Raw genomic sequence first — 112,579 nt, 5'->3', positions numbered from 1 at the left:
CCGCGCTCGGCCTGCGCGCCGCCGCCCTCACCGGACGGATCACCCTGGCCTGCGGCGGGGCCGCGTCGATCGCGGTGGCGCTGAACCCCGAGCCGCCCCGGGGGCCCAGCGCGCAGCACACCGCCGCCACCGCCGTGGGCTTCTCGCTGCTGGCGGCCTGGCCGCTGCTGGCCGTCCGGCTCGACCCGGCCACCCCCTGGCCGCTGCGGCCCGTGGCGTCCCTGCTGGCCTCGGCGGCCATGTTCTGCTGCGCCGGATGGTTCATGGTGGAGATGTGGGACCACGGCCCGGCGGGCACGGTCGAACGCATCCTGACCACCGGTCAGTCGATCTGGCCGCTGGTGGTGGCCGGGGCCTGTGCGCTCGCCGCCGCCCGGGTGACCAGGGCGCCCGGCTGACCGCCCGGCTGACCGCCCGGCTGACCGCCCGGATGACCGCCTGGTCGACCGGCTGTTGACCGCTCCACCGGCGTACGGCAGCGGGACCGCGATCGCCGACATATGCCCGTCCGCATCGGGGTGTCGGGGCGGCAAGCCGGGTAGTTCCTAGTGACGCGAGCGGGGTGACGTGAGCCTGCCACCGGCTTGCGGGCCCGGGGGCCACCGCCCCGCCACCGACCGAAAGGAGCCGCACCATGGCCGACACCGCGCCGTCCGCGCCGCCGCCAGCCGTACCACCGCCCGCACCGACGACGCCGTTACCGCTGGTCACCCCGACCCGCGTGGTCTGCGCGGTGCTGCTGCTGGCGCCCTTCGCGGCCCTGCTGTGGGTCAACTCCTACGCCAGAGTCGGCCCGGCGTTCATCGGCATCCCCTTCTTCTACTGGTACCAGCTGCTGTGGGTGGTGGTGTCGGCCGCCTTCACCGGGATCGCCTATCTGCTGATCCGCCGTGAGGAGAGCCGGCGCGGGGTCGGCTCGGGAGCAGGGGAGGTCGGACGATGATCCTGAACGCTGCCGGGACGCACGTCAACGCCGTCTCGCTCACCGTCTTCCTGCTGCTCTTCGTGCTGGTCACGGTCGTTGGCTTCCTCGCCGCCCGCTGGCGCCGGGCCTCCGACGCCCTGCACCTGGACGAGTGGGGCCTGGGCGGGCGCGGCTTCGGCACCGTCGTCAGCTGGTTCCTGCTCGGCGGCGACCTCTACACCGCGTACACCTTCATCGCGGTGCCCGCGCTGATCTACGGCGTGGGCGCGGCCGGCTTCTACGCGGTGCCCTACACCATCCTGGCCTGGCCGCTGGTGTTCATGTTCCTGCCCCGGCTGTGGTCGGTGGCGCGCAGCCGGGGGTACGTGACGCTGGCCGACTTCGCCCGGGGCCGCTACGGCTCCCGCTGGCTGGCGCTGGCGGTCGCGCTGACCGGCATCCTGGCGACCATGCCCTACATCGCCCTGCAACTGGTGGGCATCCAGGCGGTGCTGGACACCATGCACCTGGGCGGTTCCAGCGGCCTGGCGAAGGATCTGCCGCTGCTGATCGCGTTCGCCGTGCTGGCCGCGTACACCTACTCCTCCGGGCTGCGCGCGCCCGCGCTGATCGCCTTCGTCAAGGACACCCTGGTGTACGTGGTGGTGATCGTCGCCGTCATCTACATCCCGATCCGGCTCGGCGGCTACGGCAGCGTCTTCCACTCGGCGGCGCAGGCGCTGGCCAAGACCAGCCCGGCCACCGGCAAGCCGCGCGGCTCGCTGGTGCCCGGCCCCAGCGCGCAGTGGGCGTACGCCACGCTGGCCGTCGGCTCGGCGATGGCGCTGTTCATGTACCCGCACTCGGCGACCGGGGTGCTCTCCGCCAAGGACCGCAACACCGTCCGGCGCAACCTGGCGCTGCTGCCCGCGTACTCGCTGATGCTCGGCCTGCTCTCGCTGCTGGGCTTCATGGCCATCGCCGCGGGCGTGGGCAAGGGCGTGACCGGGTACAACGCCCAGCTCGCGGTGCCGCAGCTGTTCGAGCAGATGTTCCCGTCCTGGTTCGCGGGGGTGGCCTTCGCCGCCATCGGCATCGGGGCGCTGGTCCCGGCCGCCATCATGTCGATCGCCGCCGCCAACCTGTTCACCCGCAACGTCTACCGGGAGTTCGTCAAGCCGGACGCCACCCCCGCGCAGGAGACGGCGGTGGCCAAGGTGGTGTCGCTGCTGGTGAAACTGGGCGCACTCGGGTTCGTCCTCGGGATCGACAAGCAGTTCTCGATCAACTTGCAACTGCTGGGCGGGATCTGGATCCTGCAGACCTTCCCGGCCGTGGTGGGCGGGCTGGTGCTGCGCGGCCACAGCAGCCGGTGGTTCCACCCCTGGGGGCTGCTGCTGGGCTGGGCCGCGGGCATGGCGTACGGCACCTGGACCGCGTACGGCGTCGCCGTCGCCGGGAAGCCGCACTCGCACTTCGGCGGCAGCTCGGCGAGCATTCCGGTGATCGGGCAGATCGGCTACATCGGGGTGACCGCCTTCGTGCTGAACCTCGCCGTCGCCGTGGTGGCCACGCTGGTGCTGCGGGCGGTCAGGGCTCCGCGCAACCAGGACGAGACGGTGGCCGCCGACTACACCCTGCAGTCGCCGCCCGAGGCGGCCCAACTCCCGGTGATAGAGCCGTCGATAAGCTGACCGGCACTCAGTTCCGGGCCGAGGAAGCCCCCTTGGCCCGGCTGACCCTCCTGGCGGTCAACGCCCGCCGGGAGGTGGGGAATTGTCCTTGACATGGCTTGTCATGCACCTCTCGAATGAAGGCACGCGCATGCGCCGGCATCGTCATCAGAAGGAGCAAGAGCCCATGTCTCCAGGGCAGTTCGACCCCGAGCAGCCACCGCGCCAACAACTCCCCTTCACCCGAAGCTCGGTGGGCCGCATCCGGCGGCGGATCACCGTCGCCGCCACCGTGCTGGTCGTCGCGGCCGGAATGATCGCCGTCGCCACCCCGGCCATGGCCGCCGTGCCCGCACCGATCGCACTGACCTCCTCGCAGTGCCCCACCGACATCGCCCAGGGCGAGAGCGACGGCTGCGTCACCGAACTCCAGGACCTGCTCAATGCCAACGGCGCGGGCCTGAGCGTCGACGGGGACTTCGGCGCGGCCACGCTGGCCGCCGTGAAGACCTACCAGAGCGCCCACAGCCTCTCCGCCGACGGCATCGTCGGGCCGCTGACCAAGGCCGAACTGGACCACACCAGCACCTCCGCCCCCGGGTCGATCGCACTGACCTCCGCCCAGTGCCCCACCGACATCGCCGAAGGCGAGAAGGACGGCTGCGTCACCGAACTGCAGCAACTCCTCAACGACGCGGGCGCCGGCCTGAGCGTGGACGGCGACTTCGGCGCCGGGACGCTGGCGGCCGTCAAGGCGTACCAGAGCGCCCACGGCCTGACCGCCGACGGCGTCGTCGGCCCGGCCACCAAGGCCGCGCTGCTCGGCCAGGCCGCCCCCGCCGCCGTCCCGCTGACCTCCGCAAAGTGCCCGGCGGACATCTCCGAAGGGGAGGTGGACGGTTGTGTGACGGAGCTGCAGGAGTTGCTGAACCAGCACGGCGCGGGCTTGAGTGTGGACGGTGACTTCGGGGCGGGCACGCTGGCGGCGGTGAAGTCGTACCAGAGCGCCCACGGCCTCGCCGCCGACGGCATCGTCGGCCCCAACACCAAGGCGTCGCTCGGCGGCAGCAGCAGTTCCGTGCCCGCGCCCGTCCCGCTGACCTCCGCAAAGTGCCCGGCGGACATCTCCGAAGGGGAGGTGGACGGTTGTGTGACCGAGTTGCAGGAGTTGCTGAACCAGCACGGCGCGGGTCTGAGTGTGGACGGTGACTTCGGGGCAGGGACGCTGGCGGCGGTGAAGTCGTACCAGAGCGCCCACGGCCTGTCCGTGGACGGCATCGTCGGCCCGGCTACCAAGGCGTCGCTGGACGGCGGCGGTACCGGAACCCCGGTACCGCCGCCCAGCGGCAGCGTGCTGTCGAAGATCGTCGGCTACGCCCAGGCCATCGAGAACGGATCGGCCGAACCCGGCTACAACGCCCAGGCCGGGAACGACACCGGCTGGCCCGGCGGCTACATCCAGTACGTGTGGGGCGGCGGCCACGGCGGCGTGCCCGGGCCGTCCACCGGCACCTGCGTCGGCGATCCGCAGTCGCTCAGCTGCAGTGATCCGGCCGCCATCGGCCTGGACTGCTCCGGATTCGCCCGATGGGTCTACTACCTGGCGTACGGTCAGCTGGACGTCCTCGGCTCCGGCAGCACCGCCAACCAGATCGCCGAGATGACCCCGGTCAGCTCCCCGGTCCCGGGCGACCTGGTGTTCTTCGGCAGCAGCGCCTCCGACACCGACCACGTCGGCGTCTACATCGGCAACGGCGAGATGATCAACGCCTACGACACCGGCACCGACGTCCAGACCAACACGGTCTCCGCCGGCGGCAACCTCATCGGCTACTACCAGTACTGATCGGCCGCGCCCTCACCGCACACCGCCTCCGGCCGACCGCCGCGACCCCCAATACCCCGGCAGCCGGCCGCCCGCGCGCCGCCTATGGCCGAGTCCGGCCGTGGTGTTCACCTGACCTCCCGTCGAGCGGCCCGCACCGCCTCCGCTGCAACCCCGTCGGAGCGGGCTCGCTCGACGTGCCGTTCTCGCATGGCCTTGTCGCAGGGCCCGCAGATGACGACGGAGCAGCAGCTTGCGTTCTGCTCGACACTGCCCAGCACTCGGCCCCGGCACCGGACTCCGCAGTCGGTGCAGTACCCGAGAGCCTCGGTGGCGCTTGGGGTGGCCGTGATCTCCCGGACGAGCCTGCGCTTGTGCTCCCGGGCCGTTTCAGCGCTCACCGCCCACCCTCGTGCCGCAGGGCGATGGGCATTTGGAGAACCTGCTCGTAGCAGTCGATGTGGCTCACGTCGATGATGCCCTTGTCTTGGTGGCCTTGGTCGATCCAGGAAGCGGTACCGGTCACGGGCTGACCGCAAGGGGTGCAGATCTGTCGGTATGGAAGAACCTCGGCGAGCACGAGGTGTACTCGAATCCGTGGCTGCGGATCAACCTTGCCGACGTCGAGCTGCCTGATGGTCGGCATCTCGACCACTACCTGATGCGTCTGCGGCCCGTGGCGCTGGCGACGGTCGTCAACGAGCGGGACGAGGTGCTGCTGTTGTGGCGCCACCGGTTCATCACGGACACGTGGGGCTGGGAGCTGGCCGCAGGCGTGGTGGAGGCGGGGGAGTCGTTGGAGGCGGCGGCTGCGCGGGAGATGCTGGAGGAGACCGGTTGGCGTCCGGGGCCGTTGCAGCACCTGCTGACGGTCGAGCCGTCGAACGGTCTTACCGATGCGCTGCACCACGTCTACTGGTCCACATCGGCGGAGTACGTGGGGCACCCCGAGGACGACTTCGAGTCGGAGCGCCGCGAGTGGGTGTCACTGGCCCGCGTGCTTGAGCTGGTCGCCAAGGGCGAGGTGCGGTCCGCGAACGCTGTAGCTGCGCTGCTCCTGCTGCACCACATGCGCCTGGGCTGACCGACGCCCCCGTGCGGCCCGTGGCTGCGGGGCGGGCTCGCTGTGGGGGCTAGGTCGGGGGCTGCTGTTCGTGGGTTGCGGGTGTGGGTAGGCAGCTGTCCAGGAGGGGGCCGAGCTCCTGGACGACGGTGGTGAGGGCGCGGATGTCGCGCTCCGAGCGGGCGATCAGGATGGCTCCCTCCAGGGTGCTGATCATGAGCGTGGCCAGGGCCTGGGTGCGTCCGGCCGGGACGCCCATCCCGGCCAGCGCCTGCGCCAGCGGTCCGTTCCAGTCCGCGAACGCGGCTGCGGCGGCGACCCGGGTGGACTCGGTGGAGTCCGCGCAGTCCACCGCCGCGGCGGCGACCGGGCAGCCCGCGCCGAAGCCGACCGCCTGGTACTCGTCGGTCCACTGCCGCACCATCGCGGCGAACAGCCCGCTGGGGGTGGGCTCGGGCAGCTCGGCCAGGAACCGGCCGATGCGCCCGCCCGCGTACTGGCCGGCCCACTGCACCGCCTCGTTGACCAGCTGGTCCTTGCCGCCCGGGAAGTAGTGCTGGAGCGAGCCGCGCGGCGCCCCGGCGTGGGCGGCGACGTCCCGCATGCCGGTGGCGGCCACCCCGTTGCGGCGGATCAGCTGCGCCGCACTGACCACCATGCGTTCGCGCGGGCCCCGCTCGGACGCTGCCATCACCGGCCTCCCAAGAACGCGGAGCGGGGGAGCGGACCTCCACCCGCTGGCCGGTCCAGCCTATAGACACCCGTCAGGCCGTCCTGGCTGCGGGAGGAGTGGACCAGCTCGAGTCGACGCGACAGCGCCGCCAGCAGTTGCGGACGGCCCGGCAGGACGCAGGCCGACACCCGCTCCACCCCGCGCCGCCGGGCGCGCACCAGCAGCTCCTCCACCAGGGCGGTGCCCAGCCCCTGGCGTTGCCAGCCGTCGGCGACCAGGACCGCCAGCTCCGCCGCGCCCTCCTGCCCGGCCATTCCGGCCGCCCCGGCCGCCTGTGGTGCGGCCAGCCCGGCCAGCGCGGCGAACCGCCTGCGGCCGCCGTCCGGCCCGCCGCCCCGGCTGTCGTCGGTGACGGCGGCCAAGGCGTCGTGCAGCTCGGGACGGCAGGCGAGCAGGCTGTCCGCGTACGCGGGCGGGAACTCGCGCGGCAGGCCGAAGAACCGCAGCCGGACGCTCTCCGGCGAGCAGGCGGCGAACAGCGCGGCCAGGGCCGGGCGGTCGTCCGGCCGGAGTGTCTCCAGCCGCCACCCGGCCCCCGTGCGGATCGGGGCGGGGCCGCGTGGTTGCACTATGACGTCTGTCATAGTGGCCATTATTATGACGGCTGTCATAGAAATGCAAGGACGATCGGCGAAGGCGGCGGTGCACGGTGGAGACAGGCGGCACGGACATCACAGGCTTCATCGGCCTGGGCACCATGGGCCTGCCCATGGCGCTCAACCTGGCCCGGTCGGGCACCCCGCTGGTGGTCTGGAACCGCACGCCCGAGCGGTGCGAGCCGCTGCGGGCGGCCGGGGGCGCCGTCGCCGCCGACCCGGCGGACGTCCTGCGGCGGGCCCGCACGGTGATCCTGATGCTGGCCGACGGCGCGGCCGTCGACTCCGTCCTGCGGCGCGGCACGCCGCACTTCGCCGCCGGGCTCGCCGGGCGCACCGTCGTCCACATGGGCACCACCGAGCCGGAGTACTCGCGCGGGCTCGAGGCCGACATCCGCGCCGCCGGGGGCCACTACGTCGAGGCCCCCGTCTCCGGCTCGCGCGGGCCCGCCGAGGCCGGGGAGCTGGTGGCCATGCTGGCTGGGGAGCCGGAGGCGGTGGCGCGGGTCCGTCCGCTGCTGCGGCCGGTCTGCCGGGAGGTCTTCGACTGCGGGCCGGTGCCGGACGCGCTGCTGATGAAGCTCAGCGTGAACCTGTTCCTGATCACCATGGTCACCGGCCTCGCCGAGGCATTCCACTTCGCCGACCGGCACGGCCTGGACCGGCGGCAGTTCCTGGCCGTGCTCGACGCCGGGCCGATGGCCAGCGGCGTCTCCCGGATGAAGGCCCCCAAGCTGAGGGACCGCGACTTCGACGCCCAGGCCGGCGTCCTGGATGTGCTGAAGAACAACCGGCTGATCGCCGAGGCGGCCCGGGAGTCCGGCCTGGCCTCGCCGCTGCTGGACGTCTGCCACGCCCTCTTCGGCGAGGCCGTGGCCCTCGGGCACGGCCGGGACGACATGGTCGCGGTGCTGCACGCCATCGAGGCCAGGAGCGACCGGGCGGCGGGCGGCGCCGCACCTCTGGCCTCTGAAGCAAGCGCTTGCTAGGGTTCCGGGACCGATTCGGAGGGCAGCTCATGACCGGGGCCTACATCGTCGACGCCGTCCGCACGCCCGTCGGCCGACGCGGCGGCTCGCTCGCCGCCGTCCACCCCGCCGACCTCGCCGCCGTACCGCTGACCGAGCTGATGCGGCGCACCGGCATCGACCCGGGCGCGGTCGAGGACGTCGTCCTCGGCTGCGTGGACACCATCGGCCCGCAGGCCGGGGACATCGCCCGCACCGCCTGGCTCGCCGCCGGTCTGCCCGAGCACGTGCCCGGGGTGACCGTCGACCGCCAGTGCGGCTCCTCCCAGCAGGCGCTGCACTTCGCCGCGCAGGCGGTGATGAGCGGCACCAGCGACGTCGTGGTCGCGGGCGGGGTGCAGTGCATGAGCGCGGTGCCGATCTCGGCCGCCATGGCGGCCGGTCGGGCCCACGGCTTCAAGGACCCCTTCTCCGGCTCGGTCGGCTGGCGCGCCCGCTACGGCACGCAGGAGGTCTCCCAGTTCCGTTCCGCCGACATGATCGCCGAGAAGTGGTCGCTGCCGCGCGAACTGCTGGAGGAGTACGCGATCCGCTCGCACCAGCGCGCCCTGCGCGCCCGCGAGCAGGGCCTGTTCCGCGCCGAGACCGTGCCCTGCCAGGGTCTCGACCGGGACGAGTGCCCCCGGCCGCCCGACCGGGAGAAGATCCGCTCGCTGCCGCCGCTGCTCCCCGGCGGCCGGACCACCGCCGCCTGCGCCAGCCAGATCAGCGACGCCGCCGCCGCGCTGCTGGTCGTCAACGAACGCGGGCTGCGCGACCACGGGCTGACCCCGCGCGCTCGGATCCACCACCTGTCGGCCCGCGCCGCCGACCCGGTGTGGATGCTCACCGCGCCCATCCCGGCCACCGCCCACGCACTGGCCCGGACCGGGCTGACCCTGGACGACATCGACCTGGTCGAGATCAACGAGGCCTTCGCCTCCGTCGTGCTGGCCTGGGCCGCCGAGACCGGCGCCGACCCGGAGCGGGTCAACGTCAACGGCGGCGCCATCGCCCTGGGGCACCCGCTGGGCGCGACCGGGGCCCGGCTGATGACCTCACTGCTGGGCGAGCTGGAGCGGCGCGGCGCCCGGTACGGACTGCTGACCATGTGCGAGGGCGGCGGCCAGGCCAACGTCACCATCGTGGAGCGGCTCGGATGAGCGCCCCCGGGCCGCTGGACCTCACCGGCCGGGCCGTCCTGGTCACCGGCGGCACCCGGGGGGTGGGCGCCGGTATCGCCGCCGCCTTCCTGGCGGCCGGGGCCGAGGTGCTGGTGTGCGGGCGCGGCGAGCCCGCGTCGCTGCCCTCGGCGGGGGGCCGCAGCGCGCTGTTCCACGCCTGCGACGTCCGCGACCCGGCCCAGGCCGCCGGGTTGGTCCGGGCCGTTGCCGACCGGTTCGGGCGGCTGGACGTCCTGGTGAACAACGCCGGCGGCTCCCCGGACGCCGAGGCGGCCACCGTCTCCCCGCGCTTTGTGGAGAAGATCGTCGCACTGAACCTGCTGGCGCCGTTCTATCTCGCCCAGGCCGCCTATGCGGTGATGCATCGTCAGCCGGAGGGCGGCGCCATCGTCAACATCGGCAGCGTCTCCGCGCACCACCCGCAGCCCGGCACCGCCGCCTACAGCGCCGCCAAGGCCGGGCTGTTGGGGCTGACCCGGGCGCTGGCCCTGGAGTGGGCACCGCCGGTCCGGGTCAACCACATCACCGTCGGCCCGGTCCGCACCGGGAGCGCGGCGGACGGCCACGGCCCGGGCGGCGACGCCTCGGAGGGGGATGCTGCGGAGAGGGACGCCTCGGACGGGGATGCGGCGGTCGCGGGGACCATCGCCGTGGGGCGGCTGGCCGACCCCGCCGACGTGGCCGGGGCCTGCCTGTTCCTGGCCGGGCCGCTGGCCGGGTACATCAGCGGCGCCGACCTCGCCGTCCACGGCGGCGGCGAACACCCGGCTCGGTACCTGGCCGCGCAGCCGCACCCGCCTGCGGACCCGCACGCGCATCCGCCCGCGTGGATCCCGTCGGCTCAGGCGCCGTAGACCGGGGCCGGCGCCGGGGCGCGGTGCAGCAGCTCGCGGACGGCCGGGCCGACCTCGGTCGGCTCCCAGCGCCGCTCGCGGGCGATCCGGGGGCCGTGCTGCCAGCCGTCGGCGACGCTGATGGTGCCGCCCTCCACCTCGAACACCCGCCCGGTGACGTCGCCCGAGCCTGCCCCGGCCAGCCACACCACCAGCGGTGAGACATTGCCCGGGTGCATCGCGTCGAAGCCGGACTCCGGGGCCCGCATCCGCTCGGCGAACACCGCCTCCGTCATCGGGGTGCGCGCGGAGGGCGCGATGGCGTTGACCGTGACCCCGTAGCGGGCCAGCTCCACCGCCGCGATCTGGGTCAGCGCCGCGATCCCGGCCTTGGCCGCGCCGTAGTTGCCTTGGCCGACGCTGCCCATCAGCCCGGCGCCGGAACTGGTGTTGACGATCCGCGCGGCCACCGGGCGTCCCTGCCGCCGCTGTTCACGCCAGTACCCGGCGGCGTGCCGCAACGGCGCGACATGGCCCTTGAGATCGACCCGCAGCACCAGGTCCCACTCCTCCTCGGTCATTGACACCAGCATCCGGTCCCGGTTCAGGCCCGCGTTGTTGACCAGCGCGTCCAGGCCGCCGAACTCGGCGACCGCGCGCTCGACCAGTGCCCGGGCGTAGGCCCAGTCGCTGACGTCGCCGGTGTCTGCGACGGCCGTGCCGCCCGCCGCCGTGATCTCCTCGGCGACCTTGGCGGCTGCCGCCCCGAGGTCGTTGACCACCACCAGCGCGCCCGCTGCGGCCAGGGCCAACGCGTGCTCCCGGCCCAGCCCCTGGCCCGCGCCGGTCACCACGATCACCCGGCCGGCGCACACCCCGCTCATGACCGGTTCCGCTGCGCGTCGCGCATGGAACGGGCGTCGTGGCCCGCCAGTGCGTCCCGGCCCACCTCGGCGTTGTGCGCGTGCGCGAAGTGGTGCAGCCCGAACACCGAGTCCATGCCGGTCTGCAGGCCCATCTGGTCCTCGGCCTGGTTCACCGCCTTCTTGGTGAGCGCCAGTCCCAGCGCGGGCATCGCCGCGATCCGCCCGGCAATGGACAGCACCTCGGCTTCCAACTGGTCCCGGGGAACTACGCGGTTGACCATGCCCAGGGCCAAGGCCCTTGCTGCGGGCACCCGTTCGCCGAGGAACAGGAACTCCTTGGCGAACCGGGGCCCCATCACCCACGGGTGGGCGAAGTACTCCACCCCGGGAATGCCCATCCGCACCACCGGGTCGGCGAAGAAGGCGTCCTCGGCGGCGACGATCAGGTCGCAGACCCAGGCCAGCATCAACCCGCCTGCCACACAGGCCCCCTGGACCTGGGCGATGAGCGGCTTGGGCAGCTCGCGCCAGCGGCGGCACATGCCCAGGTAGACCTCCTGCTCCCGGGCGAACCGGCTCTCGCCGCCGGGTCGGCCGACATGGTCCCACCACAGCCCGGCACGGCGGTCGAAGGTGGTGTCGACATCCCGTTCCGGAGTGCCGATGTCGTGCCCGGCGGAGAAGTGCTCCCCGGCCCCGGCCAGCACCACCACCTTCACTCGCCGGTCGTCGGCGGCCCGGTAGAAGGCGTCGTCCAGGGCGTAGGTCATGGCGGAGTTCTGCGCGTTGCGGTACTGCGGGCGGTTCATGGTCACCACGGCCACGTCGCCCCGGCGTTCATAGCGGACCACGCCCTGGTCCGAACCCTGCTCCCTGCTCGATACGGTCACGGATCATCTCCACAGTCGGCAAATGTAGGTGACGGGCAATCAGCTCACGGTGCGCGGCGGGCCCGCCCCAGGCGGCGGCCAGCGCCCAGGCCCGCTTGGCGTACAGGTGCAGGTCGTACTCGGTGGTGCAGCCGATCGCGCCATGGCACTGGATCGCGGTACGGGCCACCAGCCGCGCGGCGTCCGAGGCCAGCACCTTCGCCATCGAGGTCACCACCGCCGCGTCCGCCCCGGCAGCAGTCTCGGAGGCTGCCTCGGCAGCAGTCCCGGAGGACGCCTGGGACCACGCCGCCGCCAGCACCGCCGGGCGGGCGAAGCGTACGGCCAGGTGGGCGTCGGCCAGGGCATGCTGCACCGCCTGGAACGAGCCCACCGGAGCGCCGAACTGGCGGCGCTGCTGTACGTGGTCCACGGTCAGCTCGATCATCCGCTCGGCCAGCCCGACCAACAGTGCGGCCGTGCCCAACACCCCCCGCTGCCAGGCCCGTTCCAGCTCCTCGGGAGCCGTGCAGAGCAGCTGCCCGCCGCCGTCCGGGGGTCGCAGCAGCCGCGCCGACGCCCGGGAGCCGTCGGTCGACTCCACCGGTTCCAGCGCCAACTCCCCGCGCTCGTACAGCCGCAGGCCGTCGTCGGCGCGCAGCACCAGCAGTGGGGCGCGTTGGCCGAAGGGCACTAGCCCGGAGCCGTCCAGCGAGGCCGTCAGCAGCAGGCGGCCCGCCAGCACCTCGGCGAGGTGCGGCGAACCGGCCGCCGCCAGTAGCGGCGCGCCCACCGCCACCGTCTCCACGGCGGGCACCGGCAGGCCCGAACGGCCGAGCTCCACCAGCAGCGGTACCAACGCGTTCTCGTCCAGGCCCAGACCCAGACCCGAACCAGGACCATCGGCGGAGTCCGGCACCAGCGTCCCCAGGGCGCCGATCGCGGCGAGCCTGCGCCACACCGCGTCCACCCGGCCGGTGTCGCCGCCCGGCCAGCCCGCCCGGATCTCCCGCGCGGTGGCCTCCTTGGCCAGCAGTGCGGCCGCCGCGCCCGCCAGCGCCGCGTCGTCCTCGGCGATCCGGAACCGCATCGCGCACCTCACTTCCTGGGCAGGCCGAGCAGCCGCTCGGCGACGATGGTGCGCTGGATCTCGTTGGTACCCGCGTAGATGGGCCCGGCCAGGGAGAACAGGAAGCCCCGGCTCCATGGCGAGTCCAACTCGGCCTGCGGCCCGAGCAGTTCCAGTGCGGTCTCGTGCAGCCTGACGTCCAGTTCGGACCAGAACAGCTTGTTCAGGCTGGACTCGGCGCCGACCGGCCGCCCCTCGCTGATCGCGGTCACCTGCTCCAGGGTGAACAACCGGTACGCCTGCGCGTCGATCCAGCCCTGCACCACCCGGTCCCGCAGCGCCCCGGTCGGCTCCGGGTGTGCCCGGGCGGTCCGCACCAGCCGCTCGGCGGTGTGCAGGAACCGGCCGGGGGAGCGCAGCGTCAGTCCGCGTTCCGAACCGGTCGTCGCCATGGCCACCGCCCAGCCCTGGTCCACCCCGCCCAGGACGTCCGCGTCCGGTACGAAGACGTCGTCGAGGAAGACCTCGGCGAAACCCTCGTCGCCGTCGAGCCGCTGGAAGCCGCGGACGGTGACGCCGGGCGCGTCCAGCGGCAGCAGCAAGTAGCTGAGGCCGTGGTGCCGCTCGGCGGCGGGATCGGTGCGGAACAGCCCGAACAGGTGGGTGCAGAAGGCGCCGCGGGTGGTCCAGGTCTTCTGGCCGCTGAGCCGCCAGCCGCCGCCGGCCGGGTCGCGGACGGCCCGGCTGCTGATGGCCGCCAGGTCGCTGCCCGCACCCGGCTCGGACCAGCCCTGGGCCCACACGTCCTCGGCGGCGGCCATCCGGGGCAGCAGCCGCTGCTGCTGCTCGGGCGTGCCGAAGGCGAACAGGGTGGGCGCCAGCAGGAAGATGCCGTTCTGGGTGACCCGCTGCGGCGCGCCCGCCCGGTAGTACTCCTCCTCGAAGATCAGCCACTGCCACAACGTGGCGTCCCGCCCGCCGTACGCCTCCGGCCAGGAGACCACCGACCAGCGCGCCGCGAACAGCCGCTGCTCCCAGGCGAGATGGGCGGCGAACCCGGCGCGGGTGTCCCCGGACGGCAGCGGCTGCCGGGGGACGTTGGCCTCCAGCCAGGTCCGGGCCTCGCGCCGGAACTCCTGCTCCTCCGCGCTCCAGCGCAGATCCATCTCAGCGCTCCCGCTCGTTCCCGGCCCGGGCGCCGAAGCCGTCGCGTACCCGGTCGGCCACGCCGGACAGGTTCAACTCGAAGGTGAAGCCCTGCTCGTAACGGTAGCTGCGCTTGACGTCCCAGAGGTCGATCCCGGCGAACGCCTCCTTGGCGGCGCGGATCACCGCCGGATCCTTGGCGGCGACCACGGCCGCCAGCTCCAGCGCCCGGGCACGCAGCCGCTCCCCGGGGACCACCTCCAACACCGAGCCGTAGCCGTGCAGTTCGGCCGCGGTGGCGGTGGCCGAGGTGTACATCATCGCCCGCGCCCGGTGCAGCGGCACCAGCCGGGAGAGGTGGGTGGCCGCGCCCAGCGCGCCCCGGTCCACCTCGGGCAGGCCGAAGACCGCGTCCTCGGCGGCGATCACGATGTCGGCGTTGCCGACCAGGCCGATCCCGCCGCCCAGACAGAAGCCGTGCACCGCCGCGATCACCGGCACCTCGCAGTCGTACACCGCCGCGAAGGCCGCGAAGCAGCCCCGGTTGGCGCCGACCAGCGCGGTGAAACCCCGGTCCGCCTGGATCTCCTTGATGTCCACCCCGGCGTTGAAACCCCGGCCCTCGGCGCGCAGCACCACCACCCGCACCCCCGGGTCGCGGCCCAACTCCCGCAGCAGCTCGGCCAGCCGGTACCAGCCCGCCACCGGCAGCGCGTTGACCGGCGGGCAGTCCAGCACCACCTCGGCGATGCCGCGCCCGTCGACGCCGGCCGTGATGCCCTGCTCCGCCATCTGCCCTCCCGTGATCGTCCGTGTCGTCGGCGCTCAAGTGCTCACGTGCCCAAGCGTTCAGGCGTGCTGGCTGCTCACCGAGACCGTCTCGCCGGTCATGTACGAGGAGTAGTCGCTGGCCAGGAAGACGATCACGTCGGCGACCTCGGCCGGTTCGGCGGCCCGGCCGAACGCCTCGTCGGCGGAGAGCCTCCGCAGCAGCTCGTCGCTGGTGGTCCGGGCCAGGTGCTCGTGCATGGCGATGCTGGGCGCGACCGCGTTGACCCGCACCCCGGAGCGGCCGACCTCCACCGCCGCGCAGCGGGTGAGCGCCATCACCCCGGCCTTGGCGGCGGCGTAGTGGGCCTGGCCGCGCTGGGCCCGCCAGCCCAGCACCGAGGCGTTGTTGACGATGACGCCGCTGCCGCGCGGCACCATGTGCCGCAGGGCGGCCCGGGTGCAGCGGAAGGTGCCGTTCAGGCTGACGTCCAGCACACCGCTCCACTGCTCGTCGGTCATCTCCAGCAGCTCAGCGGTGCCGCCCAGCCCGGCGTTGTTGACCAGGACGTCGAGGTGGCCGAAGGCGGCGAGGGTCTCGGCGAACATCCGCTCGACGTCGCTCTGCACGGTCACATCGCAGACGACGGCGGGCGGACGCTGCCCGCACAGCTCCTCGATCCGGTCGGCGGCCTCCTTGAGCCGCCGTTCGTGCCGGTCGCTGAGGGCCACCCGGGCGCCCTCCTCGGCGAAGCGGCGGGCGGTGGCGAAGCCGATGCCGGTGCCCGCAGCGGCGGTGACCAGCGCGGTGCGACCGGCGAGCAACTGGTGGCCGGGGCGGCTCATGGGCGTCCTCCTGGGACAGCGACGGGGGCAGTGGCCCCAGGTGCAGCGGCGCCGGGCGCAGCGTCGGCGGGGGCTGCGGCCAGCCGGTGCAGCACGGCGTCCGCGTCGGCGATGATCCGGTCGATCAGCTCCGAGCAGCTCGGCAGGTCCCCGATCAGCCCGGCGACCTGCCCACTGGCCAGGGTGCCCAGCTCCAACCGGCCGTCGACCATGGCGGCGCGCAGCATCATCGGGGTGTTGGCGGCCATCAGCACCTGCGACCAGCCCAGTCCGTGGCTGCGGCGCAGGGTCAGGCCCTGGCGGAGCAGGTCCGGCCAGCCGGTGCCGGAGAGCCTGCGGAAGGCCAGGGCGTGCCGCAGCGAGCGGGTGGTGCGGGCCAGTGGCCCGGCCGCGACCAGGCGCTCCACCAGCTCGGTGCGCAGCACCCGCTGCGGCACGCCGTCCAGCACCGGGGTGACCACGGTGTCGGTGACCCCGCACCGCAGGTACTCGGCCTTGACCCGCTCCGGCACGGTGCTGTCGCTGGTGAGCAGGAAGCGGGTGCCCATGGCGATGCCCACCGCGCCCTGCGCCAGCGCGGCGACCAGGCCGCGCCCGTCGCGGAAGCCCCCGGCGGCGATCACCGGGATGTCCACGGCGTCCACGACCTGCGGCAGCAGGATCGAGGTGGGCACGCTGCCGGTGTGCCCACCCCCCTCGCCGCCCTGGACGACGACCGCGTCCGCGCCCCACGCCTGGACCTTCTCGGCGTGTCGGCGGGCGCCGACGGAGGGCACCACCACCACTCCGGCGTCCTTGAGCCGTCGGATCACCGGCTCGGTGGGGGCCAGCGCGAAGGAGGCGACCCGGACGCCCTCCTCGATCAGCACGGCGGCCCGCTCGGCCGCGTCCGGGGCGTCCCCGCGCAGGTTCACCCCGAACGGCGCGTCGGTGCGCTCGCGGACGGCGCGGATCGCCACCCGGGTGCCCGCCACCGTGAGCGTGGCGCTGGCCAGGATGCCCAGGCCGCCCGCGCGGGCGGTGGCGGCGGTGAGCTCGGGTCCGGAGACCCAGCCCATGCCGGTCTGCACCACCGGGTAGCGCACCCCGGCCAGCTCGCACAACGCGGTGTGCAGCGCGGGGTGCGGGACGCCCCCGGCGGCGCCCCCGGCAGGCGAGGGGAGCGTGCTCATGCCGGCACCTCCCGGTCGCGCCGGGCCCGGGGGTCGATCACGGTTCGGATCAGCTCCAGCTCCCGAGCGGTCGGCAGCCTGGTCTCGGCGACCCCGTCGGCGGTGTGCAGGGTGAAGCCGGTGGCGGCGGCGACCTGGTCCGGGGTGACCCCGGGGTGGACCGAGACCAGCCGCATGGCGTGGTCCGGGCCGCCGAAGTCCAGCACCGCAAGATTGCTGACCACCCGCCGCAGGTCGTGGAAGCGGCCGGCCGCGCGCCCCGCGCGGGCCGCGCTGTCGTGGCCGACGCCGCAGACCACGTCCACCCGCTCGGTGAAGGCGCGCGGCGAGTGCCGGGGCACCCAGTAACTGGTGGCGTGGTTGACGGTGTTGCCCGGCGCGCCGCGCACGCCCAGCAACTGCCGGGTGGGGCGGGCGAAGTCGCCGATCGCGGAGATGTTGGCGTTGCCGTACCGGTCGATCTGGCTGGGGCCCATCATGACGTGCCGTCGGCCGGTCGCCAGCAGCTCGAAGACGGCTCGGTAGGGCAGCCAGCCCTCGATCTCGGCCGGGGGCGGCGCGTCGATCGCCCAGACACCGGCGACCAGGGCGGCCTCGCCGTCGGAGAGCAGCAGCTCCGGCGCGAAGGTGGCGCGGGCCAGCCGGGCGCCGATGCCGGGGACCAGCCCCATCGGGCTGGCCAGGATCTCGCCGTCGTCGCGCCAGGCGTCGGCGCAGGCGGCGACGCACACCTCGGCCCGTGTGGCCCCGGCCGGGGGGACGGTGTCGTCGGCGGTCATCCGGCAGCCTCCTGCCCGGCCTCGCGCCCGGCGCGCCCGGCGCGCTCGGCTCGTTCGGCGACGGCGCGCTGGTAGTCGTGTTCGTCGCCGTCGAGGTAGGTCTTCCGGAAGGCCCGCCAGTCGTCCGGATCGCGGGCGGCGGCCGCGTACGCGCGCTGGAAGCCCTCGTCGCGGCCGTAGTCCGGGGCGCAGGAGGTGAAGTGCGCGCCGTTGCGGGCCTCCACCACGCCGGAGACCATCCAGCGGTGGATGCGCAGCCGGGTGAGGTCGGCGTCCCGGGTGAGCGCGGCGGTGGGCACCACCTGCTCGCAGGAGAGGTACGCGCGGTCGGCTGCGGCGCAGAACAGGTCGTCGAAGTACAGGTCGGGGCCGAGGAACTGGGCATTCCCGGTGGCGTCGGCCCGGTTGAGGTGGACCAGGGCGGCGTCCAGGCGCAGCGCGGGCACGGCGAGCAGCTCCTCGCCGTCCGGGTAGGGCGAGGCGACGGTGCGCAGCTCCGGGTTGAACCGCATCACGTCGGAGCCGAGCCCGGCGCGGATCGGCAGGAACGGCAGCCGCTCGGCTGCGGCGCGCAGCCCCGCCTGCAACATGCCCTCGTCGTACTCGGTCGCCTGGACCGCGCCGCTCTGCCGAGCGGCCTGGAAGTGCGGCTCGAGCGGGATGGAGTCCAGCGACACGAAGCCGTAGACCAGCCGCCGCACCTTGCCCGCCGCGCAGAGCAGGCCGACGTCCGGGCCGCCGTAGCCGACCACGGTCAGGTCGGTCAGGTCGGACCGGAGCAGCGCCCGGACCAGGGACATGGGCTTGCGCCGCGAGCCCCAGCCGCCGATGCCGATGGTCATGCCGGAGCGGAGCTGGGCGACTACCTCGTCCTCGCTCATCCGCCTGTCGGTCACCGAGCCCTCAATCACCGAGCCGCCGGTCGCAGAGCTGTCCGTCACTGAGCACCCGCCCTTCGGTGGTGGAGCGCGTCGGCGGACCATACGCTACCAAGCGCTTGTTTGGTTGCCAATGATGGTGCAGCATCGAAACCGGGCACCGGCCCGGGCGGCGGCCTCGGCTATCGTGAGCAGCCGCGACGCCAATGCGGTGACGAGGGCTGGAGAGCAAGGGTGACGGTGGGCACAACCAGGACGCGGCGGGAGAGCATCCTGCAGCAGGCGGCGGAGCTGTTCGCCCGGCGCGGAGTCGCCGCGACCACGGTCCGCGAGATCGCCGACGAGGTGGGCATCCTCTCCGGCAGCCTCTACCACCACTTCGACTCCAAGGACGCCATGGTCCAGGAGATCGTCACCAGCTACCTGGACGACCTCAAGCAGCGCTACGACGCCTCCTGCGCCGGAGCGGCCACCGCCAGGGAGCGGCTGGCCCTGCTGGTCGCGGTCTCGCTGCGGGTCGCCGAGGACCACCCGCACGCCACGCAGATCTACCAGAACGAGGGCGCGCTGCTGCGCACGCTGCCGCAGGCCGAGCGGATCGAGGAGGTCGCCGGGCAGATCCACCGGATCTGGTCGGACGCCGTCAGCCGGGGCGTCGCCGACGGCGAGTTCCGCGCCGACCTGGACCCCCGGCTGTTCCACCGGCTGCTGCGGGACGCCGTGTTCCTCTCCGGGCGCTGGTACCGCCCCACCCCGCAGACGCCGGTGGACCGGCTGGCCGAGGAGCTGCTGTCGGTCTTCCTGGACGGCTTCGCCGCACCCGCCGCCCCCTGACCCAAATCCCGCCGAGGGCAGATCAACTGAGCATGCGTCAGCTGATGGTCCGTCAGCCGACGCCGGGGGCGAGCACGACGGTCACCCCGGTGCCTGCGGCCACGCTGCTGCCCGCGGCCGGGGTCTGTCCGCAGACCCGGTGCGCCGCCGCCTCCGGGCCGGGGCAGCCGCCGACGACCACGCTCTGCACGTGCATGCCCTGGCCCCACAGCACCAGCCGCGCGCCGGCGAGCGTCCGGCCGGAGAGGTCAGGCGTCCGCACCGTGCGGGCGGCGGCGGAGGAACTGCCGTTCGTGGCAACGGTCGTGGCGCCGGCGGTGGTGCCCCCTGAGGCGGCGTGCTGGTGGACCGCCCGGGCGGCGCCGGCCACGCCCAGCGCCGCGACCGCGCCGACCACCCCGATGACGGCGACGGTGGCCGCGGTCCGGCGCGGCCGTCGGGTGCGCCGCGCGGGGGCGGCGGGCGGCGGCAGCGGCACAGCGGCCTGCGTCCGGGTCGGCCGCGCCGCCTCGGCGGAGAGCAGTTGCAGCTCCCGGGAGACGGCGTCGCGCATCTGCGCCGCGTCGGCGAAGCGCTGCTCGCGGTCCTTGGCCAGCGCCCGCAGGAGCAGCCCGTCGCAGGAGCGGCCGACGGCCGGGGCGAGCGCGGACGGCGGCTGCGGCTCCGAGCGCAGGTGCTGCAGCACCACGGCCACCGGGGTGTCGCCGATGAACGGCGGCCGCCCGGTGAGCAGTTCGAACAGCAGGCAGCCGACGGAGTAGAGGTCCGAGCGCGCGTCCACGGCCTGTCCGCGTGCCTGCTCGGGCGAGAGGTACTCGGCGGTGCCGATCACCATGTCGGCCTGGGTGAGCGTCATCCCGCCCTCGGCCATCGGCCGGGCGATGCCGAAGTCCATGACCTTGACCGCGCCGTCGGCGGTCAGCATCACATTGGCCGGTTTGACGTCCCGGTGGACGATGCCGTGCGCGTGCGCGTAGGCCAGACCCTCCAGGACGCCGTGGGTGAACTCCAGTGCCCGGCGCACGTCCAGCGCCTGCTGCTGCCGCAGCAGGTCGTGCAGCGTGGTGCCGTGCACGTACTCCATGACCAGGTAGGGCAGTCGGACGCCGTCCAGCAGGTCCTCGCCGCTGTCGAAGACGGCCACCACCGAGGGGTGGCTGAGCGAGGCGGTGGATCTCGCCTCGCGTCGGAACCTGGCCAGGTAGCCGGGGTCGCCCGCGACGGCCGGCTTCAGCACCTTCACCGCGACCGGGCGCTCCAGCCGCAGATCCCGGGCCAGGTACACGTCGGCCATGCCGCCGCGCCCCAGCAGCCCGGACAGGGCGTACCGACCGCCGAGAAGCTGATCCTGCTGCATTCCCACCCACCTCTGTGCGCCGCTGGTCCGGCCGCACCGTAGTCGGCATTCGTGTGGGAATTCTGTGGCCGCCGGAGCGGCCCTGGCACCGACTGGCACCGACTTGGCGCAGCCCTGAACAAGAGTGGTGCCATAGTGGCTCGCTATGGCACCACTTCTGTGCCATGCTTGAGCCATGGACCTCACCCCGTATGTCGACAACCTCCGGCAGGAGCTGGCCGTCGCCGCGGACGCGGGCGGCGACGAAGCCCGCGCCCTGGCCGAGCGGCTCACCGCCCCGCTGGAGTCGGCCGCCCGGCTGACCCTGCTGAACGCCCTGTCCGCCGCCATGGCCGAGGTCACCCGTGAGCTGGCCCCGGGCTCGGTCGACGTCCGGCTGCGCGGGCTCGACCCCGAGTTCGTGGTGACGCCGCCCCCGGCCCAGGATCCGGCGCAGGAGCCGTATCCGGAGGCCGGGCAGCCGCTGCCCGCCGCCGCGCGCCCGCCGGTGCCGCCGGCCCCGCCCGCCGAGGGCGAGGAGGGCGGCGCGGTACGGATCAATTTCCGGCTGCCCGGCCACCTCAAGGCCCGGGCGGAGTACGCCGCCGGGCAGGAGGGGCTGTCGGTCAACGCCTGGTTGGTGCGGGCCGTCGCCGTCGCCCTGGAACCCGCCGAGCCGCCCCGCCCTGCCGGTTCGGCCCGCCACCGCGGCCAGGGCTACACCGGCTGGGTCCGCTAGCGGGCCCGCGCCTGCACCGGCTCCGGCCAGCACCCTTCACCCCTCATCCACAGCCCCTCATCCACACCCCGACAGCACCCACAGCCCAGAGGACGGGATCAGTCATGCCTACGTTCGACACCCCCCAGCCCATCTCCGTCACCCTCGAACTCGACATCGCCTCGGTGCGGATCAGTGCGGGCAAGCGCACCGACACCGTCGTCGAGGTGCTGCCGAGCAACGGCGCCGAGGAGGCCGACGTCCGCGCCGCGCAGCAGACCAAGGTGACCTGCTCGGGCGGGACGCTGCTGGTCAAGGGCCCCAAGAAGCGCTCGCTGTTCGGCCGGACCGGTTCGCTGGACGTCTCGGTCGAGCTGCCCGCGGGCTCCGACGTCCGCGCCACCGCGCCGATAGGGGACTTCACCTGCGAGGGCCCGCTCGGCAGCTGCACCTTCAAGACCTCGGTGGGCGGCATCAGGATCGCCGAGGCCGGGGCGGCGAACCTGAAGACCGACCACGGCGACATCCGGCTGGACCTCGCCGGGGGCGATGCCGAGGTCGCCGGATCGGGCCGGGTGGACCTCGGCCGGATCGCGGGCGCGGCGACGGTCAAGAACACCAACGGCGAGACCGCGATCGCCGAGGTCACCGGCGAGCTGCGGGCCAGCTCCTCCAACGGCCGGATCACCGTGGGCCTCGCGCACGCCGGGGTGGACGCCCGCACCGCCAACGGCGCCATCCGGATCGGGGAGGTGGTGCGCGGCCGGATCGCCCTGCAGACCGCCCTCGGGGATCTGGAGGTCGGCATCCGGGAGTCCACCGCAGCCTGGCTGGACGTCAACACCCGGGTGGGCAGTGTGCGCAACTCCCTGGGCCCGGCCGACGGCCCGGGCGAGTCCGAGCAGACGGTGGAGGTGCGCGCCCGTACCTCCGTCGGCGACATCGTCATCCGCCGCCCCTGAGCCCCGGGCGCGTCGCGCCCTCCCCGGCGCCGCCGGGCGCTAGCCTGCAGCCAGGGCGTGCGTGTGCGAACGGATCTGCCCGCCGAACGGGTGAGCGCGGCCGTCGCAGGGTTATGGCCCGTTCACGAACGGTGACGCATAGGCCAGATCGTCGTGGTGTGTCCCACGCGCCCGGGTGCCCTGCCCGAGGTCCGCACCCTGGCGACGGAGGTGTGCCAGATGCGCTCAACCCAGTCCATAGTCGCCGCCGCGGGGCTCGGCCTCGCCACCCTCGCCGCCGCAGCCTCACCGGCGTTCGCGTCCAACAACGCAGGCCCGGGCGGTGGCGGCTCCAGCAGCGGGGGCGGCTCCGGCGCCGCCAGTGCCGCCAGCGTCACCATCTCCCCGTCGACGGTCCAGCCCGGGGACACCGTGACGGTCGAGCTGGACTGCTCGGCGTACTCCAACCCCAAGCCCACCTGGCGCTCGACCAGCGCGTTCTCCGATCCGGTGAGCCTGAGCCCGATGTCCGGCCAGCCCGGCTTCTTCTCCGGCTCGGCCACGGTCAGCGCCAGCATCCAGGCCGGCAGCTACACCATCTCCGGCGCCTGCACGGCCAGTGCCGGCAACTCCCAGTTCCAGGGCAACCTGCAGGTCGGCGCCGCCGACCAGGACGGCGGCGGGTACCACATGCCGCAGGGCAACGCCCACACCGGTGTCGGCGGCAGCATCACCGGCGGCGACACCACCTCGGTGGCGGCCGGAGGCGTGCTGCTGGCCGGGGCCGGGCTGCTGACGCTCCGGCGGCGGCGAACCCGCGATGGCCGCTGAGCCCACCGGGAGCAGGCCGCGCCGACTGGGCGCGGCCGTCCTGCTGGTGCTCGGGCTGGCGCTGATCAGCCACGGGCTGCCCGCGGGCGCCCCGCCGCAGCCGATCGCGGCGGACTCGGTGGACGGGGCCGCGCTGGCGGACATCCCGGGCGCGCCCGCGATGCCCGCCGCCACACCGGAGCGGATCCGCATCCCCTCCATCGGCATCGACGCCCCGCTGACCGGGCTGGGTCTGGGCCCCGACGGCAGGCTGACCCCGCCGCCGGAGGACCGCACCGACCTGGCCGGCTGGTACGCCGGGGGACCGGCCCCGGGCACGACGGGCCCGGCGATCATCGCCGGGCACGTCGACAACGCCCATGGCCCCTCGGTCTTCTACGGCCTCGGGTCGGTGCAGCCCGGCGCGACCGTGGACATCGTCCGCAGCGACCACCGCACGGCGGTGTTCACCGTCGACGGGGTCGAGGTCTACCCGGCGACCGCGTTTCCCGACCGCGTGGTCTACGGGCGCACCAGCAACCCGGAGTTGCGGGTGATCACCTGCGGCGGCGGCTACACCAAGGCCACCGGCTACCTCGGCAATGTGGTCGTCTTCGCCCACCTCACCTCGTCGGACAGCTGAGCGGACGCCTCCGGGGCGGGAGTCAGTCGGTGACCGCCGAGGAGCCCTGGGCGGAGTAGATGTAGACCAGGACCGATCCGCTGCCGCGCTCGTCGATCGTCACCTGCACGGTCCGCTGCTGCTGCCCGAGATCGGCGGCGCTGAGCACCCCCGGGGTGTTCGCCGCATAACCGAGTTTCGCTATCGACCAGCCCTGGCTCGCCTCGATTCCCGGCTGCACGCCGTCCTGCGCGTCGGCCTCGACCGACAGGGTGTTCCTGGTGATAAAGGAACTGATATCGGGCCGCGGCACCTTTATCACCGCGTAGGACGTGGCGTCCTCGGCGGAGGTGTTGCAGTAGGTGAAACGGTCCTGCGGGCCGAGCACCCAATTGTCGCGCTGTACGACGACCGACTGCGTCTTCGCACTGCACCCCGAGGGGAGCGAGGCCGAGCAGCCGGTGAATCCGATACATCCCGCCGCTGTCACGGCGATTGTCAGTGATATGCGGACCGGAGCCGATCCGGGGCCGCTGTTCATGGCCGTTGGGCGCATGGTGATGATTCCCATCCGCGTGGACGAGTGGACACGCGCGGCAGCCTAGGGCACGCCGGGAATCGGCGCCCCGGCTGTACGGGGACGAAAAGCGAACTCTTGGCGGCGCTTGAATTGCCGTCCTGTGGACGGCTGTTTCCCCGGAAACAGGTCCGGGGCCGGGGCACCGCCGTGCCGCCCCGACCCCGCGGTGCCGGGCATCCGGCTGCCGCCGATCAGCCGCTGATGCTGTCCCGGCCGCTCTCCACGTGCCCGGTGAACCGCTGCGACCAGGAGGCGTCCAGGTCGCAGGTGATGGTCACGTCGTACCAACCGTGGGCGGTGCTGTGGACGTTGACGCTGTGGACGCTGCTGCGCCCGGCCGCGACCGTGTAGTGGACCGGGGCCGCGGTGCCGTAGCCGTTGGTGGTGACGGTGAACACCGCCTTGGCCTTGCCGCCGTTGGCGAAGGTGACGTGCAGGCCCGCGTCCGAGCCGGAGGCCCGGTCGTAGGCGGCGCTGACCGACAGGTCGACGCCGGCGGTGGTGGCGTTGCCCCGGAAGCGGCGCAGGAACCGGTTGGGGCCGACGACGGTCAGGTCGTAGGCGCCGTTGCCGTAGCCGGTACCGCAGTTGAAGAAGTCGCTGACGGTGCCGCCGGCCGGGACGGTGTACTGCCACGGGCCGCCGCTGCGGTAGGCGTTGGCGTACACCGAGAAGTGCGCCGAACTGGTGGCCTGCGCACCGGTGTTGTCCATGGAGATCCACACCTGCGCGGAGCCCCCGGAGCCGAAGTCGTACCTGCTGACGCCCGCGTTCGGCTGGTACGGCAGCGCGCGGGCCGGGCGGGTGCCCGGCTCCTGCACCGGCAGGGCGTTGTCGGCCGGTGCCGGGTTGGGCAGCGGGCCGCAGGCGGCCAGCCCGATGGTGGCCGAGGTGTCCGGCAGCACCGGCATGCCGAAGACCGGCTTGCCGAAGTCCAGGGTGCTGGTGAGGTCGCCGGTCACCGAACGGCGCCACTCGCTGATGTTGGGGCAGGTGGCGGGCTTGCCGATGGCCTTGGTCCACACCTCCAGGAACTGCAGCACCGAGGTGTGGTCGAAGACCTCGGAGTTCACCCAACCGCCCCTGCTCCAGGGCGAGATGACCGTCATCGGGACGCGGAAGCCGAGCCCGATGTTGGTGCCGTCGTAGAACTCCCCGGCGGTTCCGGCCGGGGCGACGGGCGGCGGGACGTGGTCGAAGAAGCCGTCGTTCTCGTCGTAGTTCAGGAACAGGATGGTGGAGTTGAAGACGTCCGGGTCGGCGTTGAGGGCGTCCATCACCAGGTGCACGAAGTGCGCGCCGTCCTCGGGCGTCGCGTACGGGTGCTCGGAGCTGGCCTGGTCCGAGACCACCCAGGAGACCTGGGGCAGCTTGCCCGCCAGCACGTCGGCGCGGATGCCCGCGGCGATGTCGTCCGGGGTGCGGCCGGTGGCCGGAGGCACGCTGCCCATGCCCTGGGTGGCCAACGGGCTGCTGGGCGAGGCGTTCTGGAACTGCTTGAAGTAGGCCAGGCCGTTGTCGCCGAAGTTGTCGTCCGCGTTCTGGTAGACCTTCCAGCTGACGCCGGCGTTCTGCAGCGCCTCGGCGTAGGTCTGCCAGCTCAGCCCGGACTCGTCGCCGCCGTTGTACGCCGGGCCGCCCGCGGTGGCGCCCGGGTCGATCATGCCGCTCCACAGGTAGGTGCGGTTCGGGCCGGTGGCGCTGATGATCGAGCAGTGGTACGCGTCGCAGATGGTCCAGTTGTCGGCCAGCGCGTAGTGGAAGGGTATGTCCTCGCGCTGCAGGTGGCCCAGGGTGCGGACGTTGCCCTTGGCGGCGACCCAGGAGTCGAGCCTGCCGTTGTTCCAGGCGGCGTGCTGGTCGGACCAGGAGTGGGCGAGGTCGCCGTTGCACTGGGCCAGCCGCTCCGGGTCGGCGCCGCCCGCCGGGCTGGTGGCGCTGAACGCCCACGGGTACTGCCGGGCGCTGCCGTTGGGCTGCTCGAAGACGCTGTGGCCGCCCGCGAGCTGGATGGTGGCCCGGTCGCCGAAGCCGCGCACCCCGCGCAGCGTGCCGTAGTAGTGGTCGAAGCTGCGGTTCTCCTGCATCAGGATGACGATGTGTTTGGCGTCGGCGATGGTGTGGGTGAGCCCGCGCCTGGAACTGCCGGACGCCGCAGCCGCCGTGACCGCCTTGCCGGAGGTCGCCGCCTCGGCCTCGTCGGCCCCGGCGATGACCGCCGCAGCGGCGGCGCCGGCGGTGGCCGCCCCGGCCGACACCGCCATGAACCGGCGACGGCTCCAGTCCGACTCGGTTCCGGGCTGCCCTGCGGACGGGTCCTGATGCTGGTCCATACTCGTTCGTTCTCCTTGAGCGAATGGGTGCGCGCGGCTCCGGCCGCTGCTGCGCTGCGGGCAGCGACGGGCCGGGCACGGGCGTCATGGTTGCGGTTTCAAGAAACGCGTCTGCGCAGGTCGGAGGGGAACTGGATGAACTCTCGGCGACAACCGGGTCGGTACCGGTCAGCAGGTGGTATCCCACGCCAACAGGGCCGCACCCCGGCATCCGGCCTGGTCGCCCAGGGCCGCCGGAACCAGCTCCGGCACCCGCTGGAAGGTCAGCCGATCGGCCAACTGCCGTGCCAGCGGCTCGAGCAGGGCCGTCCCGGCACCGGCGAGGCCGCCGCCGACGATGACCGTCCGCGGCGCCAGCACCCCGGCCAGCCAGGCCAGCCCGGTCACCAGCGCGGACACCGCCTCCGCCCACACCGCCGCGGCGTCGGCGTCCCCGGCCGCCCGCAGCGCCAGCACCTCGGCCGCGCCGCCGACCGCCCGGCCGCTGCGCCGGGTGTAGCGGCGGGCGATCGCCGAGGCGGAGGCGATCGCCTCCAAGCATCCGGCCGCGCCGCAGACGCAGGGCTCGCCGTGGCCGACGTCGGTGTGGCCGATCTCCCCGGCGTAGCCGCCGGCCGGGTACGGGCGGCCGTCCAGGTGGAGCGCGGCCGAGATGCCGGTGCCGATCGGCAGGAACACCGAGTCGCCCTTGCCGCGCCCGGCCCCCAGCCGCGCCTCGGCCAGCCCGCCGGCCCGCACGTCGTGCCCGAAGGCGACCGGCAGGTCCAGCCGTTCGGCCAGCAGCTCGCCGAAAGGCGCGTCCCGCCAGCCCAGGTTCTCCGAGAACACCCCCACCGCGCGCGCCTCGTCGACCAGCCCGGGCACCACCACGCCGACCGCCCGCAGCGGCCCGGTGGCGGAGGCGCGCAGGGTGTCCAGCAGCGAGGCGACCGCGTCGGCCGTCCGCCGGGCGATGTCCGGCCCCGGGCGCGGGGTGGCGATCCGGGTGGCCCCGCCGAGGAGCTGTCCGGTGCGGTCGGCCAGCACCGCCTTGATGCCGGTGCCGCCCACGTCTATGCCGGCCACCTGCGCGGCCGTCATCGCTTCCCACCGAGGCGGACGAGGTCCACGGGATTCCCTTCGTCGGATGCTGCTCTCCGTGAAGGATGCCAGATCATTTATGCGCGAAACCAGTGCCAATGATGCAGAAAAAATCACTCGGGTCTCGGGTCTCGGGCTCGGGCTCGGGCCTCGGGCCTCGGGCCTCGGGACGGTCGGGCTCAGCCGGAGGCGTGCTCCAGCTCCGCCTCGCCCTCGGTGTCCACGTGCGGCAGCAGCCGGTCCAGCCAGCGCGGCAGCCACCACGCCCGCCGACCCAGCAGCGTCATCACCGCCGGCACCAGCAGCAGCCGGACGATGGTGGCGTCCACCAGCACGCTCACGGCCAGGCCCAGGCCCAGCATCTTCACCACGATGTTGGTGCTGAGGATGAACGCCGCGAAGACGCTGACCATGATCAGCGCCGCGCAGCTGATCACCCGCGCGGTGATCTCCAGGCCGTGCGCCACACTGCCCTTGCTGTCCTGGGTCCGGGTCCACGCCTCGTGCACCCGGGACAGCAGGAAGACCTCGTAGTCCATGCTCAGCCCGAAGACGATGGCGAACATCATCATCGGCACATAGCTCTCGATCGGCACCGTGCCCGACACTCCCAGCGAGGGACCGCCCCAGCCCCACTGGAACACCGCCACCACCACGCCGTACGAGGCCGCGATCGACAGCAGGTTGAGCACCGCCGCCTTCACCGCCACCAGCAGGCCCCGGAACACGATCAGGATGATCAGGAAGGCCAGCGCCACCACCACCGCGATGATCAGCGGCAGCCGCGCCGAGATCAGGTCCAGGAAGTCCAGCTGCGCCGCGGTCGTCCCGGTCACGTACGTCCTGGCCGCCGTGCCCGTCACCGCCTGCGGCAGGACGTCGTCCTTGAGGTGGTTGAACAGCGTGGTGGTGACCGCCGCCTGCGGCGAGCCGGACGAGATCGCGGTCGACAGCAGGGCGTCGCCGTTGCCGGTCGGCTTGGGCGGGCTGATGCTGGCCGCCCCGGGCACCCCGGTCAGCGCCTTGGCCACGCTCGACGACAGCGCCGAGCGGTCGGCGGAGGGCACCGCGCTCTGGTCCACCACCAGGGTGAGCGGGCCGTTGGCGCCCGGTCCGAAGCCGGTGCTGATCAGGTCGTAGGCCCGCCGGTCGGTGAAGCTGGTGGGGTCGGCGCCGTCGCCGATGTGGCCCAGCCTGATCGAGAACAGCGGGATGGCCAGGACCCCGATCACCACCACCCCGGCCGCCAGGAACCACCAGGGGCGGCGCTCCACCCGCTGGGCGTAGCGGTGCCAGCCGCCCTGCTGCGCCGCCTCCCCGGTGACCGATCCGCCCTCGGCGACCGGCGTGCGCAGGCTGAAGCGGTCGATCCGCCGTCCGATCAGCCCCAGCAGCGCCGGGACCAGCGTGATCGCGCCGATCACCGCCGTCACCACGGTGACCGCGGCGGCCGCGCCCAGATTCCCGATGAAGCTGATCCGGGACACGTACAGCCCGGCCAGGGCGATGATCACGGTGGTCCCGGAGACCAGCACCGCGCGCCCGCTGGTGGCCACCGCCAGCCCGGCCGCCCGCGCCGGGGCGGTACCGTCCATCAGCAGCTGCCGGTACCGGGTGATCAGGAACAGGGAGTAGTCGATGCCCACACCCAGGCCGATCATGGTCGCCAGAGTGGGTGCGACGCTGGCGAAGGTGACGGCCGCGGCCAGCAGGCTCAGGCAGCTCAGCCCGACGATGACGCTGATCAGCGCGGTGAGCAGGGGCAGCCCGGCGGCGATCAGGCTGCCGAAGCCGACCACCAGCACCACGATCGCCACGGCGAAGCCGATGGCCTCGCTGGTCAGGTCGGCGGCCTTGGGGCGGGCCAGCTCGCCCAGCGGCCCCCCGTACTCGACCTCGATGCCGGCCGCCCGCAGTGGCGCGACGGCGCTGTCCACCTGGTCCAGGTAGGAGTGCTCGAAGGAGGTCGGATTGCTGCTGAAGCGCACGCTGATGTAGGCGATCTGGCCGTCGGCCGACACCGCCCCGGTCGGCGGCGCGCCCGGGGCAGGGAAGGGGTCCTGCGCCGAGAGCACGTGCGGCAGCTTCTGCAGCGAGGCCGTCACCTGGCTGATCTGGCTCTGGACGCTGCTCAGCTGGCCGTGGGCGTCGTGCAGCACCACCTGCGCGCCAGTGCCGCCGACGCTCGGATCGTCCGCGCTCAGCACCTGCAGCCCCTGGTACGACTGGGTTCCGGGCAGGGAGAAGTCGTCGGAGTACGTCCCGCCGAAGGTGTTCTGCAGCGCGTGCAGCGCGCCCAGCGCCACCAGCCAGACCACGATCACCAGGACGGCGTGGCGCGCGCACCACTCGCCGAGCCGGCGCAGCCTGCCGGCCGGGGGCGTCGAGGGCACGGCTGGGCTGCTTCCGCGCGGCGAGGTCATGCGTGCTCCCGGGGATCGACCGGATCGGCCAGCGCCGCAGCCGTGTCGCCTTTGTAGAGGTCTGATGGGTATTTCGACGTTAGGTCCTGGCGGCATGTCCCTGCCGCTGCGACATGCGTCGTACCACGATCGGTGCAATTCGGACCCCGGCTGCGCGCCCGAACGGTGGTAGGTGTCAGGATGGTGCTATGACGATCAAGGTGTTTTTTGACATCACCATCAACGACGAGCCCGCAGGGCGGATCAACTTCAACCTCTTCGACGACGTGGTCCCCAAGACCGCGGAGAACTTCCGCGCGCTGGCCACCGGCGAGCAGGGCTTCGGCTACAAGGGCTCCTCCTTCCACCGGGTCATCCCCGCCTTCATGCTCCAGGGCGGCGACTTCACGGCCGGCAACGGCACCGGCGGCAAGAGCATCTACGGCGCGAAGTTCGCGGACGAGAACTTCCAGCTCGCCCACAGCAAGCCCGGCCTGCTCTCCATGGCCAACGCCGGCCCGAACACCAACGGCTCGCAGTTCTTCATCACCACGGTGGTGACGCCGTGGCTGGACGGCAAGCACGTGGTCTTCGGCGAGGTCGCCGACGAGTCCAGCCTGGAGCTGGTCAAGAAGATCGAGAGCCTGGGCTCGCAGAGCGGCAAGACCAAGGCGAAGATCACCATCGCCGACAGCGGCGTCGCCTGAGGCTCCGCTACGGCCCGCCCGCACGGCGCGCCGGTCCCGGCCGCAGCAGCCGCCCCCGCCCTCGGGGCGCGGCGCAGCGGCGGCCCGGACCGGCATGCCGGCGTGCCCGCGGACCGGCGCGCCGGGCGGGCATCGCGCGGCCGCATGCCCCACCCTGGACGCATGACCCGAGGCCCGGCCCACCCCCGGCCGGCATGACCGGCGCCGCCCGCCCCGCGCCGCTGTTCGCACCGTCCGGCCTGCCCGCCCGGTCCGACTGGTCGCTCGACCCTGCCGTGCTCCACCTCAACCACGGCTCCTTCGGCGCGGTCCCGACCGCCGCCCAGCGCGCCCAGACGGCCTACCGGACCGCCATGGAGGCCAACCCCTGCGCCTGGTTCATGGACCTCACCGCCCGCATCGGCGCGGCCCGCGCGCAGATCGCCGAGTTCCTCGGCGCCGACCCCGGCGCCACGGCCCTGGTGCCCAACGCCAGCGCCGGGGTGAGCGTGGTCCTGGACAGCCTCCCCACCCGTCCGGGCATGCGCATCGTCACCACCGACCACTGCTACGGCTCGGTGCTGACCGCCCTCGAGCGGCTGGCCCGCCGCTGCGGCAGCCCGGTCACCGCCGTGCACCTCCCCCTGGACGCCGGCGCCGAGGCGGCCTTCGCGGCGCTGGCCGCCGAGCTGACCGACGACGTGGGGCTGGTCGTCGTCGACCAGATCACCTCGCCGACCGGCCGGGAGCTGCCCGCCGCCCGCCTCGCCGCCCACGCCCGGAGCATGGGCATCCCGGTACTGGTGGACGCCGCACACGCGCCCGGGCAGGTGGCCCGGCCGTTGGCCGGGATCGAGGCCGACTTCTGGGTGGGCAACCTGCACAAGTTCGCCTGTGCCCCGCGCGGGACGGCCGCGCTGGTCGCCTCCGGTCCGCACGCGCAGGCGCTGTACCCGCTGATCGACTCCTGGGGCTCGGAGCTGCCGTTCCCGTCCCGCTTCGACCAGCAGGGCACCGCCGACGCCTGCGCCTGGCTGGCCGCGCCGACGGCCTTCGACACCGTCGAGCGGCACTACGGCTGGGACGCGGCCCGCGCCTACATCACCGCTCTCGCCGACTACGCCCAGGAGTTGGTCACCCGAGAGCTGTCCGAGGCGCTCGGCGAGGACGCCTCCGCGCCCACCGGCACCCCCGCCCCCGGCCTGCGGCTGGTCCGGCTGCCCGCCGCGCTGGTGCCGGACGCGGACGCCGGGTACGCGCTGCGCCGGGAGCTGTCCGAGCAGCTGGGCATCGAGACCGCCGTCACCTTCTGGCACGGCCAGGGCTTCCTGCGGCTCTCCGCCCACGTCTACAACACCGCCGAGGACTACGAGGACTTCGCCGGGCGCGGCGTCCGCCACCTGGCCCGGCTGGCCGCGCTGCGCCGCCGGGGCGCGCGGCGCTGAACGCCGGGCCCGCGCGGAGAGGCGCGGGCCCGGCGTCCGGCTGCTGCGGGGGTCAGCCGCTGTAGGAGTCGAAGATCTTGGTGAAGTCCAGCGACTGCTGGCTGATCTCCGAGCAGGCGGGCAGGCCGGAGGCGGAACCGGCGCACGGCTGGTCGCGGTCGACCGACCAGAAGGCCAGCCGTCCCAGGTGCGCCGTGTCGGCCCAGGAGACCAGGGTCTGCGCGTCGGCCTCGGAGAAGATCTCCCCGGAGGTGTCGTTCTGGCCGATCATCGGGGTGACCCCGATGTTGGCGTAGCTGTCGGACGGCCAGTCGGCCTGGGCCTGGGCGAGCGTGCTCTGGGCCGCCTGGACGGCCTCCTGGCCCATGTCGCCGGTGAACGAGGAGCCGTAGTCCATGGCCATGACGTTGATCAGGTCGATCCGGGTGCCGTCCTGCTTGGCCAGGTTGAGGAAGGCGACGCCGTCCGCGGCCAGGCCGGTGGGCAGCACCGGCAGGGTGACCGAGACCACCAGGCCGGGGTTGGCCGCCTCCAGGCCGTTGATCGCCTGGAACCGCAGGTTGTTGTCGGCGGTGTAGTCGAGCGAGGCGCCCTCGATGTCGAAGTCGATGTGGTTGACTCCGAGGTGGGTGATCACCTGCTGGTACGCGGCCTGCAGGCTGGCCTCGGTGGTGCAGGCCATGCCCAGTTCGGTGCCGCCGGCGCCGCCGAAGGAGACGATCGGGGTGGCGCCGTCGGCCTTGGCCGTGGCGATCTCCTGGTCCATCGCCGGGTCGTTGCCGACGGGCAGGGTGTCGCCCCAGATCGGGTTGCAGCCCGCGGAGATCACGAAGGCGGCGGTGTAGTTCTTCAGCCCGGCCGCGGCGGCCTTGTTCAGCATGGGCTCCTGGTCGTTGCTCATGTCCACGTAGGGCGCCACCTTGCCGACCGAGCCGCCGCCGCCCGGGGGCGGGGTGCTCTGGGTCGGTGTGGGCGTGGGCGTCGGCGTGGGCGTGGGGGTGCCGGTCGGCGAGGAGCCGCCGCCGCCCGGGCCGGTCAGCGAGAAGTCGTCGGCGTCGTAGGCGGGTTGGGCGTACCAGCCGTGGACGTACACCTGCAGCGAGGTCTGCGACGCCCCGGTGGTGATCGAGGTGGACAGCTGCTGCCAACCGGTGGCGGAGGGCGTCCAGGTGTCGTTGCCGCCGGTGATCCCGAGGTAGACGTACGAGCCCTGGACGTCACCGCTGAACGTGTAGGTGGTGTCGGGAGACACCGCCACGGTCTGGGTGCACTGGGCGTCGTCGGTGGAGGAGGGCGTGGCCTGCAGGGCGTAGGAGCCGGAGTGGACCGGCGAGCCGACGACCGCGGCGGTGCCCGCGTCGCAGGTCCAGCCGGAGAGGCTGCCGGTCTCGAAGCCGGGGTTCGCCAGCAGGTTGGTCGAGCTGGCCGAGGCCGGTCCGGCCAGCACGGTGGTGGCGACGGTACCGGCGGCGGCCAGCGCCAGCGCGGCGACGGCGGCGGTGGACCGGCGGGTGGTGCGCGGTGCTGTGGGGGTACGGCGCATGGGGGTGGTGCTCCTGACTGTGGTGCGTCGACAGGACAGGGCAGCGCGCGGCAGCCCGCCCGTGGGGGTGGGAGTGCTGCCGATCGGGCGCCTCGTGCGAGGCGCCTCTGCCAGTGCAATTTGGTCCAGACCAATGCGCTTGTCAAGAGCATGTGGACCGCGGGGCCGGGATGTCCTCGCGGACTGCCCGGCCCCGCAGCGTTGATGACTGCCTGTCAGAAGACCCCGGCTGGGGCCTTGTCAGTCGACCGGCTCCGCCGACTGCTCGGCGTCCGCCGACCGGCCCGCCAGCAGATCCAGGATCTGCTGGCCGTAGGTGGCCAGCTTGTTCTCGCCGACCCCGCTGACCGAGCCCAGCTCGGCCAGGCTGGTCGGGCCGCTCGCGGCGATCTCCCGCAGCGTCGCGTCATGGAAGACGACATAGGCGGGCACGCCCTGCTCCCGGGCGGTCGCCGCCCGCCAGGCACGCAACTCCTCGAACAGCGGGAGCAGTTCGGCGGGCAGGTCGACCGGCGCGGTCTTGCCCCGGCCGGAGCCGCCCGCCTTGGCGGCCTTGGCCGCGCGCACGGCCTTCTCCGGCTCCCGGCGCAACGAGACCTGCCGCCGCCCGCCGAGGACCTCGCCGCTGGCCTCGGTGAGCACCATCGTCCCGTACTCGCCCTCCACCGCGATCAGCTGCTGGGCCAGCAACTGCCGTGCCACCGAACGCCATTCGGCTTCGGAGAGGTCCGCGCCGACACCGAAGACGCTCAGCGCGTCATGGTCGAACTGGATCACCTTGGCGGTCTTGCGGCCCATCAGGATGTCGGCGATCTGGGTCGCGCCGAACTTCTGGCCGCGCTCGCGCTGCAACCGCACCACGGTGGAGAGGAACTTCTGCGCGGCGACGGTGCCGTCCCAGGACTGCGGCGGGGTCAGGCAGGTGTCGCAGTTGCCGCACGGATCGCTCTTCTGGCCGAAGTACGCCAGGAGTTGCACCCGGCGGCACTCCACGGTCTCGCACAGCGCCAGCATGGCGTCCACATGCGCGCTCAACCGGCGGCGGTGGGCCTGGTCGCCCTCCGAGGTCTCGATCATCTTCCGCTGCTGGACGACGTCCTGCAGCCCATAGGCCAGCCACGCGGTCGAGGGCAGGCCGTCGCGCCCGGCCCGGCCGGTCTCCTGGTAGTAGCCCTCCACCGACTTGGGCAGGTCCAGGTGGGCCACGAAGCGCACGTCGGGCTTGTCGATGCCCATGCCGAAGGCGATGGTGGCGACCATCACCAGGCCGTCCTCGCGCAGGAACCGGGACTGGTTCTCGGCCCGGACCCGGGAGTCGAGCCCGGCGTGGTAGGGCAGCGCGTCCACCCCGCGCTCGACCAGCCAGGCCGCCGTCTTCTCCACCGAGGCCCGGGAGAGGCAGTAGACGATCCCGGACTCGCCCGGGTGCTCGGTCTGCAGCAGGTGCAGCAGCTGCTTGCGCGGCTCGTCCTTGGGCGCGATCCGGTACTGGATGTTGGGCCGGTCGAAGCTGGCCACGAAGTGGCGGGCGTCCTGCAGGTTCAGCCGGGAGGTGATCTCGGCGTGGGTGGCCTCGGTGGCGGTCGCGGTCAGCGCGATCCGGGGCACCGTCGGCCACTGTTCGTGCAGCGAGGACAGGGCCAGGTAGTCCGGGCGGAAGTCGTGGCCCCACTGGGCCACGCAGTGCGCCTCGTCGATGGCGAACAGCGCGATGGTGCCGCGCCGGAGCAGCCGGACGGTCGCCTCCACCCGCAGCCGCTCGGGCGCCAGGTACAGCAGGTCCAGCTCGCCGGCCAGGAACTCGGCCTCCACCAGCTGCCGTTCGTCCATGCTCTGCGAGGAGTTGAGGAACCCGGCCCGGACGCCCAGCGCCCGCAGCGCGTCCACCTGGTCCTGCATCAGCGCGATCAGCGGGGAGATGACCACCCCGACGCCGGGGCGCACCAGCGCCGGGATCTGGTAGCACAGCGACTTGCCGCCGCCGGTGGGCATCAGCACCAGCGCGTCGCCGCCGCCGATCACATGCTCGACGACCTCCTGCTGACTGCCCCGGAAGGCGTCGTAGCCGAAGACCCGGCGCAGCACGGACAGGGCCGCACCGCCCTCGTCCTCGGTGGCCGGGGCGGTGTCGGGGAGGTCCGGAGCGCTCATCCGCCGATTGTACGGGCCCGGACTGTCACGACGGGACGGAAACCGTCAGCAGCGGCCCGGGTGGGCGGGCGCGGCACACCGTCCGCGCCCGCCCGCCGCTGCGCCGTCGCTCCGGTCAGCGGTAGACGCGGACGTAGTCGGCGGCGAAGCTGATCGGGGCCGTGCCGGTCGGCGCCGGGTGGTACTCGCCGGCGCTCACCGACAGGCTGAGGATCAGGTAGGCCGACCAATTGGCGCCGACACCGGTGCCGTCGGAGTAGACCTTGGTGCCGTTGACGTACCAGTCCACCGAGTTGGCGCCGTAGTAGGTGCCGATGGTGACCCACTTGCCCGGGGCGACGGCCGCGGCGTTGGTGTAGTAGTCGTGGGCCGCGTTGACGTGGTTGGTCAGCTCCAGCAGGTTGGGGTTGTCGGGGTGGTACTCGAAGGTGTCGATCTCCCCGTTGCCGTTCTTCCAGGTCCACAGCGCGGGCCAGGCCCCGGTGCCGGAGGGCAGCTGGACGCGGGTCTCGGCGTAGTCGCCGGTCTTCACCTGGAAGCCCTGGCTGGAGCCCTCGGTGGTGAGCAGCCCGGTGTTCCAGGCCTGCTTGCCGTTCTCCAGGGTGTGGCTGGACGGCGAGGCGGTGAAGGTGGCGACGCCGCCCGCGACGTTCACGGCGTTCTCGTCCAGCCAGTCCAGCTTGTTGTCGTTCGGGTTGTGGTTGCCGTACTGGAAGGCGGTGGTGGTGTCGCCGACCCAGGTGCTGCCCCAGTTGATCGGGTTGCTGAACTCGTCCGACCAGACCAGGGACTGCCCGGGCACCGGCGAGCCGCTGGACGTCGGTGCGGGCGTGGGCGTGGACGTGGGCGTGGACGTCGGGGTCGGCGTCGACGTGGGCGCGGGGGTGCCGGCGCCGGTCGTGGCGGAGACCTTCAGCGACTGCGAGGCCAGGTTGTGCCAGGCCCCGGCCGAGTCCTGCCAGAAGCCGAACTCGGTGTACGTCCCGGACGGCAGGGTGCGGCTGCCGGTGGTGAGGGACAGGCCGCTCGGGCAGATCCTGACGTCGGACGCCGAGCCGGGGAAGTCCAGGTTGTCCCCGGCCGAGTCGCGGACGCCGACGCCGAGCGTCCTGGCGGTGAAGCAGGAGCCGGAGTGGACGGTGAGCGTTGCCTTGGCAGTGGTGCCGGCGGCCATCGCGGTGGGGGAGAGCCGGTCCTGGGTGACCTTGGGCGTGGTGGCCGCGGCCTGGGCCGGGCCGGACATCAGCGGCACGGCGACCAGAGCGGCGGCGCCGGCTATCGCGCCGAGGCGTGCGGGGGCGGTACGGGGAAGGCGCATGACGGAGTTCCTCGGTGACACGCCTGCGAGGTGAGCTGTCGGGTTCGGGCCTGAGGCAGCCCTGCCGCGCGGGGGAGCGGCTTCACCCCTAGCCGGTGCCTCCGGGGGGCCGAAGGCACGGCGACTGACCTGGTTCCCCCGCTCCTGTCCGTTCGAAGCTCGGTTTCCCACCGGCGAGTGGACAGGATGAGGCGCCCCGGCGGCGGGTTCCGCCCTGGGCGGAGACAGCAGGGTAGGCAGACCATCGAGCCCCGATCAATGAGATGTGCCTTGTCTCACACACGGGCGCTGCGCGTCCCCTGTCCGAGTGATCTCCGCCCGACGGGGTGGCCTGCGCGCCCCCGGCGTGGAACGGACACGTCCATGCGCGCACCCCTGAGAACCGCCGTCGCCGCCGGCCTCGCCCTGGCCTGCGGTCCGGCGCCGACCGCCCCGGCGCGGGCCGACACCGTCCTGCGCCATGTGGACTGGGCCTGCGGCGTCCCCTACTCCGGCGAGCTGCGCTGCACGCCGCCGCTGGCGGTCCCGCCCGGCGGCCACCTCTGGATCGGGGACGACACCGGCGGCCCGACCGTCTTCACCGTCTACCAGCGGCAGGGCGGCGCCCCGGCCCGGGTCGGCTGGATCGAGATGCTGCACGGCCAGGGCCTGGCCTACACCAACACCACCGCCGCCCCCGTCGTCCTCACGGTCACCCTCCACGCCGACGCCCCCACCGACCGCTGCGGCACCCGCCCCGAACACGGTTTCCTCGACATCCGCCGCTGACCCCCGCCGGGGGCGGTCTGTCGGTGCCCACGGACAGGGGGCCGGGGTCGGTGGTGTGACGGGTGGGGCGGGTTGCGGCCCCGGGGGTGGCGGGGAGTGCTTATCATGGTGCTTGGATCGTCCGGGCAAGGGGCCCGGATCTGTTGGGGGTCGGTGCTGTGGTTGCTGGTCGTGTGGTGCGTTTCGATGGTGTCCGCGGGTACGGGTTCATCGCTCCCGATCACGGTGGCGAAGACGTGTTTCTGCATGTGAACGATCTGCTCATCCCGGAGGCGGCGGTTCGCCCCGGGGTGGCGGTGGAGTTCGAGGTCGAGGACGGCGGCCGTGGGCTGAAGGCGTCCTCGGTGCGGCTCGCCCAGGGCGAGGCCCCGTCGGTCGCGGTCGCGGAGCCCCGGCTGCTGGACGGCGAGGAGCCCATGTGCGACCTGCTGTCCGTGGCCGAGTACACCCGTGACATGACGGAGCTGCTGCTGCGTGCGGCGCCGTCGCTGACCGGTGAGCAGATTCTGCGGATCCGGGGCGAGATGCTGAAGTTCGCCAAGACCCACGGGTGGACCGAGGGCTGACCGGTCCCTCAGCGCTGGTCGCTGGGGCGGGAGTTGGGAACCACGGCGGCATCGGTACGGGTCTGCGCCCGGCCGGTGCCGCCGTCGGCGTCGTACCGGAGCGGCAGCCGCAGCCGGCCGTCGTCCACGGCATGGCGGACGCTGCCGACGGCGGTGTGCGGCGCGGCCCCGGCGAACAGTTCGGCGTCGTCCTGGGTGGCGTCCACCAGGCTGCCGCAGCAGACCGCCAGCACCAGGCCCCCGGCGACCAGCGGCAGCAGCCGCCGCCTCGGCGGGGCGGCGAGCAGCGCCCGGATCCGGCGCGGCACCGGGCCGCCGGTGGCCGCCAGCACCCCGGCCGCCCCGCGGTCCCTCTTCGCCAGGGCGGCGCGGGCCAGGGCGCGGGCGACCACCGCCCGGTCGCCGACCGCGGCAGCGGCGTTCTCGTCGGCCCAGCGCTCGACGGCGAACGCGCCCTCCCTGCCCAGCGGGCGCAGCAGCGGGCAGGCCGCCGCGGCCAGGTGCAGGGCCAGCAGGAAGAGGTGGTGCCGGTGGCGCAGGTGCGCCCGCTCGTGCGCCATCAGCGCCTCGCGCTCGGGGCCGGGCAGTGCCCGGAGCATGCCGCTGGAGACCACCAGCCGCCCCCGGGCCAGGCCGGGCAGCCCGGGCACGGCGTATGCCTCCAGCCGGTCGTCGTCGACGACGGCCAGATCTCCCGCGCCCGGCAGCCGCCGGGCCTCCCGGCAGGCGCGCACCAGCGCCAGCCCGTGCCGCCGGGCCGACAGCGCCAGCGCGCCCAGCGCCGCCGCCAGGGCCAGCCCGCAGCCGACCGCGGTCAGCCGGGCCACCGGGTCGGCGGCCGCCAGCGCCCGGGGCGACCAGGCGCCGAGCGCGGCCACGGCCGGGATCTGCCCGAGGCCGGTGAGCGCCAGCAGCGCCAACGACCAGAACCAGGCTCCGGCGGCCACCAGCGCCGCGCAGGCCAACCCCCAGGCCGCCGCGCGCGGTGGCAGCCACCGGGACGGCCGGGGCGCGGCCACGCTCAGCAGCAGGCAGACCGCGAAGGGCACGTACACCAGGATGCGCACCGGTCACCGCCCGTTCTCGTCCAGCAGCGACCGCTGCGCCAACGCCTCGTCCTTGTCCGTTTCGTCCTTGTCCTCGGCGGCCCAAGCTACTACACGGGTACGACAACCGCCCGGGTCAGCTTCGGGGCCGGGCGCAGGAGCCGCGGATGACCAGTCCGGCCGGGACGGTGCGCGGCGGCACCGGCCGCGTCGCGCCCGAGGCCGCGCCCGCCACCAGGTCGAGCAGCAGGTGGACGGCGGCGCTGCCGAGCCGGAGCGGATCCTGGGCGACGGTGGTGAGCGCGGGCCGGACCAGGCTCGCCGCCTCGATGTTGTCGAAGCCGACGACGGCCATCTGCCGGGGCACGTCGATGCCGAGGTCGGCGAAGGCGTGCAGCGCGCCGATGGCCATCTCGTCCCCGGCGGCGAACACGCCGGTGGGCCGGTGCGGCAGGGCGGCCAGCCGCCGACCGGCCGCGTAGCCGCTGTCCAGGAAGAAGTCGCCGGGCTGCACGTAGCCGGGGGGCAGCCGCAGGCCCAACTCCTGTGCGGCGTCCTGGAAACCGGCGAGCCGGGCGGCGGCGGGCATCATCTGCGGCGGGCCGGTGATGGTGGCGATCCGGCGGTGGCCGAGGGCGTACAGGTGGCGGACGGCCTCGGCCGCGCCGCTGCGGTTGTCGGAGGTGACGTAAGAGGAGCGCGGGCCGGTCAGCGGGGTGTCGAAGGCGACGCAGGGCAGCCCGGAGCCGGTCAGCGCCCGGACCGCGGGCAGCTCCGGGTCCATGCCCATCATGATCACGCCGTCCAGCTGGTGCTGCCGTGCGGTCTCGGCGTAGAGCTGCTCGTCCCGGTCCTGGCCGCCGATGTTGAGCAGCAGCAGGTGGCGGCCGCTCTCGCCGAGCGCCCGCTTGATGCCGGTCATCAGGTCCTGCAGGAAGGGGTGGCGGTGGCCGCCGGTCTCGTAGCCGGTGTCCCAGAGCAGGCCGACGGTGTCCGACCGGCCGCGCACCAGGGCCCGGGCGGACTGGCTGGGCTGGTAGCCGAGGCGGCGGGCGGCGGCCCAGATCTGGGCCCGGGTGGCGGCGCTGACCTCGGGGTGGCCGTTCAGGGCGCGGGAGACCGTTGCGACCGACACCCCGCACTCACGGGCGAGGTCCCGGATGCCTGCCATGACTGCCGCCCTTCTCGTCGGTTACGGACCGCGCCCATCACATCACGCGCTGGCCGGGGCCGGGCGCAGCCGGTTCCGGTTCACCCCCGGCCGACGGTTGACGCTTCCATGATCAGCAAAGATACTCGCTACCACGGCTTCCGGAAACGTTTCCGGAAACCCCGGCCGCGCACCGTGCCGTGCCCGTGCCCGCCGCACCGCGCCCGCGCCCTCCCCGCCCCCCACGCGGGCCACGGCGCGGCGCGCCCACCCCTGCCGTCCGGCCCCGCCCCCACCCGGAAACCCCCACCCAGCACCTGACGACCCGAAGGACGACCGCCCATGCTCTCCCGCAGGAAGTTCGTCGCCGCATCCGCCGCAGCCCTGGCCGCACCCGCCGTCATCGCCACCGTGGTGTCGCGGGCGTCGGCCAACACCGGCACCACCCTCAGCATCGACCTGAAGAACACCACCGGCTCGGACACGGTCTACGCCTACGTCACCGGCAACGCGCTGGACCAGGGCAGCGCGCTGATGCTGCTCCAGGCCGACGGACGGACTCCCTACTACCCGTCCTCGCCGAGCAGCACCGGCAGCCCGCTGACGGTGAACTGCGCCATACCGCTGGGGCCGTCCGGATCCGGCCCGACCCGGATCACCGTCCCGCACATCGGCGGCGGACGCATCTGGTTCTCCGTCGGCGCGCCGATCACCTTCCTGCTCAACCCCGGCCCGGCCCTGGTCGAGCCGTCGGTGACCAACCCGTCCGACCCGAACATCCACACCCTGTGGGACTTCTGCGAGTTCACCTTCAGCAGCGCCGAGCTGTACGCCAACATCAGCTTCGTCGACTTCGTCTCGCTGCCCATCGGCCTGCAGCTGACCAGCTCCGACGGCTCCCAGTCCGCGCCCGGCCTGCCCGCGGGCGGCCTGGACACCGTGTGCGCCGCGCTCAACGCCCAGGCCGCGGCGGACGGCCAGGGCTGGAACCAGCTGGTGGTCACCTCCGGCTCGAAGAACCTGCGGGCGCTCAGCCCCACCAACGGCATCATCAACAACCCCTCGCTGCTCTCCGGCTACTTCGACGGATACCTCGAGCAGGTCTGGCAGAAGTACACCGGCAGCCCGCTGACCATCGACACCCAGGCGTCCTGGGGCAAGGTCACCGGCCAGGTCAGCGGCGGCGTGCTGAACTTCCCCGGGATCGGCTCCTTCGGCAAGCCGTCCAGCGCGGACGTCTTCAGCTGCGACACCGGACCGTTCAACGTCTCCGGCTCCGAGATGGGCGCGATCGCCGCCCGGCTGAGCGCCGCCATCAACCGCACGACCCTGCTGATCGACAGCGACCAGCCCGACGGCGAGAACCCCGCGCAGTACTACACCTATCCGCAGACCAACCACTACGCCCGCATCCTGCACGCGGTCAGCCTGGACGGGCGCGGCTACGCCTTCCCCTACGACGACGTCCAGCCCGACGGCGGCGTCGACCAGTCGGGCGCGGTCGTCGACGGCAACCCGACGCTGCTCACCATCACCGTGGGCCCGGCCAACGGCGGATCGACCACCCCGCCGACCGCGCCGCCGACGTCCGGCCCAACGGCCACGCCGACCCCCACCGGCGGCACGGTCAGCGCCTACGGCACCATCCAGGCCGAGTCGTACAGCAGCCAGTCGGGCACCAGCACCGAGACCACCACCGACAGCGGCGGCGGGAAGGACGTCGGCTCGATCGGCAACGGCGACTGGCTCGGCTACGCCGGGGTGGACTTCGGCAGCACCGGCGCGACCCAGTTCCAGGCCAGGGTGGCCTCCGGGGCGGCGGCCGGGGTCAGCGGCCTGGTCCAGGTGCGGCTCGACTCGGTCACCGGGCCGGTGCTGGGCAGCTTCGCGGTGGGCAGCACCGGCGGCTGGCAGAGCTGGAGCACCGTCCCGGCCAACATCAGCAGGGCGACCGGGGTGCACACGGTCTACCTGACCTTCAGCAGCGGCCAGCCGGCCGACTTCGTGAACGTCAACTGGTTCACCTTCAAGACCAGTTGACCGCACTGACCGCAGCAGCGGCAGGAGGCGCGGCCCCGTCGGCCCCGGCGGGGCCGTTCGCTTGCGGTCAGGCCGCCGCCGAGGGAACCGCCTCGGGGGCGGCGGGGGCGCGGGCCGCCCGGGCGGCGGGCAGCGCCTGTTCCAGCCAGATGGTCTTGCCCGCGCCGCTGTAGCGCGTGCCCCAGCGGTCCGCGATCCGGCTGACCAGGTACAGGCCGCGACCGCCCTCGTCCATCAGCTGGGCGTGGTGCAGGTGCGGGGAGGTGCTGCTGCCGTCGGAGACCTCGCAGATCAGCGCCCGGTCCCGGATCAGCCGCAGCGCTATCGGCGCGGAGGCGTAGCGGATGGCGTTGGTGACCAGCTCGCTCACGGCCAACTCGGTGGGGAACACCTGCTCGTCCAGGCCCCAGGCGCTCAGCTGGCGGCCGACGGCCGCGCGGGCCTCGCCCACTGACCGCGGGTCCGCCGGGTACTGCCAGGCGGCGATCTCGGTGTCGGCCACGGCGCGGGTGCGGGCCAGCAGCAGGGCGACGTCGTCGTCGGCACGGTGCCGGGCGTCGGCGCAGATCCGGTCGCAGATCTCGTCCAGCGGGTGGCCGCCGGGGGTGAGCGCCTCGGCCAGGCGGCCGAGTGCGTCGTCGGCGTGGCGGCGGCGCAGGTCCAGCAGGCCGTCGGTGTAGAGCGCGATGACGGTGCCCTCGGGGAGGGTGAGCTCGGTGCTCTCGAACGGCATGCCGCCCACGCCGAGCGGCGGGTGCTCCGGGAGCTGCGGGAACTCGACGCTGCCGTCGGGCCGGACGAAGGCGGGCGGCGTGTGGCCCGCCGCGGCCATGCTGCAGACCCGGGAGACGGGATCGTAGACCAGGTAGAGGCAGGTGGCGCCGGGCTCGCGGTCCTTCTCGCGGTCGCCGAGGCGGACCACCAGGTCGTCCATCCGGGAGAGCAGCTCGTCCGGGGCGAGGTCCAGGTCGGCGAGGGTGTGCACGGCGGTGCGCAACCGGCCCATCGTGGCGGCGGCGTGGATGCCGTGGCCTGTGACGTCCCCGATGACCAGGGCCACCCGGGCGCCGGACAGCTGGATCACGTCGAACCAGTCCCCGCCGACGCCGGCCTTGGTGTCCGCGGGGACGTAGCGGTAGCAGACCTCGACCGCGCTGGTCTGCGGCAGCTCCTGCGGCAGCAGTCCGTGCTGCAGGCTCAGGGCCAGGTGCCGGCTGTGCGCCAGCAGCCGCTCCCGCACCCGGGCCTGGGCCAGCAGCAGGCCGACGCAGGCGACGACCACGATGAAGGCCAGCTTGAGCAGCCAGACGGTGGTGCCGGTCTCGGCCAGCTCGTGGCGCAGGGCCAGATAGGTGGTCACGGTCAGGGTGCCGACCACCGCCGTGCCGTGGACGCCGTGGACGGCGGCGGCGAGCAGCGGGATGACGGCCAGCACCAGGCTGTAGTGGCCGGTGGGGTTGGCGATGACCAGGCCGACGGCGGACACCAGGAGGAGCAGGGTCGGTAGCGCCCGCTGCAGGAAGCTATAGGGGTTGTCGCGCACGGAGGACAGCGCTTGCGAAGCGATATCCATACTGTATGGCTCACTTTCGGTGTCCGGGCCACCGAACCGCGTACCCGTCCGGCTCCCACCTGCGGCGAGTCCGCGGGGGAGAAGCGGCCGAGACTGTCGCCGATTCCATCGACGTGCGCTGCTGAGCGCAGGATGGCGGCGGCCCGAGTGCCGACGTGACGCACGCGCGTGGCTCCGACCGAAGGAGTCCGCGGTGCCCACCCCCAGAGCATACTCCCGGGCTGCTTTCAGCCAAGGGGGAGATTTTCGGCCGGTCGGTGCGGGAATTCCGGTGTAGGGGACACCTGGTGTGCGCCGACCGGTGCGGTGCGGGCGGGCGCCGCGGGCCCGACCGGCTCCGACGGTCCCCGTTCCGGCGTGTCGGCCGTCCTGCGCCCCGCCTGCATGAATGCTCATTACTGCGTGATCAAGTCCAACATTGCGCAAGTTTACTCAATAGAACCCCTTGTTCGCTCAGTCCTGCGCATCTATTGTCTGGCAGGTCCACTGCTGTCCCGTTCTGCGCGCCGACCCGCGCGCCTGTTGTGCGTGCGCCGCCTCCTGTCCGCCCACTCTCCTTCTTCGCAGGTCGAGAGGAACCCCACGATGTCTTCCGTACGTGATCGGGGCAGAGCGCGGCTGCGGCCGCTGGTCACCGCGGCCTCCGCCGCCGCACTGACGCTGGCCGTGGTCGCCGGGGGCGCCGCAGCCGCGCCCGCCGCCTCGGCCTCCACCACCGCCACCTCGGGCGACGGCGCGCAACTGGCGCTGACCCCGCCGATGGGCTGGAACGACTGGGCGCACTACCAGTGCGGCTACAACGAAGCCACCATCCTGCAGAACGCGCAGGCGCTGGTCTCCTCCGGGCTGGCCGCCAAGGGCTACAACACCGTCACCATCGACGACTGCTGGATGGAGACCGGCCGCGACTCCTCCGGCAAGCTGGTGGCCAACCCCACCCTCTTCCCGGACGGCATGGCCTACGTCGGCGCGCAACTGCACGCCATGGGCCTGAAGTTCGGCATCTACGAGGACGCCGGGACGAGCACCTGCGGCGGCTACGCGGGCAGTTGGAACCACTGGACGCAGGACGCGGACCTGTTCGCCTCCTGGGGCGTGGACTACGTCAAGCTCGACGGCTGCAACCTGCCGACCGTCAGCGGGCAGACCGAGGAGCAGACCTACCAGTCCGCCTACGCGCAGATGTCGCAGGCGATGAAGGCGTCCGGCCGCGACATGGTCTTCTCCGAGTCGGCCCCGGCCTACTTCCAGGGCACCACCGACTGGGACACCGTGCTCGGCTGGGTCGGCCAGTACGGCCAGCTGTGGCGCGAGGGCTCCGACATCCAGACCTACGACTCCTCCTCGCCGAGCACCAGCCGCTGGAACAGCGTGCTGAACAACTACGGCTACAACAACCCCATCCACCGCTACGAGAGCCCGGGCAACTGGAACGACCCGGACTTCCTGATCGCCGGGGACTCCGGGCTGACCGCCGCCGAGTCGCAGAGCCAGATCGCGCTGTGGGCCATGATGGGCTCGCCGATGATCATGAGCGACAACGTCAGCAGCCTGTCCGCCGCCTCGATTGCCGCCCTCGGCAACACCGGGGTCATCGCCGTGGACCAGGACGCGCTCGGCTCGCCCGGCTACGTCGTCTCGCAGAACGGCTCGCTGGACGTGCTGACCAGGCCGCTCGCCAACGGCGACCGCGCCGTGGCCATCCTCAACCGGGGCAGCTCCGCCGTCACCGCCTCCACCAGCGCCGCCGCCGTCGGCTTCACCGGCGGCTCCGGCTGCAGCTACTCCGCGACGGACCTGTGGGCCGGGACCACCAGCAGCACCAGCGGAACCATCACCGCGCAGATCCCCGCCCACGGCACCGCCATCTACCGGCTGAAGCCCGGCGCCGGCTGCGGCGCGACCACCGACCTCGGCCAGATCACCGGCGCCGGCGGCCAGTGCGTGGACGACTCCGGCAGCGGCACCGCCAACGGCAACCCGATCATCCTGTACGGCTGCACCGGCAACGCCAACCAGCAGTGGACGCTGCCGGGCGACGGCACCGTGCGGGTCCTGGGCAAGTGCCTGGACGTCCCCGGTGCGGCCACCGCGTCCGGCACCGACGTGGACCTCAGCAGCTGCACCGGCTCGGCCGGGCAGCAGTGGACCTACGCCCAGAGCGGCACCCTGACCAACCCGCACTCCGGCTACTGCCTGGACGCCACCGGCGGCAGCGATGCCGACGGCACCCGGCTGGAGATCTGGCCCTGCGGCGCCAACCAGGCCAACCAGACCTGGTCGCTGCCGCAGTAGGCGGGTGGGGCCGCACCGGCCCCACCCCCACCGGGGCCACCGCGCCCGAGCGTCCCCGGGTCCGCGTCCCAGCGCGGGCCCGGGGACGCCGGGCCCGTTCCCGGCCGCCCCGGCAGAACCGAACCGTCCCGCAAGGAGAGCACCACCGTGAGCATCGCCGAACGCGCCGTCGCCGCACACCGGGTCGCGCAGCAGCACCTCGACTACCAGGCGACCGCGGCCGACGCCGACGCCGACATCGCCCGCGTCGTCGGGCAGTTGGCGGAGCTGCTGGGCGTCGGACCGCACCGGGTGCGCCCGGACCGCACCCGGGCCCGCCGCTCGCTGCCGCTGGAACCGCTGACCCTGCACGCCACCGACCCGGACGACCCGCTGCGCCGCTACACCTTCACCTACCTGGACCCGTTCTACGACGACGAGTCGTTCTTCCTGCTCGAACCCTGCCCGCTCTGCGCCGCCCCGGTGCCGCTGGCCGAGATCCGCACCCTGGCCGACCTGGGCGCCTTCCTCGCCGCGGGCCCCGAGCCTCTGCCCGGCGACGGCGGCACGCCGCCGGACAGCTACCCCGACGCCTTCGACCAGCACCCCGCGCACACGGCGGCCTGCGCCTACCGCGAGTCGCAGCGGGTCGGGCTGATGCGGCGCGGGCACTGCGCCGAGGCCCTGGACCTGGACGGCCCGCAGGCCGGTCGCGTCCGCAGGCAGCCGGTGGCCGAACGGGTGGAGATACCGCTCGAACAGCGGTTCCCATGGATCACCGGGGCCGGGCTGATGGTGCTGCCCACGCGCGCCTGAACGGCACCGGAAATAGAACTGACGTTCCGTCAAAATCCTTGCCCGGATGTCGCGTCCGGGGCGATCGGAACGCTATGCCGGAAACCCATGATGGCCGGACGTGGTGAGTGCTGCGCGTATTCGGGCGCGGCGCAGGGCCGCTCTCGTTCCTCCGAAGGGAACCGTCATGGCCAAGGGGAATTCCGGACTCAACGCACCCTGCTGCCGGGTCTGCGACGGACGTCTGCGCGTGTGCGTGGACTTCGGGTCGCAGGCCCTCGCCAACGCCCTGGTGGCACCCGGCGACGACCGGCGAGAGGAGTTCCTCTACCGGCTGGCGCTCGGCATGTGCGAGAACTGCACGCTGGTGCAGCTCGTCGAAGAGGTGCCCCGGGGCCTGATGTTCCGGGACGACTACCCCTTCTACTCCTCCGGATCCGCCGTCATGGCAGGCCACTTCGCGGCCGTGGCCCGGCGGTTCCTCGAACGGGAGCTGACCGGCCCGGACGCCTTCGTGGTCGAGATCGGCTCCAACGACGGCATCATGCTGGACACCGTCCGCGCGGCCGGGGTCAGGCACCTCGGCGTGGACCCCTCCCGGCGGGTGTGCGAGGTGGCGGCCGCCAAGGGGGTCCGCCACCTCAACGACTTCTTCGAGAAGTCCAGCGCCGTGGAGATCGCGGCCGCCGAGGGCCAGGCGGACGTCATCTTCTCCGCCAACACCTTCTCCCACCTGCCCTACCTGGACTCGGTGTTCGAGGGCATCACCGCCCTGCTCAAGCCCGACGGCGTGTTCGTGTTCGAGGACCCGTACCTGGGCGACATCATGGAGCGCACGTCGTTCGACCAGATCTACGACGAGCACTTCTACTTCTTCACCGCCCGCTCCGCCCGCGCCATGGCCCGCCGCTACGGCTTCGAACTGGTCGACGTGGAACACCTCGGGGTGCACGGCGGGGAGGTCCGCTACACCCTCACCTTCGCCGGGAGCCGCCGACCGGGCCCCGCCGTCGCGGAGATGATCGCCGCCGAGGAGGCCGCCGGGCTGCACCGGCCCGAGGTGCTGGCCCAGTTCGAGCGGCGCATGCAGCGCACCCGGGACGAACTCCTCACCCTGCTGCGGACATTGCGCGACCAGGGCCGGACCGTGATGGCCTACGGCGCCACCGGCAAGAGCACCACCGTCGCCAACTACTGCGGCATCGGACCGGACCTGGTCTCCTGCGTGATCGACAACACCCCCGCCAAACAAGGCATGTTGACCCCGGGGACGCACATCCCGATCCGCTCCCCGCAGGTCTTCCGGGAGGCGTACCCGGACTACGCGCTGCTGTTCGCCTGGAACCACGCCGAGGAGATCATGGCGAAGGAGCGCGGCTTCACGGAGTCGGGCGGGCAGTGGATCCTCTACATCCCGCAGGTCCACCTCGTCTGACCCGCCGCCCACGCCCGTCCCCACCCCCCTGGAGGTCCTGATGCGGGTCCTGTTCACCGGTGCTCCGGCCGTCGGACACCTGTTCCCGATGGTCCCACTGGCCTGGGCGCTGCGCGGCGCCGGCCACGACGTGCTGTTCGCCTCGTACAACGGCGCCGAACCGATCACCCGGGCCGGCCTGCCGCTGGTCAACATCGCCCCCGAGCTCGACGCCCCGCACGAACTGCTGGCCGTCGCCGGGGCCCGCCGCCCCGAGCTGCTGCAACGCGTCACCGACAGCGCCACCGCGGACCGGGACGCCTTCGTCCGCCTGTACGCGCACGTCAACGACCTGGTGGCGGACAGTCTGGTGGAGCACGGCCGGGAGTGGCAGGCCGAGCTGGTGGTCTTCGAACCGCTGGCGACGGCCGGGGTGGTCGCGGCAGCAGCCCTGGGTGTCCCGGCCGTCCAGCACAACCTCGGCTTCGGACGGAACTCCGCGCTGCGCGCCACCATGCTCGAGGAGCTCTCCGCGGCCTTCGCCCGGCACGGCGCCGCCGCCCCCGCCGCCGCCGACGTCCCGGTCCTCGACATCGCCCCGCCGAGCACGGTCACCGCCACCGACGGGCGACTGCTGCGGCCGGTCTCCTTCAGCGGCGGCGGCACGCTGCCGCCGTGGCTGCGGCAGCGGCCGGACCGGCCCCGGGTCGCGGTCACGCTGGGCACCTTCCTGCCGCACCTGCTGGACGCCGACCACTTCCGTCCGGTGGTCGAGGCGATGAGCAAGGTCGACGCGGAGTTCGTCCTCGCCCAGGGCAACACCGACCTGGCCCAGCTCGGCGAGCTGCCACCGAACGTCCGGGCCGTCGGCGGCTCGGACTGGCTGCCCTGGAACGCCCTGCTGCGCACCTGCGCGGCCTCGGTGCACCACGGCGGCTCGGGCAGCTCGCTGGCGTCCATGGAGGCGGGCCTGCCGCAGCTGGTGCTGCCCAGCGTCTCGGAGAGCGGCACCAACGCCGACGCCGTGGCCGGCCGGGGCGTGGGCCTGCGCAGCAGCTATGCCGAGGTCAGCGCCGAGCTGCTGGAGCACGTCCTCTTCGACGCGGCGATGCGGGCTGCCGCCGCCGAGGTGAGGGAGGAGATCGCGGGCATGCCGACCCCGGCCGAGCTGGTCCCGTACCTGGCCGCCCTTGCCGCCACGGCCTGAGTGGCGGCCGGGCGCCCCGGCGCCGGGGCCGGCGGTCAGTCCCGGGGCAGCCACTCGGCCGGGCAGGAGCCGCGCGGCAGCAGCACCTGGCGGTAGGCGCCCGGCGTCTGCGACATCCGCACCTGGTCGGTCACCCCCTGGTACACACCCAGCGGCGTGCGCGCGGTGAACGTCTCCGGGTCCGGGTAGGCGTGGTCGCCGCCGCTGCCCGCGACGCCGTGGGCGTACTCCCGGTCGAACAGGCCCAGGCCGATGATCCACAACGCGGCCCGGGTCAGCGACACGTGCACTCGGTAGCTGCCGCCCTCGACCGCCCGGCGCCGCAGCGCCTGCACGATCCCCGCGGTGAGCAGCCAGGCGACGATGTAGTCGTTCACCACCATCGTCGGCGGCAGCCCGGGCAGGCCTTCCGCGCCCTCCAGCAGCATCATCCCGGTCAGGCAGCCGGCGGTCTGGTCGAAGCCGATGCGGTCGGCCCACGGCCCGGTCTCACCGTTGAGCGACACCGTGGCGTGCACGATGCCGGGCCGGACGTCGGCCGCCGCCTGCGCGGACAGGCCGATCCGGTCCAGGTAGCCGGGCCGCCGGTTGGCGAAGAACACGTCGGCCCCGCCGAGCAGCTCGCGCAGCCGGCCCGACTCCTCGGCCCCGGTCGGGTCCAGCAGCGCGGAACGCAGGCCGACGTTGGCGCTGATGTAGGTGACGTCGTGCTCCAGCTCGTCCGGCCGCCACAGGTTGAGCACGTCCGCGCCGTGCAGCGCCAGCGCCCGCCCGGCGCCCGCCCCGGCGATCACATGGCCCATGCCGAGGGCGCGTATGCCGTCCAGCGGCGCCGCCGCCCCCGGCCGGAACGGCTCCGGCTCGCTGTCGCCGATCCGGACCACCTCCACCAGCGGCAGCCCGGCCAGCACCTCGCGGTAGTGGTCCTCGGCGAGTAACTCCTCGGTGGTGCGCAGCATCGGCAGCACCACCCCGGCCGCTGCCGCCGCCTGCTCCAGCTCCGCCGCCTTCCAGCGGCCGATGGCCCGCGCCACCGCGCCCGTCTCGTCCGGCACCCCGAGCAGGGTCTGCGCGGCCACCTTGAGTTTGGGATAGGCGTTGAACGGCATCACCCAGCGGTCGTCACCGGTGCGGTGGTACATGAACGTCAGCGCCAGGCTGGGATTGGACGCCGAACCGGCCGGGTAGCCGCCGAGCAGCTCCCACTTGCGCTCGTAGAACGGGCACAGCCGGTGCGGCGCCACCCGCAGGTCCATCCCGACGTCCTGGCCCGGGCCGCCGCGCTGCTGCCACAGGGCGGCCACGGCCACGGACTTGGCCACCAGCGCGATCCCGGCCGCCGCGCCCAGCCGGAGCACGCTGGGGACGATCGGGTCCGCGCCGCGGAAGGTGACCGAGCCCCCGCAGTCCTGCGGCCGCAGGCCGATGCCGGACAGCACCCCGGCCAGCTCGGCGTGCGGGTCGAAACCGCCGTCGCCGGTCGCCCGGTGCGCGAGCGCGGCGGTGAGTCGTTCGGTGAGCATCACGCGAGTCCTCCTGGGACGTGGTGTGCACGGGCCCGCGGCCGCGCGGTCCAGCGTCACCCGTCGAAAGCCTGCGGACAGGCAGGAGGCAGCGCATGCCGTCGGGATGTCGGTCTCTCCTCGGTTGTCGAGTCTCGGCCGCCGCCGTAGCGCCTCGGTATCGTCGCCGTCACACGGTCGGACCAGTGCCGGTGCGCACGGCCCGGCAACTGCCGCCACCGATGCGCGCCGACGGCCCGGCGGCCCGCTCCGGGTGCGGGGCGACGGCCGCGCGTGCACCCTGGAGTAACCGACCGGAGTGGACCGACCGGAGTGGGCCGAGGAGCGGAGGCGGGTCCATGGCGTCAGCGGCGAGCACGCTGGTGAGGCTGTCGGCGACGGGTTGGCCCGCGGCCAACGGGGCGCTCATCGACGCCATCACCCAGGTGTACGACTGGCGGGCGGCCACCGTGGAGCACAGCCGGGTGACGCCCAAGCCCGGCCTGGCCCACACCGACATGTACCTGATTGAGACGGGCCGCGCCAAGCCCCACCCGCAACCGCGCCGACTGGCGCCCTCCGGCGCGGGCAGCGTCCACGTCGTGCTGACCGGCGAGGCGGCCGCGGCCGACCGGTTGCACGCGCTGATCCACGCGTCGTTCCGCTGCGGCGAGACCACACCCTCCGAGCAGACCAGGCAACTGAGCTTCACCGTCTACCCGGAGGACGCCCCGCCGGACGCCGTTTTCTCCCCGCTGTGAGCGGCGCCGGAGCCGCGCGGGGCCGCTGACGGCCGGTCAGGCCGCCAGGGCGGAGGCCCCGCGGATCTTGAAGACGTTGACGAGCGCCCCCCGGACCGGGTGCCCGTCCAGGTCGAGGGCTCGGAAGACGCGGCCGGAGGGGGTCTCCTCGATCCGCAGGGAACCGGGGTGGATGTCGATCCACCCGGTCGTCAGAAGCAGTGCCAGCGCGCCCTCGGTCGGGCCGCCCCAGATGCCATGATCGTCCATGGCCACAGCTTGGCAGGGGGGTCTGACAACCGCCTCAGAAGCATCTCAAGGGATGATGAGACGGACGCCGGACAGGGGCGTCCTGGATGAGATTGTCCGATCATCTCGTCGGCAACCCTCGCGCCGAAGGATCACCGCCGCCCGGGGTCAGGGCGTCGCCAGAGCCACCTCGGTGGACTTGATCAGGGCGACCACCGGCATGCCCGGCGCCAGCCCCAGGTCGGTGACCGCCTCCCTGGTGATCGCCGCGGTGAGCTCGCCGCCGTCGATGGTGACCTTGACGGTGGCCATGGCCGCGCCGGTGGCGACGGCGGTGATCGTGCCGGGGAGCTGGTTGCGGATGCTCAGGCCCTTGACCGGCCCGGTGGCCAGGGAGACCTCGGTGGACTTCACCATGGCGCGGACCTGAACGCCCTCGGCCAGGCCCAGCTCCTGCACCGACTCCAGGGTGATCGCCGAGGTGATGTCCTGCCCGCCGACCAGCCGGGTCCGCACGGTGGCCATCACCTCGCCGGGCGTGACCGCGGTGACGGTGCCGGGGATCTGGTTGCGGATGCTCAGGCTCATGGTCCGACCTCGGGTGACGGTGATGCGACAGGGGAGTGGCGGCGGTCGGGCCGGTGCGTCGGGCCGTCGGCCTGCGCCGCTCGGCCCACCGTAGCCACCGCGCGCGGGAGCCGGGCCCGGACCGGGCCCCGCGCCCCGGCCGCGCCGCCGGGTGTCATCCGTTCGGGCGCACCCGGCCCGGCCGCCGTCCCCGCCGCCGGGCCGGGCTCGTTGCCCAGGACATGGACGTGGACATCCGGCCGCATCGGTCCGTGGGAGCGGTGCGCAACCCTGCAGAAACGTTGCTTCAGGCGCCGACGCCACTGTTCGACGCGTTGGCCGCGCAGTGGCAGCAAGCCGGCCGGACCGTGCCCGGGCGTCCGGACCCGCAGTGGGAGCGGCTGGCCGAGAAGCCCCGGTTCCGCCGGGCGGTGTGGGTGCAGCACAGCATCGGGGCCGGTCCCACCCGGACCGGCCCCTACGCTGCCGCTCCGCCGTGTCCCCCACCCGGGAACGCGGAGCGCGGTGCCGCGGAGCTGCCACCCCCGCAGCCCCCGTTGTCGTGAGGGGGGACCACAGGGCGGGACGGCGGCGCTGTCCGCGGCCGGGACGACCGTCCGGCCAGGGGCTGTCCGGGCGTCCCGCCGGTGACCACGGGCCCCGGGAACCGCTCCGGACCCCACCGCCACCGACCTCGGCTGCTCGCCGATGTGCTCCACAGTGCCCGGTGAATGTTAAGCGCGTGCTGCCGATGTGTGTCGTGGACGTACTGACTTGCCGTCGGCCCGGAAACGCGGCACCGGACGCGCTGTCAGGCCCAGCTCAGGCATCGCTCAGGCCCGGCTCAGGCCCGGCTCAGGCCCCGCGCCGGTCGCCGGGGGCGCCGGTGACCGGGCCGTCCAGGACGGCGAACCGCAGGCCGTGGGCGGTCAACCGGTCGATCAGGGCGGAGCCGAGGGCCTGCGCGGTGGTCACCTGGCCCGCCGTCGGCGGCAGCGGGTCGAAGGCCAGGCACAGGGCGGACTCGGCCAGCATGGCCGCCGTCTCGCCGTACCCGGGGTCGCCCCCGGACACCTCGGTGACCACCCGCCGACCGCCGCTGACGCCGACGAACCTGACGGTGAACCAGCTCCGGGCCCGCTGCTCGGCGTCCGGGCCCTCGCCCGGGGCGCGCAGAGCGGCCAGCGCCCGGCGCAGCGGCGGGACGGGCGCGACCGCCGCCAGCAGGCCCGCGCCGAGGACCCCGGCCACGGCGATCGGCAGCCGCTTCACCGCCGCGTGGTGGGCGTAACTGAAGTCCGGGCCGTAGCCGGGCAGGGCGGCTGCCGAGCGGGCCACCACGGCCGGGTCGATGGTCGGCAGCGGCAGCACCCAGGCGCGGGCGGCCCGGGACCAGCGCGGCAGCCCGGTGACCGCGCGGATCCGCCGCCCGGCCGGTGCCGGTTCGGCCGCCCGGCGTCGCCTGGCCGTCCGCAGCAGGGCCAGCGGGCGGGAGAAGGCGGTCAGCGCGGAGGCCAGGGTTCCGCCGGACAGGGTGCCCGAGGCCCGGACGAAGCCCTGCACGGCCATGGGGGAGCCGGGCTCCGCCCCCGCCGCCGCCAGCTGCTCCACGGTGAACAGCACGCCCAGATCGTGCGGGACCGAGTCGAAGCCGCAGGCGTGCACCAGCCGCGCACCGGTGGCCAGCGCCCGGGCGTGGTGGCGCAGATACATCAGGTCCACGAACTCGGGCTCGCCGGTCAGGTCCAGGTAGTCGGTGCCCTCCTCGGCGCAGGCCGCCACCAGCGGCTCCCCGTGGCGCAGGTAGGGGCCGACGGTGGAGACCACCACCCGGGTGGAGGCAGCCACCGTGCGCAGCGCGGCCGGGTCGGCGGAGTCGGCGAGCAGCAGCGGCAGCTCGGCCAGCTCCGGATCGACGGCGGCCAGCCGGCTCCGCAGCGCCGCCAGCTTGGCCCGGTTGCGGCCGGCCAGCGCCCAGCGGCAGCCGGGCGGGCGGTTGCGGGCCAGGTACTCGGCGGTGAGGGCGCCGGTGAAGCCGGTGGCGCCGAACAGGACGATGTCGTACGGGCGGCTCATACCGGTCCCTACTGATGGGTAGCCTGCGGGCGCCGCCACGCTAGGGACAGCCGGGAGCCGCTGTCAACGGCTGCGCCGGAGGCATCGGCTGATGACCGCCGCCGCCCTCATGCCCTAGGGTTTTGGGCATGAGCCTGCCGATGCCGCTGGAACCCGAGAACCCCAAGGAATTAGGGGAGTTGCGGGTCTCCCACGAGGACCGCGACCAGGTCGCCGAAGCCCTGCGGGTGGCCGCCGGGGACGGACGGCTGACCATGGAGGAGCTGGACGAGCGGCTGGAGGCGGCCCTCACCGCCCGTACCTACGCCGACCTCGCGCCGCTGCTGGCCGACCTGCCCGGCGCCGGGGCGGGCGTACCCGCCCCGAGCCGCAGCGCGGCCCCGGCCCCGGTGCAGCCCCGGGAGCTGGTCCGGGTGAAGCGGGTCGGCGGCAACCTCGCGTACGACGGCGCCTGGCCGGTGCCGAAGCGGCTGGAGATGGAGCTGCACGGCGGCTCGGCGCGGCTCGACTACACCCACGCCGTGGTCGGCGGCGCCGAGAGCGAGATACGCCTGCGGATGCGCGGGGGCTCGCTGCGCATCACCGTTCCGTCGGGCTATGCGGTGGACACCATGGGGCTGAGCATCCGCGGCGGCGGCGTCCGGGACCGCTCCCAGCGGGGCGCGGAGCCCGGGGCGCTGGTCCTGCACCGGATCACCGTCGTCGGCGAGCTGGTCGGCGGCAGCGTGGTCGTCGACCCGCCGGGGCAGCCCGCGCAGCGCCGACCGGGCCTGCTGCGCCGGATCTTCGGACGCAAGGACCGCTGACGGTACGGGCCGCCGGGCCCTGGTTAGGCCGGGCGCGGCGGCTACGGGCGCGCGGCGAGCGGCCGGGGCTCCTCGGCGGCCGGGGCGGCGGCACCCCTGTCGATGTCCGCGCCGGTGTCAGCATCGGCGTCCGCTGCGGGGCGCTCGCGCAGGGCGAAGGGGATGCGCAGCGTGGCGATCCAGACCAGGCAGGCCCCGGCCACGTGGATGCCGACCAGCCACGCGGGCAGCCCGGTGAAGTACTGCCAGTAGCCCACCGCGGCCTGCAGCACCAGCAGCACCCCCAGCTCGGCGGTGCGCCGGAAGGCGGCCTGCGGCCCGTTCACCGCCTTGATGGCGAACAGCAGCGCCACGGTCAGCCCGCACACCAGGAACACCAGGTCGCCGTGGAGCTGCGCCACCCGGTCCCAGTCGAAGGGCATCCGGGCGGCCACGCCGGTGTCGCCGGAGTGCGGCCCGGTGCCGGTCACCGCCGTGCCGACGACCAGCAGCAGCGCCGTCGCCCCGGCCAGCGCGTAGCCCAGGGAGCGGATGGCCCCGGGGACCAGCGGGCGCGGCAGGCCGTCGCCCTCGCGGGCGCGCTCCCAGGTGCGGATGGTCACCACGATGAACGCCATGGCCAGCAGGAAGTGCCCGGCCACCATGAACGGATTCAGCTTGGTCAGCACCGACAGACCGCCCATCACCGCCTCGGCGACGACCAGCCCGAACTGCGCCCAGGCCAGCCGGACCAGCTCGGGGCGGCGGTCGCGCTGCAGCGAGGCGGCGACGATCAGCCAGCCGACGGCGGCGCACAGCACGTAGATCAGCATCCGGTTGGAGAACTCGATCACGCCGTGGACGCCCATGGCCGGGGTCGGCGTCAGGCTGGTCGAGGTGCACTCGGGCCAGGTCGGGCAGCCGAGCCCGGAGCTGGTCAGCCGGACCGCGCCGCCGGCCACCACGATGATGACGCTGGCGACGACCGAAGCGAGGGCCGCCCGGCGCACGGTGGCGCCGTTCGACTGGTACCGGGACGCGACGAGACTCCACAGATTGGGCACGTCCCACATGGTAGGCGTCCCCGATTCGGGACCTCGCGCCGCCCTGCCCGCGCCGGTCGTCCTCCGGCGGGACCGGTGCACACAGGACGGCGGGATCGGCTCAGGGCAGGAAGTACATCGGGTTCGGGATCTTGAAGTCCCGGTCGGCGCTGCCGCCGGAGAGGTCGCTGTACTGGTCGCCGAAGTTGCCGACGATGTCGTAGCCCAGGCTCTCGATGTGGGCGCGGGTGTCGGCCTTGTACTGGTCGGTGGTGCAGGTCGCGCCGCAGGGCAGGTACGAGGGCGGGTTGGCCGTGTTCTTCATGAACAGGTCGGTGTCGCTCGCCGCAGGGAAGCCGACAGCGGCCAGATTGGCCTCCGTGTAGCCGCGCTGCGCCTCCGGGCGGCCGGTGATGTAGAAGACCGTGTAGCCCTGCTGCTGCGCCCACTGCGCCAGGTTGTTCATGCCGAACACGGCGGGCATGGTCTTGCTGGCGATGTACGCGGCGTTGCTGGCCGGGCTGTAGACGAAGGTCGTCTCCAGCTCGTAGTTGTAGGTGGACAGCGAGGTGTCGTCCACGTCGAGCACGATGGCCTTCCGGGCCCCGTGGTCGTGCCGGGCCCGGTCGCCCAGGTACTTCTCGGCCTGCGCCTCTATGCCGTGCACCTGGATGGCGTAGTTGCTGCTCGGCGACGGCCAGTGCTCGCCGTTGGCGTCCACGGTGTCGCCGTAGTACGCCTCGATCTGCGCGACCTCGGTGGTCATGTTGGTGATCTGCTTGTCGGTGCGCGGGGCGGTGGTGTCGGCCACGGCGAAGCCTCCGCCCGCCACCAGGGCGCCCACGACCACGCCGACGCCGAGCGTGACGAGCTTCTGCGAATGGTTCCTGACGGTGCGTCCGAGCATGTCTGGCCGGCTCCTTCTGCCGCCGAGCGGTGAGCGCTTGTCGCCTGGCGCTGGTGCGGCGGGTTCGGTGCCCCAGACCGTAGGGGGCGACCGAGGTGCCGGTCAAGGGTTGTCTATGCGTGTCGTCTACGCGGGTTGCGTTTCAGCAATGTGCTTTGCCAGTGCGGCATCTGACAGCGTGTTGGTCACTCGGTGAAGGTGTTGATGGAGCTGATCAGCCAACTGCCGTGGCGCAGCACCGTGGAGACGGTGAACATCGCCGGGGACTCCTGGCTGTCCGAGGCGGCGCTCGCGCCCGCGCCGGCGGTGGTGTCGCGCTGGTCCGCGAAGACCAGCAACTGCGCCCGTTGGCCGTCGAGTTGCTCGACACCGCAGTCGGTGACGGTGGTGGTGAGCACCAGCTTGAGCCGGTCCGCCTGGGAGCGCACCGCGCTCAGCAGGGTCGCGTACTGCTGCACGGCCGAGCCGGTGAGCAGGGACTTGGCGGCGTCGTCGGTGCGGGCCGGGTCGGTGTAGTCGTAGGAGAACAGGGCGCTCACCGCCTGCGTGACGCTGCCCTTGACCTGGCTGGTCCGGGCGGCGTCGGCGAGCGCGGTGTTGTCGTGGTCCGGGCCCGCGTTCACCCCGGCGGCGCGGGTGTGCGCGTACCCGGCGAAGCAGCCGAGGGCCAGCGTCAGCAGGACCGCGATCAGCGGGCGGCGCGGGCGCGGCAGGGCGCGCAGGGCCGCCCGCAGCGCCCGCAGCGGGCGGCGGCGTGGGCGCTGCGGCCCGGGCGGTGCGGCGGGCTCGCGCCTCCGCCGCTCGGGCGGGGAGGCGACCGTGCCCGTGCCCGCCGTCGGCCTGGCCGCGACCCGGCGCCGGTGGTTGATGGTCTGACGGCTGGTGGTCATCCGGCTGTGCCCTCCGGTCGGTTCACTGGTCGGTGGCGGACGCCTGGTCCAGGTCGCTGAGCTTCCAGCCCTGGGCGGTACGGGTGAGCTGACCGAGCAGCCTGCTCTGCTTGGTCGTCGGGGAGCCGCCCGGCGTGGTGACCGTGATCTGCAGGGCGACCATCACCGACGCCCGACCGGTCCGGGTGTCCAGCTCGGTCACCGCGCCCGCCAGCACCCGGGCCGTGGTGACCGTACGGGCCTGCTCCACCTGCTTGGTGAAGTCCGCCTTGCCCTGGTCCAGTTGGGTGCGCAGGCCGCCGGTGGTGGACTGGTCCCAGGTGCTCAGACCGGCGCTGACGTGCTGCCAGTCCAGGGTGTTGAGGTTCTGCACCGCCTGCTCCCCGCTGGCCAGCACCTGGTCCCGGCTCCGGGCCAGCGCCGCCGAGCCGTCGTGGGCGGCCGCGTACCAGGACCAGCCGCCCCAGGCCGCCGCCCCGGCGGCCAGGACCGCCAGGGCCCGGGCCGCCGCCGTCACCGCTGCTGCCACTGCATCTCCTAACGCTGCGTCATGTCACTGATGCGCCAATGCCCGTCGACCAGACGGGCGGTGACGGACAACTGCCCGGCCACGGTGGACGGCTGGGCGCCCTGCCGCTGGGCGGTCTGGTCCACGAAGACCAGCAGCTGCGCCTGGTCCCCGGTGAGGCTGACCACGCCGCTGTGCACCACCCGGGTGGTCACGGTCAGCCGCTGGCTGCCGATCTGCCCCTGGATCCCGGCGAACAGCGCCTGGTACTGGGTCGAGGCGGCGCCGCTGAGCAGGCGCCGGGCGGCCAGCGCGGTCGCCGTCGCGGACTGCGGCGAGTACGACAGGATGCGCGTCAGCGCGGCGTCCACCTGGGCGTCGACCCCGGCGGTGGCCGCCGGGTCGATCACCGCGCGGTCGGGGGCGGCGGCGGGCCGGGTGAGCGCGGCGGCGCCGCCGAGGCCGAGCGCGGCCAGCCAGGCCATGGCCGGGACGGCCCAGCGCAGCCCCCTCACGGCGCACTGCCGGACGGGGCTGGGGATGGAGTTGCGTCGCCGGAGAGGGTGGTCAGCGCGGAGACCTTCCAGCCCGCGCCGGTGCGCACCAACTGTGCCTGGATGCCGCGTGCCTGCGTCTGCTCGGTCGTGCCCACCGCGCTGACCCGGACCGCGAGGGTGGCGATCAGGGTCGCCCGGCCGCTGCCCGGGTCCAGGGCGGTGAGCGCGGCGGCGGTGACGCTGCCCCTGGCGTCCGTGCCCGAACCGCGCAGCGAGGCAAGGCTGCTGTCGGAGCCGCTCTGCAGCCCGTCGTGCAGGGTGCCGGTGGTGGCGTCCAGCCAGGTGCGGAGCGTGCGGTCGGCCGCGCTGCCGCTGGTGCCGTCGGCGCTGCTCAGGGCGGTCAGGTCGGCGCGCCCGTCGGCGAGGGCGGCGTCCCGGGCGCGGGCCGGGCCGGCGTCCCCGGCCGGGCGGGCCGCCCACCAGCAGCCGACCAGCACGCAGGCGAGCACGCCGCCGACGGTCGCGCCCCACCACAGCGCCGCCCGCCAGTCGATATGACGCAGCGTCATTTGCCTTCTCCGCCAGGTGCGTTGCCGGAGCCGCGGACGTCCCGGCCGGTGCTGGGCGGGGCGGTGCAACCTGCGGCGCTGTTCCAGGCCCCGGCGGTGGTGTCGGTGCCGCTGTGGTGGGTGGTGCCGCCGTATCCGGCGGTGCAGGGCAGCGGGTCGAAGAAGGTGACGGCCATGCTCATGTGGGCGCCGCTGCCGTTGATCGCGGTGGCTCCGGCCGCCGCCACCGCCGGCAGGCTGACCAGCAACTCCTGCACCCCGGCCTGCCGGTCCACGGCCACGTCGGCGGTGGTGAGCAGATTGGCCAGCACCACGCCCAGGTTGGGGCCGACGTCCTGGAGCAGTTGGTCGAGCTGGGTGGCGGCCTGCGGCGCGGCGGCGATCAGTCGGCGCAGGTCGGTGTCCGAGTCGTCCAGCTGCGCGGCCAACTGGTCGGCGCTGGTGGCGAACGAGCGGATGGCGTCGCCCTCGTCGGCCTGGGTCTGCAGCACGGCCTGGCCGTCCACGAGCAGGGTGGTGGTGGCCGGGAGCGCCCGGTCGGCGGCGGCGGTGAACTGGCTGCTGCTGTCGAGCAGCGCCTGCAGGTTCTGCGCCTGCCCGGTGAAGGCGTCGCCGAGCTGGTCCACCACGGTGCGCAGGGACTGCAGCGGCACCGACCCGGTGAGCTGGTTGACGCTTTCGAGCATGGTGGTGACCGGCGCCGGGGTGGTGGTGTCGGCCTGCGGGATGGTGTCGCCGCCGACCAGGTAGGGGGCCCGGTCGGTGCCTGGCTGCAGGTCCAGGTACTCCTCCCCGGCCACCGACAGGTCCGCGACCTGGGCCCGCAGCCGGCGCGGGATGCGGTGCTGGGAGTCGTCGATGTGCAGCTCGGCCTGGACCCCGTCGTCGGTGAGCCGGATCGCGCCGACCCGGCCGACGGAGACGCCCCGGTAGGTGACGTCGGCGTTGGGGAACAGGCCGCCGGTCTGCGCCAGGTCCACCCGGACGACGTAGTAGCCGGGCATCCCGAAGGCGCCCCCGACGTCGGCGTAGTCCGCGCCCAGGTAGCCCAGGACCACGGCGGACAGGGCCAGGAAGGTGACGTTCTTGACCAGGACGGCGCGCCTGAGCCTCACGGGGTGCCTCCTCGGGTGGCGGTCGCCGACGGCAGCGGGAAGGGCAGCAGGCCCGCCTGCCCGGCCTTGCCGCTGCGGGCGGTGTCGCTGGTGGCCGGTGGCGGGAAGACGCTGTCGGCCGCCGACAGCGCCGGGATGATCCGGGTGTCCGGCGGGGCGGCCAGCTCCAGGTAGGTGTTGAGGTAGTCGCCCTTGACGCCGTTCAGCACCTGGTCGGTGAACGGGTAGGTCACCAGCACCTGCAGCGAGTCCGGCAGCGCCTGTCCGGCGTCGGCGAGCCGTTGCAGGGTCGGCGCCAGCCCCTTCAGGTCGGCCACCAGGTCGGCCTTGCTGGCGTTGACGGTGTCGGTGGCCACCCCGGAGAGGGTGTCCAGCGACTGGAGCATGGTGACCAGTTGCTGCCGCTGCTGGGAGAGCACGTCCAGGCCCGGGCTGAGGTCGCTGAGCACGGTGTTGATCTGCTGGTTGCGGGCGGCCAGTGTGGACGACAGCCGGTTCAGGCCGTCGAGGGCGGCGGTGATGTCCTGCCGGTGCGCGTCCAGGTCGCCGACCAGCGTGTCCAGGCGGCCGAGCAGATCGCGGACCTCGGGTTCGTTGCCGGAGAGCGCCTGGTTGAGTTCGGTGCTGATGGTCTTCAACTGCTGTACGCCGCCGCCGTTGAGCAGCAGCGACAGGGCGCCGAACACCTCCTCGACCTCGGGCGAGCGGTTGGTCCGGGCCAGCGGGATGGTGTCGCCGTCGCCCAGCCGCCCGGTGGCGGCCTGCCCGCTCGGCGGCGCGGACAGCGACACGTACTTCTCGCCGAGCAGGCTGGACTGCTCCAGCGAGGCGTAGGCGTCGCCGGGCAGCTGTACGTCGCCGTTGACCTCCATGGTGACCACGGCGGTCCAGCTGTCCGGGGCCAGCGAGATCCGCGTGACCCGGCCCACGGGGACGTCGTTGACCTCGACCGATGCCTGCGGGACCAGGCTGAGCACGTCGGTGAAGTCCGCCCGGACGGTGTACGGGTGGCTGCCCAGGGCGGCCCCGCCGGGCAGCGGCAGGTCCTGCAGCGCGGTGTAGCCGGAGCAGCCGCCGGTGCCGAGCACCGCGCCCGCCACCAGCCAGCAGCAGGCGGCGCGTCCTGGCCGGTTCACCGGGTGCCGCCGGTGGCCGGGAAGGGCATCGGCAGGCTGAGCTCGTTGAGGTCGGCGCGGCCGTCGATGCTCTTCTGGGCCGGGTCGTAGGCGTTGAGCAGGTTGTCGGCGGCCAGTGGCGCGGCGGTGAGCAGCTCGGCCAGCGAGGCCCGCTGCTTGGCCATGGCCTGGGTGATCGGCACCAGTTGGTCGACGATGCCCTGGAGCCGGCTCCGGTTGTCCTGGATGAAGCCCTGCACCTGGCCCAGGGCGGTGGCCAGTTGTGCCAGGGCGGAGCCCAGGTCGCTCCGGTCCTGGGCCAGGAAGCCGCTGACGGTGGACAGTTCGCCGGTCGCGGACTGCACCTGGCTGTTGTTCTGCTTCAGCATGCTGGTGAAGCTCTGCAAGGAGGTGAGGGTGGCGAAGAGTTCGCTGCTGTTGCCGTTCAACGTCTGCGCTGCGGAGCCGAGTTGGCTGATGCTGTTGCCGATGGCGGCGCCGTTGCCGTCGAGGTTGGCGGCGCCGGTGTCCAGCAGCTGCGACAGCGCGCCGTCGGTGTTGGCGCCGTTCGGCCCGAGCGCGTCGGCGAGTTGGGTGATGCTCTGGTAGAGCTGGTCGATCTCCACCGGGCTGCCGGTGCGGGCGAGCGGGATCGTCCCGTGGTCGTGCAGCTGCGGGCCGCCGGTGTAGGCCGGGGTGAGCTGGACGTAGCGGTCGGCCACCAGGGTGGGCGCGACCACGACGGCGGAGGCGTCGGCCGGCACCCGTACGCCGGAGTCCACCGCCAGCACCACCCGGACCTGCGTGCCGTCCGGGGAGACCGACTCCACCGTGCCCTCCTTGACGCCGAGGATGCGCAGGTCGGAGCCGGGGTAGACGCCGATGGTGCGGCTGAAGTAGGCGGTGATCCGGATGCCTCCGCCGCCGCCGAGGGGGACCAGCCCGGCCGCCGTGCCGCCGCCGACCACGACCACCAGCGCGGTGCCGGCCGCGATCGCGGCCCGGGTGGAGCCCCGGAGCAGGGACAGCCTGTCCAGTACGGATGTCACTTGCCGGTACCTCCGGTGGTCGGGGACGCGCAGCCGTCGGACGGCGGCTTGTCGGAGGGCAGGTAGCCGGCGGGGATCAGCCCGCACAGGTAGACGTCGAACCAGCGGCCGCTGCCGAGGGCGTCGCCCAGCTGCGCGTAGTAGGGACCGGCCAGCGCCAGCACCTGGTCCAGGTCGGTCTGGTTGGCCTGGAGCACCGAGACCACCCGGGACAGCGCGCTCAGGGTCGGCGCCAGCTGCCGGTCGTCGTCCTGGACCAGGCCGGTCAGCTGGGCGCCCAGCTGGGTGGTGCCGGTGAGCAGCGCGTGGATGGCGTCGCGCCGGCTCTGCACCTCGGCCAGCAGCTGGTTGCCGTCGTCGATCAGCGAGGCGAGCCTGCTGTTCTGGTCGGCGACGGTGCCGGTCAGGGTGGCGCTGGCGGAGAGCAGCTTGGCCAGGGCTGCGTCCCGGCTGGAGATGGTCTGCGACAGCGCGGACAGGCCGTCGACCGCCGAGCGCACCGACGGCGGGGTGTCCTTGAAGGTGTCGGCGATGGCCTGGAAGCTCTGCGCCAGCTGCTTGCTGTTCACCGAGCCCAGGGTCTGGCCCAGGCCGTCCAGGGCCTGCGTGACGTCGAACGGGGAGGTGGTGCGGGTGCGCGGGATGGTCAGGGACGGGTTCTGCGCGCTGTCGCCGAGCGGGTCCACCGCCAGGTACTTGGCGCCGAGCAGGGTGCGGATGCCGATGGACACCGTGCTGGCGTCGCCCACCCACGCGCCCTGGACCCGGAAGCCGACCTTGACCTGCGCGCCGTCCAGCGCCACCGAGTCCACCGTGCCGACCTTGACCCCGGCGACGCTGACCTCGTCGCCCGGGTCCAGGCCGGCCGACTCGCTGAAGTACGCGCTGTAGTGCGTGCCGCCGCTGCCGACCAGCGGCAGCGCGTCCGCGTCGTACGCCGTCAGTGCCGCCAGCGCACACACCACCACGCCGACCAGGCCCACCCAGACCGGGTTGCGCTGCCGCAGCGGCTTGAACAGGGGCGGTCTCATGAGCGGCACCTCGGCTCGGTGATGGCGATCCCGGTGGGCGGCGCGCTGCCGTCCGAGGTGGAGACGCCGCTGACGGTGGCCTGGCACAGGTACAGGTTCAGCCAGGAGCCGTAGGAGGCGGTCCGGCCGACGGCGGCCAGCTTGGCCGGGGTCTTCTGCAGGAAGTCCTCCAGCTCGGGGGTGCCCGCGGCCAGGTTGTCCGACAGCCGGCCCAGCTGGGCGATGGAGTCCTTCAGCGGCTGGCGCCCCTGCTGTAGCAGCCCGGCGGTGCTGGTGGTGAGCCCGGCGAGGGCGGTGACCGCGTCGCCGATCGGCTGCCGGTCCGCGGAGAAGCCGCTGACCAGGGTCTGCAGGGTGGAGACCAGCTGGGTGAAGCCCTGCTGGTGGGCGTTGACGTCGTCCAGCACCGACGTCAGGTTGTCGATGACCGCGCCGATCACCTGGTCCTTGGCGGCCAGGGTGTTGGTGAGCGTGCCGACGTCCTGGACCAGCCCGTCCACGGTGCCGCCCTCGCCCTGGAGCACCTGCACGATCTCCTGGGCGAGCTGGTTGGTCTGGTCCGGGTCCAGCCCCTGGAACAGCGGCTGGAAGCCGTTGAACAGCTGGGTCAGGTCCAGCGCGGGGGAGGTGCTCTGCAGGGCGATGGTGCCGCCCGGCTTCAGCGACTTCCCGACCGGGCCGACGCCCTGGTCCAGCTCCAGGTAGCGTTCGCCGACCAGGTTCAGGTACTTGACCGAGGCGGTCACCGAGGCGGGAAGCGCCCGGCCGCGCTGCACCGAGAAGTGGACCAGGGCGTAGCGGCGGTCCTCCACCCGGATGCTGTCCACCTGGCCCACCTGCACCCCGGCGATGCGCACGCTGTCGCCCGGGGTCAGCCCGGTGACATCGCTGAACTGCGCGTTGTAGCCGGCGGTGGAGCCCACCGAGGTGTCGGAGACGGCGAAGGCCAGGGCGGTCGTCGCCAGCGAGGTGACCGCCACGAACACCAGCGACTTGACCGCCGGGCCGACGATGCTGCGGCGCTTCACTTGACGCCCACCTCCGTCCCGCGCAGGACCGGGCCGACCAGCAGGCTGCTCCAACTGGGCAGGGAACCGGCCGTGGTGTCCAGCTGCGGCGCCAGCAGTTCGTTGATCAGGGCGTTCTCCTGGGGCGTGTTGGGCTGTCCGGTGTACGGGGTGCTGTAGCAGGCCGGGCCGCCGGCCTTGTCGTACACCGGGGTGTCCGTGCCGGGCAGGTACGCGCCGCGCGAGGGGGCGGTGGTCAGGTCCACGTGCAGGCCGGGCTCGTCGGTGCCCTTGCCCAGGGCCTTGTCCATCACCGGCACGAACGCGGCCAACGTCCGCAGCGTGCAGGGGAATTCGGACGAGTAGCGGCCGAGCAGGGTGAGCGTGCCGCGGCTGTCGGCAGCCAGCCGGATGATGGTGGACTGGTTCTGCTTCAGGAACGCGGTGGTAGTCCCGGCGGCGGCGGTGGTGGTGGCGTACAGGCCGGCCAGTTGGCTCTGCTGGTTCGCCACGGTGCCGCTGGTGACGGTGAGTTCGGTCAGCGCCTGGAGCAGGTCGGGGGCGGCGTCGGCGTACGACTGGCTGACCTTCACCAGGTTGTGCAGGTCGGCGTTGAGCGCCGGCAGCTGCGGGTTGATCTGCCTGAGGTAGGCGTCCAGGCTGGCCAGGGTGGTGCCGAGTTCGGCGCCGCGCCCCTGCAGCGCGCTGGCGACGGCGTTGAGCGTGGCCGACAGCTGGGCCGGCTGGACGTCGTCGAGCAGCGGCAGCAGGTTGCTGAAGACCTGTTCCAGCTCGACCGCGTCGCCGGAGCGGTCCTCGGGGATGGTGCTGCCGGGTGTCAGCGCGGCGTCGGCGGTGGCGCCGTAGGGCGTGGCCGAGGGCACCACCAGGGCCACGTAGCGGGCGCCGAACAGGGTGGTGGGCAGCATCTGCGCGGAGACGTCGGCGGGGATCTGCCGCAGCTCGCCGGGGGCGATGGCCAGGGTCAGCGTCGCCCCCGAGCCGTTGGCCCGGATGGCGCTGACCCGGCCGACGACCACGCCGCGCAGCTTGACGTCCGCGTTCACCTGCATCTGGTTGCCGACGCTGTCGGTGCGCACCCGGACGCTGTCGGTGTCGCTGAAGTCGTGGTCGTACACCGACACCGACAGCCAGGCCAGCAGGACCGGCACCAGCAGGAAGCACAGCCCGGCGCCCCGGCGGCGCAGCGCGGAGACCGGTCGGGCGCTCATCCGGCCACCCGCACCGTCGTGGTGGCGCCCCAGATCGCCAGGCTGAGGAAGAAGTCGGTGAGGCTGATGATCACGATGGCGTTGCGCACCGAGCGTCCGACCGCGATGCCCACCCCGGCCGGTCCGCCCTTGGCGTGGTAGCCGTAGTAGCAGTGCGCCAGGATCACCACCACGCTGAAGACCAGCACCTTCAGCGCCGACAGCAGCACGTCCTCGGGGGCGAGGAACAGGTTGAAGTAGTGGTCGTAGACGCCCGCCGACTGGCCCTCGCCGTAGACGGTGACCAGCCGCGAGGCGGCGTACGAGCTGAGCAGCCCGACGCCGTACAGCGGGACGATGGCGACCACCCCGGCGATCACCCGGGTGGTGACCAGGTAGGGCACGCTGCGGATGCCCATGCCCTCCAGCGCGTCGACCTCCTCGTTGATCCGCATGGCCCCGAGCTGGGCGGTGAAGCCCGCGCCGACGGTGGCGGACAGCGCCAGCCCGGCGACCAGCGGGGCGATCTCGCGGGTGTTGAAGTAGGCCGAGATGAAACCGGTGAAGGCGGTGGTGCCGATCTCGTTCATGGCCGAGTAGCCCTGCAGGCCGACGACGGTGCCGGTGGCCAGGGTCATCCCGACCATCACGCCCACGGTGCCGCCGATCACGCCCAGGCCGCCGCTGCCGAAGGCCACCTCGGACAGCAGCCGCAGCACCTCCTTCAGGTAGCGGCGCAGCGTGCGCGGCACCCACAGCAGCACGCTCAGGTGGAACAGCAGGTGGTCGCCGGACTCGTCCAGCCAGCGCAGCCGGTTGCGTCCGCCCGGCGGCCGGGCGGGCTCCGGCTGCGGCTCGGGCCCGGCGGCGGGCGCGTTCTCGTGCTCGGTCAGGGCCACGGTTCACATCCCCTTCGCCGGGACCAGTTGCAGGTACACGGCGGTCAGCACCACGTTGACCAGGAACAGCAGCAGGAAGGTGATCACCACGGACTGGTTGACCGCGTCGCCGACGCCCTTGGGGCCGCCGCGCGGGTGCAGCCCCCGGTGGGCGGCGACCAGCCCGGCGATCAGCCCGAAGACGAGGGCCTTGAACTCGCCGATGTAGATGTCGGGGAGTTGGGCCAGCGCCGAGAAGCTGGACAGGTACGCGCCCGGAGTGCCGTGCTGCAGGTAGACGTTGAAGACGTACCCGCCGACCGTGCCGACCACCGACACCAGGCCGTTGAGCAGGACCGCCACCAGCATGGCCGCCAGCACCCGGGGCACCACCAGCCGTTGCACCGGCGACACGCCCATGACCTCCATGGCGTCCAGCTCCTCGCGGATGGTGCGCGAGCCCAGGTCGGCGCAGATGGCCGAGCCGCCCGCGCCGGCGATCAGCAGCGCCACGATCAGTGGACTGGCCTGCTGCACCACGGCCAGCACACTGGCTCCGCCGGTGAACGACTGTGCCCCCAACTGCTGCGTGAGCGACCCGACCTGAAGGGCTATCACCGCGCCGAAGGGGATCGACACCAGTGCCGCGGGCAGGATGGTGACGCTGGCGATGAACCAGAACTGCTCGACCAGCTCCCGCAGTTGGAACGGCCGCCGGAAGGTGTCGCGGATGGTGGTGGCGCCCAGCGCGAAGAAGTCGCCGGACTGCCGCAGCGCCGACCGGACCGGATTGCTCATGCCGGATCCCCCGGCGCCGACGCGGTGGCCGGGCGGCGCTCCCCGGCCAGCTCCGCCACCCGTCGCTGCCGCCGCTGGACCGCCTGCCGCGACGGCAGCCCGGGGCTGGGCTCCAGCTGCGGCGGGACGTCCCGGGCCGGCGCGGGGGCCAGGTCGCGCTCCAGCTCCAGCGCGGTCTGGTCCTTCTCCTCGGCCATGCCGATCGGACCGTGCCGGTGGCCGCCGAGGAACTGCCGGACCACCGGCTCCTCGCTGGTCAGCAGCAGCTCCCGGGGGCCGAAGGCGACCAGGTGGCGGCGGAACAGCATGCCCAGGTTGTCCGGGACGGTGGTGGCGATGTCCAGGTTGTGCGTGACGATCAGCATGGTGGCGTCGATCTGCGCGTTGAGGTCGATCAGCAGTTGCGACAGGTACGAGGTGCGCACCGGGTCCAGGCCGGAGTCGGGCTCGTCGCACAGGATGATCTGCGGGTCCAGCACCAGCGCCCGGGCCAGCCCGGCGCGCTTGCGCATGCCGCCGGAGATCTCCCCGGGCAGCTTGGCCTCCGAGCCCAGCAGGCCCACCAGGTCCATCCGCTCCATGACGATCTGCCGGATCTGCGACTCCTTCTTGCGGGTGTGCTCGCGCAGCGGGAAGGCGATGTTGTCGTAGAGGTTCATCGAGCCGAACAGCGCGCCGTCCTGGAACATCACGCCGAACAGCTTGCGGGCCTCGTAGACCAGGTGCTCCGGACTGCTGACCATGTCCACGTCGCCGACCAGCACCCGACCGCGCTCCGGGCGCAGCAGCCCGATCACCGACTTCAGGAACACGGTCTTGCCGGTGCCGGAGGGGCCGAGCATGACGCTCACCTCCCCGGCCGGGAGCGTCAGCGTGACGTCCTCCCAGACCGTCTGGCTGCCGAAGGACTTGGACAGCCCCTCGACGGTCACTTCGATGCCCATCTCACGGCCTCTCGGTCTTCGGTGCGCGGCGCGGCAGTTCGGGCATGGTGATGACGGTGCAGGGGCTCCCGTCGAAGGTGAAGCAGGTGGGCCCCTGGACCAGGTTGAGCGAGTTGCCGGTGCCGGAGACCGCCGCGTCGAACAGCGCGTCCAGGTTCTGGCCCCGGGTGCCGCACCCGGTGAAGTACGGGATGGTCAGCTGCTCCTGGCCGATCGGCCCGCCGGTGGTGACCGTGTAGTCGTCCGAGGGGTTGTCGTCCGGCAGGCCGCTGTTGCTGACGCCCACCAGCTTGAGCTGGACCGGGGTGACGGTGTGGCAGTCGGAGCCCACGTCCAGCGGAGTGCCGGAGACGCGTACGTCGGTCAGGCGCAGCGACTCCCGGCCGTAGATGGTGGTGATGCTGGGCTGGTTGTAGAACGCGCCCGCGCCGGTGGCCACCACCGTCAGCGGCCCCTGCGGGACGAGTTGCATGGTCGCCGTGGTCGGCATGAAACCGAAGGTGAGGAAGGTGGTGGCGGCGGACGGCAGGGTCAGGTTGCCGACCTCGTCGGCCTCGAAGTACACCTGGTAGCCGGGCGGCGGTGCGAAGTTGAAGATGTCGCGGACGGTCGCCAGGCTGGCCAGCGCCGGATGGTCCTCGGGGTTGTTGACCAGCGCGGCCTCGCCGAGCTTGCCGACGTTGGCGTAGCCGATGGCGTAGGCGCACTCCACGCCCAGGTCCTGCGGCGGCGAGCCGGGCGGGGGGAAGACCGTGGAGCCGGGCGGCGGGGTGGGCAGGTCGGCCGGGTCCAGCGAGCCGGACGGCGAGGCCCCGCAGGCGGGGGTGCTGACGTTGCGGGCCGCTCCTCGGGCCCCGGCCCGCGCGGTCGCCCCGGCGCTCGCCGCACGGGACGAGCCGCTGCCCACGCTGCCGCCGCGGTCGCCGCCGCTGCCGCTGCCGCTGCTGCCGCCGGTGCCGGGGCTGGGCGCGGTGGTGGCGGAGGGGCCGGCCGCGGTGACGCTGCCGAGCGGGGCCGGGGGCGCGGCGGGGGTGCAGGACAGCTGCACGCTGCCGCTGCCGCCGTGCAGCAGCAGGGTCAGTGCCATCGGCGTGACCGTGGTGGTGCCCGGGCCGGTCTGCGGCAGCGCCGGGACGGCCCCGGTCGCGGTGATGTCGGCGACGCCGCCGCCGACCGCCGCCGGGGCCACCACCAGCCCGCCCCACTCGGCGACGGTGCCCTGCCGCCCGGCGGCCGCGCCCCGGACCACCAGCGTGGAGCGGGCCGAGGCGGCGCCGCTCGCGGCGGCCGTCGCCGTGGAGGCCGCGCCGGCGGGAGCGGCGGCCGTGGTGCGGGTGATGGAGACCTGGAGCGCGGCGGTGCCGGTGACGGTGGTGGTGCCGGCCGGGAGCAGGCCGCGGGGGAGCGTGGTCTCGACCGTCAGCGGGCCCGGCCGCAGCGGGCTGCCGGGCGCGGCGGCGGTCGGGTAGTCCTGCACCAGGGAGGCGGCCAGGTCCACCGCGCCGCCGGGATAGGCGCAGGTGTAGCCGACGGTGACCCGCCCGGTGCGCACGTCCGCGCCGGCCTCGGGGCCGGTCAGCACGGACGCGACCAGCACGCCCGCAGCCGCGACCCCGGCGAGCAGCGGCGCGGGGCGTAAGCCCGTGGCAGTTCCCACCTTTTCCCCCTCCTGGACGACACGTGCCCGGCGGCGCAGGACAGTACGTGTGAGTAGCGATCAGCGGCAAGCAGAAAATCACAAGGAATAGCAACGGTTGCGAACCGGGCCGAAAACTTGTCCACGGATGACAAGTTCCCGGCCCGGTGTTGTCACGCGGTGCGCACGGTCACGGGGAGGTGATCTTCAGCGTGCTCGGGCTCACCACGTACGCGGCGCTGTAGGTCGCGGCGTTGTTGTTGTTGATCAGGCCGAGGCAGCCGGACACGCTGTAGGCGTGCAGGTTGCCGCCGCTGATGGTGAGGGTGTGGGTGGAGTTGACGTAGGTGCCGGTGAGAGTGGCCGGGGTGGTGGCCGTCGTCCCGGCGAACTTGGCGGAACACAGGGTGCCGCTGATGCTCGCCTCGACTCCGGTGAGCGTGCCGGTGGTGGTACCGGTGCTCGCGTTGTAGGAGGTGGCGTTGAGGTCCCACGGCAGCCCGCTCGGGGTGACCGTGAAGGCGATCCCCAGCGGACCGGTGCAGCTGGTCCAGGAGAGGGTCTTGATGGTGGCGATGTCGGTGCCGGACAGGCCGGTGCCGTTGGCGGCGGTTCCGCCGGCCGCGGACGAGGTGCAGGTGAGCGTGGCGCCGGTGGCAGTGTCGGTCAGCTTGGGGCTGCTGGCCGAGGCCGTGAAGGTGCCGCCGCCGGAGACGGTCCAGGTGGTGGTGGCGCTGGCCTGGGTGGTGCCGAACCCGACGACTGCCGCGAATGCCGCTGCGGCCACCGCCGTTGCTTTGGAGATCTGGCGCATGAGCTGATCCTTTCTGGAGTCGGCTTCCCGCCGAACCGGGGGTGCGAGCGGGACGTTACGCAGCGGTAACTCAGCCGCGCAATGGCCGGAACCAGCACACGCCCAAAAAAATTACTGACTGGTAATTTGTTGTCTTCGAGCACACGGGGACGTGCGGCGGCTTGTTGAAATATGAGCAATTGCAGCGAAGCTGCCCCGCGCCGGTTCCGGACCCGCGCGAATCCTGCAACGCGTCTGTGCAGTCCCCTCGGTCGTGGTCTATGTTGCACGCACCACCGAACTCGTATGCCCGCGTCCTAACGGGCCTGGACAGCGTGGGGGGCAGCAGGGATGGCGGAAATCCGGCAGGCGTCGGCTCGTTCCATGGCAGCGCTGAGGACGGTGCCACGGGAACTGGCCGTCGTGATGCGTCCCGAACTGCCCAGCCTGCTCAAGGAGATGACCGCCGAGATCATCGCCGCACTGCCCGAGTACCGGCACCTCTTCGACGGACCGGACGCCGAACTCATCCACCTCGGCATCAAACAGAACGTCACCGCCTTTGTGAACCAGGTCGCCGCGCCCAGCGCCAACACCGAACTCCGGGACGAGATCTGCCGCAGTTTCGGCCGTTTCGAGGCGTACCAGGGCCGCAGCCTGGACGTCCTGCAGGACGCCTACCGGATCGGGTGCCAGGTGGCGTTACGCCGGGCCCGGGAGGTGGGCCACCGCTACCGCCTCTCCGCGGCCGTGCTGATGTCCTTCGCCGACGCGCTGTTCGCGTACATGGGCGAGATCGCGGAGCTGTCCCGCGAGGGCTACCTGCGGGCGATGATCGAGATGGGCGAGGAACCCGACGGCCGCAGAAGGCGGTTGATGCAGCGCATCCTCACCGGGGCCGCAGCGGCAGACAGTTCCCTCGCCGAACTGGCCGACCAGGTCGGCTGGCCGCTGCCGGAGGAGGTCACCCCGGTCGCCCTGCGCCGGGAGGGCCTGCCCAGCCGGACCGCGCTGGACCGGCACGTCCTGGCCGATCTGGTGTGCTCCGAGCCCTACCTGCTACTGCCCGGCCAACTCGACGCCAAGGCACGGGAGTTCCTGGCCGAGGCGCTGGCCGGCTGCCGGGCCTCGGTCGGCCCCACGGTCGCCCTGGCCAAGGCCGCCGACGCGCTGCGCTGGGCCCGGCACGCACTGGCCCTGGTCGATCTCGGGGTCATCCCCGACGACGAGCCGACCTACACCGAGGGCAACCTGCTCACCCTGTGGCTGCTCAGCGACCCGGCGCTGGTGGGGGAGTTGTCGCGGCGCTGCCTCGCGCCGCTGGCCGAGTACACCACCACCCAGCGCCGACGGCTGCTGGAGACCCTGCACGTCTGGCTCACCAGCCGGGGCACCGCCGCCCAGATCGCCGAGCAACTCGGCGTGCACCCGCAGACGTTCCGCTACCGGATGCGCATGCTGGAGCGGATCTTCGGGGACCAGCTCACCGACCCGACCCAGCGCTTCGCCATCGAGATCGCGTTACGGGCCCTGGCCCTGCGCGATCCGGACGCCGAGACCGTCCCGCCCGCGGGGCCTCATCGAACCTTTGACCGCTCCCGTGCGTAAAGAGCAGTGGATGCAGGGCAGTTGAGGGGTGACAGAGGCGCGACCGAGGGCGAGGGAGGGGGCAGGGGCATGGCCGAGCGGGTACGCAGGGGGCGCCCACCGCTGTCCGAGCCGCACCGCGCGGCGGTCCGGCTGGCCGTCGCCCACCGGGCGGTCGCGCTGTTCGCCGAGCGCGGCGTGGCCGCCACCTCCGGCGACGACATCGCCCGCGCGGCCGGGGTCTCCCCGCGCACCCTGTGGCGCTACTTCGCCACCAAGGAGTCCTGCGTCCGCCCGCTGCTGGTCTCCGGGGCCGAGGCGGTGGCCGCCGCGCTGCGGGAGCAGCCCGCCGAGCGGCCGCTGGCGGAGGCGCTGCGCGCGGTCGGCGCCGAGGGCGTCTCGCTGGGCGACCACGCGGCGGTCGTCGCCGTGGTGCGGCTGGCCCGGACCGAGCCCGGCATCCGGGCGGTGTGGCTGCAGACCCACCTGGACGCCGAACCGGCGCTGGCCGAGGCCGTCGCCTGCAGGCTTGGCGAGGACCCGGATGCGCTGCGGCCCCGGGTGCTGGCCGCCATGGTGAACGCGGCGCTGCGGGTGGCCGTGGAGAGCCACGCCGACCGCGCGGCCGACGGGCCCGAGCCCGGCCGGGGCTTGGAGGCGGCGCTGCGCGAGGCGCTGCGGATCGCCGCCGCCGGCCTGCCCGGCGCCCTGCCCGACCGGGTGCCGGGCCGGCGGCTGTCCAGCTGGTCGGCGCGGCAGGTGCGGCTGGAGGCGTCGGGCCTGACCGTGCACCAGTACAGCGGCGGCTGACGCGTCCCCGAAGCCGGAGCGGCGCCGTCGAGTGCGCCGTCGGAGGTGGCGTCGGAGGGCGCTGTCCGAGGCGCCGTCGAACCGGAAGAATCTACGCGCATTGCCCATGCGCGTAGACCGCCTCCCACCCGCGATGATGCCCTGGGCGGAAAACTAGCGACGGCAGTATTCCCAAGTGACACGCAGGGTTCAGAGTGGTCGCCCATGATGGGTATCTGACAACACCTCAGAACCCGGCACCGCCCGGATTCCAGGTCTAGGAGGACCGTGTCCAGAAACCGATCGCGCGCACTGGTGGCCTCGGCGGCCGTCACCGCCGTCGTCGCCGCCGTCGCGCTCGCGCCCAGTGCCAATGCCACCACCTCGACGGACGTCGTCATCAACGAGGTCTACGGCGGTGGCGGCAACTCCGGTGCGACGCTGACCAACGACTTCATCGAGCTGCACAACAACGGCTCGCAGGCCGTTCCACTCGGCTCCTGGTCGGTCCAGTACATATCGGCCGCGCCCGGCGCGACCACCACCTGGCAGGTCACCGACCTCACCGGGTCCATCGCCCCCGGCGGTTCCTACCTGGTCCAGGAGGCGGCCGGCGCGGGCGGCAGCACCGCCCTGCCCACCCCGGACGCCACCGGTGACATCAACCTCAGCGGCACGGCGGGCACGGTCGCCCTGGTCACCTCGCAGACCGCGCTGAGCTGCAAGACCGCCGCGGACTGCGCCGCCGACGGCACCGTCCACGACCTGGTCGGCTACGGCACCGCGGTGATCCACGAAGGCGACGCCGACGCGCCCGCCACCAGCAACACCACCTCGGACTCGCGCGACGCCGCCAGCAGCGACACCGGCCAGAACGGCGCGGACTTCACCGCCGGAGCGCCCACCCCGGCCGACTCGGCCGACGGCGGCGCATCCCCCACGCCGACGCCCACGCCGAGCAGCACCCCGACCCCGGGCCCGGTGCGCATCCACGACATCCAGGGCGACACCTGGGTCTCCCCGCTCAACGGCGACAGCGTCAGCAACGTCCCGGGCATCGTCACCGCGCTGCGCACCAGCGGCTCCAAGGGCTTCTGGATCCAGGACCCGAACCCCGACTCGGACCCGGCCACCAGCGAGGGCGTCTTCGTCTACACGGGCTCCGCGCCCGCGGTCGCCGTCGGCGACTCGGTCCTGGTCTCCGCCAAGGTCCAGGACTACTACGAGTTGGCCGGCGGCGACACCACCGCCACCACCTCGAACCTCTCCACCACCGAGCTGACCTCGCCCACGGTCACCACCCTGAGCAGCGGCAACCCGCTGCCCGCGCCGATCGTGCTGGACGCCTCCAACGTCCCCAGCACCTACGCGCCCGACCTCGGCGGCGCGAACATCGAGTCCACCAAGATCACCCCGAGCCGCTCGGTGCTGGACTTCTACGAGTCCATCGAGGGCATGCGGGTCGAGGTCGACAACGCCCGGGTGGTCGGCCCGTCCGACTCCTACGGCGAGCAGTACGTCACGGTGAAGCCGACCGAGGACGCCACCTACCGCGGCGGCAGTGAGCTGCTGGCGGAGAACGCCACCCCGTCCGGCCGGCTCGAGGTCGTCGCCGACAACGGCAGCAACCCCGAGGTGAGCGTCGGCGACGTGTTCACCGGCGCGACCATCGGCACCATCGACTACTCGCAGTACGGCGGCTACGTCCTGGCCGCGTCCTCGCTCGGCACGGTCGCCTCCGGCAACCTCGCCCCGGTCGTGGCCAAGTCCGCCCCGGCCAAGGACCTCTCCATCGCCACGTACAACGTCGAGAACCTGGCCCCGTCCGACCCGGCGACCAAGTACCAGAAGCTGGCGCAGGGCATCGTCACCAACCTGGCCAAGCCCGACATCATCGCGGTCGAGGAGATCCAGGACAACAGCGGCGCCACCGACGACGGCACCGTCGCCGCCGACAAGACCATCACCGACCTCACCACCGCGATCACGGCGGCGGGCGGCCCGCAGTACAGCTACCGCGAGATCGACCCGGTCAACGACCAGGACGGCGGCGAGCCCGGCGGCAACATCCGCAGCGTGCTGCTGTTCAACGCGGCCCGGGTGAGCTTCGTCGACACCGGCGCCAGTACGGTGAACCGCTCCACCACCGGCACCCAGGTGGTCAAGGTGGACGGCCAGCCCTCGCTGACCCTCTCGCCGGGCCGGCTCGACCCGACCAACCCGGTCTGGGACTCCAGCCGCAAGCCGCTGGTGGCCGAGTTCTCCTTCGGCGGCAAGCCGGTGTTCGTGATCGCCAACCACTTCGTGGCCAAGCTCGGCGACCAGAGCCAGGACGGCCGCTTCCAGTACCCGGCGCAGTCCTCGGAGATCCAGCGCTCCGGCCAGGCCCAGGTCGAGCACGACTTCATCCAGCAGATCCTGGCCGTCAAGAAGAACGCCGACGTGGTCGTCGTGGGCGACTTCAACGACTACCAGTTCAGCCCGGCGCTGGCCTCGCTGCGGACGGGTTCGGCGGACGGCAGCGGCACCTCCATCCTGACCGACCTGATCGGCACCCTGCCCGTCAACGAGCAGTACACCTACGACTACGACGGGGTGTCCGAGGTGCTGGACCACATCCTGGTCAGCAAGGGCATCGGCGACCCGACGTACCAGGTGGTCCACGTGAACTCCGAGTACGCCAACCAGACCAGCGACCACGACCCGCAGGTCGTGCAGTTCAAGCCGTGACCTGAGCGCCGAGTCCGGACCGAACGGCCCTGGGGCGCCCTCCCGTCGGGAGGGCGCCCCAGGCGCATCCAGCCGCCGCGCCCGCCCGGTCCCGAAAGGCAGAACCGCCGGGCACCGGCCCGAAGGCCCGTACCCGGCGGTGGCGGAAGCCGCGGTGCGGCTCCGGATCAGCCCTTGACGTAGGGCTTGCCGGAGGCGGCCGGCGGGCGGACCGCCTTGCCCAGTGCCGCGACCACGAAGACCGTGGCCAGGTAGGGGGCCATCGACAGGAAGGCCCCGGGGATGGGGGTGCTCAGCGAGGACAGCGACACGTCCAGCTGGGTGGCGAAGCCGAACAGCAGGGCCCCGCCGAGGGCGCCCAGCGGCGTCCAGCGGCCCACGATCAGCGCGGCGATGGCGATGTAGCCCTTGCCGTCGCTCATGTCCTTGCCGAACTGGTTGGCCAGGCCCAGCGTCAGCCAGACACCGCCCAGGCCGGAGAGCAGCCCGGCGGTGATCACGTTGCGGTAGCGCAGCCCGATCACCTTGATGCCGACGGTGTCGGCCGCCGTCGGGTGCTCGCCGACCGCGCGGGTGCGCAGGCCCCAGCGGGTGCGGTACAGCAGGAACCAGACGATCGGCACCAGCAGGTACGACACGTAGAAGATCAGGTTGTTGTCGAACAGCGCCTGGCCGATGACCGGGATGGACGACAGCCCGGGGATGGCGATGTCGGGGAAGCTCAGCGCGGTGTTGTACGAGGAGCCGTTGCTCGACATCAGCCGGTCGTAGAGGAAGCCGGTGATGCCCGAGGCGAGCAGGTTGAGCACGACCCCGAGGACGACCTGCTCGATCAGGTAGCGGTTGGCGAAGACCGCGCTCAGCGCGCACATCAGCGCGCCGCCGAGGCAGCCCGCGACCAGGCCGGCCCAGACGCTGTGGGTCATCGAGGAGGTCAGCTCGGCGGTGAACGCGCCGAACAGGAACTGGCCCTCGACGGCGATGTTGACCACACCGGACTGCTCGCAGAGCAGCGCGCTGAGCGAGCCCAGCAGCAGCGGCACGGTGGCCAGCGCCGTCTGCTGGATGATCAGCGGCACGTTCAGGCCGATGTCGGAGCCGGCGGCGGCCCAGACCAGGAAGGCCAGGACGAACGAGGCGAAGTAGCCGATCGCCAGCCAGCGCAGCGCCTTGGCGGGGACCGGGGCGAACGCCCGGACCAGGCCGCAGGCGATCGCTACGACGGTCAGCGCCAGCGCCGCGGGCTGGGCCGGGGCCGAGATCGGGTGCAGTCCGCCGGTCGAGCCGGGGACCAGCTTCAGCGCGAACAGGGTGTGCACGCCGTGGCCGGTGCGGCTGCCGAGGCCGAAGGACCACAGTCCGTAGGCCCCGACGGCGGCCTGGGCCAGCCCGCCGACGAGCTTGGAGCGGTCGGGCCTGGTCGGGGCGGCGGGCGCCGCGCTGTCCAGGGGGGCGATGGTGGTGTCGGTCACGCCTGGCCTCCGGATTCGGTGGTGCGGATGTGGTCCGGGTCGGCCGGGTCCTGCGGCTCCTCGGCCGCCCCCGGGCCGTCACCGCCCGGGGCTGCCTCGTCGTCCTGACCGGCCTCGGCGGTCTGCTGCTCGTCCGTGCTCTGCTGCCCGTCGGCGGTCTGCGGCTGCGCCGCTGCCGCCTGCGCTACCGCCGCCGCCGGGACGACCCGGGCGGCGCGCAGCCGGAAGATCTCCTTCACCAGCCGCGGGGCGGCCACGAAGATCACGATCAGCGCCTGCATCACGGTGACGATCTCGATCGAGACCTGCGCCTCGGTCTGCATCAGCGCGCCGCCCGCCTGGAGCGCGCCGAACAGCAGCGAGGCCCAGACCACGCCCCAGGGCTTGGTGCGGCCCAGCAGGGCCACGGTGATGGCGGTGAAGCCGAGCCCGGCGTCGATGTTGGGGGAGAGCGAGTTGTTGTTCGGGTTGGCCAGGCCCAGGGTCTGGGTCACGCCGATCATGCCCATCAGCGCGCCGGAGATCAGCATGGAGGCGATCTGGATCCGGCCCACGTCGATGCCGGCGGTCCGCGCCGCACTCGGGGTGAGGCCGACGGCGCGCACCTCGAAGCCCAACTTGGAGCGGTTGAAGAACCAGGCGGTGCCGAAGGTCGCGGCCAGTGCCAGCAGCAGCCCGACGTCGGTGTTCAGGCCGTCGCCGAACAGGTGCGGCAGGACGGCGCTGGCGGAGGCCGGCTTGGAGATGGCCTGCCCGGCGTTCTTCGGGTCGTGGAAGACCGAGGTGTTCAGCAGCCAGCTGCCGAGGAAGAAGAACGCCACGTAGTTGAGCATGATGGTGACGATCACCTCGTGCGCCCCGCGCCTGGCCTTGAGCCAGCCGACGAGCCCGCCGAAGAGGAGCCCGCCGACGATGCCGGCCAGCACCGAGACCACCAGGTGCAGCACACCGGGCACGTCGGTCCAGGCGAAGGCCGCGTACGAGGAGAAGATCGCCCCGACGATGGTCTGGCCCTGGCCGCCGATGTTGAACATCCCGGCCCGGAACGCCACCGAGATGGCCAGCCCGCCGAAGATCAGCGGGGTGGCGTCCTCCAGCGTGTTGGTGATCGGCCCGAAGAACTGCTGCGGGGTTCCGGCCAGCGTGGCCGGGTTGAATATCGCGCCTTCGAACAGCGCGGAGTAGGCGCTGCTGATGTCCTGCCAGGCCGAGGAGAGGAAGTCCGAGGGGTCCTGGAAGAAGTAGCCGCCCATGTCCATGGTGCTGGTGTTGGACAGCACGATCAGCACCGCGCCGACGACCAGCGACAGCAGGATGGCGAGGACGGTCACCAGCGCGCTGTTCTCGGCGGTGAAGACGTTGCGGACGACGGTGGCCAGGCTGCGGTCGGCCTGGGGGGCGGTGGCCACCGGCTCGCCGGCATCCAGGGTGGGGGTGGTCATGACGCTGCGTCCTCCGTCCTGTTCACGGCTGCGTCGTTGGTCGTGATGCCGGCCATCAGCAGGCCGATCTCCTCACGGGAGGTGTCCGGGGACACCATGGCGACGATCTTCCCCCGGTACATCACCGCGACCCGGTCGGCGAGCGCCAGCACCTCGTCCAGCTCGGTGGAGACGACCACGACCGGCCGTCCCTTGTCCCGTTCGGCGACGATCCGCCGGTGGATGAACTCCATGGCGCCGACGTCCACGCCGCGGGTGGGCTGGGAGGCGACCAGCAGCCGCAGCGGGCGGGACATCTCCCGGGCCACCACGACCTTCTGCTGGTTGCCGCCGGAGAGCTTGCCGGCCAGGTGGCCGGGGTCGCGGGGGCGGATGTCGAACTCCTCGATGCGGGCCTTGGCGTTGCGCTCGATCTCGGCGAGGTCCAGCGAGAGCCGTCCGCCGAAGGGGGCCGAGCGGTAGAGGTCCAGCACCAGGTTCTCGGCGATGCTGAACTCGCCGACCACGCCGTCGTGCCCGCGGTCCTCGGGGACGAAGCCGACCCCGGCGTCCAGGGCCTGGCGCGGGGTGAGCCCGACCAGGCCGGTGCCGTCCAGCGTGATCGACCCGGACTCCACCGGCGCCAGCCCGAGGATGGCCTCGGCCAGCTCCGACTGGCCGTTGCCCTGGACTCCGGCGATGCCCAGGATCTCGCCGTCGTGGACGGCGAAGGAGACGTCGTCCACGGCGGCGTTGCCGTGCCGGTCGCGGACGGTCAGGTTCTCGACGGTGAAGGAGGGGTTCCCCGGGCTGGCCGGCTGCTTGTCGACGACCAGCTGCACGGTGCGGCCGACCATCAGCGAGGCGAGGTCCTGCTCGCTCGCCGCCGGGTCGGCCTGGCCGACGACCGCGCCGTGCCGGATCACGGTGATCCGGTCGGCGATCTCCTTCACCTCCTTGAGCTTGTGGGTGATGAAGACGATCGACTTGCCCGCCTCGCGCAGCGCGTTCATGACCGTGAAGAGGTCGTCGATCTCCTGCGGGGTGAGCACCGCGGTGGGCTCGTCCAGGATCAGCGTCTGGGCGTCGCGGACCAGGGCCTTGACGATCTCCACCCGCTGCTGGACGCCGACCGGCAGGTCCTCGACCCGGGCGTCCGGGTCCACCGGCAGGCCGTAGCGCTCGGAGACCTCCCGCACATGCGCCCGGGCCCGGCGCCGGTTGAGCATCCCCAGCGGGCCGCGGCTGGAGCCCAGCTCGGCCTCGTCGCCCAGGATGACGTTCTCGGCGACGGTGAACACCGGGACCAGCATGAAGTGCTGGTGCACCATGCCGATGCCGTTGGCGATGGCCTCACGCGGGCTCTGGCAGGTCTTGGCGACCCCGTCGATGAGGATCTCGCCCTCGTCCGGCTGGTGGAGTCCGTACAGGACGTTCATCAGCGTCGACTTGCCGGCTCCGTTCTCGCCGAGCAGGCAGTGGATCTCGCCCGGTTCGACCGTCAGGTCGATGTGGTCGTTGGCAACCAGCGGACCGAACCGCTTGGTGATGCCACGCAGTTCCAGACGCACCTTCGGACACACCCCTCACCCGGGTCGGTGCCGCCGATCGGGCGGGCAGGCCGGGGACTAGCAGGATTCAGGACTAAAGAGGACAGACGGGTACGGGTGGGCGGGCGCGCCTGACAGCGACAGGCGCGCCCGCCCGGACCGTGCGACCGGTCAGGGGGTCGGCTGGTTCTTCGAGGTGATCTTGATGGAGCCGCTGATGATGCCCTGCTTGACCGTGGCCAGCTCGGTGGTGAGCGCGGCCGGGACCTTGGAGGTGAAGTCGTGGTAGGGCGCCAGGCCGGTGCCGTCGTTGGCCAGCGTGCCGATGTAGGAGGTGGAGGTGAAGCCGCCCGCGGCCGCGCCGGTCACGGCCGTGCTGACCGCGCTGGCTATGCCCTTGGTCACCGAGGTCATGATGACCGAGGCGTAGGCGGAGTTGGAGTAGAAGCCGTCGTCGTCGACCCAGATGGCGTTCAGCGCGCCGTTGCTGGCCTTGGCCTGCGCCAGCGCGCCGATGCCGGTGCCGCCGGCGACCGGGAAGATGATGTCCGCGCCCTCGGCCTGGAAGGTCGCGGCGATCTGCTTGCCTCCGGCCTCGTCGGTGAAGCTCTGGGTGGGGTCGAAGGTGCCGGACTGGGTGGTCTGGTTCCAGCCGAGGACCTTCACGTTGGTGTGGTGCTGCTGGTTGTAATACTGCACCCCCTCCCAGAAGCCGTCCATGTACACCGTGACGGTCGGGTAGTTGGCGCCGCCGAAGGTGGCCACGCGGCCGGTCTTGGTCATGCCCGCGGCGAAGTAGCCGCCGAGGAAGGCGCCCTGGGCGGTGTTGAACTGCAGGCCCTTGATCTTCGGGGCGGTCGAGGTGTTGTCGACGATCGTGTAGTCCTGGCTCGGGTTCTTCTTCGCCGAGGCCACGGTGGCGTCGTCCATGGCGAACCCGACGGTCACGATCAGCTTGCAGCCCGCCGACACGAAGCCGGCGATGTTGCTGGCGTAGTCGTTCTCGGTGGCGGAGGTCGCGTTCTGGACCGTGATCTTGCTGTCGGCCTTGGCGGCGTCCTGCATGCCGGCCCAGGACTCGGCGTTGAAGGAGTGGTCGTCCAGGCCGCCGGTGTCGGTGACCATACACGCCTTGTACGAACCGGCCGTGGTCGCGGTCGAGCCCGAGGCGGAGCCCGAGGGGCTGCCGGCCGTGGAAACGGGCTTGGAGCCGCAAGCGGTGAGGGTCAGGCCGACCGTCACCAGGGCCGCTGCCAGCTGAACGGTTTTCTTCACCAATGCCTCCAGAGAAGTGCCGGCGCCCCGAGGGTGTGTTCTGCCGCGTGGTGTCGGGAAGGGTCTTACGGTTTTACACGGCGCGCAGTCGCCGATGGTGGTGAGGACAATAGATGACCATCCGGCTCAGTTGGGCAAAGTCCGTTCTCCGCGCGTAGAACGCAACGCCCCTGAAGCAAACCTGAAGCTGAGTCGTTATCCAATACCCCCCGTTCGGCGGGGATCGCGGCAGCCTGGGCCGACACCGCGTCAGCGGACGGCGGTCGCCGGACGCGCCGGTCAGCGGGCCGGGCACCGCTTCGGCCGGTGCGGACGGCGACCCTCCGGAGGCACCGCCGCAACCGCCCTAACCGTCGCCCTAACCGTCGCCGCAAGCGCCGCCGGAACGCGGCCGGGCCGCCGGCATGGGGTTGCCGACGGCCTGGGCGGGGTCTGTGCGGGCACGCCGCCGCCGCGCCGGGGCCCGGGGGCCCTGCGGGCTCTGTACGACCCGGTGCGGCGTGCGGGGTTCGGTGCGGGCGAGCGGGGTGTAAGGGGTGCTCCGGATGATCGGGGGTCTACGGGGTGGACGGGTCGGTCAGGCGGCGGTCCGCGCCGTCCACGCGCCGGGCAGGGTCATCGGCTCACCGCTGTCCGCCGCCCGCTCCAGCGCCTCCAGCAGCTCCGACGGCGGCACGGCCGCCACCGTGCACCGGGCGTGCGCCAGGCAGTAGCGGCTGACCGAGCCGTGCAGGATCCGGCGCAGCCGGCCCTGCCGCCCGGTGCTGACCACCAGCAGGTCGTCCGGCCGGTCGGCGGTGCGGACCAGGGCGCGCCCCGGGTTCTCGTCCCGGACCAGCAGCGGCAGCACCCGCACTCCGGCCGGGAACCCGCCGAAGGCCTGCTCGAACGCGGTGTCCAGCCGCCTGCGCGCCGCCTCCTCCCACACCGTCAGCAGCTGCGGGCAGGGTGCGGTCCGGTAGGCCGTCTCGCCGCCCACCGCGTGCCAGGCCAGCACCGGCACCAGGACCGCGTCCCGCTGCCGCGCCTCGGCCACCGCCCGGTGCAGCGCGGCCAGGCTGCTCAGGGATCCACTGACGCCGACGACGACTCGCGCACTCTCAGCCATGGTGCTTCGCTTCCCTCTCCGACCTTGCGTCGGCTCTTTGATTTCCTTGGAAGAAATCCCCGATGGCAATCGATTGATCTGATCGATCGGGCTTTTTCCCTCTCCTTCATTGAACATCCGACCCGACTGCCTCAGAACCCTTATTGACGCCCCCCATACGGAGGGGCTGCGGCCCTTGACGCCCCCTTGACCGCGTCCGCCCGGGCCGGGGGCGTTCGGGTACGACGACGGCGCGGCCCCCGGATCGGGGACCGCGCCGTGCGCTGCGTGCGGGGGGTACGGCCTGGTCAGCCGAGCCCGGCCTGCGGGCCGCAGACCGGCCAGGCGCCGGGGCCCTGGGCAGCCAGGACCTGCTCGCCGACGGCGATCTGCTGGCTGGCGCTGGCCTGGTTGGCGCTGGCGGCGTACTGGGTGCCGCCGAAGGCGGCCCAGGTGGAGGAGGTGAACTGAAGACCGCCGTAGAAGCCGTTTCCGGTGTTGGCGGCCCAGTTGCCGCTGCTCTCGCACTGGGCGACGGCGTCCCAGGTGGAGGGGGTGGCGGCGGAGGCGGAGGTGGCGGCTGCCAGGCCGGCCACGGGGGCGGCGACGATCACACCGGTGACCAGGGCGGCGCGCAGGCGGTTGTGCCGACGGGGCGCGGTGGCGGTGGCGGTGCGGGCGGCGTCGTTCTCGCGGCGGAAGATCATATGGTCCCTCTCGACAGTCCCGGACGGCATGACGGCAGCGCGCGGCCGCGCCAGGGGCGCGGTGCGGCGTGGTGTCGTCTCCTCGGTACGGCCGGTCCACGCAGGGGGCGTGGCACCCGAACCGCCGTGGTTACCCGAACGGCTGGCCGCCGGCCTCGCAGGGGAGGCAGCGGTACGTCTCCGGTACGGGGACCGGAGGTGCGCCGGTGGGTTGACCCGGGGTGCTCGTTGGCACGTCTTCGAAGGTAGGCAGCCTGCGCCATTTGTCCAAGTTGTCGGGTTTCTGTGCAGGTCAGGCCGGGGTTACTGCAGGTAAGGATCAAGGAATCGGCCCGATCCGGCGGCTTTTCGGCCCGGAAAGCAGTCGCCGGGAGGCGGAATCGTGGCCCGTGCCACAGTCGGGACGGGGTGAGCCGGAGCACATCGTCGACACAGGGTGAGCGGCGCCGGTCGGCCGGTGAGTGTCGATCTTGCTCCGTCCTCCGCCGGGGTGACCTGGGCCATATCCACCGCTTTTTCGGCTCTGTGCCGCTCTGCGGCGCCCCGCACCGGCCCCGCGTCGAGCCCTGCGTCCCCTGGACGGTGCAATCGCGCGGCGCGCCGCGCGCGTACCCGCTGGCACCGAAGGGATGCGGAGGGTAGCGTTCGGTGCAGAAGCAGTCGTGGTTTCCGAGTTCCGCTCGCCCGTGATCGCGATCACGGGCACTGTGCTGTCCGGGGTCGGTTTCGCTGTGAGCGGGGGCCGGGCGACACGGTGTCCGCACAGTGCGGGCGCGGTTTGCGACTGTGCGCATCAAGGAGAACAGCATGGCCAGCGGTACCGTGAAGTGGTTCAACGCCGAAAAGGGCTTCGGCTTCATCGAGCAGGACGGCGGCGGCGCCGACGTCTTCGCCCACTACTCCAACATCAACGCCCAGGGCTTCCGCGAGCTCCAGGAGGGCCAGAAGGTGACCTTCGACGTCACCCAGGGCCAGAAGGGCCCGCAGGCGGAGAACATCATCCCGGCCTGACCCCCGGCAGCAGCACGGCGCCCCGCACCGCTCACCAGCGCTGCGGGGCGTCCGCGCGTCCGCACCCGGTCGGCTCCGGCCGGGCGGCCCAGTGGTTCACCGAACGCGGCGGACGACCTTGCCATCGCGGGTTCACCAAAGCGCAGTTGACGTCGAGTCAACCGCCAGGACCCGGGGGCGGCCTGCAGACCCTTGACAGGCGAATGGTCTAGTCCAAGTATTAGCGCGTTCAACCAGAAGTCTCGACCACGTACCTCTCCATCCCCACTGGGAGCCCAGATGAGACGAACCCCCGGAACTCTGCACACCGTGGTGACCGGCCTGCTCGCCACCGCCGTCGCCTCGGCCGGGCTGCTCACCGCGGGCGCGGGTGCGGCGCACGCCGCAGGGATCCCTTCCGTGCACGGCGCGGCCAACTCCCTTCCCGCGCACGTGTACGCGCCGTACTTCGAGGCGTACAACGGGGACGACCCGGCCACCCTGTCGGCCGAGTCCGGTGCCAAGTACCTGACCATGGCGTTCATCGAGACCGCCGCTGCGGGCTCCTGCACGGCCTACTGGAACGGCGACACCACCGAGCCGCTCTCCTCGGCGACCTTCGGCAGCTCCATCGCCGCCATCCAGCGCGGCGGCGGCACGGTCATCCCCTCCTTCGGGGGCTACGCGGCCGACACCACCGGCACCGACATCGCCGACAGCTGCACCGACGTCAACGCCATCGCCAAGGTGTACGAGTCGGTGTTCACCACCTACCACGCCACCCGGATCGACCTGGACGTCGAGGCCGACTCGCTGTCGAACACCGCCGGGATCACCCGCCGCAACCAGGCCATCGCCGAGGTCGAGGCGTGGGGCGCGCGCACCGGGCACAAGGTCGGCTTCCAGTACACGCTGCCGTCCGCCACCACCGGCCTGGGCGCCACCGGTGTCGCGGTGCTGCAGAACGCCGTGCAGGAGCACGCGCGGATCGCCCTGGTCAACGCCATGACCTTCGACTACTACATCGGCACCGCGCAGGAGATGGGCACCGACGCGGTCACCGCCGCGAACGGCGTCTACAGCCAGCTCGCCGCGCTCTACCCGTGGAAGTCCAAGTCCCAGCTCTGGGAGTCGATCGGGCTCACCCTGATGCCCGGCATCGACGACTTCGGCGCCGCCGAGACCACAACCGCCGCCGACGTCAACACCGTTGAGTCGTTTGCGGCCGGGCACGGCCTGGGCGCCCTGTCCATCTGGGCGCTGCAGCGCGACAACGGCGGCTGCCCGGGAACCTCCGGCGCCGGCACCTGCTCCGGCGTGGCCCAGGACACCTGGGCCTTCAGCCACACCCTGGAGCACTTCACCAGCAACCGCTGGGGAGCCGAGCGGCACGGCTTCTGACCGTCCTCCGGCGGCGTGCGCCCGAGCGGGTCCGGTGCTCCGGGCCCGCTCGGGGCGTCCCCGGCCGGGTCGGTCGGCAAGCGCCGGTCAGCAGCCGTCGTTCAGTAGCCGCCGCCGTAACCGCCGCCGCTGCTGGGCGAGTTGGACGAGTTGGACGAAGTAGCGGCGGTGACCGCCGCACCGTTGGGGCTGACGACGTACCACTTGGCGCCGAAGGCGTCCACGCCCTGCCCGTTGACCTGGCCCGGCTTGGTGTCGTCGGCGAAGTAGTAGAGCGGGTGGCCCTTGTAGGTCACCTGGGCGGTGTGGTCCGCCCGCATGGTGCTGCCGACCAGCGCGGCGTTCACCCCGCCGGCGTTGGGCGTGCCGGTGCTGGTGACCGGCGGCCAGGCGGTGGCGCATGCCCCGGTGCAGGTCGAGGTGGAGCCGGTGTCCGCCTGGAACAGGTACAGCGTCCGGCCGGAGCCGTCGACCAGGATCTGCCCCTCGGGTGAGGAGGCGGTCTTCAGGGTGGCAGTGCCGCTCCCGGAGGCGGTGTGGCCTGCGACCGCGCCGGACGCGGCGGGGGAGGGGGACGAGGGGGACGCCGTGCTGGTGGTCCCGCAGGCCGCGGCCAGGGCCGCCACGGCCGCCGCACCCGCGGTTACGGTGATGACACGTTTCATGACGGGTTTCCTCTACCGGGACCGCCGCCGCGCTCGGGTGCGGTGCGGCTGGTCCACCGGCCCGCTCGGGGCGGGTCCGCACGGGTGACAACGCCCCCGCCGCGGAACCGGTTCATCCCGCTCCCGGAGGCGCCGTCCCGGCCCGCTCCTTTTTGTGGCATGGTTCGGACAAGAATGCCGGATCTGCTTGACGCGGGTTTTGTCCGCGCACTTTCATGGTGCGGAGTATGACTCGTGCGCACCGTGTGCCGCCCCGCAGTCCCAGCCCAGCACCGGCCCTGCCGTCCCCGTTGTCTCCGCGCCCCGGCGCCGAAGGGTGAGAAGTGCGTTCCTGTGGAAGCGCCGCCCGGTATGCCCGCGCCTCGGGCCGACTGCCGCACCCCTTCGACTCCGGGAAGCCGACGTGACTCAGATACCCGAGGTGGCCACCGCGCTGCTGGCCGCAGGCACCGCCGGCAGCCTGGTCACCGTCCCGCTGCTGCTCACCGGCAGACGCCGCACGGCCGCCGCCCGCCGAGAGGCCGACGCCGCCCGCCTGGACGCGGCCGCCGCCCGGCTCGACGCCGCCGCCGCGCACACCGCACGCGACCAGGCGCACGGTGAACTCCAGTCCGCGGCAGCCCGGTTCGAGGCGCTGCGGCAGGAGAACCAGCACCTCGCCGCCGTACGGATCCCGGCCCTGGTACAGCGGCTGACGCACCATCACCTCGTGGTGCCGGGCCCGCTCCACCCCGAGCTGGCCGAGAGCGGCACCGCCGCCGAGCACGACGCCGTACTGGCGCAGATCGCCCGCGCGCTGGCCGACGCCCGCCGCCAGGTGGACGCCGCCGCAGCCGCGGTGATGCGCGGCGCGACCAGCAGCCTGCAGGCCCTCGGCTACCGCCAGCAGTCCCTCGTCAGCTCGCTGCAACTGGCCGTGGACGAACCCCGGTTGGCCGAGCAGCTGTTCGCCCTGGACCGGCTCAACGAGCAGAGCCTGCGCCGGATCCAGGCCACCGGCGTGCTCTGCGGCGCCTGGCCCGGGCTGAACCGCGAGGACTCCCACCTGCCGGACATCCTGGCCGGGGCGCAGGGCCGGGTCGAGGACAGCCGGCGGATCGTCCTGGTCAACCAACTGCACCGGGCCGTCGGCGCGGTGGGCCGGGTGGTCGAGCCGCTGGCGATGGTGGTGGCCGAGCTGATGGCCAACGCCGTCTACTACTCGCAGGGCACGCTCGCGGTCCGGGTCAGCCTGCACCACGCCGCCCACGGCGTCTGCGTGGTGGTGGACGACGCCGGGATTGGCATGCACGACGACGACATCGCCTTCGCCGAGAGGATGATGCACCCCGACCACCAGAGCCGGCTCAGCGAGCTGGGCGACCCGCCCCGGGCCGGCTTCGCCACCATCGGCAGGCTGGCCCGCGAGTACGGCTTCTCGGTCTCGGTCCGGGGCGCCAGCCAGTACGGCGGCGTCCACGCGGTGGTGCTGATCCCGCAACGGCTGCTGGTGCTGATGGACGAGGCCCAGCCGATGTCGGCGGTGGCCCCGCCGCCGGCCCGCGGCATCGAGCCCGAACACGCCTCAGCCGCCGCCCTCGCCCCGGCGCCCCGGCCCGCCGCCGATCCGGCCTTCGGCCCGGCCCCCGACCCGGGCGCCGTGCCCCGCAACCCCGCCGCGCCCCCGCCGCTGCCGCAGCGGCACCGCCACCGGGCCGCCGACCCGGCCCCGGGCGATCCGGCCGGCCCGCCGCCGCCCGAGCGTCAGCCGCCCACCCTCGGGCAGACCGCGTCCGCCTGGAGCGCCGTGCAGTCCGGCACCGACCAGGGGCGCGAGGCCGCGCCCGTCTTCCGCGAGAGGAACGAGTCATGACGCTGTCCGATGCGGACGCCGTCCAGCCCGGGCTGGACCTGGAGTGGACCACCAAGGCCCTGCAGACCCTCACCCAGCTGCACGGCGTCGTCCACGGCGTGGTGCTGACCTCGGACGGCATGATCAAGGGCGCCTCCAGCGGCCTCTCCCGCGCCTCGGCCGAGGGCGCCGCCGCCGTCACCTCCGGGCTGCAGAGCTGCGCCCGGCAGGTGGCCGGGGCGCTCAGCGGCCACGCGGACACCGCGCTGCGGCAGGTGGTCGTGGAGACCGGCGACGGCTTCGTGTTCTCCGTCCCCGCCGGGGCCCACACCCATCTGGTGCTGTACACCACCCGCGAGGCCGACCTCGGCATGGTCTCCTACGAGGTGCACCGCCACATCGGCAATCTCGGCTCACGGGTACTGAACACCCCGGCGCGGGACACCCTGGGATGACCACCCCGCCCGGACGCCGACGCCTGGTACCGGCCTTCCTGGCCACCGACGGCTCCGCGCACGCGAGCCGCAACACCCTGGACCGGCTCACCGTGCTCACCTCGGCGACCGGCGCCGTACCCGACGGACTGGCCCCGCCCGCGCACCGCATCGCCGCCCTGCTGCAGGGCGGCGCGCTGACCCTGGCCGAGGTCGCCGGCTATCTGCACCTGCCGGTCAGCGTGGTGAAAGTGCTGGTCAGCGAACTGGTCGATCACGGCCACCTCACCGTCCACGCCTCCATGCTGCAGACCGGGCTCCGGGACAGGCAGCTGCTGGAAAGGGTTCTCAGTGGTCTACGCGCCAAGCTCTAGCCCGGAGACGGTCTACCTGCCCGACCCGGCGCAGACCATGGTCAAGATCCTGGTCGCGGGGGCGTTCGGGGTCGGCAAGACCACCATGATCGGCTCGCTGTCGGAGATCCCGCCGCTGCACACCGAGGAGGTCATGACCACGGTCGGTGCCCTCGTCGACGACCCGGGCGCCCACGGCGGCCCCGGCGGCCTCGGCGACAAGACCACCACCACCGTCGCCATGGACTTCGGCCGCTACACCCTGCCCACCGAGGACCTGGTGCTCTACCTGTTCGGCGCGCCCGGCCAGGAGCGGTTCCGGGCCCTGTGGGAGGACCTGGCCCACCAGTCCCTGGGGGCGGTGGTGCTGGTCGACTCGCTCCGGCTGGAGGACTCCTTCTGGGTGATGTCGGCCGTCGAGGAGCGCCGCGTCCCGTACGTGGTCGCGGTCAACAACTTCCCCCGCTCGCCCGACTACCCGGTCGAACAGCTGCGGCAGGCGCTCGACCTGGCGCCGTCCACCCCGCTGGTGGCCTGCGACGCCCGCGACCCCACCTCCTGCCTGCGCGTGCTGATCGCCCTGGTCGACCACCTGCTCGCCCACTCCACCTAGGACCCGCCCCCGTGCCCCCGTACCTCGCCGAACCGGTCCCCCTGTTCGGACCGGCGTTCGCGGCCGACCCGCACACCACCTACGCCCGGCTGCGCGGCTACGGCCCGCTCGCCCCGGTCCTGCTGGCCGAGGGCGTCCCGGCGTGGCTTGTCACCGACTACCAGGCGGCGCTGGCGCTGCTGCGCGACCCGGTGACCTGGTCCAAGGACCCGCGCGCCTGGGAGGCCACCGTGCCCGCCGACTGCCCGGTCCTGCCGATGATCGGCTACCGGCCGAACGTGCTGTTCAGCGACGGCGAGGAGCACGCCCGCTACCGCTCGGTCATCACCGACTCGCTGGCCATGGTCGACCTCGGGCAGCTGCGCGCCGAGGTGCTGCGCGTGGCGGACCTGCTGATCGCGCAGTTCAGCGGCGTCGGCGAGGCCGACCTGATCACCCAGTTCACCGGCCCGCTGCCGACCATGGTGTTCACCCGGCTGTTCGGCCTCGGCGAGGAGTACAGCCCGCACATGGTCGCCGCGCTCGCCGGGATGCTGGAGGCCACCGGCCCGGAGCAGGCCACCGCCGCCGGGGCCGCCTTCTTCGCCTGCATCAGCGACCTGGTCGCCGCCAAGTCCCGGCTCCGCGGGCCCGACCTGGCCTCCTGGTACCTGGACCACCCCGCCGGGCTGAGCACCGAGCAGGTCATCCAGCAGGTGGTGCTCACCCTCGGCGCGGCGCTGGAACCCACCGCCAACCTCATCTCCAACGCCGTCTCGGTGCTGCTCAGCGACCGCGCCTACTACAGCTCGCTGGCCAACGGCTCGCTGGCCGCCCGCTCCGCCATCGACGAGGTGCTGCGCCGCGAACCGCCGATGGCCAACTACGGCGCCCACTACGTCCGGCAGGACACCGTCTTCTGCGGCACCTACATCCGCCCGGACGAACCGGTCCTGGTCTCCTACGCCGCGGTCAACGCCGGTATCGGCGGCGGCCCGGCCGGATCGTCCGGCGGCGGGGCGCACCTGGCCTGGTCCGCCGGGCCGCACGCCTGCCCGGCCAAGCAGCCCGCCTTCCTGATCGCCACGACCGCCGTGGAACGCCTCACCAACGCCCTCGGAGACCTCCAGCTCGCCGTACCCCGCGCCGAACTCCCTTGGCGCCCGGGCCCGTTCCAGCGCGCCCTGGCCCATCTGCCGGTCCGGTTCGCCCCGGTCATCCCCAACTGAACAGGACGTCACCCATGGACAGCCCGATGATCGTGCTCGACCCGGACGGCACCGACCTGCACGGCGAGGCCCGCCGGATGCGCGAGGCCGGCGCTGCCGTACGCGTGCTGCTCCCGGCCGGGATCGAGGCGTGGGCGGTCACCCGGCACCGGACGCTCAAGGAGCTGCTCACCGACGACCGGGTCTCCAAGGACCCGCGACGGCACTGGCCCGCCTGGATCGGCGGCGCCTACCAGGACACCTGGGTGTCCATGTGGGTCGGCGTGACCAACATGCTCTCCACCTACGGCGCCGACCACACCCGGCTGCGGCGGCTGGTCGCCCCGGCCTTCACCGCCCGGCGCACCGAGGCGCTGCGGCCCAAGGTCGAGGAGATCGCCAAGACGCTGCTGGCCGAGCTGGACCGGACCGGGCCCGGCGCCGTGGTCGACCTGCGGGCCGGGTACGCCCACGCCCTGCCGATCGCGGTCATCTGCGAGCTGTTCGGCGTCCCCGAGGCCACTCGCGCGGACGTCGCCCGGCTCATCGCCGCCTTCATGGACGCCGGCGCCGGGCCGGAGCAGGTCGCGCAGACCTTCGGCCAGGTCCACCAGGTGCTCGGCGGGCTGATCGCGGACAAGCGGGCCCACCCGGGCGAGGACATGACCAGCGTGCTGGTGGCCGGGCGGGACGAGGACGGCAGCTCGCTGACCGAGGACGAGCTGCGCGACACCCTGCTGCTGACCATCGGCGCGGGCTTCGAGACCACCGTCAACCTGATCGGCAACGCCGTGCACGCCCTGCTGGCCCACCCCGGGCAGCTGGCCGCGGTGCGCGGCGGCCGGATCGGCTGGGGCGAGGTGGTCGAGGAGACGCTGCGCTGGTCGCCGTCGATCGCCAACCTGCCGCTGCGCTTCGCCGTCTCCGACATCGAACTGCCGGACGGGACGCTGATCGCCGCCGGGGACGCGATCCTGCCGAGCTTCGTCGCCGCCGGGCGCGACCCCGGGCAGCACGGCCCGGACGCCGAGGCGTTCGACCCGGCCCGGCCGCTGGCCGAGCACCTGGCCTTCGGCTACGGCGTCCACCGCTGCATCGGCGCGCCGCTGGCCCGGATGGAGGCCGAGATCGCCCTCGGTCGGCTGTTCGAGCACTTCCCGGAGGTGCGGCTGGCGGTGGATCCGGAGCAGGTCGCGCCGGTGCCCTCCTTCATCGCGGGCGGCTGGGCCTCGCTCCCGGTCCGGCTGCACGGCGGGGCCGCGTCGTAGGGCCGCCCGGCCGCCGCCCGGGCGTGCCGCCGCCGCCCGGTCACTGCGGGGCGGCGTTACTGGGGTCGTCCGCGCCGCTGCGCTGGCCGGGGATCCTGGCCTGCTCCCGGCCGAGCGCGATCCGGGCGGCGGCGCCCACCAGCACGACCAGGTCCGGCGTCCCGGTCTCGCCCGCGAGGTGCCGGTACTCGGTGGCGACGGTGATCGCCAGCCGCTCCGGCAGGCCCAGCCCGGGGTAGCGGCCGGAGTCGATCAGCTGGAGGGCGGCGCTCTGCGCGGGCACGCCCAGGGCGTGCAGCCGGTGCGCGCCGTCGCGCACCCAGCGCAGGTAGTCGATGTGTCCGCGCAGGTCGGCCGGGGTCATCAGCGGCCCGTGGCCGGGCACGATGACCTGCGCCCCGGTCGCCAGGATGCCCAGGCAGGCGTCGATGACGTTGTCGATCGGCCCGGCCCAGTGCACCGGGTGGTCGTCGGCGAAGACCACGTCGCCGGTGAACACCACGCCGTGCTGCGGCAGGTGGACCCAGAGGTCGCCGTCGGTGTGCGCGGGCCCGGCCTGCACCAGCCGGACCTCCGCTGCACCGATCCGCAGCTCGAGGCTGCCGCTGAAGGTGCGGGTGGGGGCGACCGGGTCGATGCCGGTGAAGTCGAAGCGGCCGAAGTGCCGCCGCAGGTACCAGGAGGTGGGCTGGTCCGGCGGCGTCTCGGCGACCAGCGCGTGCATCTGCTGCGGCGTCGGCTCGTGGTCCAGGGCGTGCAGGTAGTCCCGGGTGCCGATGATCTCCACATCGCCCAGCGCCGCTAGGCCGTACGAGTGATCTCCGTTGCTGTGGGTGGTGATCGCAGTGCCGATGCGCCCCTGCGGCCCCAGCACCGGGGCGGCTGCCTCCAGCAGCGCACGGGTGCGCGGCAGGTCGTACGGGGTGTCGATCAGGGCGGCCTGCCCCTCGGACACCAGCAGCCCGCAGTTGGCCAGGCCCCAGGTCCCGCGTCCGTCGGGCAGCCAGGCGTACAGGCCGTCGGCTATGGGGGCGAGATGCGCATCATGGCTCATGGGGGCCCATTCTGACGATCTTTGAGCAGAGCCGGGCTGTGAGACCCGTCACAGTTTGGAGCGGTCGGCGGTGGCCTCCGGACGGGCGGACGACGGGCGCGGGCGGCGCCGCGACGGGCGCCGCTGCGGCCAGAGCGGCGTGGGCGGGGTGATCTCGCCGGGGGCGAACGGGAGGATCAGCAGCCGCCCGCCGGGCAGGCTGAACGGCTCCGCCGCGCACATCGTCACCATGCCCGGGCCGAGCTCGCGGTGCAGCAGCGGTCGGGTGTCCGAGTCCGGATGGACGTACTCCAGTTCCGGATGGGTGTAGATGGGCCGGGCCACCGGATCGGCCAGGGCCTGCGCCTCCAGTCCGCGCAGGTCCTCGTTGTCCGGGTGGGCCAGCACCGCGGCCTTCAGCTGGGCCAGCGCCAGCGGCCCCCAGGAGACCTCCCAGTAGGGGAAGTAGCGGGTGCGGGCGGTCTCGCACAGGGCCATCCACCACATGATGTTCCCGGGCGGCATCCCCGGCTCCACACCGGGGACGTCGTCCGGGAACATCCGCGGGAAGCTCGCGTTCCAGGCGAGCAGGTTCCAGGCGGCGTCGGTGATGTACGCCATGTGCGAGATCCCGTCCAGCGCCGCCTGCCAGGTGGGCTTGAGCCGCACCGCCTGCTGCGGGTCCAGCGGGTGCGTCGGCTTCTCCCCGGTCGCCAGCAGGTACAGCACCGTGCGCTCGTCCTCGTTCAGCCCCAGGTGCTTGGAGACCTGGTCCAGCAGCAGCGCCGGCGGGTGCTCGATCTGGCCGCGCTCCAGCCGTCCGTAGGTGCCGGCGGCGAAGTCGTGCAGGAGCAGCATGTCCATCTGCGGCTGGGACAGCCCGTCCACCGGCCGCCCGCGGCGCACCGGCGTGGGGTGGAAGCCCCGCTCGGTCGGGTCGGTCAGCGCCCGGTGCCGCTCCAGCATGGACTTGAGTTCACGTCTGTTCATCCGCCGTCATACTCCCTGGTCGCCCGCACCGCTGAGCGCCCGCCACCGCACCCTGCCGAATTAAGTAGTGCTGAATTACATGTAAATACTGGGTCTGCAAAAACGGCCGGCGCTGCGGCAGACTCGCCTCACCGGACTGCCGCGTCCGGTCCGGACCCAGGGCGGGGGCGAGGGGGGAGCATGCCGACGTCGGGCACCGCACATGGCGCCGCACCCGCGCACACGGCTGCGCCGGCGGAGCCGAACACCCGTCAAATCCCGCCAGTCGACGGGTACATGGTAGTACCGAGCCGTGTGAGGATCGGACGGAGGCACGGGACCGGCGGGCCCTCCGGGTAGCGGCGGCGCCGTGCACCGGGAAGGCGCGCCCCACCCGCGCGTCGACCGTCCGCTCACCGTCGAAAGGCAGCACATGGACCCCCGCTCGGTACTGGTCACCGGCGGCAGCCGAGGAATCGGGGCGGCCGTCGCCCGCACCTTCGCCGCCCAGGGCGACCGGGTGGCCGTCACCTACCGCAGCCGCCCCCCGGCCGACGGCGTCCTGCCCGACGGCGTGCTCGCCCTGCCCTGCGACGTGACCGTGCCGGAGCAGGTCGCCTCGGCGGTCAAACAGGCCGAGGAGGCCCACGGGCCGGTGCAGATACTGGTCGCCAACGCCGGGATCGCCCACGACTCGCTGCTGCTGAGAATGCAGGAGGAGGACTTCACCAGCGTCGTGGACACCAACCTGACCGGCGCGTTCCGGGTGGTCAAGGCCGTCAGTGCGAAGATGCTGCGGGCCCGCAGCGGGCGCATCGTGCTGATCTCCTCCACGGTCGCGCTGCGCGGCGAGGCCGGCCAGGCCAACTACGCCGCCTCCAAGGCCGGGCTGGTCGGCATGGCCCGGGCCCTGGCCCGCGAGTTCGCCCCGCGCGCGGTCACCGTCAACATCGTGGCCCCGGGTCTCACCGACACCGACATGAGCGCGGCGTTGACCGAGGAGCAGCGGGCGGCGCTGATCGCGCAGATCCCGTTCGGCCGGATGGCCCGCCCCGACGAGGTCGCCGCCGCCGTGGCCTTCCTGGCCTCGCCGGGGGCCTCGTACATCACCGGGGCGATCGTGCCGGTCGACGGCGCGGCCGGCACCGGTCACTGAGGGGCGACGGTGGACACCAGCCATCCGCTCGCCGCCCAGCACGCGTCACCGCCGTGGACGCCCGAGGGCGCCCCGGCCCGGTACGCCCTCGGCGGCGAGCGCCGCACCGGGCCCGCCCCGGCCGCCGCGGCCCCCGGCCCGGACCAGGCCCGGCGGACGCAGCCGCCCACCGCCCGGCGCCCGGTCCCGCAACCGGAGCCGGAGTCGGAGTCGGAGTCGGTGCCTGAGCCGGTGTCGGAGGCGCCCGGCGGGTCCGGGGCTTCGGCCGACTCCGACGCATCCGACGCCCCCGGCCCGGCCGGCCCGGCCGGTCCGGGGGAGGGCGGCGGCACCGGCCGGTCCGCGCGCACCGCTCCCCCCGCCGGACCCTCGGCCCGGCCCGGGCCCGAGGGGGCCGACGAGAGCGCCCAGGCGCCCTGGGCCTTCCAGCGGCATGCCCACTGGGAGCTGCCCGCGCAGCCCCGGGCCGTCGCCGCGGCGCGCCACTGCGCCGGGCTGCTGCTGGCCGGCTGGGGCGTCCACCCGGACGACGTCGACCAGGTCGTGCTGCTGGTCGGCGAGCTGGCCGGGAACGCCACCCTGCACGGCCGACGGGACATGTCGGTCGATCTCACCCTGGCCGGGTCGCATGTCGACCTCACCGTCTCCGACTACGGGCCCACCACCGGCGGCCGGGAGCAGCCCCTCTCCGAGGACGAATCGGGACGCGGTCTGAAGATCGTCGAATGCCTGGCCGACGGGGTGCACATCCAGCGCCACCGCTGCGGCACCAACGTCTGGGCCAGCTACCGCCTGGCCGAGGGCGACCACCGCTGACCCACGCTGACCCCCGCGCCGCCCGGTGCCGGGGCGGGCACGCAGCGTCACTCCCGCTGCCGCTCCGGGTTGCGCGGGCGGCCCGGCGGGCGTGCGATGGAGGGCGGACCCTTCCGTTCGTGGAGGCGAAGGAGGAGCCCATGGCCCGGCGACGCGACCCCGCCGGCATCCGGCGCTCCGCGCGGTCCACCGGCGCGCTCATCCTGATCCCGCTGGCGCTGGTGGCGCTGATCGCCATCGGTGACATCTTCTCGCCTGCCGACATCCACCTGGGCCCGCTGCTGGTGGTCGCGCCGGCCATCACCGCCTCCTTCGCCGGGCCGAGGCTCACCGCCGCCATCGGCGCGCTCTCCGTGGCCACCCTCATGGTCATCGGCGTCGAGCGCGGCGTCTTCACCACCGAGAACATCCAGGTGCAGATCGCCTCGCTGACCGCCATCTCCGCGTTCGTGGTGGTCTTCAACCATCTGCACGAACGCAGCCGGAGCGAGCTCGTCCGGGTGCGCCGGGTCTCCGAGGCCGCCCAGCGGGTGCTCCAGCGCCCGCTGCCGCCCAGCGTCGGCCCGCTGCGGGTCGCCTCCAGCTACCGCGCGGTCGCCGCCGACGCCCGGGTCGGCGGCGACCTGTTCGCCGCGGCCCGCACCGGCACCAGCACCCGGCTGATCATCGGCGACGTCCGCGGCAAGGGCCTGGAGACGCTCGGCGACACCGCCCTGCTGCTGGGCGCCTTCCGCGCCGCCGCCCACCAGCAGGCGCCGCTGCCGACCCTGGCCGCCTACCTGGAGGGCAGCGTCTCCTGGGGGCTGGCCGAGATCACCGGCGACGGCGGCCACGACGCCGAGGGGATGGAGGTCGGCGAGGGCTTCGTCACCGCCCTCATCGTGGACATCCCCGACGACGAGCCCCGGCTCACCGTGATCAACTGCGGGCACCCGCCCCCGGTCCTGCTGCACCGGGGCCGGGCCACCACCCTGGACGTCTGCCAGCCCGCCCCGCCGCTGGGGCTCGGCAGCCTGGCGGACCCCGCCTACAGCGCCACCGACTTCGGCTTCGAGGAGGGCGATCTGCTGCTGCTGTACACCGACGGCATCTCCGAGGCCCGGGACGCGCACGGGGTCTTCTACCCGCTGGCCTCACGGCTGGCCCGGCTGGGCGAGGGCAGCGACCCGGCCGGGCTGCTGGCCGGGATCAACCAGGACCTCGACGACTACGTCGGCGGGCCGCTGCTGGACGACGCCGCGATGATCGCCGTCGCCCGCGACCAGCCCGCCCCGGCGCCGGGCCCGCTCCCGGCCTGACGGCCACCAGGCCGGGGTCACCGGCCGTGGGTCACCAGGCAGGTGTCACCAGGCTGCTCCGGCGGCGTCGCGCCGACCCGCGATGGCCAGGGCGGCCGCGCCCACCAGCCCCGCGTCGGTGCCCAGCTGCGCGGGCAGGACCCGGACGCCGGCGGTGAACGGCAGCGGCGCGTAGTCGGCCAGATGCCGGCGCAGGGGCGCGAACAGCACCTCGCCCGCGCGGGAGACGCCCCCGCCGATGACCGCCACGTCGATCTCCACCAGAGTCGCGGTGGCCGCGATCCCGGCCGCCAGCGCCTGCGCGGCTCGGTCGAAGGCGGCGACCGCGATCCGGTCCCCGGCCAGCGCGGCGGCGGCGACGGCCCCGGCGGAGGCGTCCGCGGTGCCGTCGGCGGCCGGGCCGGGCCGCCAGCCGTCGCGCTGGGCGCGCCGGGCGATGGCGGTGCCGCTGGCCAGGCCCTCCAGGCAGCCGCGCGAGCCGCAGGGGCAGGGGTCGCCGTCCAGGTCCACGCTGATGTGGCCCAGGTGTCCGGCGTTGCCGGTGCGGCCGGGGTGCACCGCCCCGTTCAGCACCAGGCCCGCGCCGACGCCGGTGGAGACCACCAGGCAGAGCGCGTTGTCGTAGCCGCGCGCGGCCCCGCGCCAGTGTTCGGCCGCCGCCATGGCCACCCCGTCGCCGCCGAGCACGATCGGCAGCCCGGCCGCGGCGGGGTGCGCCGCCGTCTGCCGGACCAGCGGGTAGTCGCGCCAGCCGGGGATGTTGATCGGGCTGACCGTGCCGCGCGAGATGTCGACCGGCCCGGCGCTGCCGATGCCCAGGGCGTCCACCCCGGCCCAGCGCGGGTCCGCGGCGAGCAGGTCGAGCACCTCGTGCACGGTCTTGAGCACCGCCTCGCCGGACTCCCGGGCCGGGGTCGGGCGCTGGACCTGGAACAGCAGCTCCCCGGCGGCGTCCACCAGCCCTCCGGCGATCTTGGTTCCGCCGATGTCGAGGGCGGCGACCAGCCCGGCGGACGGCTCCACGCCCGACGTCGTGGCGTCGGACTGCTGCGGGCTCATGGGAACGCCTTTGATCGGTGCGGCTGGTCGGGCGCATCGATTTTGGGCCCATGGCGACCATGATGTCCACCACGGCCGACCGGTGGCGCGTCGCGCGGACGCCCCGGGACCGGCGCCGGTCCCGGGGCGCGGCACGCTCAGCTCGCGGTGCAGCTGAGCACCGGAGCGGTGTTGGCGCCGCTGTAGGTGCCGCCGAAGCCGAAGCCGGTGCTGCCCCCGGCCGCGACGGCGTTGTTGTAGGAGGCGGCGGTCACCGTGACCGACGCCCCGCTCTGGCTCCAGGAGCCGTTCCAGAGATTGCCGATCTGCTGGTTCCCGGGCCAGCTCCAGCTGACCGTCCAGGACTTGGTCGTGGCCGTGCCGGTGTTGGTGACGGTCACGGCGGCGTTGAAGCCGCTGCCCCAGTCGCTGCTGACGCTGTACGCGGCGGTGCAGCCGCTGCTGCCGGTGCCGCCTCCGCCGCCGGAGGACGCGGTGGTGGCGGTGACCGCCGCCGAGGCCGCCGAGACGTTTCCGGCGGCGTCCCTGGCGTCCACCGTGTAGCTGTAGGCGGTGCCGGCGGTCAGCCCGGTGTCGGTGTAGCCGGTGTCGCTGGTCACCGTGGCCACCCGGGTGCCGCCGCGGTAGACGTCGTAGCCGGTGACGCCGACGTTGTCGGTGGAGGCGGTCCAGGAGAGCGAGACGCTGCTGCCGGTGGTGCCGGTGACGGTCAGTCCGGTCGGCACCGACGGCGGGGTGGTGTCGCCGCCGCCCGTGCTCGCGCCCAGCGCCGGGTAGGCGTCGGCGACGAGCTGCTGGAACTCGGCCGCGAACCACTGCCCGGCCGGGACGTCGTACCCGGGGATGGCGTCGGTCGGATAGGTGCCGCCGTTGCCGTCGGTCTGCGTCCCGTTGGGGTCGCAGTGCGGGTCGCCGTGGGTGTGGCTGCTGGTGGGGTAGTCGCCGTCGGACTCGCCCGGCGGCTTGATCCACACGAAGGCGATGATCGGGTCGGCCGCCCCGTACGGCTGCGCGGTCGGCCGGGCGCCGATCCCGGCGCCCTGGATGTTGCACCAGTCGCCGCGGAACGGCCGCTGGTCGATCTTGTTGGCGGCGACGTAGGCGGTGGCCGTGGTCGGCGAGCTGTTCAGCGCCGTCGGCCGGGCCGGGCCGCCCCAGCCGTTGCGGGAGGTGTCGATGAGCATGCCGACCGTGCTCGGGAAGCCCGCCGCGACCAGCGCCGCGTGCATGGCCTCGTCGTAGCTGTGCTCGTCGAAGGCCGGGTTGTACTGGTAGAAGTTCACCGAGTCCAGCGGCGAGCCGCCCACCTGGAGCGTCGGGTTCGGCAGGTAGGGCTCCTCGGTGGGGGTGTAGTTGGCGGTGTCGCTGATGAAGCCGTCCACGCTGGCGAAGCCGGCGGTGGTGGCCTTGGCTACCTTGGCGTACTCCTGCGCGGCCGGGGTCATGTTGGAGGTCCAGCCGAGCCAGCCCGCGTGGCCGATGTCGAGGTAGGTGTAGAGGTTGCTGATCGGGTGCAGCTTGTTGAGGGCGTACTCGATGCCGGTCTCGTAGTAGGGCGCGGCGGTGGCGCAGGCGGCCTTGCTCTGGTTGGTGACGGCGTTGGGCAGCGAGTCCGGCTCGATGATCGCGGAGATCCGCAGGTTGCTGTAGGCGCTGTTGCCCAGCAGCGCGGCGATCGGGTCGATGTACTGGGTCTCGTACTCGGTGAGCCCGGCGGCGGTGGCCGGGATCTCGCCGTTGGAGGCGAGCGCGGCGCAGTCGCGGCCCGGCAGGTCGTAGACCACCACCTCGAACAGCACCGGCTGGGTGCTCTTGGCGGCCTGGGCCTCGGCGTCGTCGAGCTGGGCCTTCAGGCCCAGGTGGGTGCTGTCGCCGGTGATGGCGCCGATGTGGTCCATCCAGATCGCGGTCTGGTAGCCGGCGACCTTGGCCTCGGCGGCGCCGGCGGCTCCGCCGTCGACGGCGGCCTGGGCGTCGACCTCGCTGACGTAGTCGGGATTGAGGTAGGGCGTCGACCCCACGTAGGGGTTGGCGACGTGGACGGCGGCGACGTGGACGGCGGCGGCGCGGACGGCGGTGGCGCGCGCGGTTGCGGCGTGCGCCGACTGCGCGGCGGACAGCGGTACGAGCATGGCGGCGCCGAGCGCGGCCACCGCGGCGACGGTCTTGATCCGGTCGGGTCTGTGGCGTAACACCTGGTCATCCCTCGGGTGGTGGGCGGACGGGTCGGGCTGGTCCTCTCCGGCCTGATTGGGAGCGCTCCCAAATCGGGCTGTGCCTGGCGTGTGCCCTGGGCGGGGCATGGTTCCCGGGAGTCGGGCGGGCTCCCGGTGCGCCGGGCCGGGCGTACGGCGGGGGCGCGCCGGGCGTCCGGGCGTCCGGGCGTCCGCGCGTCCCCGTGCCCGGGGCGACTGGGAGCGCTCCCGATAGTCAACCGATTCTGATGGCTCGTCAAGACCTTTGTCCGTGTACCGGAAAACTCGCCCGGCAGGCGGTCGTCTCCCCGGTCCGACCGAGGCCCCGGCGGGCCCGGCCGGACCGGCGGTCAGACCCGGTCGGCGGGCACCCAGCGGTGCACCGCCACTGCGGCCACCACCCCCGCAGCCGCCAGCGAGCCCCACAGTGCCGCCGGCCCCAGCGCCAGCAGCGCCGTCAGCACCGCCGGGGAGGCGGCCAGCGCGATGCCGCTGGACAGTTGGAAGCGGGACAGCGCCGCGCCCAGGCGGGCCGGGTCGGTGGTGGCCACGATCAGCGCGGTGGCGCTGCGGGTGTAGCCGATCTCGCCCGCCGTGTAGAGCACCGACACCGCCGCGACCACGGCCGCCGCCACCCAGCCGCCGAACCATCCGGCTGCCCAGAAGCCCAGGTAGGAGCCGGACAGCAGCAGCCCGGACACGGCCAGCGAGGTCCGGCGCGGGTGGCGGGCCATCCAGCCGACGGCGGCGACCTGGGTGGTCACCACCAGGGCGGTGTTGCCAACGAAGATTCCGGCGGACCAGGCCGGCGCCGCATGCAGCCGGGTGACCAGGAAGGCCGGCAGTGCGACCTCCAGCACGTTGAAGCAGAAGGCATAGGGCAGGTTGGCCACGTCCAGCACGGTCAGTCCGCCCCGGGTGCGCTGCCGGGAGCGCTCCCGGCCGCGCACCCGGGGCCCTGCCGTCCGCTCGGGCACGGCCGACCGGACCCGCAGGGACGCCACCAGGGCGGCCGCCACCGCGTAGCCCGCCGCCGTCGCCACGGCCAGGCCGCGCATCGCCCCGGCCCCGCCCGCGGTGCACACCATCGCCACCAGCGCGCCCGCGCCCAGCCCGGCATTGCGCAGCGAGCGCGCCATGGCCAGCGCGGCGTCGCGGTGCGCCGGGGCCGCCACCGTGGCCACCACGGCGGCGTGCGCGGGCGGCAGGCACTGGTTGCCGATCCCCAGGAACAGCGCCGCCGCGGTGAAGCCCCACAGCGCCGGACCGCCGACCAGCGGCGCGGCCAGCAGCAGCGCCGCCCCGGCCACCCGGACCAGCATGGAGGCGGCCACCGCCGCGCTGCGGGCGCCCCGGTCGATCCAGCGCCCGCAGAACGGCACCGCCGCCAGGCCGACCAGCATGCCCAGCGACATCGCCGTCCCCGAGCGGGCCAGGCCCAGGTGCAGCACCTGCACTCCGTAGAGCAGCAGGAACGGGCGCAGCATGCCGGAGCCGAGGGAGTCCACGGCCAGCGCGACCGCGTAGCGCGGACCGCCGCAGGCCCGGATCAGCGCGGCCGGTCCGGGCTGCGCTGCGGAGCGTGCCATGTTGTCGGGGGAGGTGCGGACGGCGGTGGACGCGGCGGGTCCGGGCGGCGGGGGAGGGGTCATGCCGTCACCGTGGCCGGAGCCCCGGCCCGGGGTCACGTCGATTGACGGTTCCCGTCAACCGGTGCCGTCGGACCGGCCACGGGCTGCGACGATGGCCGCCATGAGCCTGACCGTCGACATCGCCGGAGTCCCGCCGGAGCGGATGCTGTTCGCCGCCTCGCCGCTCGCCGAGCTGACCGCGATGCTGCATGTGCTGGCGGCCCCGCAGCACCACCCGGGCCTTGCCGACTGGGCCGCCCGCACCCGTGCCGGGCTGGCCCCGGAGCTGTCGGAGCGGCTGTTCGAGGCCGAGTTCCTGTGGCGCTCCTCGCGTGCGGACTTCCTGCTGCCGGGCCGCCCGGGGGCGAGCCTGGCCGAGGAGCTGGACGCGGTGGACGCGATCGGCGACGAGCGGTACGTGACGTCGGCCCTGGTCACCACCTGCGGCACCGACCGGATGCTGTTCGGCCTGCCCTCGCCGCTGGGCGATCCGGCGGTCCGGGACCGGGCCCTGGACCTCGCCCAGGCCCGGGGGCCGGAGCAGGCCGCCTTCGCCGAGCGGCTGACGGCCGACCCGCCCATGGTGCGGGCCCGGCTGCGGCGGACGCTGGAGGCGTGCGGCCCGGCGTTCTTCGACGGGACCTGGGCCCGGGTCAGGCCGCAGCTGCTGGCGGATCTGCGGCTCAAGGCCGACCTGCTGGCCCGGCGCGGCCTCGCCGAGACCCTGCACGGCGTCTCCCCGGCGCTCCGGCTGGACGCGGCCCGGCAGCGGATCGTGGTGGACAAGCTGCAGGACAACAGCGCCAGCGCGGTCGGCGACGGGCTCACCTTCGTCCCCACCCTGTTCGGCGATCCGCACCTGGTGTGCGTGCACGCGCCCGGGTGGCGGCCGGTGGTGCAGTACCCGGTCGCGGCCCGACCCGCCACGCCGGTGCCGCTGGACACCGTCCGGCTGCGGCTGGAGGCGCTGGCGCACCCGACCCGGCTGCGGCTGGTGCGCACCCTCGCCCGGGGCCCGCACACCACCGGGGAGCTGGCCGCAGCCTGGGAGCTGTCCGCCCCCGAGGTCTCCCGCCACCTCGCCGTGCTGCGCCGGGCCGGGCTGCTCACCGCGCGGCGGCGCGGCCGCTACGTCCACTACGAACTCGACGCCGACGTCACGGCCGCCCTGGGCGCGGACCTGATCGCCTCGGTGCTCCGCTAGGGCCTCCCCGCAGGCCTCTCGCGGCTCCGGTGCCACAAGATCCGGAGGAGAGGCCCCGGCGGGCCCGCGAGCCTAGACTGGCCAGGGGGAGCGCCGCACGGAGGTCGTCATGAGCCACCGCCACTACTTCCACCTCGACCACGCCGGGCACTCGATCACCGTCGGTGTCCGCAGCGGCCACACGCCCGAGGTCGAACTGCTGGTGGACGGCAAGCCGGTCGGCTACCGGCACCGGCACGGCACCGAGGCCACCGTGCTCACCGGCGAGCTGGCGTCCGATCCGGCGCAGCCGTTCGAGGTCCGGGTCTCCCGGCTGCGCCACGGCGCCCGCGCCCCGGTCTGCACGCTGGAGCTGGACGGGCGCGAGCTGCCGATGCCCGAGCGGCCGCTGGCCCCGGGCCCGGTCGGCGGCCGGTAGCGCGACGCGCCCGGCGGACGGCGTGCGGCGCCCGGCGCCGGGTCAGCGCAGGGCGGCGCCGCGCAGGAGCAGCAGCGCCACATCGACCCCGGCCAGGCCCAGCGTGGCCAGGAACGGCACCCTGCTCTGCGCGCCCGCGCCCCGGCCGTCCGTCTCCCCGCCGCCAGCACCCCCGCCGCCCGCGCCGAACGGCAGCACCACGGCCACGCCCAGCGCCCCGGTGACGACCAGTCCGGCCCAGCCGACCGCCCCCGGCCGCCCGGCCGGGCCGAGCACCAGCACGGCCGAGGCCGCCAGCAGCGCCGCCGCCGCCAGCGAGCGCGAACGGTGCGCCCCCAGCCGCTGCGGCAGCCCCCGGACGCCCGCCGCCAGGTCGGCGTCGATGTCGGGCAGGACGTTGGTGATGTGCGCGCCGATCCCCAGCAGCGCCCCGGCCACCGGCAGCCAGACCGGGGGCCACGGGTGGCCGGGCAGGCCGAGGGTGACGAAGGCGGGCAGCAGGCCGAAGCCGAGGGCGTACGGCAGCCAGGAGAGCAGCGTGCGCTTGACCCCCAGGTTGTAGGCCCAGGCGGCGGCGACCCCGGCCAGGTGGGCCGCCCCGGCCGGCAGCCCGCTGGCCAGCGACAGCGGGATGCACAGGGCCAGCGCGGTGCCCGCCCCGACCGAGACGTCGCGGGCCGACACCACGCCGGTGACCAGCGGTTTGTCCCGCCGGTCGGCGGCCAGGTCGCGGCGCAGGTCGATCCGGTCGTTGCTCCAGCCGACCGACAGCTGCCCGGTGAGCACGGCCAGGGCGACCAGCACCGCGCCCACCGGGTCGCGGCCCGCCGCCAGCGCCAGCAGGGTGATCAGCGCGGTCACGGCGGCGGTCGGCGGGGCGTGGGCCGCGCGGACCAGCCCCAGCGCGCGGCGGCCGGGGCCCCCGACGGGCGCGGACGCGGGTGCGGACCCGGCGGGCGCGGGCCCGGCGGTGGTGTCGGGCGTCCCGGCGCTGCTCACGCCCCGATGCTAGAACACCGAACGATCGTCTTCCGGTTGATTCATGGCATTCCGTCAGATCGTCCGTATGATGCAGCCATGACGCGAATTGTCGCGGTCCATGGAGTCCTGCCTGCGCACTACTACGAACAGAGCGACATCACCACGGCCTTCGCCGACATGTGCCTGCCGCCGGACCGTGACCGCGGCGTCCTGGAGCGCCTGCACGGGACCTCCCGGGTGCGGGGGCGGCACCTGGCGCTGCCGCTGGAGCGGTACGCCTCGCTGGGCGGCTTCGGCCAGGCCAACGACGTCTTCATCGAGACCGCCCAGCGGCTCGGCGAGGAGGCCGTCACCGGGGCGCTGGAGCAGGCCGGGCTGAGTGCGGCCGACATCGACCTGGTGGTGTTCACCTCGGTCACCGGGATCGCCGCACCCTCGGTCGAGGCTCGCCTGGCCGGGCCGCTGGGCCTGCGCCCGGACGTGAAACGGGTGCCGATCTTCGGACTCGGCTGCGTGGCGGGCGCCGCCGGGATCGCCCGGGTGCACGACTACCTGGTCGGCCACCCCGATCAGGTCGCGCTGCTGCTGTCGGTCGAGCTGTGCTCGCTGACCCTGCAGCGGACCGACGCCTCGGTGCAGAACCTGGTCGCCGGCGCCCTCTTCGGCGACGGCGCGGCCGCGCTGCTGGCCGTCGGCCGGGACCGCGCCCACCTCGGGGGAGGACCGCCTGCGCCGGAGGTGGTCGCCACCCGCAGCCGGCTCTACCCGGGCACCGAACGGCTGCTCGGCTGGGACATCGGCGACAGCGGCTTCCGGATCGTGCTCGGCGCGGACCTGCCCGACCTGGTCCGCGTCCACCTGGGCGAGGAGGTGCGCTCCTTCCTCGCCGACCACGACCTCAAGTCCCAGGACGTCACTGCCTGGGTCTGCCACCCCGGCGGCCCCAAGGTGCTGGACGCCGTGCGCGAGGCCCTGGACCTCCCGGCCCGCTCGCTGGAACTGACCTGGGACTCGCTGGCCGACGTCGGCAACCTCTCCTCCGCCTCGGTGCTGCACATCCTGCGCGACACCCTGGCGCTTCGCCCGCCCCCGCCGGGGACGCCCGGGCTCCTCCTTGCGATGGGTCCGGGCTTCAGCACCGAACTCGTCCTGCTGCGCTGGTAGCCGCCTGTGATCGCCTATACCGTCCTCGTCCTGCTGGTCGGGCTGGAACGCGTCGCCGAACTGGTCGTCGCCCGCCGCAACGCCGCCTGGAGCCGTGAACACGGCGGGGTGGAGTACGGCTCCGGCCACTACCCGGTGATGGTGCTGCTGCACACCGGCCTGCTGGCGGGCTGCCTCGCCGAGGGCTGGCTGGCCCACCGGCCGTTCCTGCCCGCCCTGGGCTGGCCGATGCTGGTCCTGGCGCTGGCCGCCCAGGCACTGCGCTGGTGGTGCATCGGCACGCTGGGGCCGCGCTGGAACACCCGGGTCATCATCGTCCCGGGGCTGCCGCTGGTCGGCGGCGGCCCCTACCGTTGGCTCAGCCACCCGAACTACCTGGCGGTGGTGGTCGAGGGCGCGGCCCTGCCGCTGGTGCACTCCAACTGGCTGACCGCGACCGTCTTCACCCTGCTCAACGCCCCACTGCTGGTGACCAGGGTGCGCTGCGAGAACGCCGCCCTGGCCACCCTGCCGCCCGGGCCGGTACCCTCCGCGTCCGCCGCCCCGGCCGCGCCGTGATCGACCTGCTGGTCGCGGGCGGCGGCCCGGCCGGGCTGGCCACCGCCGTCCACGCGGCCCGGGCCGGGCTGGAGGTGGTGGTCGCCGAACCCCGGCCCGCGCCCATCGACAAGGCCTGCGGCGAGGGGCTGATGCCCGGCGCGGTGCAGGCGCTGGCCGGGCTCGGCGTCGCCCCCGTCGGCTGCCCGCTGCGCGGCATCCGCTACCTGGACGAGCGCCGCAGCGCCGAGGCGCGGTTCGCCGCCGAGCCCGGGCGCGGCGTCCGCCGTACCGAGCTGCACGCCGCCCTGGCCCGGCGCGCCGAACAGCTCGGGGTGCGGGTGCTGCCGCTGCGGGTCGGCGAGATCCGGCAGGACGGGCACAGCGTCACCGCCGCCGGGATCACCGCCCGCTACCTGGCCGCCGCCGACGGCCTGCACTCGCCGATCCGCCGCCGGCTGGCCCTGGACCGGCCCGATCCCCGGCCGCCCCGGTACGGGCTGCGGCGCCACTTCGCCGTCCAGCCGTGGACCGACTGCGTCGAGGTGCACTGGTCGCCCGGCGCGGAGGCGTACGTCACCCCGCTCGGCCCCGACCTGGTCGGGGTGGCCGTGCTGACCGCCGAACGGGGCCCCTTCGACGGCCACCTGGCCCGGTTCCCGCTGCTGGCCCGCCGACTGCCCGGGACGGCGGCCACCGCCGTCCGGGGGGCCGGGCCGTTGCGGCAGCGGGTGCGCGGCCGGGTCGCCGGCCGGGTGCTGCTGGTCGGCGACGCCGCCGGCTACATCGACGCGCTGACCGGTGAGGGCGTCTCGCTGGCGCTGGCCGCCGCCGCCGAACTGGTGCGCTGCGTCCGGGCCGACCGCCCGCAGGCGTACGAGCAGGCGTGGCGCCGGGTCTCGCGGCGGCACCGGCTGCTCACCGACACCCTGCTGTGGACCCGGTGCCAACCGGCCCTGGCCGGGCGGATCGTCCCGGCCGCCGCCCGGCTCCCGGCGGTGTTCACGCTGCTGGTCAACCAGCTCGCCTGAATCCGCGAAATGCCCTGCCGCGCAGCATTCCTGATGGCGCGTCGGGTGCGGTTCGCCTGCGCCTCATGCCCCGGGTGGAGAAGTCGGGGGAGGAGTCCACCCGGCGGCTCCACTCCACGACCGAGGCGCCCGGCGCGCGGTGCTTCCTAGCATCGGCGGTGGACCGGGCAGGCCCGGTCGGGCCGGTTCCGGCCTCCGTGGAAGAGGGGTGGTCGTCGTGGGAGTGTTCTCTGTGCTGATCAATGCCGGCGTGCTGGCGTGGATCGTCGCCGAGGTGGTGATGCAGCGCCGCCAGTACCGCAGGGGCGGCGCGGCGGTGCGCACCGAGTGGCGGTCGCTGGGCGTGGTGGTCGGGGCCGTCGCGGTGGGCGAGGTGCTGGCCGTGGTCGCCGCGTCGACCCTGCACGGCGCGGGCTACGGCGAGGGCGCGGCGGCGCTCACCGCAGCGCTGCTGGTGATGTGGGCGGGCATCGCGCTGCGGCTGTGGGCCATCCGGGTGCTGGGACGCTTCTTCCGGGGCGTGGTGCACATCCAGGCCGACCACCGGGTGGTGACCGCCGGGCCGTACCGGGTGCTGCGGCACCCCTCGTACGCGGGCGCCCTGGTGGCCGTGCTCGGGCTGGGGCTGGCCTTCGGCAACGCGGTCTCGCTGGTGGCGCTGCTCGGCTGCACCCTGGTGGGCGTCGTCTACCGGATCCGGGTGGAGGAGCAGGTGCTGACCTCGGCCCTGGGCGCGGACTACACCGCGTACGCGGCGCGCACCAATCGCCTTGTGCCCGGCGTGTGGTGAGGGATCGTCAGGCCGAACGGGCTAATGTCGGGAGGCACGGGGCGGAGTTCACGCCGAGTTTCCGCTGACGCCACGGCTGAGTTCTAGCCTGCGCACCATGACGAAACAGGGCATGACCCCCGAACAGGCCGCCCGTCTCTCCATGGCCGAGCAGCACGCCTGGTTCCGCAGCGCCACCTCCCGCCGCAGCATGCTGCGCGGCGGCCTGGTGGGCGCGGGTGCCGCGCTGGTGGGCTCGGCCCTCCCCGGTACCGCCTCGGCCGCGCCGCTGACCGCCTCGGCCGCGCCGCTGCTGGCCACCGCGGATCGTCCCACCGGGTCGGCGGTGGCCCCGTTCGGCCGCCACCTCTCCTTCGGCGCCGACCCCGCCCGGCAGATCTCCGTCGCCTGGCAGGTCCCGGCCGGGGTGACCAACCCCTTTGTCCGGATCGGGCGTTCGCCCTCCGACCTCGGCGAACGGGTGCACGCCGAGACCAGGGTGCTCTCCACCCTGGCGAGCGAGACCAGCCCGATCGACTCGGTGGCGCTGGTCTCGCCGACCACCATCGAGCAGTACTATTTGCACGCCGCCCTCGACGGGCTGCGCCCGGGGGAGACGTACTACTACACCGTCGGTCACGACGGCTGGGACCCGCGCTCCCACCTCGCGGTGGTGCACTCCTTCACCACCGCACCGGTCAGCCGCGGCCCGTTCACCTTCACCGCCTTCGGCGACCAGGGCATCACCTACGACGCGGTGAACACCACCAACCTGATCAGGGGCCAGAATCCGGCCTTCCACCTGCACGCCGGGGACATCTCCTACGCCGAGTCCAACGGCCACGGGCTGGTCACCGACGCCTACGACCCCCGGGTCTGGGACTCCTTCTTCAACCAGGCCGAGCCGGTGGCCTCGTCCGTGCCGTGGCAGATCGCCGCGGGCAACCACGAGATGGAGGCGTGGTACTCGCCCGACGGCAACGGCGGCCTGGCCGCGCGCTTCGACCTCGCCGGCGGCAGTACCACGTACTACTCCTTCACCTACGGCAACGTGGGCGTCATCTCGCTGGACGCCAACGACGTCTCCGACGAGATCCCGGCCAACAACGGCTACACCGGCGGACGCCAGACCCAGTGGCTGCAGCGCGAACTCGCCGCGCTGCGCGGCCGCAGGGACATCGACTTCATCGTGGTCCAGTTCCACCACTGCGCCTACAGCACCTGCACCTCGCACGCCTCCGAGGGCGGTGTGCGGCAGTACTGGACGCCGCTGTTCGACAGCTACGGTGTGGACCTGGTCATCAACGGCCACAACCACATCTACGAGCGCACCGACCCGCTGAGGGGCGGCCAGCCCACCACCACCGCGCCGATCGGCTCGACGGTGCGCCCGGCGACCGACGGCACCACCTACATCGTCGCGGGCGGCGCGGGCAACAGCCTCTACTCGTTCTCGGCGAAGGACAGTTACCAGGGCGCGGTGGACGACGTGACCGCGATCGCCTCCTTCGTCAACGAGCCCGGCGGCACCAAGGCCACCGAGACCGTCGACTGGTCCCGGGTCCGCTACACCGGCTACTGCCTGCTCGCCGTCGACAGCCACCCGGCCCGCCACGGCGGCACCTCGACGCTGACCGTGCGCGCGATCGACGGCTTCGGCGCGGAGATCGACCGGGTCGTCCTGGCCCGCCCGGCCGAGTAGCCGACCCGGCCCCGCTGTGACCGCCCGGCGGCACAGCGGGGCCGACCGGCGCTCACCAGGCGACGGGCAGCTCCTCGACGCCGTAGACGACGTTGTCGTGGCGGAACCTGACCTCCTCGAACGGAACCGCCAGCCGCAGCCCGGGCAGCCGCCGGAACAGGGTCTCCAGTGCGATCTGCAGCTCCAGCCTGGCCAGCGGTTGCCCCAGGCACTGGTGCACGCCGAAGCCGAAGGCGACGTGCCGCCTGGCGTCCCGGCCCACGTCCAGATCCTCCGGCGCGGCGAACACCGCCTCGTCCCGGTTGGCGGTGGAGAGCATGCACACCACGCCCTCCCCGGCCTCGATGGTGGTGCCGCCGATCTGCGCGGTCTCGATGGCGACCCGGGTGGTGCCGCTCTGCACGATGCTCAGGTACCGCAGCAGCTCCTCGACCGCGCCCTTGATCAGCTGCGGATCCTCGCGCAGCCGGGCCAGTTGGGCCGGTTCGCGCAGCAGCGTCAGCGTGGACAGCGCGGTCATGTTGGCCGTGGTCTCGTGACCCGCGACCAGCAGCAGCAGGCTCATGCTGGCCACCTCCGCGCGGCTGAGATCCCCGCGCGCCACCAGTCGGCTGATGATCCGCTGGTCCGGTTCGCGTTCCTTGCGCTCGGCCAACTGCTCCAGGTAGGACGAGAGTTCGTCCCGCGCGGTGTGGACCTGCTCGGCCGTGGTGTGGTTGTGCAGCAGGATCCGGCTGCGCTGCTGGAAGTAGTCGTGGTCCTCGTAGGGGACGCCCAGCAGCATGCAGATCACCAGCGAGGGCACCGGCAGCGCGAATTCGGCGACCAGGTCGGCCGGGGGGTGGTGCGCGGTCATGGTGTCCAGGAAACCGTCCACGATCTCCTGGATCTCCGAGCGCATGGCCTCGACCCGCTTGATGATGAAGTCGCCGGTGAGCATGCGCCGGAGCCGGGCGTGCTCGGGGTCGTCCATCCGGATGAAGGACGGGTTCTGCACGGCCAGCTCCCGGCGTCCGTCGCTGAGGAACGGGAAGCCGGAGTGGCGGGCGTCGGAGCTGAACCGCCGGTCGCCCATGACCGCGCGGACGTCCTCGTGGCGGGTGACGAGCCAGGCGCGTGACCCGTCCCACAGCGAGATCGGGGTGATCGGGCGCTGCTCCTGGGCCTGGCGGTAGGCGGGCGGCGGCGCGAACGGGCAGCCGGCGCGGTCAGCGGGGAAGGTGAGGGTGTCGGTCGGCTCCACGGTGGTCACGAGTGGTTCTCCTTCATGGTTCTGCGGGGCGCCGCCGCCCTGCTCAGGGCTCCTGCACGGAGATGGCCCGGGCGGGACAGATGCTCGCTGCGGTGCGCACGGCGGCCTGCAGTTCCGCCGGGGGCTGCGGCTGGATCAGCAGGACGACGCCGTCGTCCTCGGACTGGTCGAACACCTCGGGGACGGCTGCCACGCACTGCCCGGAGCTGCAGCAACGGTCCGGGTCGACATTCACACGCATGACGGGCCTC

General features: G+C 73.3%; 102 protein-coding genes, 1 pseudogene and 1 riboswitch (1 of these 104 running past the window's edge). Of the genes and pseudogenes, 45 read left to right on the top strand and 58 right to left on the bottom strand.

Annotated features, from left to right (window positions below; genetic code table 11):
• The 5 genes from GXW83_RS20945 to GXW83_RS20925 all read left to right on the top strand — a co-directional run.
• A protein-coding gene (locus GXW83_RS20945) for a DUF998 domain-containing protein (RefSeq protein WP_182444548.1) crosses the window boundary here: on the top strand, window positions 1–398 show its 3' portion. Its footprint begins 205 nt before the window's first position; only the last 398 of its 603 coding nucleotides appear in the window; its start codon lies off the left edge, out of view; the stop codon is at window positions 396–398.
• A gap of 236 nt (window positions 399–634) precedes the next feature.
• Window positions 635–943 carry a DUF3311 domain-containing protein gene (locus GXW83_RS20940; protein ID WP_182444547.1) on the top strand — a complete coding sequence of 103 codons (309 nt, stop codon included), beginning with the start codon at window positions 635–637 and terminating at the stop codon, window positions 941–943.
• A complete protein-coding gene (mctP, locus tag GXW83_RS20935; protein WP_182444546.1) occupies window positions 940–2,598 on the top strand; it encodes a monocarboxylate uptake permease MctP in 1,659 nt (552 codons plus the stop codon). The genes GXW83_RS20940 and mctP overlap by 4 nt, the downstream gene beginning before the upstream one ends.
• Window positions 2,599–2,764: 166 nt before the next feature.
• A complete protein-coding gene (locus GXW83_RS20930; protein ID WP_182444545.1) occupies window positions 2,765–4,423 on the top strand; it encodes a peptidoglycan-binding protein in 1,659 nt (552 codons plus the stop codon).
• Window positions 4,424–4,952: 529 nt separating this feature from the next.
• A complete protein-coding gene (locus GXW83_RS20925; RefSeq protein WP_182447469.1) occupies window positions 4,953–5,486 on the top strand; it encodes an NUDIX hydrolase in 534 nt (177 codons plus the stop codon).
• Between the two features lie 49 nt (window positions 5,487–5,535).
• Here GXW83_RS20925 and GXW83_RS20920 read toward each other — a convergent pair whose 3' ends face one another.
• Window positions 5,536–6,156, bottom strand: a complete 621-nt coding sequence (locus GXW83_RS20920) for a TetR/AcrR family transcriptional regulator (protein WP_182444544.1) — start codon at window positions 6,154–6,156, stop codon at window positions 5,536–5,538.
• Window positions 6,156–6,782: a GNAT family N-acetyltransferase gene (locus tag GXW83_RS34285; protein WP_225447141.1), complete on the bottom strand. Its 627-nt coding sequence runs from the start codon at window positions 6,780–6,782 to the stop codon at window positions 6,156–6,158. Before GXW83_RS34285 ends, GXW83_RS20920 begins: the two co-directional genes overlap by 1 nt.
• Before the next feature lie 65 nt (window positions 6,783–6,847).
• Between GXW83_RS34285 and GXW83_RS20910 the strand changes: the two genes are divergently transcribed.
• From GXW83_RS20910 to GXW83_RS20900, 3 genes are read left to right on the top strand one after another with little or no spacing between them, the layout of a single operon-like run.
• Window positions 6,848–7,783, top strand: a complete 936-nt coding sequence (locus tag GXW83_RS20910; RefSeq protein WP_225447140.1) for an NAD(P)-dependent oxidoreductase — start codon at window positions 6,848–6,850, stop codon at window positions 7,781–7,783.
• Between the two features lie 29 nt (window positions 7,784–7,812).
• On the top strand, window positions 7,813–8,964 hold the full coding sequence (locus GXW83_RS20905) for an acetyl-CoA C-acetyltransferase (RefSeq protein WP_182444543.1): 1,152 nt from the start codon (window positions 7,813–7,815) through the stop codon (window positions 8,962–8,964).
• Window positions 8,961–9,839 (top strand): SDR family oxidoreductase, encoded by an 879-nt coding sequence (locus tag GXW83_RS20900; protein ID WP_182444542.1) that lies wholly within the window; start codon window positions 8,961–8,963, stop codon window positions 9,837–9,839. Before GXW83_RS20905 ends, GXW83_RS20900 begins: the two co-directional genes overlap by 4 nt.
• Here GXW83_RS20900 and GXW83_RS20895 read toward each other — a convergent pair.
• Genes GXW83_RS20895 through GXW83_RS20855 form a run of 9 tightly spaced genes read right to left on the bottom strand, consistent with a single transcriptional unit; the run spans window position 9,827 to window position 18,229 of the window.
• Complete coding sequence (locus GXW83_RS20895; protein ID WP_182444541.1) at window positions 9,827–10,702, bottom strand: SDR family oxidoreductase; 876 nt, start codon at window positions 10,700–10,702, stop codon at window positions 9,827–9,829. The two genes, GXW83_RS20900 and GXW83_RS20895, sit on opposite strands and share 13 nt — an antisense overlap.
• Complete coding sequence (locus GXW83_RS20890) at window positions 10,699–11,574, bottom strand: enoyl-CoA hydratase (protein WP_225447139.1); 876 nt, start codon at window positions 11,572–11,574, stop codon at window positions 10,699–10,701. The genes GXW83_RS20895 and GXW83_RS20890 overlap by 4 nt, the downstream gene beginning before the upstream one ends.
• The gene (locus GXW83_RS20885) at window positions 11,522–12,643 is read right to left on the bottom strand and encodes an acyl-CoA dehydrogenase family protein (protein ID WP_182444540.1); all 1,122 of its coding nucleotides are present in this window, start codon (window positions 12,641–12,643) and stop codon (window positions 11,522–11,524) included. The genes GXW83_RS20890 and GXW83_RS20885 overlap by 53 nt, the downstream gene beginning before the upstream one ends.
• 8 nt (window positions 12,644–12,651) lie before the next feature.
• The gene (locus GXW83_RS20880; protein ID WP_182444539.1) at window positions 12,652–13,788 is read right to left on the bottom strand and encodes an acyl-CoA dehydrogenase family protein; all 1,137 of its coding nucleotides are present in this window, start codon (window positions 13,786–13,788) and stop codon (window positions 12,652–12,654) included.
• A gap of 1 nt (window position 13,789) precedes the next feature.
• Window positions 13,790–14,560, bottom strand: a complete 771-nt coding sequence (locus GXW83_RS20875; protein WP_182444538.1) for an enoyl-CoA hydratase family protein — start codon at window positions 14,558–14,560, stop codon at window positions 13,790–13,792.
• Window positions 14,561–14,617: 57 nt separating this feature from the next.
• Window positions 14,618–15,382 (bottom strand): SDR family oxidoreductase, encoded by a 765-nt coding sequence (locus tag GXW83_RS20870; protein WP_182444537.1) that lies wholly within the window; start codon window positions 15,380–15,382, stop codon window positions 14,618–14,620.
• Complete coding sequence (locus GXW83_RS20865; RefSeq protein ID WP_182444536.1) at window positions 15,379–16,554, bottom strand: nitronate monooxygenase family protein; 1,176 nt, start codon at window positions 16,552–16,554, stop codon at window positions 15,379–15,381. Before GXW83_RS20865 ends, GXW83_RS20870 begins: the two co-directional genes overlap by 4 nt.
• Window positions 16,551–17,333: a CoA-transferase subunit beta gene (locus tag GXW83_RS20860; protein WP_182444535.1), complete on the bottom strand. Its 783-nt coding sequence runs from the start codon at window positions 17,331–17,333 to the stop codon at window positions 16,551–16,553. The genes GXW83_RS20865 and GXW83_RS20860 overlap by 4 nt, the downstream gene beginning before the upstream one ends.
• A complete protein-coding gene (locus GXW83_RS20855; RefSeq protein ID WP_182447465.1) occupies window positions 17,330–18,229 on the bottom strand; it encodes a CoA transferase subunit A in 900 nt (299 codons plus the stop codon). Before GXW83_RS20855 ends, GXW83_RS20860 begins: the two co-directional genes overlap by 4 nt.
• Window positions 18,230–18,445: 216 nt before the next feature.
• On the opposite strand from GXW83_RS20855, the gene GXW83_RS20850 reads away from it, so the two are divergent.
• A complete protein-coding gene (locus GXW83_RS20850; protein WP_225447138.1) occupies window positions 18,446–19,045 on the top strand; it encodes a TetR/AcrR family transcriptional regulator in 600 nt (199 codons plus the stop codon).
• A 52-nt stretch (window positions 19,046–19,097) separates the two neighbouring features.
• Here the strand turns inward: GXW83_RS20850 and GXW83_RS20845 are convergent, their stop codons facing one another.
• Window positions 19,098–20,402 carry a protein kinase gene (locus GXW83_RS20845; protein WP_182444534.1) on the bottom strand — a complete coding sequence of 435 codons (1,305 nt, stop codon included), beginning with the start codon at window positions 20,400–20,402 and terminating at the stop codon, window positions 19,098–19,100.
• A gap of 175 nt (window positions 20,403–20,577) precedes the next feature.
• Here GXW83_RS20845 and GXW83_RS20840 point away from each other — a divergent pair, with 175 nt between their 5' ends.
• The 4 genes from GXW83_RS20840 (at window position 20,578) to GXW83_RS20825 (ending at window position 23,493) form a co-directional block, all read left to right on the top strand.
• Window positions 20,578–21,120 carry a toxin-antitoxin system HicB family antitoxin gene (locus tag GXW83_RS20840; protein WP_182444533.1) on the top strand — a complete coding sequence of 181 codons (543 nt, stop codon included), beginning with the start codon at window positions 20,578–20,580 and terminating at the stop codon, window positions 21,118–21,120.
• A gap of 104 nt (window positions 21,121–21,224) precedes the next feature.
• Complete coding sequence (locus tag GXW83_RS20835; protein WP_182444532.1) at window positions 21,225–22,061, top strand: DUF4097 family beta strand repeat-containing protein; 837 nt, start codon at window positions 21,225–21,227, stop codon at window positions 22,059–22,061.
• Between the two features lie 219 nt (window positions 22,062–22,280).
• Complete coding sequence (locus tag GXW83_RS20830; protein ID WP_182444531.1) at window positions 22,281–22,871, top strand: LPXTG cell wall anchor domain-containing protein; 591 nt, start codon at window positions 22,281–22,283, stop codon at window positions 22,869–22,871.
• Window positions 22,861–23,493 carry a class F sortase gene (locus GXW83_RS20825; RefSeq protein ID WP_182444530.1) on the top strand — a complete coding sequence of 211 codons (633 nt, stop codon included), beginning with the start codon at window positions 22,861–22,863 and terminating at the stop codon, window positions 23,491–23,493. The genes GXW83_RS20830 and GXW83_RS20825 overlap by 11 nt, the downstream gene beginning before the upstream one ends.
• Before the next feature lie 22 nt (window positions 23,494–23,515).
• On the opposite strand, the gene GXW83_RS20820 is transcribed toward GXW83_RS20825, so the two are convergent.
• The 4 genes from GXW83_RS20820 to GXW83_RS20805 all read right to left on the bottom strand — a co-directional run bounded on the left by GXW83_RS20820 (window position 23,516) and on the right by GXW83_RS20805 (window position 29,888).
• Window positions 23,516–24,043, bottom strand: coding sequence for a hypothetical protein (locus GXW83_RS20820; protein WP_182444529.1), 528 nt, complete (start codon window positions 24,041–24,043; stop codon window positions 23,516–23,518).
• Window positions 24,044–24,243: 200 nt separating this feature from the next.
• A complete protein-coding gene (locus tag GXW83_RS20815; protein ID WP_182444528.1) occupies window positions 24,244–26,385 on the bottom strand; it encodes a phosphocholine-specific phospholipase C in 2,142 nt (713 codons plus the stop codon).
• A 168-nt stretch (window positions 26,386–26,553) separates the two neighbouring features.
• The gene (locus tag GXW83_RS20810) at window positions 26,554–27,465 is read right to left on the bottom strand and encodes an ROK family protein (RefSeq protein WP_182444527.1); all 912 of its coding nucleotides are present in this window, start codon (window positions 27,463–27,465) and stop codon (window positions 26,554–26,556) included.
• A 179-nt stretch (window positions 27,466–27,644) separates the two neighbouring features.
• Window positions 27,645–29,888 (bottom strand): MMPL family transporter, encoded by a 2,244-nt coding sequence (locus tag GXW83_RS20805; RefSeq protein WP_182444526.1) that lies wholly within the window; start codon window positions 29,886–29,888, stop codon window positions 27,645–27,647.
• A gap of 188 nt (window positions 29,889–30,076) precedes the next feature.
• Between GXW83_RS20805 and GXW83_RS20800 the strand changes: the two genes are divergently transcribed.
• Window positions 30,077–30,574: a peptidylprolyl isomerase gene (locus tag GXW83_RS20800; protein ID WP_182444525.1), complete on the top strand. Its 498-nt coding sequence runs from the start codon at window positions 30,077–30,079 to the stop codon at window positions 30,572–30,574.
• Window positions 30,575–30,768: 194 nt separating this feature from the next.
• Window positions 30,769–31,998 carry an aminotransferase class V-fold PLP-dependent enzyme gene (locus GXW83_RS20795; protein ID WP_182444524.1) on the top strand — a complete coding sequence of 410 codons (1,230 nt, stop codon included), beginning with the start codon at window positions 30,769–30,771 and terminating at the stop codon, window positions 31,996–31,998.
• Window positions 31,999–32,050: 52 nt separating this feature from the next.
• On the opposite strand, the gene GXW83_RS20790 is transcribed toward GXW83_RS20795, so the two are convergent.
• The 3 genes from GXW83_RS20790 to GXW83_RS20780 all read right to left on the bottom strand — a co-directional run bounded on the left by GXW83_RS20790 (window position 32,051) and on the right by GXW83_RS20780 (window position 37,010).
• The gene (locus tag GXW83_RS20790; protein ID WP_182444523.1) at window positions 32,051–33,541 is read right to left on the bottom strand and encodes a carbohydrate binding domain-containing protein; all 1,491 of its coding nucleotides are present in this window, start codon (window positions 33,539–33,541) and stop codon (window positions 32,051–32,053) included.
• 240 nt (window positions 33,542–33,781) lie between these two features.
• Window positions 33,782–35,692: a DNA helicase RecQ gene (recQ, locus tag GXW83_RS20785; protein WP_182444522.1), complete on the bottom strand. Its 1,911-nt coding sequence runs from the start codon at window positions 35,690–35,692 to the stop codon at window positions 33,782–33,784.
• 115 nt (window positions 35,693–35,807) lie between these two features.
• Complete coding sequence (locus GXW83_RS20780; RefSeq protein ID WP_225447137.1) at window positions 35,808–37,010, bottom strand: family 16 glycosylhydrolase; 1,203 nt, start codon at window positions 37,008–37,010, stop codon at window positions 35,808–35,810.
• Between the two features lie 5 nt (window positions 37,011–37,015).
• Window positions 37,016–37,180: riboswitch (cyclic di-AMP (ydaO/yuaA leader) on the bottom strand.
• Window positions 37,181–37,373: 193 nt separating this feature from the next.
• On the opposite strand from GXW83_RS20780, the gene GXW83_RS20775 reads away from it, so the two are divergent.
• Both GXW83_RS20775 and GXW83_RS20770 read left to right on the top strand, forming a co-directional pair.
• On the top strand, window positions 37,374–37,778 hold the full coding sequence (locus tag GXW83_RS20775; protein WP_182444521.1) for a hypothetical protein: 405 nt from the start codon (window positions 37,374–37,376) through the stop codon (window positions 37,776–37,778).
• 158 nt (window positions 37,779–37,936) lie between these two features.
• Window positions 37,937–38,344: a cold-shock protein gene (locus GXW83_RS20770; protein WP_182447462.1), complete on the top strand. Its 408-nt coding sequence runs from the start codon at window positions 37,937–37,939 to the stop codon at window positions 38,342–38,344.
• 8 nt (window positions 38,345–38,352) lie between these two features.
• On the opposite strand, the gene GXW83_RS20765 is transcribed toward GXW83_RS20770, so the two are convergent.
• Window positions 38,353–39,411, bottom strand: a complete 1,059-nt coding sequence (locus GXW83_RS20765; protein ID WP_182444520.1) for a M48 family metalloprotease — start codon at window positions 39,409–39,411, stop codon at window positions 38,353–38,355.
• A 115-nt stretch (window positions 39,412–39,526) separates the two neighbouring features.
• Window positions 39,527–40,561: a LacI family DNA-binding transcriptional regulator gene (locus tag GXW83_RS20760; protein WP_182444519.1), complete on the bottom strand. Its 1,035-nt coding sequence runs from the start codon at window positions 40,559–40,561 to the stop codon at window positions 39,527–39,529.
• Between the two features lie 321 nt (window positions 40,562–40,882).
• Between GXW83_RS20760 and GXW83_RS20755 the strand changes: the two genes are divergently transcribed.
• A complete protein-coding gene (locus GXW83_RS20755) occupies window positions 40,883–42,580 on the top strand; it encodes a beta-1,3-glucanase family protein (protein ID WP_182444518.1) in 1,698 nt (565 codons plus the stop codon).
• Between the two features lie 67 nt (window positions 42,581–42,647).
• On the opposite strand, the gene GXW83_RS34280 is transcribed toward GXW83_RS20755, so the two are convergent.
• The gene (locus GXW83_RS34280; protein WP_370466744.1) at window positions 42,648–44,153 is read right to left on the bottom strand and encodes a SpoIIE family protein phosphatase; all 1,506 of its coding nucleotides are present in this window, start codon (window positions 44,151–44,153) and stop codon (window positions 42,648–42,650) included.
• 585 nt (window positions 44,154–44,738) lie between these two features.
• On the opposite strand from GXW83_RS34280, the gene GXW83_RS20745 reads away from it, so the two are divergent.
• From GXW83_RS20745 to GXW83_RS20730, 4 genes are all read left to right on the top strand, one after another.
• Window positions 44,739–46,448, top strand: coding sequence for a glycoside hydrolase family 27 protein (locus GXW83_RS20745; protein ID WP_182444516.1), 1,710 nt, complete (start codon window positions 44,739–44,741; stop codon window positions 46,446–46,448).
• A 147-nt stretch (window positions 46,449–46,595) separates the two neighbouring features.
• Window positions 46,596–47,243, top strand: coding sequence for a hypothetical protein (locus tag GXW83_RS20740; protein ID WP_182444515.1), 648 nt, complete (start codon window positions 46,596–46,598; stop codon window positions 47,241–47,243).
• Between the two features lie 166 nt (window positions 47,244–47,409).
• Window positions 47,410–48,657 carry a class I SAM-dependent methyltransferase gene (locus tag GXW83_RS20735; protein ID WP_182444514.1) on the top strand — a complete coding sequence of 416 codons (1,248 nt, stop codon included), beginning with the start codon at window positions 47,410–47,412 and terminating at the stop codon, window positions 48,655–48,657.
• Window positions 48,658–48,697: 40 nt separating this feature from the next.
• On the top strand, window positions 48,698–49,843 hold the full coding sequence (locus GXW83_RS20730) for a nucleotide disphospho-sugar-binding domain-containing protein (RefSeq protein WP_182444513.1): 1,146 nt from the start codon (window positions 48,698–48,700) through the stop codon (window positions 49,841–49,843).
• A gap of 35 nt (window positions 49,844–49,878) precedes the next feature.
• Here the strand turns inward: GXW83_RS20730 and GXW83_RS35100 are convergent, their stop codons facing one another.
• Entirely contained in the window at window positions 49,879–51,366 is a 1,488-nt protein-coding gene (locus GXW83_RS35100) for a CoA transferase (RefSeq protein WP_182444512.1), read from the bottom strand.
• Window positions 51,367–51,704: 338 nt separating this feature from the next.
• Here GXW83_RS35100 and GXW83_RS20720 point away from each other — a divergent pair, with 338 nt between their 5' ends.
• Window positions 51,705–52,106, top strand: coding sequence for a hypothetical protein (locus GXW83_RS20720; protein WP_182444511.1), 402 nt, complete (start codon window positions 51,705–51,707; stop codon window positions 52,104–52,106).
• 36 nt (window positions 52,107–52,142) lie between these two features.
• Here the strand turns inward: GXW83_RS20720 and GXW83_RS20715 are convergent, their stop codons facing one another.
• The 3 genes from GXW83_RS20715 to GXW83_RS20705 form a co-directional block, all read right to left on the bottom strand.
• A complete protein-coding gene (locus tag GXW83_RS20715) occupies window positions 52,143–52,355 on the bottom strand; it encodes a hypothetical protein (protein WP_182444510.1) in 213 nt (70 codons plus the stop codon).
• 147 nt (window positions 52,356–52,502) lie between these two features.
• Complete coding sequence (locus GXW83_RS20710; RefSeq protein WP_182444509.1) at window positions 52,503–52,922, bottom strand: molybdopterin-binding protein; 420 nt, start codon at window positions 52,920–52,922, stop codon at window positions 52,503–52,505.
• A gap of 834 nt (window positions 52,923–53,756) precedes the next feature.
• Window positions 53,757–54,977, bottom strand: a complete 1,221-nt coding sequence (locus GXW83_RS20705) for a trans-acting enoyl reductase family protein (RefSeq protein ID WP_182444508.1) — start codon at window positions 54,975–54,977, stop codon at window positions 53,757–53,759.
• Between the two features lie 128 nt (window positions 54,978–55,105).
• On the opposite strand from GXW83_RS20705, the gene GXW83_RS20700 reads away from it, so the two are divergent.
• Window positions 55,106–55,783 carry a DUF1707 domain-containing protein gene (locus tag GXW83_RS20700; protein WP_182444507.1) on the top strand — a complete coding sequence of 226 codons (678 nt, stop codon included), beginning with the start codon at window positions 55,106–55,108 and terminating at the stop codon, window positions 55,781–55,783.
• A 41-nt stretch (window positions 55,784–55,824) separates the two neighbouring features.
• Here GXW83_RS20700 and GXW83_RS20695 read toward each other — a convergent pair whose 3' ends face one another.
• The 17 genes from GXW83_RS20695 to GXW83_RS20615 all read right to left on the bottom strand — a co-directional run bounded on the left by GXW83_RS20695 (window position 55,825) and on the right by GXW83_RS20615 (window position 71,774).
• Window positions 55,825–56,835, bottom strand: coding sequence for a heme A synthase (locus tag GXW83_RS20695; protein WP_182444506.1), 1,011 nt, complete (start codon window positions 56,833–56,835; stop codon window positions 55,825–55,827).
• A gap of 91 nt (window positions 56,836–56,926) precedes the next feature.
• On the bottom strand, window positions 56,927–57,712 hold the full coding sequence (locus GXW83_RS20690) for an HAD family acid phosphatase (protein WP_182444505.1): 786 nt from the start codon (window positions 57,710–57,712) through the stop codon (window positions 56,927–56,929).
• 185 nt (window positions 57,713–57,897) lie between these two features.
• A complete protein-coding gene (locus tag GXW83_RS20685; protein WP_182444504.1) occupies window positions 57,898–58,602 on the bottom strand; it encodes a hypothetical protein in 705 nt (234 codons plus the stop codon).
• 22 nt (window positions 58,603–58,624) lie between these two features.
• Window positions 58,625–59,131, bottom strand: a complete 507-nt coding sequence (locus GXW83_RS20680; protein ID WP_182444503.1) for a hypothetical protein — start codon at window positions 59,129–59,131, stop codon at window positions 58,625–58,627.
• 8 nt (window positions 59,132–59,139) lie between these two features.
• Window positions 59,140–59,625, bottom strand: coding sequence for a nuclear transport factor 2 family protein (locus GXW83_RS20675; RefSeq protein ID WP_182444502.1), 486 nt, complete (start codon window positions 59,623–59,625; stop codon window positions 59,140–59,142).
• A complete protein-coding gene (locus GXW83_RS20670) occupies window positions 59,622–60,176 on the bottom strand; it encodes a hypothetical protein (RefSeq protein ID WP_182444501.1) in 555 nt (184 codons plus the stop codon). Before GXW83_RS20670 ends, GXW83_RS20675 begins: the two co-directional genes overlap by 4 nt.
• On the bottom strand, window positions 60,173–61,291 hold the full coding sequence (locus tag GXW83_RS20665; RefSeq protein WP_182444500.1) for an MCE family protein: 1,119 nt from the start codon (window positions 61,289–61,291) through the stop codon (window positions 60,173–60,175). Before GXW83_RS20665 ends, GXW83_RS20670 begins: the two co-directional genes overlap by 4 nt.
• Window positions 61,288–62,427, bottom strand: coding sequence for an MCE family protein (locus GXW83_RS20660; protein ID WP_182444499.1), 1,140 nt, complete (start codon window positions 62,425–62,427; stop codon window positions 61,288–61,290). The genes GXW83_RS20665 and GXW83_RS20660 overlap by 4 nt, the downstream gene beginning before the upstream one ends.
• Window positions 62,424–63,455 (bottom strand): MCE family protein, encoded by a 1,032-nt coding sequence (locus tag GXW83_RS20655; RefSeq protein ID WP_225447135.1) that lies wholly within the window; start codon window positions 63,453–63,455, stop codon window positions 62,424–62,426. Before GXW83_RS20655 ends, GXW83_RS20660 begins: the two co-directional genes overlap by 4 nt.
• Window positions 63,452–64,486, bottom strand: a complete 1,035-nt coding sequence (locus GXW83_RS20650; protein ID WP_182444498.1) for an MCE family protein — start codon at window positions 64,484–64,486, stop codon at window positions 63,452–63,454. Before GXW83_RS20650 ends, GXW83_RS20655 begins: the two co-directional genes overlap by 4 nt.
• Window positions 64,483–65,514: an MCE family protein gene (locus GXW83_RS20645; RefSeq protein WP_182444497.1), complete on the bottom strand. Its 1,032-nt coding sequence runs from the start codon at window positions 65,512–65,514 to the stop codon at window positions 64,483–64,485. Before GXW83_RS20645 ends, GXW83_RS20650 begins: the two co-directional genes overlap by 4 nt.
• Window positions 65,511–66,725: an MCE family protein gene (locus tag GXW83_RS20640; protein WP_182444496.1), complete on the bottom strand. Its 1,215-nt coding sequence runs from the start codon at window positions 66,723–66,725 to the stop codon at window positions 65,511–65,513. Before GXW83_RS20640 ends, GXW83_RS20645 begins: the two co-directional genes overlap by 4 nt.
• Window positions 66,722–67,516 carry an ABC transporter permease gene (locus GXW83_RS20635; RefSeq protein WP_182447460.1) on the bottom strand — a complete coding sequence of 265 codons (795 nt, stop codon included), beginning with the start codon at window positions 67,514–67,516 and terminating at the stop codon, window positions 66,722–66,724. Before GXW83_RS20635 ends, GXW83_RS20640 begins: the two co-directional genes overlap by 4 nt.
• Window positions 67,517–67,606: 90 nt before the next feature.
• The gene (locus GXW83_RS20630) at window positions 67,607–68,380 is read right to left on the bottom strand and encodes an ABC transporter permease (protein ID WP_182444495.1); all 774 of its coding nucleotides are present in this window, start codon (window positions 68,378–68,380) and stop codon (window positions 67,607–67,609) included.
• Window positions 68,377–69,324: an ABC transporter ATP-binding protein gene (locus GXW83_RS20625; protein WP_182444494.1), complete on the bottom strand. Its 948-nt coding sequence runs from the start codon at window positions 69,322–69,324 to the stop codon at window positions 68,377–68,379. The genes GXW83_RS20630 and GXW83_RS20625 overlap by 4 nt, the downstream gene beginning before the upstream one ends.
• Window position 69,325: 1 nt before the next feature.
• Window positions 69,326–70,981 carry a hypothetical protein gene (locus GXW83_RS20620; RefSeq protein ID WP_182444493.1) on the bottom strand — a complete coding sequence of 552 codons (1,656 nt, stop codon included), beginning with the start codon at window positions 70,979–70,981 and terminating at the stop codon, window positions 69,326–69,328.
• 169 nt (window positions 70,982–71,150) lie between these two features.
• The gene (locus tag GXW83_RS20615) at window positions 71,151–71,774 is read right to left on the bottom strand and encodes a hypothetical protein (RefSeq protein ID WP_182444492.1); all 624 of its coding nucleotides are present in this window, start codon (window positions 71,772–71,774) and stop codon (window positions 71,151–71,153) included.
• Window positions 71,775–72,137: 363 nt separating this feature from the next.
• On the opposite strand from GXW83_RS20615, the gene GXW83_RS20610 reads away from it, so the two are divergent.
• The 3 genes from GXW83_RS20610 to GXW83_RS20600 all read left to right on the top strand — a co-directional run bounded on the left by GXW83_RS20610 (window position 72,138) and on the right by GXW83_RS20600 (window position 76,859).
• Window positions 72,138–73,361: a helix-turn-helix domain-containing protein gene (locus tag GXW83_RS20610; protein ID WP_225447134.1), complete on the top strand. Its 1,224-nt coding sequence runs from the start codon at window positions 72,138–72,140 to the stop codon at window positions 73,359–73,361.
• Window positions 73,362–73,430: 69 nt separating this feature from the next.
• Window positions 73,431–74,150 carry a TetR/AcrR family transcriptional regulator gene (locus tag GXW83_RS20605; RefSeq protein ID WP_182444491.1) on the top strand — a complete coding sequence of 240 codons (720 nt, stop codon included), beginning with the start codon at window positions 73,431–73,433 and terminating at the stop codon, window positions 74,148–74,150.
• Window positions 74,151–74,417: 267 nt separating this feature from the next.
• Window positions 74,418–76,859 carry a lamin tail domain-containing protein gene (locus GXW83_RS20600; RefSeq protein WP_182444490.1) on the top strand — a complete coding sequence of 814 codons (2,442 nt, stop codon included), beginning with the start codon at window positions 74,418–74,420 and terminating at the stop codon, window positions 76,857–76,859.
• 167 nt (window positions 76,860–77,026) lie between these two features.
• Here the strand turns inward: GXW83_RS20600 and GXW83_RS20595 are convergent, their stop codons facing one another.
• The 6 genes and pseudogenes from GXW83_RS20595 to GXW83_RS20570 all read right to left on the bottom strand — a co-directional run.
• Entirely contained in the window at window positions 77,027–78,331 is a 1,305-nt protein-coding gene (locus GXW83_RS20595) for an ABC transporter permease (RefSeq protein ID WP_182444489.1), read from the bottom strand.
• Entirely contained in the window at window positions 78,328–79,773 is a 1,446-nt protein-coding gene (locus GXW83_RS20590; RefSeq protein ID WP_182444488.1) for an ABC transporter permease, read from the bottom strand. Before GXW83_RS20590 ends, GXW83_RS20595 begins: the two co-directional genes overlap by 4 nt.
• Window positions 79,770–81,323 (bottom strand): ABC transporter ATP-binding protein, encoded by a 1,554-nt coding sequence (locus tag GXW83_RS20585; protein ID WP_182444487.1) that lies wholly within the window; start codon window positions 81,321–81,323, stop codon window positions 79,770–79,772. Before GXW83_RS20585 ends, GXW83_RS20590 begins: the two co-directional genes overlap by 4 nt.
• Window positions 81,324–81,473: 150 nt before the next feature.
• The gene (locus GXW83_RS20580; RefSeq protein ID WP_182444486.1) at window positions 81,474–82,577 is read right to left on the bottom strand and encodes a BMP family protein; all 1,104 of its coding nucleotides are present in this window, start codon (window positions 82,575–82,577) and stop codon (window positions 81,474–81,476) included.
• Window positions 82,578–83,154: 577 nt separating this feature from the next.
• Window positions 83,155–83,685 carry a universal stress protein gene (locus GXW83_RS20575; RefSeq protein WP_182444485.1) on the bottom strand — a complete coding sequence of 177 codons (531 nt, stop codon included), beginning with the start codon at window positions 83,683–83,685 and terminating at the stop codon, window positions 83,155–83,157.
• A 308-nt stretch (window positions 83,686–83,993) separates the two neighbouring features.
• A pseudogene (locus GXW83_RS20570) lies at window positions 83,994–84,371 on the bottom strand (transglycosylase family protein); the annotation flags it as partial.
• Between the two features lie 807 nt (window positions 84,372–85,178).
• Between GXW83_RS20570 and GXW83_RS20565 the strand changes: the two are divergent.
• Together GXW83_RS20565 and GXW83_RS20560 are read left to right on the top strand one after the other, a co-directional pair.
• Window positions 85,179–85,382: a cold-shock protein gene (locus GXW83_RS20565; RefSeq protein ID WP_182444483.1), complete on the top strand. Its 204-nt coding sequence runs from the start codon at window positions 85,179–85,181 to the stop codon at window positions 85,380–85,382.
• A 279-nt stretch (window positions 85,383–85,661) separates the two neighbouring features.
• Window positions 85,662–86,762: a glycosyl hydrolase family 18 protein gene (locus GXW83_RS20560; protein WP_182444482.1), complete on the top strand. Its 1,101-nt coding sequence runs from the start codon at window positions 85,662–85,664 to the stop codon at window positions 86,760–86,762.
• A gap of 101 nt (window positions 86,763–86,863) precedes the next feature.
• On the opposite strand, the gene GXW83_RS20555 is transcribed toward GXW83_RS20560, so the two are convergent.
• A complete protein-coding gene (locus tag GXW83_RS20555) occupies window positions 86,864–87,427 on the bottom strand; it encodes a hypothetical protein (RefSeq protein ID WP_182444481.1) in 564 nt (187 codons plus the stop codon).
• A 403-nt stretch (window positions 87,428–87,830) separates the two neighbouring features.
• Between GXW83_RS20555 and GXW83_RS20550 the strand changes: the two genes are divergently transcribed.
• The 6 genes from GXW83_RS20550 to GXW83_RS20525 are packed head-to-tail and all read left to right on the top strand — an operon-like array spanning window position 87,831 to window position 93,113.
• Complete coding sequence (locus GXW83_RS20550; RefSeq protein WP_182444480.1) at window positions 87,831–89,279, top strand: ATP-binding protein; 1,449 nt, start codon at window positions 87,831–87,833, stop codon at window positions 89,277–89,279.
• Window positions 89,276–89,713 (top strand): roadblock/LC7 domain-containing protein, encoded by a 438-nt coding sequence (locus GXW83_RS20545; RefSeq protein ID WP_182444479.1) that lies wholly within the window; start codon window positions 89,276–89,278, stop codon window positions 89,711–89,713. Before GXW83_RS20550 ends, GXW83_RS20545 begins: the two co-directional genes overlap by 4 nt.
• On the top strand, window positions 89,710–90,066 hold the full coding sequence (locus tag GXW83_RS20540; RefSeq protein ID WP_182444478.1) for a DUF742 domain-containing protein: 357 nt from the start codon (window positions 89,710–89,712) through the stop codon (window positions 90,064–90,066). The genes GXW83_RS20545 and GXW83_RS20540 overlap by 4 nt, the downstream gene beginning before the upstream one ends.
• The gene (locus tag GXW83_RS20535; protein WP_370466743.1) at window positions 90,044–90,658 is read left to right on the top strand and encodes an ATP/GTP-binding protein; all 615 of its coding nucleotides are present in this window, start codon (window positions 90,044–90,046) and stop codon (window positions 90,656–90,658) included. The genes GXW83_RS20540 and GXW83_RS20535 overlap by 23 nt, the downstream gene beginning before the upstream one ends.
• Window positions 90,659–90,669: 11 nt before the next feature.
• Complete coding sequence (locus tag GXW83_RS20530; RefSeq protein WP_225447133.1) at window positions 90,670–91,866, top strand: cytochrome P450; 1,197 nt, start codon at window positions 90,670–90,672, stop codon at window positions 91,864–91,866.
• Between the two features lie 14 nt (window positions 91,867–91,880).
• The gene (locus tag GXW83_RS20525; protein ID WP_182444477.1) at window positions 91,881–93,113 is read left to right on the top strand and encodes a cytochrome P450; all 1,233 of its coding nucleotides are present in this window, start codon (window positions 91,881–91,883) and stop codon (window positions 93,111–93,113) included.
• Window positions 93,114–93,153: 40 nt separating this feature from the next.
• Here GXW83_RS20525 and GXW83_RS20520 read toward each other — a convergent pair whose 3' ends face one another.
• Together GXW83_RS20520 and GXW83_RS20515 are read right to left on the bottom strand one after the other, a co-directional pair.
• Entirely contained in the window at window positions 93,154–94,167 is a 1,014-nt protein-coding gene (locus GXW83_RS20520) for an MBL fold metallo-hydrolase (RefSeq protein WP_182444476.1), read from the bottom strand.
• 48 nt (window positions 94,168–94,215) lie between these two features.
• Entirely contained in the window at window positions 94,216–95,136 is a 921-nt protein-coding gene (locus GXW83_RS20515) for an XRE family transcriptional regulator (RefSeq protein WP_182444475.1), read from the bottom strand.
• Between the two features lie 412 nt (window positions 95,137–95,548).
• Between GXW83_RS20515 and fabG the strand changes: the two genes are divergently transcribed.
• The 3 genes from fabG to GXW83_RS20500 all read left to right on the top strand — a co-directional run bounded on the left by fabG (window position 95,549) and on the right by GXW83_RS20500 (window position 98,385).
• Window positions 95,549–96,271, top strand: a complete 723-nt coding sequence (gene fabG, locus GXW83_RS20510; RefSeq protein ID WP_182444474.1) for a 3-oxoacyl-ACP reductase FabG — start codon at window positions 95,549–95,551, stop codon at window positions 96,269–96,271.
• 9 nt (window positions 96,272–96,280) lie between these two features.
• On the top strand, window positions 96,281–97,087 hold the full coding sequence (locus GXW83_RS20505; RefSeq protein ID WP_182444473.1) for an ATP-binding protein: 807 nt from the start codon (window positions 96,281–96,283) through the stop codon (window positions 97,085–97,087).
• A gap of 140 nt (window positions 97,088–97,227) precedes the next feature.
• Complete coding sequence (locus tag GXW83_RS20500; protein WP_182444472.1) at window positions 97,228–98,385, top strand: PP2C family protein-serine/threonine phosphatase; 1,158 nt, start codon at window positions 97,228–97,230, stop codon at window positions 98,383–98,385.
• A 45-nt stretch (window positions 98,386–98,430) separates the two neighbouring features.
• Here GXW83_RS20500 and GXW83_RS20495 read toward each other — a convergent pair whose 3' ends face one another.
• From GXW83_RS20495 to GXW83_RS20485, 3 genes are all read right to left on the bottom strand, one after another.
• A complete protein-coding gene (locus tag GXW83_RS20495) occupies window positions 98,431–99,444 on the bottom strand; it encodes an ROK family protein (protein ID WP_182444471.1) in 1,014 nt (337 codons plus the stop codon).
• Window positions 99,445–99,581: 137 nt separating this feature from the next.
• The gene (locus tag GXW83_RS34910; RefSeq protein ID WP_304940967.1) at window positions 99,582–101,639 is read right to left on the bottom strand and encodes a glycoside hydrolase family 6 protein; all 2,058 of its coding nucleotides are present in this window, start codon (window positions 101,637–101,639) and stop codon (window positions 99,582–99,584) included.
• A gap of 350 nt (window positions 101,640–101,989) precedes the next feature.
• A complete protein-coding gene (locus tag GXW83_RS20485) occupies window positions 101,990–103,291 on the bottom strand; it encodes an MFS transporter (RefSeq protein ID WP_370466742.1) in 1,302 nt (433 codons plus the stop codon).
• Between the two features lie 100 nt (window positions 103,292–103,391).
• Between GXW83_RS20485 and GXW83_RS20480 the strand changes: the two genes are divergently transcribed.
• Together GXW83_RS20480 and GXW83_RS20475 are read left to right on the top strand one after the other, a co-directional pair.
• Complete coding sequence (locus tag GXW83_RS20480) at window positions 103,392–104,474, top strand: DUF5937 family protein (RefSeq protein WP_182444469.1); 1,083 nt, start codon at window positions 103,392–103,394, stop codon at window positions 104,472–104,474.
• A 109-nt stretch (window positions 104,475–104,583) separates the two neighbouring features.
• Window positions 104,584–104,892: a hypothetical protein gene (locus GXW83_RS20475; protein WP_182444468.1), complete on the top strand. Its 309-nt coding sequence runs from the start codon at window positions 104,584–104,586 to the stop codon at window positions 104,890–104,892.
• 42 nt (window positions 104,893–104,934) lie between these two features.
• Here the strand turns inward: GXW83_RS20475 and GXW83_RS20470 are convergent, their stop codons facing one another.
• Entirely contained in the window at window positions 104,935–105,891 is a 957-nt protein-coding gene (locus GXW83_RS20470) for a UbiA family prenyltransferase (RefSeq protein WP_182444467.1), read from the bottom strand.
• 78 nt (window positions 105,892–105,969) lie between these two features.
• Here GXW83_RS20470 and GXW83_RS20465 point away from each other — a divergent pair, with 78 nt between their 5' ends.
• The 5 genes from GXW83_RS20465 to GXW83_RS20445 all read left to right on the top strand — a co-directional run bounded on the left by GXW83_RS20465 (window position 105,970) and on the right by GXW83_RS20445 (window position 111,076).
• The gene (locus GXW83_RS20465) at window positions 105,970–107,037 is read left to right on the top strand and encodes a type III polyketide synthase (protein ID WP_182444466.1); all 1,068 of its coding nucleotides are present in this window, start codon (window positions 105,970–105,972) and stop codon (window positions 107,035–107,037) included.
• A 6-nt stretch (window positions 107,038–107,043) separates the two neighbouring features.
• Complete coding sequence (locus GXW83_RS20460; protein ID WP_182444465.1) at window positions 107,044–107,595, top strand: isoprenylcysteine carboxyl methyltransferase family protein; 552 nt, start codon at window positions 107,044–107,046, stop codon at window positions 107,593–107,595.
• Complete coding sequence (locus GXW83_RS20455; protein ID WP_182444464.1) at window positions 107,592–108,605, top strand: NAD(P)/FAD-dependent oxidoreductase; 1,014 nt, start codon at window positions 107,592–107,594, stop codon at window positions 108,603–108,605. The genes GXW83_RS20460 and GXW83_RS20455 overlap by 4 nt, the downstream gene beginning before the upstream one ends.
• Window positions 108,606–108,822: 217 nt before the next feature.
• On the top strand, window positions 108,823–109,395 hold the full coding sequence (locus GXW83_RS20450; protein WP_225447132.1) for an isoprenylcysteine carboxylmethyltransferase family protein: 573 nt from the start codon (window positions 108,823–108,825) through the stop codon (window positions 109,393–109,395).
• A gap of 97 nt (window positions 109,396–109,492) precedes the next feature.
• The gene (locus tag GXW83_RS20445; protein ID WP_182444463.1) at window positions 109,493–111,076 is read left to right on the top strand and encodes a metallophosphoesterase family protein; all 1,584 of its coding nucleotides are present in this window, start codon (window positions 109,493–109,495) and stop codon (window positions 111,074–111,076) included.
• Between the two features lie 52 nt (window positions 111,077–111,128).
• Here GXW83_RS20445 and GXW83_RS20440 read toward each other — a convergent pair whose 3' ends face one another.
• The gene (locus GXW83_RS20440) at window positions 111,129–112,328 is read right to left on the bottom strand and encodes a cytochrome P450 (RefSeq protein WP_182444462.1); all 1,200 of its coding nucleotides are present in this window, start codon (window positions 112,326–112,328) and stop codon (window positions 111,129–111,131) included.
• Window positions 112,329–112,371: 43 nt separating this feature from the next.
• A complete protein-coding gene (locus GXW83_RS20435; protein WP_182444461.1) occupies window positions 112,372–112,569 on the bottom strand; it encodes a ferredoxin in 198 nt (65 codons plus the stop codon).
• Between the last annotated feature and the right edge of the window lie 10 nt (window positions 112,570–112,579).

Origin of the sequence: Streptacidiphilus sp. PB12-B1b (genome assembly GCF_014084125.1) — a bacterium.
Lineage (GTDB): Bacteria > Actinomycetota > Actinomycetes > Streptomycetales > Streptomycetaceae > Streptacidiphilus.
This window is presented reverse-complemented; position numbering and strand designations above follow the sequence as displayed.

Bases quoted from the DNA above. Each gene is read 5' to 3' on its own strand.
- GXW83_RS20940 (WP_182444547.1), top strand. From the start codon at position 635: ATGGCCGACACCGCGCCGTCCGCGCCGCCGCCAGCCGTACCACCGCCC.
- mctP (WP_182444546.1), top strand. From the start codon at position 940: ATGATCCTGAACGCTGCCGGGACGCACGTCAACGCCGTCTCGCTCACC.
- GXW83_RS20930 (WP_182444545.1), top strand. From the start codon at position 2,765: ATGTCTCCAGGGCAGTTCGACCCCGAGCAGCCACCGCGCCAACAACTC.
- GXW83_RS20920 (WP_182444544.1), bottom strand. From the start codon at position 6,156: ATGGCAGCGTCCGAGCGGGGCCCGCGCGAACGCATGGTGGTCAGTGCG.
- GXW83_RS34285 (WP_225447141.1), bottom strand. From the start codon at position 6,782: ATGACAGACGTCATAGTGCAACCACGCGGCCCCGCCCCGATCCGCACG.
- GXW83_RS20905 (WP_182444543.1), top strand. From the start codon at position 7,813: ATGACCGGGGCCTACATCGTCGACGCCGTCCGCACGCCCGTCGGCCGA.
- GXW83_RS20900 (WP_182444542.1), top strand. From the start codon at position 8,961: ATGAGCGCCCCCGGGCCGCTGGACCTCACCGGCCGGGCCGTCCTGGTC.
- GXW83_RS20895 (WP_182444541.1), bottom strand. From the start codon at position 10,702: ATGAGCGGGGTGTGCGCCGGCCGGGTGATCGTGGTGACCGGCGCGGGC.
- GXW83_RS20885 (WP_182444540.1), bottom strand. From the start codon at position 12,643: ATGCGGTTCCGGATCGCCGAGGACGACGCGGCGCTGGCGGGCGCGGCG.
- GXW83_RS20880 (WP_182444539.1), bottom strand. From the start codon at position 13,788: ATGGATCTGCGCTGGAGCGCGGAGGAGCAGGAGTTCCGGCGCGAGGCC.
- GXW83_RS20875 (WP_182444538.1), bottom strand. From the start codon at position 14,560: ATGGCGGAGCAGGGCATCACGGCCGGCGTCGACGGGCGCGGCATCGCC.
- GXW83_RS20870 (WP_182444537.1), bottom strand. From the start codon at position 15,382: ATGAGCCGCCCCGGCCACCAGTTGCTCGCCGGTCGCACCGCGCTGGTC.
- GXW83_RS20865 (WP_182444536.1), bottom strand. From the start codon at position 16,554: ATGAGCACGCTCCCCTCGCCTGCCGGGGGCGCCGCCGGGGGCGTCCCG.
- GXW83_RS20860 (WP_182444535.1), bottom strand. From the start codon at position 17,333: ATGACCGCCGACGACACCGTCCCCCCGGCCGGGGCCACACGGGCCGAG.
- GXW83_RS20845 (WP_182444534.1), bottom strand. From the start codon at position 20,402: ATGCAGCAGGATCAGCTTCTCGGCGGTCGGTACGCCCTGTCCGGGCTG.
- GXW83_RS20840 (WP_182444533.1), top strand. From the start codon at position 20,578: ATGGACCTCACCCCGTATGTCGACAACCTCCGGCAGGAGCTGGCCGTC.
- GXW83_RS20835 (WP_182444532.1), top strand. From the start codon at position 21,225: ATGCCTACGTTCGACACCCCCCAGCCCATCTCCGTCACCCTCGAACTC.
- GXW83_RS20830 (WP_182444531.1), top strand. From the start codon at position 22,281: ATGCGCTCAACCCAGTCCATAGTCGCCGCCGCGGGGCTCGGCCTCGCC.
- GXW83_RS20825 (WP_182444530.1), top strand. From the start codon at position 22,861: ATGGCCGCTGAGCCCACCGGGAGCAGGCCGCGCCGACTGGGCGCGGCC.
- GXW83_RS20820 (WP_182444529.1), bottom strand. From the start codon at position 24,043: ATGGGAATCATCACCATGCGCCCAACGGCCATGAACAGCGGCCCCGGA.
- GXW83_RS20815 (WP_182444528.1), bottom strand. From the start codon at position 26,385: ATGGACCAGCATCAGGACCCGTCCGCAGGGCAGCCCGGAACCGAGTCG.
- GXW83_RS20810 (WP_182444527.1), bottom strand. From the start codon at position 27,465: ATGACGGCCGCGCAGGTGGCCGGCATAGACGTGGGCGGCACCGGCATC.
- GXW83_RS20805 (WP_182444526.1), bottom strand. From the start codon at position 29,888: ATGACCTCGCCGCGCGGAAGCAGCCCAGCCGTGCCCTCGACGCCCCCG.
- GXW83_RS20800 (WP_182444525.1), top strand. From the start codon at position 30,077: ATGACGATCAAGGTGTTTTTTGACATCACCATCAACGACGAGCCCGCA.
- GXW83_RS20795 (WP_182444524.1), top strand. From the start codon at position 30,769: ATGACCGGCGCCGCCCGCCCCGCGCCGCTGTTCGCACCGTCCGGCCTG.
- GXW83_RS20790 (WP_182444523.1), bottom strand. From the start codon at position 33,541: ATGCGCCGTACCCCCACAGCACCGCGCACCACCCGCCGGTCCACCGCC.
- recQ (WP_182444522.1), bottom strand. From the start codon at position 35,692: ATGAGCGCTCCGGACCTCCCCGACACCGCCCCGGCCACCGAGGACGAG.
- GXW83_RS20780 (WP_225447137.1), bottom strand. From the start codon at position 37,010: ATGCGCCTTCCCCGTACCGCCCCCGCACGCCTCGGCGCGATAGCCGGC.
- GXW83_RS20775 (WP_182444521.1), top strand. From the start codon at position 37,374: ATGCGCGCACCCCTGAGAACCGCCGTCGCCGCCGGCCTCGCCCTGGCC.
- GXW83_RS20760 (WP_182444519.1), bottom strand. From the start codon at position 40,561: ATGGCAGGCATCCGGGACCTCGCCCGTGAGTGCGGGGTGTCGGTCGCA.
- GXW83_RS20755 (WP_182444518.1), top strand. From the start codon at position 40,883: ATGCTCTCCCGCAGGAAGTTCGTCGCCGCATCCGCCGCAGCCCTGGCC.
- GXW83_RS34280 (WP_370466744.1), bottom strand. From the start codon at position 44,153: ATGGATATCGCTTCGCAAGCGCTGTCCTCCGTGCGCGACAACCCCTAT.
- GXW83_RS20745 (WP_182444516.1), top strand. From the start codon at position 44,739: ATGTCTTCCGTACGTGATCGGGGCAGAGCGCGGCTGCGGCCGCTGGTC.
- GXW83_RS20735 (WP_182444514.1), top strand. From the start codon at position 47,410: ATGGCCAAGGGGAATTCCGGACTCAACGCACCCTGCTGCCGGGTCTGC.
- GXW83_RS20730 (WP_182444513.1), top strand. From the start codon at position 48,698: ATGCGGGTCCTGTTCACCGGTGCTCCGGCCGTCGGACACCTGTTCCCG.
- GXW83_RS35100 (WP_182444512.1), bottom strand. From the start codon at position 51,366: ATGCTCACCGAACGACTCACCGCCGCGCTCGCGCACCGGGCGACCGGC.
- GXW83_RS20720 (WP_182444511.1), top strand. From the start codon at position 51,705: ATGGCGTCAGCGGCGAGCACGCTGGTGAGGCTGTCGGCGACGGGTTGG.
- GXW83_RS20715 (WP_182444510.1), bottom strand. From the start codon at position 52,355: ATGGACGATCATGGCATCTGGGGCGGCCCGACCGAGGGCGCGCTGGCA.
- GXW83_RS20710 (WP_182444509.1), bottom strand. From the start codon at position 52,922: ATGAGCCTGAGCATCCGCAACCAGATCCCCGGCACCGTCACCGCGGTC.
- GXW83_RS20705 (WP_182444508.1), bottom strand. From the start codon at position 54,977: ATGAGCCGCCCGTACGACATCGTCCTGTTCGGCGCCACCGGCTTCACC.
- GXW83_RS20700 (WP_182444507.1), top strand. From the start codon at position 55,106: ATGAGCCTGCCGATGCCGCTGGAACCCGAGAACCCCAAGGAATTAGGG.
- GXW83_RS20695 (WP_182444506.1), bottom strand. From the start codon at position 56,835: ATGTGGGACGTGCCCAATCTGTGGAGTCTCGTCGCGTCCCGGTACCAG.
- GXW83_RS20690 (WP_182444505.1), bottom strand. From the start codon at position 57,712: ATGCTCGGACGCACCGTCAGGAACCATTCGCAGAAGCTCGTCACGCTC.
- GXW83_RS20685 (WP_182444504.1), bottom strand. From the start codon at position 58,602: ATGACCACCAGCCGTCAGACCATCAACCACCGGCGCCGGGTCGCGGCC.
- GXW83_RS20670 (WP_182444501.1), bottom strand. From the start codon at position 60,176: ATGACGCTGCGTCATATCGACTGGCGGGCGGCGCTGTGGTGGGGCGCG.
- GXW83_RS20650 (WP_182444498.1), bottom strand. From the start codon at position 64,486: ATGAGACCGCCCCTGTTCAAGCCGCTGCGGCAGCGCAACCCGGTCTGG.
- GXW83_RS20640 (WP_182444496.1), bottom strand. From the start codon at position 66,725: ATGAGCGCCCGACCGGTCTCCGCGCTGCGCCGCCGGGGCGCCGGGCTG.
- GXW83_RS20630 (WP_182444495.1), bottom strand. From the start codon at position 68,380: ATGAGCAATCCGGTCCGGTCGGCGCTGCGGCAGTCCGGCGACTTCTTC.
- GXW83_RS20625 (WP_182444494.1), bottom strand. From the start codon at position 69,324: ATGGGCATCGAAGTGACCGTCGAGGGGCTGTCCAAGTCCTTCGGCAGC.
- GXW83_RS20615 (WP_182444492.1), bottom strand. From the start codon at position 71,774: ATGCGCCAGATCTCCAAAGCAACGGCGGTGGCCGCAGCGGCATTCGCG.
- GXW83_RS20610 (WP_225447134.1), top strand. From the start codon at position 72,138: ATGGCAGCGCTGAGGACGGTGCCACGGGAACTGGCCGTCGTGATGCGT.
- GXW83_RS20605 (WP_182444491.1), top strand. From the start codon at position 73,431: ATGGCCGAGCGGGTACGCAGGGGGCGCCCACCGCTGTCCGAGCCGCAC.
- GXW83_RS20590 (WP_182444488.1), bottom strand. From the start codon at position 79,773: ATGACCACCCCCACCCTGGATGCCGGCGAGCCGGTGGCCACCGCCCCC.
- GXW83_RS20575 (WP_182444485.1), bottom strand. From the start codon at position 83,685: ATGGCTGAGAGTGCGCGAGTCGTCGTCGGCGTCAGTGGATCCCTGAGC.
- GXW83_RS20565 (WP_182444483.1), top strand. From the start codon at position 85,179: ATGGCCAGCGGTACCGTGAAGTGGTTCAACGCCGAAAAGGGCTTCGGC.
- GXW83_RS20560 (WP_182444482.1), top strand. From the start codon at position 85,662: ATGAGACGAACCCCCGGAACTCTGCACACCGTGGTGACCGGCCTGCTC.
- GXW83_RS20555 (WP_182444481.1), bottom strand. From the start codon at position 87,427: ATGAAACGTGTCATCACCGTAACCGCGGGTGCGGCGGCCGTGGCGGCC.
- GXW83_RS20545 (WP_182444479.1), top strand. From the start codon at position 89,276: ATGACGCTGTCCGATGCGGACGCCGTCCAGCCCGGGCTGGACCTGGAG.
- GXW83_RS20540 (WP_182444478.1), top strand. From the start codon at position 89,710: ATGACCACCCCGCCCGGACGCCGACGCCTGGTACCGGCCTTCCTGGCC.
- GXW83_RS20525 (WP_182444477.1), top strand. From the start codon at position 91,881: ATGGACAGCCCGATGATCGTGCTCGACCCGGACGGCACCGACCTGCAC.
- GXW83_RS20520 (WP_182444476.1), bottom strand. From the start codon at position 94,167: ATGAGCCATGATGCGCATCTCGCCCCCATAGCCGACGGCCTGTACGCC.
- GXW83_RS20515 (WP_182444475.1), bottom strand. From the start codon at position 95,136: ATGAACAGACGTGAACTCAAGTCCATGCTGGAGCGGCACCGGGCGCTG.
- fabG (WP_182444474.1), top strand. From the start codon at position 95,549: ATGGACCCCCGCTCGGTACTGGTCACCGGCGGCAGCCGAGGAATCGGG.
- GXW83_RS20500 (WP_182444472.1), top strand. From the start codon at position 97,228: ATGGCCCGGCGACGCGACCCCGCCGGCATCCGGCGCTCCGCGCGGTCC.
- GXW83_RS20495 (WP_182444471.1), bottom strand. From the start codon at position 99,444: ATGAGCCCGCAGCAGTCCGACGCCACGACGTCGGGCGTGGAGCCGTCC.
- GXW83_RS20485 (WP_370466742.1), bottom strand. From the start codon at position 103,291: ATGACCCCTCCCCCGCCGCCCGGACCCGCCGCGTCCACCGCCGTCCGC.
- GXW83_RS20480 (WP_182444469.1), top strand. From the start codon at position 103,392: ATGAGCCTGACCGTCGACATCGCCGGAGTCCCGCCGGAGCGGATGCTG.
- GXW83_RS20475 (WP_182444468.1), top strand. From the start codon at position 104,584: ATGAGCCACCGCCACTACTTCCACCTCGACCACGCCGGGCACTCGATC.
- GXW83_RS20465 (WP_182444466.1), top strand. From the start codon at position 105,970: ATGACGCGAATTGTCGCGGTCCATGGAGTCCTGCCTGCGCACTACTAC.
- GXW83_RS20445 (WP_182444463.1), top strand. From the start codon at position 109,493: ATGACGAAACAGGGCATGACCCCCGAACAGGCCGCCCGTCTCTCCATG.
- GXW83_RS20435 (WP_182444461.1), bottom strand. From the start codon at position 112,569: ATGCGTGTGAATGTCGACCCGGACCGTTGCTGCAGCTCCGGGCAGTGC.